Consider the following 115,343-nt stretch of genomic DNA (forward strand, 5'->3'; position numbering starts at 1 on the left):
ATGAAACTACTTCTTGCACTTGTTCGTTGCTGATTTTTTTAGTTTTAAACAGTTTGATTATTCTGTTCTTGGTGTTCTTATCTGCATGGTTTAGGGCATAAATTAAAGGAAGTGTCATCTTACGTTCTTTGATATCTATGCCTTTTGGTTTTCCTGAATCTTCATCACTAAAATCAAACAAATCATCTTTTATTTGGAAAGCCATACCGGCACTTTCTCCAAAATTTCTCATTGCATCCATGATTTCTTTTGAATCTGTTACACTAGCTGCACCTATGGCACAACAAGAGGCAAACAACGAGGCTGTTTTGTTTGAAATGATTTGGTAATAATCCTCTTCCTTGATGTCTAACCTTCGAGCTTTTTCTAATTGTAGGAGTTCTCCTTCAACCATTCTTTTCATAGAGTCTGAAACAATCTCAAGCATTTCAAAATCTTTATTCTCAACAGACATAATTAACCCTCTCGACAATAAGAAATCCCCAACAAGTACCGCTACTTTATTTTTCCAAAGTGCATTGATAGAAAAAAAACCTCTGCGTTTATAGCTTTCATCCACCACATCATCATGCACCAATGTTGCAGTGTGCAATAATTCAACTAAGGAAGCCCCTCTATATGTTTTTTCATTGATAGAGCCGCAACTTCCGGCAGTAAGCAAGACCATAATAGGTCTAATTTGTTTGCCCTTACGCTTTACAATATATCCTAAAATCGTATCAAGAAGCGAAATTTTGGTCTTTACCTCTTTGTAAAAGGTTGCTTCAAATTTGGCAAACTCGTCTTTTAGCTCAATTTTTATGTCTTTTAAGATGTCAGCCACACTGATTTTTTAAGGCTGCTAAAATACAACTGTTTAGCTTAAAGCATGGTATTTCTGTTTTTTAATTTTATCTTTGTGCCTCCTAAAAAAAATTCATGTTAAATCTTGTATTATTCGGTCCTCCGGGTGCGGGCAAAGGCACTCAATCTTCAAAACTTGTTGACACCTTCAATCTTGTTCACCTTAGTACCGGTGATATTTTCCGTTTTAATATTAAAAATGAAACTGAACTTGGTAAACTTGCTAAATCCTATATTGACAAAGGTGAGTTAGTTCCCGATGAGGTTACAATTAATATGCTTAAAAGCGAATTGAACAATCATCCCAATGCTAAAGGATTTATTTTTGATGGATTTCCAAGAACAGTTCCGCAAGCCCAAGCACTCGATTCTCTGTTAGCTGAAAAACAAACCCACATTGCGCTTATGTTATCGCTTGATGTACCTGAGGACGAACTCACAAGGAGATTGTTAGAAAGAGGTAAAAGCAGTGGACGCTCAGATGATAATGACGAAGCAATCATTAGAAATAGAATTAGAGTCTATAACGAGCAAACTGCTGTAGCAGCGAATTTTTATAAAAAGCAAAACAAATACAAGCGAATCAATGGCGTGGGTGCAATAGCAACTATTTTTGACTTGTTGTCTGCAGAAATTAAAAAATGTTTACCTACGACTGCTTAATTAAGAAGCAGATACACTTGTGAATATGGCAGAGAACTTTATTGATTACGTTAAAATTTATATGCGTTCCGGAAAAGGGGGTGGCGGAAGTGCGCATTTTCACAGAGCAAAAGGCAACCCTAAAGGAGGTCCTGATGGAGGCAATGGTGGCAGAGGTGGGCATATTATATTAAAAGGTAACGGACATTTGTGGACATTACTACACTTGAAATACCGTAAACATGTTTTTGCACAAAGCGGTATTGTTGGAAATGCCAACCAAAAGACCGGTGCGGATGGTAAAGATGAAATTTTAGAAGTGCCGTTAGGAACGATTGCGCGTGACGCTGAAACCGGTGAAATTCTTTGTGAAATTACACAAGATGAACAAACTCACATTTTAATTCAGGGAGGTAGAGGTGGATTGGGTAATGTTAATTTTAAATCCTCAACAAACAGAGCTCCTAATTATGCTCAACCGGGACAAGCAGGTATTGAAAAAGCTGTGATTTTAGAATTAAAAGTGTTGGCAGATGTTGGTTTAGTGGGCTTCCCAAATGCTGGGAAATCAACTTTGCTATCTGTTATTTCAGCCGCAAAGCCTGAAATTGCTGATTATCCATTCACGACTATTACGCCCAACTTGGGTGTGGTAGAATATTATGACTACCAATCTTATGTTGTTGCAGATATTCCAGGTATTATAGAAGGAGCAAGTGAAGGCAAGGGGTTAGGACATCGTTTTTTGCGACATATCGAAAGAAATGCAGTCTTATTAATACTTATTCCCGCAACTTCAGATAATATTCTGGCAGAACACAAAGTCATTTTGAATGAATTGAAAAAATTTAACCCCGAAATGCTTCTCAAAGATAGGATTGTGGCAATTAGTAAATGTGAATTGCTTGATGAGAAAACTCGCAAAAAGATTGAAACAAAGATTAAAAAATTGAACCCTATTTTTATTTCCTCTTTTACGGGAACAAATATTAAGGAGCTGAAAGATGTTTTGTGGAATGCGATTAATCAATCTTATGACGCATCAGTGACTGTTAAATAGCCAATCTGTCCCAAGGCATTCTGCTCAGAATCAGCACTAAACTGATACCAAAAAAGATTAAACCCTTTTTATTCTTTAGTTCTGCAGGAGCTCGTTTGATTTTACTGCTTCCAATATGGATAAATAATATTCCAAGCAACATCATCAAAGGGTGTTCAACAACATAAAAACGTATGGCTGAGTTTGACATTTGTGAAAAACCATAGAACCAATCTTTCATAAAATATACCGCGAAACCAACCATTAATTGCAAGCCTGATACCACCACTGCAAACAGTCTGAGATTGTTTTGCAACTTGCTGAAAGTTTTTTTGCCGGCATGGTTAATAAAGAAAAGAACTACAGAAACGATGAGTATAGCAATTAATAACCATGCTATGAGGTTATGAAGATGAATAAATCCTGTTTTCATGTTGAATAAATATTGAGCTGCAAATATGAACAAAAACAATAAGAAACAAAGAATGGCTTCTCATCAATGTAACAATTAACCCGCCCAATTTTCTCTGTCCAGGCTTCTATATTGAATTGCCTCTGCCAAATGTTCTACTTGGATATCCTTGCTATCTGCCAAGTCAGCAATGGTACGTGCTACTTTGAGTATTCTATCATAAGCTCTGGCAGAAAGATTTAATCTCTCCATTGCTGTCTTTAGTAATGCTTGTCCAGCCTTTGGAATTGCACACACTTCATGGATTCTGTTTGATTGTAGCTGAGCGTTACAATAAATTCCCTCCTGTCCTTCATATCTTTGCTTTTGTATTTCTCTAGCTTTTACCACCCTCATTTTTACATCTTTAGAAGTTTCTGCAGGTTTTTCTCTGTTAGCAAGTTGCTCAAAAGAAACGGGAGTAACTTCAATATGGATATCAATTCTGTCCAGCAAAGGACCTGAAATTTTACTCAAATATCGTTGCACTACACCGGGTCCGCAAACACAATCTTTTTCAGGATGGTTAAAATATCCACATGGGCAAGGGTTCATGCTTGCCACCAACATAAAACTAGAGGGATATTCAACTGTAAACTTTGCCCTACTGATTGTTATCCGTCTTTCTTCTAGTGGCTGTCTTAATACTTCCAATACAGTTCGTTTGAATTCGGGTAGTTCATCTAAAAATAGGACCCCATTATGTGCCAAAGAAATTTCACCCGGCTGAGGAATATTACCGCCTCCAACCAGCGCGACATCGCTAACCGTATGATGTGGCGAGCGAAATGGACGTGTAGCAACAAGAGATGCGTTGTTACCTAACTTTCCGGCAACCGAATGTATTTTAGTAGTTTCAAGCGCCTCTTGCAATGTCATTGGCGGAAGTATGGTAGGTAATCTTTTGGCTAACATTGTTTTTCCTGCACCGGGTGGTCCAATCAAAATAATATTATGCCCTCCGGCTGCCGATATCTCCATCGCTCTTTTAATATTCTCTTGTCCTTGCACATCAGCAAAATCAACGTCAAACGAATCGCTCATATTGGCAAAGTCCCCACGTGGATCCGCAGTTGCAGGTTCGAATTCTCGAACATTATTGAAGAAATCAACTATATCTAGAATGTTCTCCATTCCATACACCTCTAATCCTTTGACAATGGCTGCTTCTTTTGCATTTTGAATTGGAAGAATAAATCCCTTGAAACCTTCTTTTTTTGCTTGGATTGCAATTGGCAATACACCTTTTATTGGAACAAGACTACCATCTAATGAAAGTTCACCCATGATTATATAATCCGATATGCTGTCTGAGTTTATTTGTTCTGAAGCAGCAAGCAAAGCAGTTGCAATGGTGGTGTCATAAGCAGAGCCTTCTTTTTTTAAATCGGCCGGAGCCATGTTGATAACGACTTTTTTTCGCGGCATTGACAACACTGAATTCTTAAAGGCTGTTTCGATCCTTAATTGACTCTCTTTAACGGCATTGTCCGGCAATCCAACCAAAAAATAACCTACACCGGTACCCAAATTTACTTCAACAGTGATTAAACCTGCATTTACTCCATATACTGCAGCGCCAAATGTTTTTATCAGCATAGGGAACAAAAGTAAGAGTTAATTGCCAGAGTAAGATATTGAATTTTAATGATCGACTTTTGTCATAAGAATTACACTGTTTCGTTAGCAGCATTGAAGACACGCTTCAATAAATTTTGTTTCATAATGAAAAAAATATAATTGATTAGAATGGCAAGGTTTCAATAAAGCTTCTATAATCAGTTTGGTGAGATGTTGACATTTGTTTGCATGCTGAACGATAGCTTTCAATTTCAGTATTTGCCAGTGCTTGGTTATTTGCCAAAACAGCATCTTTGTAATTGTAGAGATGGACTGCGGCACTACCTGTATTAGAAGATTCTAAGGAAATTAAAAAATTTATCATGTTGACAATATTGTCGAGGTGTACTTGAGACAATGTATAAGTATCAGAACCTCCGCTGCATTTAGGATCTCCCCAAAAAGAGCATGTGCAATTACAAGGTGCTTCTGTCGCACTGCATGTTCCTGCTTTGCAAGTTACGGTACAACAATTTGGTGTTGTAGGTGAATTTTCTTCTGTGTTTTGCTCTGTTACTTCCTTACCAGAAACAGTCTTATCTTTGTTACAGGAAGAATACGTCATCATGCCACCTGCTATTAAGGCGGTTATAGTAAACGATAAAATTAAATTTTTCATTTTTGTATTTTTTAAGTTTTACTTGTGAGAAATGCCGTTTCTCTTTTCGGGGTACTCCTTTTCATTGGTTTGGTGCTTCGTAGCCTTTCACCTTTTATGCCCCTTTGTCTGTTGCAGAGTTGGAGTTAATTTTTGTTTTTGGCTTTTCTTGTTTTTAAGCCTTTGTTTTTACTCCTCTTTGCCTAGAATTGCTCCGATTTGGTAGTTTTCCCCCACCGCTTTTCTTTTGCCTCAAACTGCCTTGGTTTCACAAAACCTTTCGATAAATTGCCGCCAATTGTTATTTTTAATACCTTAAGTAAGGTTATTTAGTGAACGAAAATAGCCTATTTATTCAAGGAGATGAATAATGCAAATTTGCTTACAAACAAATTATCAATAGTTGTATTATCTCAATAAAGTCTATTCTCCTTACGCCCTTTGTGGCATTGCCAAGCCATTTGCTATAGCTCATTGCTCTTTTCTTTTTTTAATTGCTGTTTTCGCTGAAGTGATAGGGCGTTTATATTATTGTTTTGGGCTGAAAGCTGAAATTTCTTTTGTCTGCGCTGTTTTCTCTATAAAATATTCACCTCTTACGAAATGGGAAGCCTCTTTTACCCGAAATATGCTTTTCCCACTGCTTGTTATCTGTCAAAATAATTTAAGACAAGATTTGTTGTAACATCTAAGTATATTACGAGAGGGCTTTTATTGAATAGTTCCTTTGCCTTGTACTCATATTTTTTCTTAGGTGTTTCAAGTCTTATTATACTGTTATTTATATCTAAGTTATCCATGTGAATAAACTTGAATTTGATGTTCTTATGTCCGTACCCCAGTCTGATATTTTGTTTTAATATAATCAATTCGTTCTTTGTCCCGTAAAAGTAAAGATAAATCAAAGAGTCAAAATTATTGTGATAATTTTCATAATATGCTACTGCGGTATTCATGCAAGGCTTGCAAAATAAGCTGCCCGAAAATACATAAAAGGAGTTACTGTCAACTTGTATTTCAACAATTGAATTAGATTTTGTTTCTTCTGTGATTTGACTACTCTTGCCGCCAATTAAAATTATATCGATAAAAGAGTAAAGCAGGCTCATACTCAATGTTATCAGTCTTGCTCCAATTTTTTCGTTTTTCATAATATTCATCTGTCGTAATTTGTTCTTCAATATTGGGGTTTAATACATAATACACAAAAGAATCTAATTCTAATTGATAGCTGAATAATACTAAACCTTTATCTGACAAGGGGGTAAAAATGGCAGAGGTGTTAATAAAATGACTTTGGCTGTTAAACATGTAATTAGGCTTGTTAGGAAATGGTAAATTCTCATGCAATAAGGTTAAGTTGCCATTAATAAACTTACAAACAGTAACGTAGGTAGGGGGGTGATTAACATTGATAATGCTATTTTTCCAAACTATGGCAAAGCATGAATCTGAAGGTGCTCCAATCTCAAAAAACTCTCTTATCCTTGAGAAGTTTCTAGACCAACTGAACGTTAGTTTCTTGATTAAATCGGCATGAATATATCGTGATAAAGATTGCATATATTTTATGGAATCCAATGGTAAGGGTTTCCATTGTGGATGTTTGGAAAGCGAAGGTTCAATATCTGTTTCCGTTTCAATATTTTTATCAGTATCAACCACAAATATTTTTCCGCTATAACCATCAGTATATATCAATTTGCCATGAATAAAATTGGCAAAGTATTGGCGATTGATATAGCTCATTCCAATCATTTCTATATTTAGCGGGTGAATTTTGCTTCTGATACCGTTTTCCCAATCAAAAATAAACCATCCTCCTTTCTCTGGAAACTTTTGTTTTAGAGTATCTGAAATATATGACAAGTCTCTGTAGTGTAGGATTGTAAAACTGCCGTCTTCTTCAATTTTAAATTTAAAAGGTCGGTAATACGTGTTTTCTAACTTATCAAAATTAAAGAATCTTGCAACTTTAAAACTATCATTAGTACTGTTATACTTAATTCTCATTATTCCATGCTGATATAAAACAAACAATTCATTGTTCTTAAAGATGGCATCTTCAATTTTGTTGACCCTTGCGTCTGTTGGTAGGTCAATGTAATGCTTGCGTCTTAAAGTAATAGCATTTGAAGATTCTGTACTATAATCAAATATTGTGAGCAACAGTTTGTCATTAATGTCATCTAGATATAGACTGCTGTATGCATTCAAAATCATAAACTTTGTGGAATCATAAGTGGTAATATAGAAATCAGGGTAACCCAGATGAAAAAAAGATAGAACTCGGACTTCAGGTCTTTTGTATATGTCGGAAAGTACAAAAGCACAAACAGTATCTTCACTTTCTGTAACTTTGTTATCATCTAATGAAACAGAATTTCCCGTTTTGTTTGTATATCCACAACTGATACATAAAAGGATGGTCGCATTTAATACGACCTTCCTAATTTGAATAAATTTCATATTATATCATTTCTTGTACAGTGATATTAACTAAATCAGAGTTTACGCTGTCAACTTGCCAGGTGAATTTAAAAACAATACTTTCACTTGTTTCACTGTGTACGTAAGTTCTGAAGATAGTGCCAGTGTTTGTGCCACTATTAAACTGAAGCATAATATATGAGATAGTATTATCCAGTCCCATAGCTCCTTCATTTGGGATCCATGGAATTACAATAGCGTTTGGACAGAGGCTTCTTAGTTCGGCAGTTGTGGGACATTTAGTAGAACCACTTCCAGAACAAGATGCTGTAATGGTAGATTCCTCAGTGCTGGGTACATAATCTGATATGTAAACATTCCTATTAAGGTCTCCTTGGTTTGTTCCTTTTCCTAGGGTAATAACAACTAATCCGTAACTAGGCATTGAGAAAAGAAGTGTGAATAGACTGACTCCAATTGACATTAAAATGTTTTTCTTGATTCTCATTTTTGTATTTTTTAGGTTTTACTTGTGAGAACTGCCGTTTCTCTTTTCGGGGTACTCTTTTTTATCGGCTTGGTGCTTAGTAGCCTTTCACCTTTTGTGACCTTATGTCTGTTGCAGAGTTGGAGTGATTGTTTGTTTTGGCTTTTCTTGTTTTTAAGCCTTTGTTTTTACTCCTCTTTGCCTTGAATTGCTCCGATTTGGTAGTTTTCCCCCACCGCTTTTCTTTTGCCTCAAACTGCCTTGTTTCACAAAACCTTTCGACAAATTGCCGCCAATTGTTTACTTTAAGTATCCTAAAGTGAAACAAAAGTAGGCATTTATTGAAGATGAGAGTTTAGATTGTGATTATCTTTTAACTGATATTATCTCTTTGTCAATAGAACTTATTTTGTTCAAGTCTGTTGAAGAAGGTCCAAATCAAGTGTTTGAGATTGTTATTCAAATCATTCTCGAGATAACTTTTTTCAGAAAATGGAATATCGAGTTTGTAATATTGTTTTGGAAAAAATCTGAATTTTTTCTCGTTCAAAGAGCTTATGCTCAACATGTGCTCTTCCTCTATAATATGATAAGAGCCATACATTTCAAAAAATGCCATTCCCTTTGTTGAGTCATCAAAGATACTATTTCCTAAAGAAAAGAAACTGTCGGGATAGTTACATAAATTCAAAATTGATGGCATAATGTCTAATTGTTGGATTATCCTGTTGTTAATACCGGGTTTTATCTCTCCCGAAGGGTCGTATATCATACAAAAGAGCTCCATTTGTCCCTTAGACGAATAGAAGTAATCATTGTCTGCATTCGCAGTATGATCTCCAATTAATATATAAATAGTATTTTCATTGTCAGGAGATTTTGCTCTTTCAGAAAAAAAGAGTTTTAAAGAATAGTCAGTATAAGCAATGCTTTTGAGCATTGGATTAGAAATGCCTGGAAGGGACAGTTCAATCTCTTTAGGGATTTTATAGGGTGGATGAGAAGACAATGTAAATACTGTGCTAAAGTAGGGTTGATGCTTGTGTGCTAACTCTTGATTAAAATAGTGAAGGTAATAGTGGTCATATATTCCCCAGTTTCCATCATATTCCTTCTCTTTGTTACCTGTGAATTGATTGATGCCAAAATATTCAATTGCACCGGCTTTTTTCAAAAAACTTTCAAAACCCATCGTGCCGTTGGCTGCGCCATGATAGAAAGAGCAGTTGTATCCCTCTTTATTCAAATAATATTGGATACCTCGAATTATATTGGCTTGATACCAAGAATAAATAAAGGGTTGTTGTAATAACGAAGGCAGGGATGCAAAAAGTGCGGGCACTGCATCAATAGATTTCGTCCCGTTAGCATAGCAGTTGGGGAACACTAAACATGATTTGGAAAAACTATCAATAAAAGGTGTTACAGAAATACTTTGGTTTGGTGTTTCAGTCATAAAACCAATCCGATTGCGACCGAAACTTTCTAAGATAACTAGTACAATATTCTTTTTGCCATTAACTATTTTCTTGTGCTTGTAGTTTTTTATATATGAATTGTCAGAAAGGTTGCTCGTTATCTGTGTTTGAAATGGGTTAACAGGTTTGTCGGATTCGAGAGAGCTGATAATTTGAAAAGGTGTATTCAATGCCAGTGCTTCCAATCCCGATTCAACAAATTTTGACGCATCTACACTACGGAGTGGTTTCAGACCAACACTACCCCTCATCCCGAGAATGGAAATAAGTATCATGAAAAACAAATGAGGAATGTCCCGGTAAGTAAATTTTTCCAGCTTCTGATTCTGTATTTTGGGGTACCATTTTCCAGCTATAAATAATAATAATACAAGAATAGCAAGGAGATACCAATAATTCAGAAAATAACTTCCAATCGGATTGGCGCTGTCTGTAAGCATGTAAAAGAGCTCTTTTCCCGTTCGCTTATGCGAATAATTAAAATATGCGGAGTCAATTAAATTAAGCAGAATACCGACCCCAATAATGACAAGGAAGTAAATTTTGGCACACCATTGTGCACTTTGTTTAATTTTAAAATTAAATGGTAGCAGATGAAAAATAATGAAAGGTGAGAACGCATAAAAAATATAAACACAATCAAACAAAATTCCGGAAAATAGGGCTTTTGAGATTTGGACAAAACCAAAATGGCTAAAAGCGCTCCAATTAAATATGAAGAAGATGATTCTGCTGATTTCAAAAATAACGAGTGATAATAAAATACTGTACATCAGTATCTTACGTATGTAACTCCTATGTTTCATGTGTAGAATTGTCAGGGCAAAAGTGCGAGTAAAAACCGTATCAAAAAAGACAAAAAAAAAATTCTATAAACCGTTTGTTTAGAAAAATAAGATTCTTACCTTTGCCGTCCTTTTTTTAGACAACTGGAAAATACTGAAATATGCCAACTATACAACAATTAGTTAGAAAGGGTAGAGAGACAATCACTTCAAAGAGTAAGTCTCCTGCACTTGATTCTTGTCCACAACGTAGAGGAGTGTGTACACGTGTTTATACAACTACCCCAAAGAAACCAAACTCGGCAATGAGAAAAGTTGCAAGGGTTAGATTAACCAATGGAAAAGAGGTTAACGCTTATATTCCTGGTGAAGGTCATAATTTACAAGAGCACTCAATTGTATTAGTAAGAGGAGGAAGAGTGAAAGACTTGCCCGGTGTACGTTATCACATTGTTCGTGGCGCACTGGATACAGCAGGTGTAAACGGAAGAATGCAAAGAAGATCTAAATACGGAGCAAAAAGACCTAAGAAAGCGTAATTATATAAGAATTTTAAGAGCATGAGAAAAATAAAAGCAAAAAAGAGAGTATTGTTACCTGATCCAAAGTTCAACGACACTTTGGTAACTCGTTTTGTTAATAATATGATGTATTCCGGAAAGAAGAGCGTATCACAAGCTGCTTTCTATGATGCATTAGATATAGTTGAAAAGAAGATTTCTGAAGAACCTGTCTTAGAGACATGGAAAAAGGCTTTAAATAATGTTACTCCTACTGTTGAGGTTAAATCAAGAAGAGTAGGTGGGGCCACTTTTCAGATTCCGATTGAGATTCACCCTGACAGAAGAATCGCTATGGGAATGAAATGGCTGATTGGCTATGCAAGAAAGAGAAATGAAAAGTCAATGGCTGAGAAATTAGCTTCTGAAATTATAGCTGCTTCTAAAGGTGAAGGAGCTGCTGTGAAGAAAAAAGATGATACACACAGAATGGCAGAGGCAAACAAAGCTTTTGCTCACTTTAAAGTTTAAGATAGAAATAGAGAATTATATTAGATGGCAAACAAGGATTTAAGTTTTGTAAGAAATATTGGAATATCTGCTCACATTGATGCAGGCAAAACCACCACTACCGAGAGGATTTTATTCTATACCGGTAAAACCCATAAGATTGGTGAGACTCATGATGGTTCTGCGACAATGGACTGGATGGAACAAGAGCAAGAAAGAGGGATTACCATTACTTCTGCTGCTACTACTACTTTTTGGAATTTTCCTACCCATGATGGCAAGAAAACTCCTGACTCAAAGACATATCAAATTAATGTAATTGACACACCCGGACACGTTGACTTTACTGTTGAGGTAGAAAGATCATTGCGTGTATTGGATGGTGCGATTGCTTTGTTTTGTTCTGTAGGTGGTGTAGAGCCTCAGTCTGAGACTGTATGGAGACAAATGAATAAATACGGTGTTCCAAGAATTGGTTTTGTAAACAAAATGGACCGTTCCGGTGCTGACTTCTTAAAAGTAGTGAAACAAATTGAAGATAGATTAGGAGCAAAACCTGTTCCTCTTCAAATTCCAATTGGTGCTGAAGAAACTTTTAAAGGTGTAGTTGACTTAATTAAAAACGAAGCTATTATTTGGGATGAAGCAACGCTTGGAGCTACTTATACTGAAATTGAAATACCTGAAGATTTAAAAGAAGTTGCTCATGAGTATCGTGAAAAATTAATAGAAGCGATTGCAGAATTCGATGATTCTTTGATGGAGAAATTTTTCGATAATCCGGATTCTATTACAGAAGAAGAAATCAATAATGCATTAAGAGCTGCAACACTTTCATTGAAAATTGTTCCTTTGATGTGTGGTTCTTCTTTTAAGAACAAAGGAGTTCAAACATTATTAGATGCAGTTATTAAGTTTTTACCTGCTCCAACAGATGTTGAAGCTGTTAAAGGTACAAACCCTGATACCGAACAAGAAGTCATACGTAAAGCTGATGTCAATGAACCATTTGCTGCTTTAGCATTTAAGATTGCTACAGATCCTTATGTAGGAAGACTTGCATTCTTCCGTGTATATTCAGGACATTTGGATGCAGGTTCTTATGTCTTAAATACACGTTCCGGAAAGAAAGAAAGAATTTCTCGTATTTTCCAAATGCACTCAAATAAACAAAATCCTATTGATGGAATTGATGCCGGAGATATTGGAGCAGCAGTCGGATTTAAAGAGATTAAAACAGGGGATACATTATGTGATGAGAAAAACCCTATTATTTTAGAATCTATCACTTTCCCTGAACCGGTTATTGGTATTGCAATCGAGCCTAAAGCACAAGCTGATGTTGACAAATTAGCAAATGGATTGTCTAAACTTGCTGAAGAAGATCCAACATTTAGAGTTAAAACTGATGAAGAAACCGGACAAACTGTAATTAGTGGTATGGGAGAGTTACACCTTGAAATTATTGTTGATCGTCTAAAAAGAGAATTCAAAGTGGAGGTTAATCAAGGAGCCCCACAGGTTGCATATAAAGAAGCTATTACAAAGATCTTTACTCACAGAGAGGTGTTTAAGAAACAAACAGGAGGTAGAGGTAAATTTGCTGATATTCAATTTGAAATTGGTCCCGCAGACGAAGACTTCCAAGGAGAAGGCTTACAGTTTGTTAATCAAATTGTTGGAGGTGCTATTCCAAAGGAATTTATACCTGCAGTACAAAAAGGGTTTGCTGAGTCCATGAAAAACGGTTCATTAGCAGGATATCCTATTGACAGAATGAAAGTTCGTTTATTTGACGGTTCATTCCATGCTGTTGACTCAGATTCATTGTCATTTGAATTGTGCGCAAAAGCCGGGTTCAGAGAATCTGCAAAAAATGCAGGACCTGTGATACTTGAACCAATCATGAAACTTGAAGTATTGACACCTGCTGATTATATGGGTGATGTACAAGGTGATTTGAATAGAAGAAGAGGTATGATTGAGGGAATTGATGAAAGAGCCGGAGCACAAGTTGTAAAAGCTAAAGTTCCACTAAGTGAAATGTTTGGATATGTTACTTCATTAAGAACAATTACTTCAGGACGTGCAAGTTCAAGTATGGAGTTTTCTCACTATGATCAAGTACCTCGTAATCTTGCTGAAAATATTTTAAAAACTGTAAAAGGAAATACATCTAACGCTTAAGAAAATGGTTAGCCAGAAGATAAGAATAAAACTAAGGTCTCATGACCATAATTTGATTGACAAATCTGCAGAAAAGATTGTTAAATCAGTTAAAATCACCGGAGCAGTTGTGAGTGGACCAATTCCACTTCCTACTCAAAAGAAGATTTTTACTGTACTTCGTTCTCCACATGTAAATAAAAAGGCAAGAGAACAATTTCAGTTATCTTCTTACAAAAGATTGATTGATATTTATACTTCTTCATCTAAGACTGTTGAAGCTCTTATGAAGTTGGAGTTACCAAGCGGAGTAGATGTAGAAATTAAAGTTTAGTTTAAAGAAGAATCAGAGCTATGCAAAGATTAATAGGAAAAAAAATCGGAATGACAAGTGTCTTCAATAGTGAAGGGAACAATATTCCTTGTACTGTTATTGAGGCAGGTCCTTGTGTTGTAACTCAAGTTAAAACTAAGGAAAAGGAAGGGGTAAATGCCTTCCAAATTGCTTGGGGAGATAAAAAAGAAAAAACTTGGAAAAAAACTGAAGTTGGACATTTCAAAGTATCTGGTACTACCCCAAAAAGAGTTGTTGTAGATGTTAGAAATCCAAGAATCGAAAGAAAAGTTGGAGAAGTGATTGATGCAACGATTTTCAATGAAGGTGAATATGTTGATGTTGTGGCAAATTCAAAAGGAAAAGGTTTCCAAGGTGTTGTAAAAAGACATGGTTTTGCCGGTGTTGGAGAATCCACTCACGGACAACATAACAGATTAAGAGCTCCCGGATCTATTGGTGCTTGTTCTACTCCTTCAAGAGTATTTAAAGGAATGAGAATGGCAGGTAGAACCGGAAATAAAAGGGTTAAAATTACCAACCTAGAAATTATTAAAATTTATCCTGATAGAAACCTTATGCTTATAAAAGGTGCTGTACCCGGATATAATGGTTCAACTGTAATATTGGAAAAATAAAATGGAAGCGAAAGTATATAATAGTAAAGGCGAATTTGCCGGTAGAAAGGTAACATTACCAAACGAAGTTTTTGGTATTGAACCTAATGACCATGCTATTTATTTAGATGTGAAATTGTTTTTGGCTAACCAAAGACAAGGAACTCATAAATCTAAAGATAAATCAGAAGTAGCATATAGCACACGCAAACTTAAGCGTCAGAAAGGTACGGGCGGAGCAAGGGCCGGTAGTAGAAAATCCGGAACCATTGTAGGTGGAGGTAGAATACATGGACCAAGACCAAGAAACTATGGTTTTAAATTAAATAGCAAACTAAAAAATCTTGCTCGTATTTCTGCACTATCATATAAAGCAAAGGAAGATAAAGTAATGGTTATTGAAGATTTGTCTTTTGACAAACCAAGCACTCATGCATTTTCTCATTTGTTAAAGAATATGAATATTGAAGGCACAAAAACCTTGTTTTTAGTTCATAATTCAGATAATAACACAATTTTAAGTGGCAGAAATATTCCAAACAATAAGATTGCTCAAGCTAATAGTTTAAATACTTATGAAATCGTAAATTCTCATAACCTTATTCTTACAGAAGCTGCAATTAATATTATTAACGATACATATAAGAAATAACAGACATGACTTCAATATTAATTAAACCTCTTATTACTGAAAAACTGAACCTTCTGAAAGAAAGAAGAGATCAATACGGTTTTATTGTTGATAGAAGAGCATCTAAGGAAGAAATTATTTCAGCCATTGAGAAATTGTATGGTGTTGAAGTAGATTGGTTAAATACCATGGTTGCACCTACTAAGAAGAGAAAAAATAACAGAACCGGTCAGGTTACAGGAAGAACAAACAGCTATAAAAAAGCGATCTTCAAACTTAAAGATGGACATAAAATAGACTTTTTTGAGAACAACTAATTAAATGGGACTAAAGAGATTAAAACCGATAACACCTGGGGAAAGATTTAGAGTAGCTAATGACTTTTCTGAATTGACTACAAGTCAACCAGAAAAATCGTTACTTGTTACATTAAAGAAATCAGGAGGTAGAAACAACCAAGGAAAAATGACTATGCGCAATATTGGCGGAGGTCACAAGCGTAAGTATAGAATTATTGATTTCAAACGCGATAAATATAATATGCCTGCTGAAGTATTAACTATTGAGTATGATCCCAATAGGACATCATATATTTCTTTAGTGCAGTATAAAGATGGAGAAAAGCGTTATATTATTGCCCCAGAAGGAATTAAAGTAGGTCAGCAAATTATTTCAGGCTCAGGAGTTACTCCGGATGTTGGAAATACACTACCACTAAGAGAGATTCCTCAAGGAACTGAAATTCATAATATTGAAATGGCGCCCGGAGCCGGTGCAAAAATTTGTAGAGGTGCTGGGTCATCAGCTATTCTCAAAAATATTGAAGATAAATATTGCATAATTAAGTTACCTTCTGGTGAATCACGCATGATTTTAGGTAATTGTATGGCAACGGTAGGAAAGGTTTCAAACTCCGAGCATTTCAATATTAATTTGGGTAAAGCTGGTCGTAGCAGATGGTTAGGAAGAAGACCAAGAACAAGACCTGCAGCTATGAACCCGGTTGACCACCCACTTGGAGGAGGGGAAGGTAAATCTAAAGGAGGACAGCCTATGTCTCGTACCGGTATCTATTCTCAAGGACAGAAGACCAGAACTCCTAAGAAAGCTTCAAATAAGTATATTATAGAGAGACGTAAAACTAAAAGAGGAACTAAAAAATAGCTGAAAGAATATGGCAAGATCGTTAAAAAAAGGACCATTTATTGATTTCAAACTTGAAAAGAAAGTCGTTCAGATGAACGAAACTAAAAAGAAATCTGTGGTTAAAACTTGGGCAAGAAGAAGTATGATTAGTCCTGATTTTGTTGGACATACTTTTGCTGTGCATAATGGTAATAAGTTTATTCCGGTTTTTGTAACTGAAAACATGGTTGGACATAGATTAGGTGAATTTGCACCAACTAGAACATTTAAAGGACATAGTGGTAATAGATAATTAATAATATAATGGAAGCTGTAGCTAAATTAAGAAACTGTCCCCTACCACCTCGTAAGATGAGATTGGTTGTTGACCAGATAAGGGGACAAAAAGTTGATAAGGCATTGAACATACTTCAGTTCAGTCAAAGAAAGTATTATGCAATCTACGTTGAGAAATTGCTTAAAAGTGCAATTGCTAATTGGGAACAAAAGAATGATGGCGAACGTGCAGAAGATGCAGAACTCTTTGTGAAAAGTGTGATGGTTGATGGAGCCTATGCATTAAAAAGGCTAAGAACTGCACCTCAAGGTAGAGCACACAGAATGAAAAAGAGATTTAATCATATCACACTTGTAGTGGATAGCAGTAATGCAAGTGTTGAGACAGAAGTAGCCTCTGAAAATAAAGAAGATAAAAATACTAAATAACAAAAGCAATATCGTTTAAATGGGACAAAAAGTTAATCCAGTATCATTAAGGTTAGGCATAACAAGAGGATGGGAATCTAATTGGTATGGAGGCAAAAATTTTGCTGAAAAATTGATCGAAGATGAGAAAATCAGAACGTATATCTATGCTAGAATAGCTAAAGGTGGCATTTCTAAGATTGTGATAGAAAGAACAATCAAAAGACTCATCATTACAATCCATACAGCCCGTCCGGGAATTGTTATTGGTAAGCAAGGTGCAGAGGTAGATAGACTGAAAGAAGAAATTAAGAAATTAACAAACAAGGATGTTCAAATCAACATTTTTGAAATTAAAAGACCGGAACTTGATGCTAAATTAGTAGCTGAAAATATTGCACAACAACTTGAAGGCAGAATGGCATATAAAAGAGCTGTAAGAAGTGCAATTCAGAACACAATGAGAATGGGAGCAGAAGGGATCAAAGTATCGGTTTCAGGTCGATTAAATGGTGCTGATATTGCGCGTTCAGAACATTATAAAGAAGGTAGAACTCCGCTTCACACACTTCGTGCTGACATCGACTATAGTCTTGCAGAAGCATTAACAACTTATGGTTTAATTGGTATAAAAGTTTGGATTTGTAGAGGTGAAGTCATTGGGAAAAAGGATATTTCGTTAAATGCCGGTATCAATAATGATAGACGTAGCAGATTTAATGAAAGAGATAATGCACAAAATGCAAAAAGAAGAAATAGAACCCCTCGTAAATAAAAAATAGAGAATATGTTAAGTCCGAAAAGAACAAAATATAGAAAAACACAGAAGGGAAGAGTAAAGGGTATTGCTACAAGAGGTCATCTCTTGAGTTTTGGCTCTTTTGGTTTAAAAACATTAGAACCAAAGTGGATAACTGCACGCCAAATTGAAGCAGCTCGTATTGCTCTTACTCGTTATATGAAAAGAGAAGGTCAGGTTTGGATTAGAATATTTCCGGATAAACCTGTAACTAAAAAACCGAACGAGGTGAGGATGGGTAAAGGTAAAGGAGCGCCTGAATATTGGGTAGCAGTTGTGAAACCCGGAACTATTATGTTTGAAATTGGAGGTGTACCTATGGAAGTTGCAAAAGAAGGTATGAGATTGGCAGCCCAAAAGCTACCCGTAGCTACTAAATTTATTGTTAAACCAGATTACGCAGGAGAGTAATTATGAAATTTGAAGATATTAAAGCATTACCTACAAAAGAACTTTTTGCAAGGTATAGAGAGGAAAAACTAAAGTTGACTAAAATGAAGATAAATCATGCAGTTACTCCTTTAGACCAACCTCACAAGATTAAAGAAACTAGAAGAACTGTTGCACAGCTCCTGACAGAGTTAAACAATAGAAGAAAGGATTACGAATTAAAGGCAATTCAAAACAAGGCTAAATAAGTATGGCAATAGAAAGAAATTCAAGAAAAGAGTTTGTTGGTAAAGTAACAAGTGCCAAAATGGATAAATCCATTGTTGTTGCAGTGGAGAATAAAATTAAGCACCCAAAGTACAAGAAGTATTTTACTAAAACCAAAAAACTATATGCGCATGATGAAACCAATCAGTGCGGTATTGATGATATAGTGAGAATCCAAGAAACACGCCCATTGAGCAAACTAAAAAGATGGCGTTTAATAGAAGTAATTCAAAAAGCAAAATAATAAGATGATACAACAAGAATCAAGATTAAAAGTAGCTGATAACAGTGGAGCAAAAGATGTGCTTTGTATTAGAGTTTTAGGAGGTACTAAAACTAGATATGCAAGTCTTGGAGACAAAATTGTTGTTTCTGTGAAAGAAGCATTGCCTTCAGGCGGAATAAAAAAAGGAGCTGTCTCTAAAGCTGTTATTGTTAGAGTAAAAAAAGGCGTTAGAAGACCGGACGGTTCTTATATCAGATTTGATGAAAATTCATGCGTATTGCTAAATAATAATGATGAACCTAGAGGTACACGTATTTTTGGCCCGGTAGCACGTGAATTGAGAGATAAACAGTTTATGAAAATTGTATCATTAGCACCAGAAGTATTGTAAAATCATGAAAAAGACTTCAGAAATAAAGAAGATTCATATTAAGAAAGGAGATACTGTTAAAGCAATCTCCGGAAATGACAAGAATAAACCTGCATCAGAAGTGTTGGTTGTATATCCAAAGACATATAGAGCTTTGGTTAAAGGGTTTAACTTGGTAACTAAACATGTAAAACCTACTCAACAAAAACCTGATGGTGAGATTATCAAAAAGGAGGCACCAATCCATATTTCTAACTTAATGTTAGTTGTAGGAGGTACGCCTACTAAAGTTGGACGCAAAGCAAATGCTGAAGGAAAACTTAAAAGATATGCTAAGAAAACAGGTGAATTTATTGATTAATTTTAAAGAGGATTATTAAAGTTATGGCATACAAACCAACATTAAAAGAGAGATATACCACAGAAGTTACGAAAGCTCTAACAGCAAAATTTGCTTATAAGAATGTAATGGAGATTCCAAGGTTACAAAAAATTTGTTTAAATCAAGGAGTAGGCATTGCTGTTTCTGACAAGAAGCTTATTGACAATGCAGTTGAAGAAATGACTACTATTTCCGGACAAAAAGCATGTCCTACCTATTCCAAAAAAGCAATTTCTAATTTCAAACTTAGAGAAAAAATGCCGATTGGAGTGAAGGTTACATTGCGCGGAGATAAAATGTATGAATTTCTTGAAAGATTAATTTCAATTTCGCTACCTAGAGTTAGAGACTTCCAAGGTCTTAAAATAAAAGGCTTTGACGGTAGAGGAAATTATAATATGGGTATTACTGAACAAATCATATTCCCAGAGATGAACATTGACAAGATTAATAGAATTAATGGTATGGACATTACTTTTGTTACAACTGCTAAAACTGACGAAGAGTGTTTAGAGTTGCTAAAGTGTTTCGGTATGCCATTTCAAACTAAAGACGCTAAATAATAACAATGGCAAAAGAATCAATAAAAGCAAGAGACGTTAAAAGACGTAAATTAGTTCAAAAATATGCAGCAAAAAGAGCTGCATTGAAAGCAGCCGGTGAATGGGAAGAACTACAAAAATTACCTAGGAATTCATCAAAGGTAAGATTGAGAAACCGTTGTCAATTAACAGGAAGACCAAAGGGATATATACGTCACTTTGGAATATGCAGAAACCAATTGAGAAAATTGGCATCTGAAGGCAAAATTCCCGGTGTAACAAAAGCAAGTTGGTAATAAATTAAATAAAGAAAATAATAAGATGACTGATCCAATAGCAGATTTTTTAACCAGATTAAGAAATGCAGTAATCGCCAAACATAGAGTTGTTGAAATACCTGCATCTAATATCAAAAAGGCAATTACCAAAGTACTTTTTGAAAAAGGTTATATTTTGAATTATAAATTTGAGGACAATACCAATGGTGGACAGGGTAGCATTAAAATTGCACTGAAATATCATCCGGTTACTAAACAATCAGCAATCACTGAGTTGACAAGAATTAGCAAGCCGGGTCTCAGACAATATGTTCCTGCAGACAACCTGCCTAAAGTAATCAATGGACTTGGTATTGCAATTATTTCTTCATCTCATGGAGTTATTACTGACAAGGAAGCCAGAAAACTAAATGTAGGTGGAGAGGTTTTATGTTATGTTTCATAATTAATTAGGAAGATATTATGTCAAGAATTGGAAATAAAATAATTGAAATACCTGCAGGTGTGACAGTTTCACAAGATAAACATGTTGTTACTGTGAAAGGTCCGAAAGGTGAATTAAAACAAGAATTAAAAGAAGGGTTTGACCTCAAAATTGATGGTAATCAGATTCAACTTATAAGACCATCGGATGAAAAACAGGATAAAGCATTGCACGGTTTATATCGTTCTTTGATTCACAACCATGTTGTTGGTGTTTCTCATGGACATACAATCAGCCAAGAGTTTGTTGGAGTTGGTTATAGAGCCACTGTACAAGGACAAGTGTTGGATATGTCAATTGGATATTCGCACAAAATTATGTTTGAACTTCCAAAAGAAATAAAAATTAAAGCAGAAGCTCCTAAAGGTGCAGCTCCATTTATCACTATGGAATGTATTGATAAAGAATTATTGGGAAGAGTTGCAGCTAAAATAAGAAGTTTCAGACCACCAGAGCCTTATAAAGGAAAAGGGATTCGCTATGTAGGTGAACAAGTAAGAAGAAAAGCAGGTAAATCAGCAGCTAAAAAATAAGTAAAATGAGTACAAAAGCTAAAGTAGAAAGACGAGAAAAAATAAAAAGAAGCATAGCTCCCAAGGTGCGTGGAACTCAACAAAAACCTCGCTTGGTAGTGTTTAAAAGCAATAAAGAAATTTATGCTCAAATAGTAGATGATACTAAATCAGTTACACTATGTTCTGCTTCTTCAAAAGAGAAAGATTTATCAACATTAAAGAATACAAAAACAGCAATAGCAAGCCAAATTGGGAAAAGAATTGCTGAAAAAGCAAAAGCCGCAGGTATTTCAACTGTTGTATTTGATAGAAACGGATATTTATATCACGGACGTATTAAGTCACTTGCAGATGGTGCAAGAGAGGGAGGATTGGTATTTTAAACAATAAAAATAATGGCAACACAAAATATTAAAAGAATTAACAAATCCGACCTGGAACTTACAGAGAATGTAGTTGCTATCCAAAGGGTAGCGAAGGTTACAAAAGGTGGAAGAACTTTTAGCTTTACTGCTATTGTAGTCGTAGGCGATAAAAATGGCATTGTTGGTATTGGTTCCGGAAAAGCCAGCGAAATACAAGCTGCTATTCAAAAGGGAATTGAAGATGCAAAGAAAAATCTTATTAAAGTTCCAATCATCAATGGAACAATCCCTCATGAACAGATTGGAAGATATTGCGGAGGTCATGTGTTTATGAAACCTGCTGCACACGGTACCGGTGTTATTGCCGGTGGTGCAATGAGAGCTGTACTTGAAAGCGCAGGGATAGAAAATATTCTTTCAAAATCAAAAGGCTCTTCAAACCCTCATAATGTTGTTAAAGCTACTATTGATGCATTGTTAAAGTTGAGAGACCCTTATACAATTGCGCAACAAAGAGGTATTAAATTAGAAAATGTTTTTAACGGTTAATTATTAATATCATGAGCAAAATTAGAGTAACACAAATAAAAAGTGCTATTGACAGACCCGAGAATCAAAAGAGAACTTTGATTGCATTGGGGTTAAACAAAATTAACAAAAGTAAAGAGTTTGAAGCAAACCCTATGATTTTGGGTATGGTGAGAGTGGTTAATCATTTAGTTAAAGTAGAAAATATTTAAGAGAATGGATTTAAGTAATTTAAAACCTGCTGCAGGTTCAATAAAAAAAGATAAGAGAGTTGGTCGTGGACAAGGTTCAGGACGCGGAGGAACTTCAACTCGTGGTCATAAGGGTGCACAATCAAGATCCGGTTATTCAAGAAAAAGAGGTTTTGAAGGTGGACAAATGCCATTACAAAGAAGAGTTCCTAAAGGTGGATTTAAGAATATTAACCGAGTAGAATACGTGGGTATTAACTTGGATGTACTTCAATCTTTAGTGGATAATAAAGGTGTTACCGAAATCAATAAAGAAGTATTGTTGGCAAATCACTTAATTGCTAAGAAAGATTTATTCAAAATTCTTGGTAGAGGTGAGCTGAAAGTAAAACTTTCTGTTACTGCAAACGGTTTTTCTAAAACTGCTAAAGAAGCAATTGAAAAAGTAGGTGGTACAACTCAACTTGTATAAATAAATGAGTAAATTTAGACTAATAAGAAAGTTACAAGAGATTTGGAGTATTGAGGAACTTCGAACAAAGATCCTTAATACCCTATTTTTCCTATTAATATATAGACTAGGAACTTTTGTAATTCTCCCGGGTATTGATTCTGAGCAATTGACAGGCTTGCAAGGACAAACTGACGGTAGTTTGTTAGGATTAATTAATGTCTTTGCAGGTGGAGCATTTGCCAGAGGTGCATTTTTTGCATTAGGTATCATGCCATATATTTCCGCATCAATTGTAATTCAGTTGATGGGGATTGCTGTACCGGCATTTCAAAAAATGCAGAAAGAAGGTGAAGACGGAAGACGTAAGCTAAACCAAATTACCCGATATTTAACGGTTGCAATTACGCTAGTTCAATCAGTGGCATACTTAATTAACATTACATCTAACCCTGGAAACTCAGGTGCGCTTTTGTTTATCTCTAGACCTGATGTGATGTCACAAAGTATGTTTATGATTGTGAATACGCTCATATTAACAGCCGGAACTATCTTTGTGATGTGGATTGGAGAGAAAATTACAGATAAAGGATTAGGTAACGGTATCTCTTTAATTATTATGATTGGTATCGTTGACAGGTTGCCGGGAGCGTTGACTTTTGAATTAGTTCAGCGTTTTAATGACGGTCAATTACCGATATTTATTGTTCAACTTACATTATGGTTAGCAGTGATTGTTGCAAGTGTTTTATTGGTACAAGGAACAAGAAAGATTCCGGTAAATTATGCAAAGAGAGTAGTTGGTAATAGACAGTATGGAGGTTCTAGACAATATATCCCATTAAAAGTTAATGCAGCCGGAGTTATGCCAATTATTTTTGCTCAAGCATTAATGTTTATTCCTCCTTATATCAAACAGATGTTTCCAAATTCAACTTCATCAGTTTTAAACTCAATGGATGATTGGACTTCTATTCCATACAATGTCATTTTTGCTGTATTGATTATCGCATTTACATATTTTTATACTGTAATTACTATCAACCCACAGCAAATTTCTGAAGAATTAAAGAAAAATGGAGGTTTTATTCCGGGAGTGAAACCGGGTAAAAAAACATCTGAATATATTGACACCATTATGTCAAGAATAATTTTACCGGGTTCTATATTTCTTGCATTTGTTTCCATCATGCCCGCCATAGCGGTGTTTTTTAATGTCGGAAATGCATTTGCACAGTTTTATGGCGGAACCTCATTGTTGATTATGGTAGGAGTTGTCTTGGATACACTTCAACATATAGAAAGCTATTTGTTGATGCGACATTATGATGGATTAATGAAAACTGGCAGAATTAAAGGTAGAACAGGAGCTATCGGAGCCTCAATTTGATAATTTGTAATTACTAAATAAAATAGTAATTTCGCAGCCCCAAAATTATAATATGGCAAAACAATCCTCAATAAAGCAAGATGGTGAAATCACAGAGGCACTCTCTAACGCTATGTTTAGGGTTAAATTAGCTAATGGACATGAAATAATTGCTACAATAAGCGGAAAAATGAGGATGCATTACATAAGAATACTACCCGGAGATAAAGTTCAAGTGGAAATGTCGCCTTATGATCTTACAAGAGGAAGAATATGTTTTAGATATAAATAAACTGACAAAATGAAAGTAAAAACATCAGTAAAGAAGCGCAGTGAAGACTGTATCATTGTTAGACGTAAAGGAAAAATTTACATCATTAACAAAAAGAACCCGAAATTTAAACAAAGACAAGGATAATAAAGTATTATGGCTAGAATCGCTGGAATAGATTTACCACGTAATAAGAGAGGTGTAATTGGACTCACTTACATCTATGGTATTGGAAGAAATAAATCTTCTGAAATATTAAAGTCTTCAGGTATTTCTGAAGATAAAAAGGTGTCTGAATGGTCAGATGATGAGATAACAAGCATTAGAAACTATATCTCTGAGAATATTAAAACTGAAGGGGAGCTTCGCTCTGCAACACAGTTGAATATCAAAAGACTCATGGATATAGGATGTTATAGAGGTATTAGACACAGAAAAGGATTGCCTGTAAGAGGTCAAACTACCAAGAATAATGCTCGTACCAGAAAAGGTAAGAAGAAAACTGTTGCAAACAAGAAAAAAGTTACTAAATAATTAAGTTACAAATCACACAATGAATAGCCCAAAAAAAGTTAATAAGAGGAAAGTTAAAATAGACGCACAAGGTCAAGCACACATCAAAGCCTCTTTTAATAATGTTATTGTTTCCATTACAAATACAACTGGACAAGTTATTTCTTGGTCTTCATCCGGCAAAATGGGTTTTAGAGGCTCAAAAAAGAACACTCCTTATGCAGCACAAACTGCAACCCAAGACTGCGCTAAAGTGGCTTATGACATGGGATTGAGAAAAGTTGAAGTCTTTGTTAAAGGACCTGGATCAGGAAGAGACTCAGCTGTCAGAAGCCTTGCGGCTGCTGGACTTGAGGTAATATCTATTCAAGATGTAACTCCAATGCCACACAATGGATGCAGACCTCCTAAAAGACGTAGAGTGTAATTATTATTAATATTTAGAAAAGAACAATTATGGCAAGATATACTGGACCCCAAACCAAAATAGCACGTAAATTTAGAGAGCCTATTTTTGGACCTGATAAATCTTTTGAAAAAAAGAAATATCCCCCCGGAATGCATGGCAATTCAAGAAAAAAGAAGAAACAATCTGAGTATGCAATCCAGCTTACCGAAAAGCAGAAAGCAAAATACACTTATGGACTTCTTGAAAAACAGTTCTTGAACCTTTTTAAGAAAGCAGCTGCAAAAAGAGATATTACAGGTGAAACTTTCCTTAAATTTTTGGAAGCAAGACTTGATAATACCGTATATAGATTGAACATTGCTCCTTCCAGAAGGTCTGCAAGACAATTAGTCCTTCATAAGCATATTCTGGTTAACAATGAGATAGTAAACATTCCATCATATCAGTTAAAACCAGGAGATGTGATTACGGTTAGAGAAAGATCTAAGTCTTTAGAATTAATTAGTGATGCATTGTCCGTAGGAAGGCTTAAGCATTCATGGTTGCAATGGGATGGTAATTCTATGTCAGGTACTTTCTTAAATTTTCCTGAACGTTCAGAAATACCTGAGAATATTAATGAAACATTGATTGTTGAGTTGTATTCTAAGTAATAATTTTTAAAAGTAAAATAAATATAAAAATGGCAATATTGGATTTTCAAAAACCTGAAAGAGTAATCATGCAGAAGGATACAGACTTCTATGGTCTGTTTGAATTCAGCCCACTTGAAAAAGGCTTCGGAACTACCATCGGTAATTCACTTAGAAGAGTATTATTATCTTCTCTTCAAGGATATGCTATTACTTCTGTTAAAATTCACGGTGTTGAACATGAATTCTCTACTATTAAAGGTGTAATTGAAGATGTAACAGAAATAATTCTGAATTTAAAGCAAGTAAGATTTAAGAAAACTTCTCATTCTGCAGATGATTCAGAAAAGATTTTTATTTCAATCAAAGGTAAAGAACAATTCTTAGCTGGTGACATGAGCCGTTACAGTAGTAACTTTGAAGTGTTAAATCCTGATCTAGTGATTTGCACTATGGAACCATTTGTTCAATTAGAAATTGAATTGTCAATTGAAAAAGGTCGCGGATATGTACCTGCAGAAGAAAATAAGCCTAAAGATACTACCATCGGAGTGATTCCAATTGATTCTATTTTTACTCCCATTAAGAATGTTAAATATCATGTGGAGGATTTTAGAGTTGAGCAAAAAACTGACTATGAGAAATTAGTGATGGAAGTTTCTACAGATGGTTCAATTCATCCTGAAGATGCGTTGAAAGAAGCAGCTAAAATTCTTATTCAACATTTCTTATTGTTTTCTGATGATAATATGTTATTGGATACTCAGGTGAAAAAGCCTGTTCAAGAAGTGGATGAAAATATGCTCCAAATGAGAAAAGTACTTAAAACTCCACTTGCTGATTTAGATTTATCAGTTAGAGCATATAACTGCTTGAAAGCTGCTGAAATTAGAACTTTAGGTGAGTTAGTTAGCTACCATATAGACGATTTACTTAAGTTTAGAAATTTTGGTAAGAAATCTCTATCTGAGCTGGAAGAGTTTGTAAAGGAAAAGGGGTTACACTTTGGAATGGATATTTCTAAGTATAATCTAGTTGAAGAATAATAAATAGTATATTAGTATAGATGAGACACGGAGTTAAAATAAATCATTTAGGTAGAACCGCTTCACACAGGAAGGCAATGTTGTCAAACATGGCATCTTCGCTGATTAAACATAAGAAGATTACTACAACTGTTGCCAAAGCTAAGGCTTTAAGAGTGTATGTTGAACCTCTTATTACCAAAGCAAAATCTGATTCTGTACATAACAGAAGAACTGTATTTTCTTATTTAAGAGATAAAGAAGCGATTAAAGAATTGTATGGAGTAGTGGCGTCAAAAATTGGCGACAGACAAGGAGGTTATACAAGAATTTTAAAACTTGGTAACCGTATGGGTGATAATGCAGAAATGGCACTAATCGAATTAGTGGACTTTAATGAGTTTATTCAGCCTAAACCTGCGAAAGAAAAGAAAAAGACTACAAGAAGAGGTCGTTCTGCAACTAAGGCTAAACAAACAGAAGCAGTTGCTGCTGATGAACCTAAGGTTGAAGAAACTCCTACAAATGAAGTAGTTGAGGAGTCAATAGTAGAAGATGTTGCAGATGAAAATAATGTGGAAGATTCTGCAAACGATACTGAAGAAGCAAACAAACAAGATTAATCACAACCTTATAATATTTTTATAAAGCCGTAAGTTACTTACGGCTTTTTGTGTTTAAATGGTTTTGTATGTGATTGTATTTGTACAGCCAATCAAACTCCTAACTTTTTCTATCTTTGCGGCAATTAATTTATACGCTTATGGCAGATGTATTAATAGTAATGGGGTCGGACAGTGACTTGCCGGTTATGCAAGACGCAGCGGATGTTTTACAAAAACTGAAAATCTCTTTTAAACTTACCATTGTATCGGCACACAGAACCCCGAAAAGACTTGCCGATTTTGGAAAAAATGCAGCTGCAGAAGGCTTTAAGGTGATAATTGCCGGAGCCGGTGGTGCTGCTCATTTGCCGGGTATGTTGGCTTCTTTTTCATCTCTGCCTGTGATTGGAGTTCCTGTTAAATCTTCTAATCTGTCCGGTGTGGACAGTCTTTATAGTATTGTGCAAATGCCTCCCGGAGTGCCGGTGGGAACTATGGCTATCAATGGGGCAACCAATGCAGGGTTGTTTGCTGCGCAAATTATTGGAGCTTCTGATTCAAAAACACTGGCTAAAATTGATAAATACAAGAAAGACCTTGAGAAGTCTGTCATTGAAAAAGCCGAAAAAATTGAAAAAATAGGTTTTGAAAAATATCTGAAAGGAATGAAATAATGATTCTGATTGGAGATAAGCTGATTTCTGATGATTTATTTGATGTAAAATTTGTCTGTAATTTGGACAAATGTTTTGGAGCATGTTGTGTTGAGGGTGATGCTGGTGCACCTTTGGATAAAGAAGAACTTGAGCCAATCAGCAGGAACCTCAAAGCAGTTGAGCCTTATTTACCACCCAAACAAAAAGAACTCTTAATGAAATCCGGATTTTATGAAGAGGATTATACAGGAGAATTGGTAACAACCTGTTTGCCAACGGGTGAATGTGTTTTCTCATTCAGAGATGAAAGAGGAATACTGGGTTGCGCGCTGGAAAAAGCTCAAAGGGATGGAAAGTCAGATTTTAATAAGCCCTTGTCATGTCATTTGTATCCAATCAGGGTGTCCAAAGTGGGGGATTATACCGCGTTGAATTATCACGAATGGGATATATGTAAACCGGCACTCAAACTGGGGAAAAAATTGGGAATACCTGTTTTTAGATTTCTCAAAGAGCCGATTATCAGAGGTTTTGGAAAAGATTTTTATGATGAAATGGAGGCTGTCTATGAAGCCCGCAAACAGCAGGAGCTTTCAAAATGACCAGAGACCAAATTATAGCGGGTTTTAAAAGGTATGTGCCGCATGAGTTTGCAGCTTTTTGTACCGATTTGCTTGTGCAATACAAAGTAGATTTGAGAGTAAAACGCCCTCGCAATACAAAGTCAGGGGATTATCGTCCTCCTGTTCAAGGCAGAAAAAAACATGAAGTAACGGTAAACTCTGACCTTAACCCCTATTATTTTTTGTTGGTTTATATTCATGAAATGGCGCATGTCAAAACGTGGGAAGATTATGGCAGAAAAGCGGATCCGCATGGTGAGGAGTGGCGTAGAATTTTCAGAGAAATGGCAAAACCTGTTTTGAACTCCGGTTTGTTGCCGGATGATTTGCATTCAGCACTAATCAAATTCTTTACTAAAACCCCTGCAACTTTCCTTGCTGACCCGTATTTAACAAAGGTTCTTAGGAAATACGACAAAGGAGATAATGTATTGACTCTCGATGAAATTCCGACAGGTGCGCAATTTAAACTTAACAATGGGTTGCAACTTATAAAGGAAACACGCCTGCGCACGTGGTATATGTGCAAGGAACCCGGCACCGGAAGGCAGTTTAGGGTGAAAGGAAATGCTGAAGTGGTTGTAATCTGATCAATTTGCGTTTTACCCCAAACCCCTCTCGCCCAAAAATCCACTTGTGAACAATGGTGGATGAGATAACTGTATATTAATCGACCCTATCTGTTTCAAATCCAGATACAATATACCCATTGTAGTGCACATCATTTACCTGCAAGGCGACACCGTTCAGGGTACAGGCAGCAACATAAGCAACAGCCATGTGGCACAAGCCATAATCTCGCTCAACAGGAAGTTTGCAGGTTATGACATTACCGTCAGGGGCGCAGAAGAAACGGTACACCCCTTTACTTAGTCAAATCTCCCACAATACAGAGCGATTTATAAAAATTTATTACAATTTTATCCTTTTGGTACAATATTTCTTAGCAATGTTAAGTTGTAAAATTATGTTGCGCAGGACAAAACATAACATTCTAAGGCTGTCGGCACTGTTTCAGAGCGCAATATCGGTGTTTCAAACTCCATTATTCCATTTTCAAACTCTGTTATCTCATTTTAAAACTTCATTATCTCATTTTCAAAGTCCGTTACCTTATTTTAAAACTTCATTACCCCATCTTCAAACCTCATCAACTCATTTTCAAAGTTCGTTACCTCACTTTCAAACCTCATTACTTCATTTTCAAACTCCGTTATCTCTTATCTCTGTTTACGAGCTTGGAAACTCCGTTATTGAGGTTTACAAACCAATTATTGGAGTTTACAAATGAGATAATGAGGTTTACAACACAGTTATTGGAGTTTACAAATGAGTTATTGGACTTTGAAACTCCGTTGTTGGAGTTTCAAAATGAAGTAATGAGGTTTGAAGATGCGATTTTCTGTCAGTCCATCAGAAAAATGAGGCTTGTCAAAGAAACAACCGCCTTGCAAAGGGTGTTTGTGATGGATAAATTCAAAAATTTTTATTATGAAGTATGGGGGGCAGAGGCGCAACGTTAGCCCCCGCGCCTGCAAGGGCAGGGGGCGACCCCGCAAGCCGGGGCATTGCGCTCCGCAACATTTTTTTTATAATATCAATTTAAAATATTTTAATCATGAGAAATAATTTTAGAGTAGTTATCCCAAGGAAAGTGGATAGCTTCCTCACACTGGTGGGTAACATTCTCGCCAAACATACGGCTGATGGTGTAAACAGCCTTTTAACCCCTCTGAACATGGCGGATATGCAAGCAAAATACACCACCGCCACCACCCGCCACGCACAGGCAGGGCAGTTTGACCGCGACAAAGAAACCGCATTTGAACAGCGCAATGCTGCTCTGGGCATCATGCACACGCAACAGTCCTACACGCCCAATACGGTGCTGTACTATGTAACAAGCATACGCGACCACCTTTTGGGTGTGTTCAAGGGCACGGAACAGTTGCTTGGCGACTGGACTTTTACAGTCAATTTGGGCGGCAGGGGAACAAGTCGGGTTGTTGTTCCGCGCAATGCGGAACGCCTGATAGGTTTAGCCAAAGGCATTTTAGCCAAACATGAGGCAGATGAAGAAGAAACCCTGCTTGGTTCGTTTGACATGGCAGCCTTTGCCAACCTCACGGAAGAAGCCGAAACCCAACACGAGCTGGCGCAAAAGCTAAGCAGGGACAAGGAGTCTGCAAACCAAGTCCGCAATAAGGCGTTGGGCTATGGCACAGGGCAGAAGCGGGGTTCTGCGGGTACGCTGCTTACTTATGTGGTTGCAGTGAGGGAGGTGCTTGTGGGCAACCACAAGGGTACGGAGCAGTTGCTTGGCGACTGGGGCTTTGAGGTAAATACCTCTCTGCCAACCAACCCCACGCCCGACCCTATTACGGCTATGGTGCAGGGCATTGTTACCAACGCTTCCACGAGTGTACCCATTGGCGGGGTAAGGCTTGTATTCGCCACCTCCGCAGGCGATACCGAGCTAACCACTGACCCCGCAGGCAACTATGCGGGCGAGGTGGAGTTGGAAGCACCTGAAACTGTTATGGTGGAAATAGCCCATGTGGGCTTTCTGCCTCTTAGCGAGGCGCACAGCCTTACCCCTGATTTGGTTCATGTAATCAACTTTGGGATTACGCCTGTTCCCATACCCGACTAAGGGGAATTTATGATGAGCAAGGGGGCGCAAGCCCCTTTGCTGTTACTCGTCTGCTTTGATTAGCTTGTAGGTTGTTATTCTGTTGCTGTCCGCAAGCACATGGACAAAGTAAATTCCTGTACTCATGCGGCTGATGTCTATTGTGTTTGCTCCCGCTCGCAGGCTTCCGCCTGATAGCAGGTTGCCCGCAACACCTGTTATTTGGTAAGAGTAGCTGCCATGCTCCAAAACTTCTATGGTTAGCTCGGTGGTGGCGGGGTTGGGGTATAGTTTTATGCTTTTGAGCAGGATTGTGTTTACGTTGTCAATAGCGGTGTCTTTTTCTGCAATGACATGAAGCGTATCGGAAATGGCGGAGCAACCGCCATTGCTCATTATTCTAAGGCTGTAAATGCCTGTGTCGGTAGCAGACAAGGTTAGGAATGGCTTGTTTTCGCCTGTGGGGTTGCCGTCCCTTAGCCATTGGTAGCGGTCTGCTATGGCATCAGTTTTCAGCGTATCATTATCTTTGTAGAGAGTAGGAATATTGGGAACAGTATCGAGAGATACAATGATGGTATCGTACATAACACAGCCGTTATATGCTGCTACCTTTGCCCAATAAATATTTTCATCTTTGACTTCTATTAGTTGTAAAGTGTCGCCTGTACTCCAAAGATATTGTTGCATATCAGCAGGGGCTTCTAAGATTACGGAAGTATCTAAGTTCTCGCACCAGTTTTTGTCAAGGCCCAAAAAGTTGGGTGCAATATCGGGCAGGGTGTCTATGGAAACGGTAAGAGTGTCGGCTGTGACGCAGCCATTGTCGGCTGTGGCTGTTACCCAATATGCACCTGCCGTGTCGGCTGTGATTTCGCTAAGGGTGTCGCCTGTGTTCCAAAGGTAAGAAGCAAAGCCGTCAGGGGCTTTAAATGTTACGAAAGTATCTACGTTCTCGCACCAATGCCTGTCATCGCCCAGAAAATTTGCTTCTGTATGAGGCAGAGTGTAAAGTATGATGACTATGGTGTCGTACAGTACACAGAAATTAGGCGTGGTAATTTTAGCAACATAAGTTCCTGCTGTGCCTACTGTGATTTGCGGAGAGGTTTCGCCTGTGTTCCATTGGTAGCAGTGCATTCCGCTTGGGGCTTGCAGTGTGAGGCTTGCGCCTAACGCCTCGCACCAACCTGTATCATTGCCTAAGAAGTGGGGGACTATGGCAGGTTCGACAAATACATTGGTAACGATTGTGTCGTTGCTTGCCAACACGCAACGCACCACCCAAAGCCCTGTGTAGGCAAACGTAATGGTTGGGCGGTTTTCTGTACGCTCAAACTCGTTGTTTGGATGCGTAAATATCCATTTCGTTATATTGACTACAAAAGAGGATAGCCCGAAATCAAATGTTTGATTACTACATTTGTCCTCATATATAATTCTTGGCTGTCCGTGTGTTAAATAGCCTGTAAATATATTAGGGAAGCCATACTGCATTTTTCCCCTTGATAAGTTCACAACCTTTTTATTTACTTGGATATTATTAAAATCGTTGCCTTTCATTGCTCCCACAAAAGTTGAGTCAGCCAATCCAAAGTAAATATTTCCGTCAATGGATAATTGCAGAGGGGCAGCGTAAGGCAAAATTAAACTATCAATAGTTTTAGATTGCATAGTAGGAATATTAAGCACCAAAACAGGGCTATCTCTCCGACCAATAAACAAATTCTCGCTGTTGTCTGAAAATTCAGTTCCCCAAGTTAAAACGGTCATTGGAATTGTTGTAAACAATTCCAAATGACCGTTTGTTTTATCAAACCTGTAAAGTTCACTAAAAATATTTAGGGGGTCGGGCGGGGTAAAAACATGAGCCATATACTTAGAGTTTGATGAAAATTTAATAAATCCCTGATTTGTAAATTTTCCATCAGTAAATATACTTTGTTTACTATACTCAATCCCTATCGAGTTAATAACAGGACATTTATTAAGTCCGTTATTTGTAAGCAGATATAAGAAAAAGTTATTATTCCCCCATTCATGCCCGACTATCCATATATCCCTGCCGTTGGCGTGATAAACCGCACTTACTTTTTCAGATGAATTAGGGTGCAATAAAATATTTTTTTCAATAACCTTTCCGTTTCCGTTGTTGGCTTTTATATTGACAACGCAATATTTCAGCCCATTCAGATAATCGTAGGAATAGGGTGTGAGAAAAACATAATATAAAGAATCATTATCGGGGTGGTTAAGGATTAAGCCGTTTTGTGAAGCATCTTGACTTCCCTCTAAATCTGTTCCCTCCTCCATAATCTCGTGGTTCTTGTTCCATATAGTATTGCCGTCAGTATAGAATAGTAAGTTGCCGTTAGTATCTGAAATAGTGCCTGATGATTCTAAGGCATACATTCTACTGTCGGTTAATGAAATAGGCAAACCTGAACTAAAATCTATACCTGCGCTGTCGCCAAAATACCATTTAACCGCTTCATTTTGTGAAAACAAATAAGAGGGGCTGATTAAGCTAATCAATATTAGAAAAGAAATCTTTAAGCGAGATTTTGTGAATATTGAGCAGGGACAAAAAATAATCCATTGAGAGGTTTTGTCGCCCCCTCTCCACTTTCCAATAGTAAGCCCTGCTAAGGTCAAAGTCCATTGCAAAATTTTCGTAGCTTGTGTAACCCTTTTCAATTCGTAATCGCTTTAATTTCGCTGCAATTTTAGCGATAATTTCTGGGTTTTGCAAATCCATTTTGCAAAACGCAACAATTTTAATTTGTTTTATTACTCTCTACTGGATACATTTGCGCCCTTAAAAAGAAAAAACCTATGAAATCAAAAATCTTACTACTACTTTCAGTTGCTTTCTTTTCGTTCAAAGTCAGCAACGCCCAATCTGTTAACATGCCCGAATGTCTGTTTGACACCATTTTGCAAAAACATATTGCAGACAACTTGCAGTACCAAAGAGAGTTGAAAGCGATGCCTTATGGAGTTCTCAGATTCAGAGAACAAAACCCCAATTTGCGTTTTTACCCCAAACCCCTCTCGCCCTCGAATCCTCTTGTGAACAATGGTGGATGTGATAACTGTATATTAATCGAACCTATCTGTTTCAAATCCAGATACAATATACCCATAGTAGTGCACATCATTTACCTGCAAGGCGACACCGTTCAGGGTACAGGCAGCAACATAAGCAACAGTCATGTTTACCAAGCCATAACCTCGCTCAACAGGAAGTTTGCAGGTTATGATATTACCGATGCAAGGGCAGTAAATACGGGCATACAGTTCTTTCTCGCCCCGGTGGGTGCAGACAGCAACGGGATTGTACGCTATGAAAGTGCTATGAGTAATCATCATTACAACGATATGGATACGCTGTACAGGCTTATTGCACCCGAATACAGAACAGGTAAATACCTGAATGTCTTTATTGTCAACAAATTGATAACACCCGAAGTAGGGGGATATGCGGCATTTCCCAATATGCTGCCACGGACGGAAGGCTCACCATATAACATGGTAGTAATTTCACGCAGGCAGTTTGGCGATTATAACGAATGCAACGGCTGCGACCTCGCCATCACCTCCACGGGCAAAACCACCGCCCACGAGATAGGGCATTTTTTGGGATTATATCATACTCATCAGGATGGCTGTTCTGAAACGGTAAGCATAAGAAAAGACTGTAGTACAGAGGGAGACGAATGTTGCGACACTCCTCCTTGTGTTGTTGACACAACATGCAATTCCACAAATACCTGTAGCGAATTTCCAAACAATCCTGACCAGAAAGAAAACCTGATGAGTTATTCTCCCCAGTCCTGCACCCGCTTTTTCACACGAAACCAAGCGGAGCGGATGCACTATTTTCTTGAAAATCAGCGAAGGGATTTGACTGACATAGACTGGATTATTTCTCTCAAACCTGATGTGTGTATGTTCAGTGCAAGATTCAAACTTTCAGGCAACCTCGTGTGTGACACAGGCACTGTGTCAATGACTGCACTCCCATTTGACAATACCGGAGTTACCTATATCTGGACTGTCTTTGACCAAGATCAAAATCCCGTACTAAACACTACGAATACAGACCAAAACATTTTCAGCTTTTCAACTGTAGCACATTCTCTGCCGTTCGGTTATTATGATGTGCAACTTCAGGTGGTTTATGACACGGATACTGCTGTTGAATATATGAACAAGGCAATAGCCGTTATCGACTGTAAATCGCCCCTTAGACACGAGGGCGGCAACTGGTTCTTTGGGAAATATGCGGGACTTGTATTTACCGAAGCAGGGGTGAGGCCGAGTACAGAGGCTTCTTTTCGTGCGCCAAATTCTATCAACAGTTCGGAAGGCTGCATAAGCCTGAGCGACAGTTTGGGCAACTTGCTTTTTTATGCAGGTGGCTATACTCATAGAAATAACGAAGGTACTATTTTTAACGGCAATCACGAGAAAATTAATAACAACTATAATGTGGAGATTGGTGGCAACAGTGTACAAAATTCGGTTGCTTTTCCCTGCCCCTTTACACAAGACAGAATGATGCTAATGCAGGTTAATTCCCGTGATACAGGCAGGCTTAGTTACACTCTGCTCAAAAAAGGAACAAGCGGTTTCTATGAACTTGACACCCCTTCGGTAAACACCGAAATTTATATTCCTCAGCTTGGCAGTGGAAGCCTTTTGGTGGGTGAAGCACTCACTGTTGCACCAAAGTGTAATAACAAAGGCTACTGGGCAGTAGTTGTGGCACCTCAAAATCATGACAGTATTCGGGTTCTTGCCGTGCTGTCTGTGGACACAAATGGAATCAACCTTGCAGACACTGTTTTGTTGAGCCAAACAGTATATTCATCAGAAATGCCATTTAAGCTTCAGGACGGCTATGGTCATGCCAAATTCTCGCCCGATGCTCGTTTTTTTGCAGTCGGAAAACATATTTTCGACTTTGATCGTGCTTCTGGCAAGTTGAAGAAAAAGCTGAATATCCATTCCGTTAACAACGAAGGTTTTTACGCTTCTAATCATATCACACGTGATGTTTACGGCTTATCTTTTAGTCCTAATTCGCAATATTTTTATTGGCTTGATTCGATTAACGACTTAGCAGAAATAAGGCGTATTGATTTATCAATAGCAGACCCGTTGCAGGAAATACAGGTTATTGGTCAGCACGCAGGTAATGAATACTTCCATGCTCTACAGTTAGGTCCTGATAAGAAAATTTACATTGCAAATCATAGTTCTGGCGAATTGGGCGTAATCAATTATCCCGATAAAGAGTGGGATAAAATGCAGGCTAACCCTTTGGGTTATGAACCATACGGAGCACCTTTGCAAATTGGGGGTACAGGAGGTAGTTCACAATATGGACTGCCTAATATGATAGATGCTCTCCGTCCTGACCAAATTAAAGACACAATTTATTATACAATCAAAAACTGCAATACAGTAACATTCAGCACAACAGCCTGTTGCAGAACTTCTTATCTTTGGTTGTTTGGCGATGGGGACACATCGCAACAAAAGGAAACAGAACATAGTTTTGCCACTTCCGGAAATTATAATGTCAGACTTGTATTAGACAATACAGATACGCTGTCAGTTATAATCAGTATATCACCAGAAATCAAAATTAATGGCAAAACACAACTATGCAATAAAGAGCAATACGAGGTCTATGAAGTAGTCAATATGAACGGTTTTTCTTCTGGAATACACTTAACATGGGAGGTAAGAAACGGCAGCTTTTACAACCATCCTGCTATTCCCAAAAGTATTGTACCCAACTTTGATTCACTTCCTGCAATCATCAAAGTTTCTGTTTATGATGAAGTATATCAATGCTATGCTTCTGACAGTCTCATAGTTACCACTTTTAAAGAAATAACAGATAATATTATTAATTACAATGTGAACAATATATTTATTTGCAACCATACTGACAGCGTTTTAGTACATGGTTACGAGTCGACTATTTGCGATGGGGCTCAATATAAATGGTATTATTCATACGACAAGACAAACTGGTCTGAGTTGCCACATGGCAACAATAAAGATATTTATTTATACCCAATTCCAACAACTGTTATATATCTTAAACGTAATATTTATAATGATACTCTTAATAACTGGAGCAATATAGTGAAGGTTACACCTGGAATTGTGGGCAATGATATTTTTATGCTTATGCCACTTTATGACGAGAATATATGTTCGCCTAATATATATCTAGGAGGGCTTATTACAACAGTCAGGAGCGATACTGTTGTAGCTTTTGATGACAAGAATCAGGAGTACTATTTCAAATGGCAACAAAGTACAAATGGCAAAGACTGGACTAATATTTCCGATTATCTGAGAAACAACGAATACTTCTGGTCGGATTGGCGGTACACACCACGTTCATTGGAGCGTATGTTTATATACAATCAGGATTCTTTATATGTACGGAAAATAGCTGTATCTTACCCTTGTTATGACACAAGCAACGTAGTAGAAATAGTAAACTACAACATTGACAGCATAAGGGCAATAAAGGTGCATGACACATATTCCGACATCATTCACGGAGAAATCCCCATAGAGCCCGACAGCCTTTTCTCGGTTACGTGGCAAATGAGTTGCAGTGGCACGGAGTGGACAGACATCACTTCCGGTTTCAATCACGATACACTTTATTTTGCCAATACATACACATCATTAAACACCCAAATCAGGCGTAAGATTGTCAAACTTACCTACCAAGGCGAGAAGTACTGCGACACTCTATACAGTAACGTAGTTGTATTAAATGATTTCTCCAACATTAACTTAATCACATCTGTTGTCAGGGTGGGAGATTCTGCTGTTTTGCACCTCACATATTCGGGTACTAAGCTGCCGCCCGTACAATGGCAGAAGTATGATGATGAACTCTCAGATTGGTTGGACATAGAGGGCGCAGTGAGTACAGAGTTTGCTGTAACAGTTGATAAGTGCAGTGCAAATGACTTGTACAGAGTTAAATATTTTGATGATTGTAACAATTCAGAAGCCTTTACCGACAGCATCTCTCCCAGAGTCAATCTTCAAAAAACAGATTATTTCCTTTGGCTGAAAGACCTGCCTTCCGACACGGCAGAACAACCACACAGCCCGATAATAAACAATTCGGCTTCTGCATTTGCAAGTCCCGACATGACTGTTTCCAACAGTACTACAACTACCTATTCGTGGGGTGTTTCCACCACATTGTTAAATGGCACTGCTCACCTGTACACTACCGTGCGCAACAAAGGAACAGACACAAGCAGGAGCGGAAAATTGTTTCTTTATGCAAGTTTGACGGGATTAAATCCCGAATGGGATTTCAGTTTTACGGATGAGGTGAGATTTGTTGCACTTGGACCGCTTATAATGCTTGGCAATATTGCCCCCAGCCCTAATCCTCCCTATAACCTTGTTACATCCGGCATACCCATTAACAAGGGAGGAACAGACATACCGCCTATTCCGCCCAATGATTCTGTGATTGTTTACTTTCAATGGACAAACCCTCCTGACCACTTTGTGGATTACAGCTTGGTTCATGGTGGAGTTCCATTCAGCCCAAGTCCCCGTTCCGTACTCTATCTCGCTCGCATTGAGGAGTGCAGCAGTTCTCCTTATGATATGACTTTTGATGAGGTATTTTTCAGTCCTCCTACACAAACAAATACCGCACGGAAAAATATTGGAAACAATGCCCGCATTGCTGCACTCCATTCGCACAGACTGCCTACCCGTGAGCCTTCTTCACTACCTTTTGCCCCCAAACCCGACCTCATTAGTGACATTGTTAGTGTAAAATCTGTTGTTCCTACAAAGATTTCGGTGGATTTGGCTTCCGCTCCTTTCTTCTTTTCGGTAGGAGAGATGTATGTGTTCTTTGATGACACGCTCTGGGATGCTTATGCAGCAGGAGGCTACAACGGAAGCGGCTACAGCCTTGTTGAAACAGGAGTGTTCAGGATAGATGCCCCCGCTACGGTATTTTGGGACAATATTATGTTGGATGTCAACAGTACAGGGCATATTGGTTTTGCCTTTTACTACAAACCGGGTATTGACACTTCGGGTGCAGCAATAGAGAGTATGTTCAGAGTGTTTATGTCGCAGGATGGGACGGAAACAGGGGAACTTTTTCTACACACCACTTCTCATCTGCCGGGTCTGTCTATGAAAGTTCCCGAAGGGGATAAAAAAGATAGCCATACCCAAGACCATAAGCAGTTTAATGACAATTCGGTCAATCGTCAATTATCTGTGGCAACACCTCCCTCAACAGAGCTTTCGCTCGTGTTCAATGTATTTCCTAATCCTTTCAGCAGCGAACTGACTGTTTTTGCTGCCAATTATGAACCGGAAGCTGTAATTACCTTGCGGGATATCAATGGAAAGACATTATTTGAAGCAACCCTGCCCAAAGAACCTTCTCCGAGCGGTTACACACTCTCTGTCCCTGCTCACGAACTTGCAGAAGCGGTTTACTTTGTGTATTATCAATCCGCCTCCACGCATCAGGTCAGAAAGGCGGTATTGGTAAGGTAGGAAATGAATGCAAAAAGGGAGTGCAATTAGTACTCCCATGCGGTTTGATATCTGAGCTTGTGGTTTACAGCCCCAATGGGCAAGTAATTTTGAGCCAAAAGGTGAAGGCTCTCTCTGCAAGTATCAATACCGTTGATATGCCTGAAGGTATTTACCTTGTCCAAGTAAAAACAAAAGACGGAGTTGTGTTGAGGAAGTTTAGCATCGTGAGATAGAGGATAAGGAAAAGTATTTTGACCTAAAGAAAAAGCTGTCTGTGAAAAGGCAGCTTTTTTATAGTATCATATACCATAGATGGTATGCAATTCCCTGTTAATGGTATTGCATTTTCAAAGACTTATAACAATCTTTACATTATTGAGCGAGATATGTATATCAATGTATTTAACTTCTATCCGGATGACAGCACCCGTACCGTAAACTCAAAAAAACAGTTACAGGTTCAGGGATATTCATCTTCTATGTCTAAATATGAAGTACAAAATCTGACTTACACCAATCAGCTTGCTCTTGGAGTTCTTGATTCCTTTTACTTGGCTGTATTGAATGACCATGCAATAGCTGATTCAGTCATTATAATAAGCAAAAGGATTTCCTTAGAGGGGAGTTCTGCTTCATTAGGACTTACTAATTTCAATAAGAGCTATTTCTACACACCCCCTATCAATTTCACGGACAAGACGCATTTTTGAAAAATAACGAAGACAGATGATTCTTGCATATTTTATTCTGTCCTTTCATAAATCGTCATGTTCAATTCTCTTCACTTTCCTATTTTTAACTTAATTTTCGCCCCTCAAATTGCAGAAATAAAATGAGTAAGAAGAAACAGGAAATAAAACCACAGCAATCTGCCCCCTCTCATGTTCATGGCAAGAAACTGAGCTTGTCAGTACTGATGCCCCAAGGGTTTACAGTGGAATCTCTGTCCGAAATTCTCAAACCCTATGCGGATAAGGTGGATTTTGTGAATGATTTGCAAAATGCAAAGAATGACTTGGTTTGTTTTCCTTCCAAAACTGATTTTGAAACACAAGGAAAACTAAATGCTGTAATTGAATATGTTCTCAGGGTTTCTGTCACTCCTAATGCAGTATTTGTTCCCGTAGTACCCAAACCCGGTTCTAAAGATAATTTTAGCAAAAAAGCAGGCTTCTGGTTTCAGGGTGTTTTAGAAAGATTGTACAGCGGAATTGAGCCTCACCACGCATTGAATTCCTGCATCCTGTTTCCGACAGAAAAAATAAAAGAAATTTTAACCCTAACACCTGCATTTGCAAAGCTGTCACCACTTTCTCTTGCACGTGAATGTAGGAGAAAAAATATTGAGATTGAAGCACTTGAGACTCCCGCGCTTATTATTCCCAAAAAACTTGGAATATTTGAGTTCTTCAAAGGTTGGGGAACAACCGCAAATCTTGTAAAAGAAGAGTTTGTTTCTACACCCTTGAAAAGTGGTTTTTCTGTTAAAGATGCTTTAACCAACGGAAATTCGCTGATTTATCGCCTCAAGTTTTTTGTGCTTGCAGTTGTAGGCATGTTGTTTATGCTGTTTATTAGCAAGGATTACAACGTAACATGGGACGAAGAAACCAATCAAGAGTCAGCGGAACTTGTTTATAATTATCTGAGTACTTTTGGTTCGGACACTACCATGTTCAACTTTGCCGAAGGTCGAAACAGAGATGTCAACCAGCATTATGGGATGTCATTTGACGTGATGTCGGTGATGGTTCAAAAAATAGTTCATAGTTTTAGTCCTAATGCCAATATATATGCTATCAGGCACTTTTTAAATGCTTTTGTTGGCTTTCTGATAATCTTGTTTACGGGTTTACTTGCTTGGCGTTTATTGGATGTGCGTGCCGGTGTTTTGGCATTGATAATCATGTATTTCTCACCTTCTTTTTTTGGGCATAGCTTTAACAATCCTAAGGACATACCTTTTGCGCTGGGCTTTATTATGAGTGTATATTATTTGGCACGAACACTTCTTGAGTTTCCTAAACCCACTTTGCAAAGCAGACTGATGCTTGCCATATCATTGGGAATTGTATTGAGTGTGAGGGCAGGAGGATTGATGTCTTTTGCTTTTGTAATCATGTTTTTTGGGATTCTATGGTTGTTGAATTTTAAAAAATCAGCTTCTCTCAAACCCTATTTGAAATTCGGACTACCTATCCTGATTGTGGGTTATTTGCTGGGAATTTCAATATGGCCTTACGCATTGCGCGACCCTTTGCATGGAGTTTTGAATGCTTTGAGAAAGTTTGAAAACTTTTCTGCACTGACCTATTACGAGTTGTTTGAAGGAGTGAGAATGTACATTAAACCTTGGTATTACATACCTAAACTGATTCTCATAACTGCGCCTCTCATGATGTTGGTTGGTATGCCATTGGTGTTATTGTTCTATACCAAAGGAAAGCTTACTCAAAATCAGAAAATTGTATTGGGATTGGTAATTTTCTCTTCTGTTTTCCCTGTGGCATATACTGTTTACAAAGGTTCATACCTATATAATGGATGGAGGCACATGCTCTTTGTGTATCCGGGATTGGTGGTGTTAGCGGCTGTGGGATGGAGCAAATTGGTTGATTTTGTAAAAAATCCTCCTTTGAAATGGGTTGCATTGGTTGCTTTCGTTGGATTGAGTACACCGGCTATTATTTGGTCTTTCGCCAATCATCCCTATCAATACATGTATTTCAACGAACTAACAGGAGGGGTAAAGGGTGCAAACGGAAACTATGAATTAGACTACTGGAATCAGACTCCGCGTGCTGCTATGGAGTGGATAAGCAAGAACAAACCTGAATTATTTGATGGGAAGATAAAGGTAAATAGCAACAACCCTGTTGAAACTCTAACCACTTTTGTCAAAGGAAGTGACAGTATCAAATATCGCTGGACAAGGGAATACGAATGGACAAAAAATGATTGGGAATATGCAATATGGACCAGTAGAACTTTGAATAAAAATCAAATTTTAGGAGGTTATTGGACACCTGAAGGTACGGTGCATACAGTTAATGTGGCAGGAGTACCGGTTTGTGCAGTTGTCAAAAGAAAAGCGACAACGGGTTATGATGGTTATAGAACATTCTCTGAAAAGAAATATGACAGTGCAATTATCTATTTCAAAAAAGCCATTGAAGCAGAACCCTTGGAAGAGGAATATCACCGAGCCTTGGGCTCTTGTTATAGAGTTTTGGGGCAATTTAATGATGCTATTACTGAGTTTAAACGCGCGTTAGAGATTAGAGATGGAAACTATGAGGCATATTTTTCTTTAGGTGAGATTTATTTTACGCAAGCGACTTCAAATGAGCAGAATATTGACCAGGCTATGCTTGCAAGAGCAGAGGGCTTGTTCAAAGAAGCAATCAGTCTAAAGAAGAATTATACCGGAGCCTACATGTATCTCGGAGTAATTTCTATGAACAAAAATGATTTGAACCAAGCTATGTATGCATACAAAAAAATGATTGAGAACAATCCTAACATCGCTCAGGGATATCAAGGTGTAGCAAGGGTTTTCATGAATTTGCAACAAACCGACAGTGCTTTGTATTATCTAAACTATGCTATGCAGTTATCACCAAATCAAGCTGATGTTTATGCCGATATTTCACGTGCTTTTGAATTAAGAGGCGATAAGCAAAATGCTGAAAAATACAGACAAGAGTTTTATAGATTACAAGCAGGAGGTCAACAATGAGGAGCATGAAAGTATTTGCACTTATTTCAATTTCTGTCATTTTAATAGCTTGTAATCGAGATACAGGTTATGTTGAAATAACGGGTGAAACCATGGGCTCAACTTATGTAATCAAACTTGAAGGAGAAAAAGGACTCAAGCCCCGAATTGATTCACTTTTGTCAGAATTTAGTCAACTGTTTTCTACTTATGACGAAAATGCATTTCTATATAAATTCAATCATAACACATTGACAGATGCTGACTTACAACATCTAACAGAAAGACAGTGTAAATGGATGACAGATATCTTTAAAACATCATTAGTTATCTATCACAAAACAGAAAGAGCCTTTAATCCTGCGTTAGGTCCTTTATTCAGATTTTGGGGTTTTGGCGACAACTCTAAAAATCCTGATGACATTGATTCTTTAGTGATTGACAGCATGCTGCGCTACTGCAACTATGAGAATTTTAGTTTTAAAGGTTGTTTTCCTCAAAAGCCGAATGCAAATTCAGAGCTTAATTTTAACGCAATAGCGGCCGGATATGCGACTGACGTGATTGCTTTGTTTTTTGACTCTCTTGGTATTGAAAACTATCTTATCAATATTACCGGAGAGCTAAAAGCTAAAGGGTTCAATCCAAGTGGTGAATTGTGGCAAATCAGTATAGAAAAACCTGCTGATAATAAAGAAATGAATGCAGGCATGTTTACAATGGAACTGAATAATAAGGCAATGGCAACCAGTGGCAATTATAGAAACTTTTTCAAAATAGATGGAAAGAAATATGGACACACCATTGACCCCACAACCGGATACCCCACTCATAACAATCTTCTAAGTGCAACTGTAATTTCAAAATCCGGTGCAACCTGTGATGGGCTTGCGACAGCTTTTATGGTTATGGGGTTTGAGGATGCAAAAAGGATGATTTTGAGTGATAGTTCACTTGATGGAGTGCTCATTTATGAATCTAATGGAGAGATGAAAATTTGGATAAGTTGGGAGCAATAAGGCATCTTTAAGACGAACGTACCAATTGTATGTTCAATTGACCGGTCGATGATTGATTAGTTCACTATTTTTGCGCCCTCATCTCGTAATTGCAATGACAGAAGAACGGAAACTGTGGAACAAGGATTTTATTATTGCAGGAGCATCTTATTTTCTTTTTGCATTCTCGTTTAACTTGCTCATGCCAACCTTGCCTATCTATTTATCAGAGGTATTGCATGTTACACCTTCAAATATTGGAATAGTCCTGTCATCCTATGCCATTGCATTGTTGTTTGTGCGTCCGTTTTGTGGTTTTTTAGTTGATTCTTATGAAAGAAAACCCTTGCTTATTATAGGGACTCTGTTGTTTGTCTTAACTTATTTTGGATACTATTATGCTGTTTCTGTTGCATTTTTTGTTACTCTACGCTTTGTACATGGAGCATTTTGGGGACTTTCAACCGTCTCTGCAAATACTGTAGCCATTGATATTATTCCCTCGTCAAGAAGGTCTGAGGGTATAGGTTATTTTGGAGTGAACACAAATATTGCAATGGCAATGGCTCCCTATATTGCAGTGTATATTTATGATGCTTATGGATTTGACTTCTTGGTTACTTGTGCTTTGCTGATGGGCTTGCTATCGGTTTTGGTAGCACTTTTTATTCAAACCCCTAAACGGGATCATAAGAAAGATAATGTACCTCCTATCTCGTTGGATAGGTTTATACTTGTGAAAGGTATTCCGATTTTAATCAATCAACTTTTTCTCACTTTTGGTTGGGGAACATTGGTAGCCTTTGCAGTTCTATATGGCAAATCAATCGGAATTGAAAATGCGGGTGTTTTCTTTTTGTTTCTTGCAGGAGGTATCGTATTGTCAAGGGTTACTTCAGGAAAGTTTGTAGATAAAGGCTATCTTCATTCGGTCATGATTATTGCCTTGTCAGCTATTACAATCGGATTTGTTGGTTTTGCACTCTTGCATAGTATTTTTTATTATTGTGCATTTGCCTTTGTTATTGGCATAGGCTATGGAACTTTATTCCCAGCACTTCAAACCATTTATATAGATATGGCTCCGGCAGCAAAAAGAGGAACTGCTAATTCTACTTATCTAACGGGATTTGACTTAGGCATAGGCATTGGAATGTTGTTGGGAGCCTATTTGAACGGTAAATATGGCTTAGCAAATACGTACTTATTTACAGCAACTTTCTGTTTGCTCTCTATTTTGATTTATTGGTTCAATTCAAGAAGAGTATTTGAAAAAAATAGATTAGTCAAGGATTTTTAATTGTGTTCTTATGCAATTAATTGCAGAGATTGCCTCAATATTGGACTACCTGAAAATATTGTTATCTAAACACTATTTTTGCCGTGATGAAATTTCATGCGCCCTATCTATTGTGGTTTTTGTTATTAGGGCTGATTCCGATTATCATTCATTTATTTCGTTTTAGGCGTTACCGAAAAGTAATGTTTACCAGGGTTGATTTGCTGAAGCAAATTACAATCAAATCAGGCTTGGGAAATCGGTTGCGCAAAATCGTTCTCATGACCCTCAGGGTATTAGGGATTTTATCTCTTGTTTTTGCATTTGCCCTGCCTTTTGTTCCAAGCCGTACTGCAGTGGCAAATAATCCAAAAAATAAATTAATTGTTTTTCTTGATAATTCGTTGAGCATGGGTGGAGAAGGAGCAGAGGGTGTCCTTTTTGAGGCTGCAAAAAATCGCGCCAGAATGTTGGTCAATGATTTATCAAATGAGTTTAGCTTTTTTCTTGTAAGTCATGCACAGAATCAAGATTTCTCAAAAGCATTAGATAAGGACGAGATGCTGCAAGCTATTGACAAACTCTCGCTTACAAACTCAACACTTCCGGAAAAAGATGTTTTGTCAATTCTGCAATCTCTCACTGATAATCATAGCATTTGTGCCTATATATCTGATTTTAGAAAGGGATTTGTCAAGCAACTGCCTGAAAATCCCGAATTGAAAGGGCTGTTTTATTGGTTAAATGTGCCTGCCAATCAAGTTGAAAATTTGGCTATTGATTCTGCGTGGTTTTTTTCACCTCAATTACAACCGGAACAGATGTTAAAATTGATGGTTAAAGTTACAAACTATGGAAAGGACAATGCAAAAGATGTCAGTCTGAGATTAGTAGAAAATAATGCAGTCAAGGGAGTAGTCAATGTGAATGTTGAAGCAGGAAGAAGTGCGATTGCTGAGATCCCATTTAATGCAGGTGCAGAAGGTTGGAAAAATGCAACATTAGGATTGCCGGGTAATGACATACATTATGATGATCAATATTTTTTGTCCTATCTAATTCAAAAAGGTGCTAATGGATTAATCATAAGTGATAACGGACCTTCTCAGTATCTTAAAGCCTTATTTACAGAGGAGGCGGGATTTCATGTCAATTTTATAACACCCTTTCAAATTGTTTTTGATAAGTTAAAGGAGGTAGATTTTATCATTTGCCATGACTTGGTTAATGTGAGCTCAGGATTAGCAGATGAGTTGAATAAGTTTGTAAATGCAGGGGGGGCACTCATTGTGTTTCCCAATGCAGGTGTAACACAAACGACAATAAATCAAATACTGGAACGATGTCAAACAAATGTTTATGCCAACCCGGTTAAACAAGCTATATCTGCTGAATTATGGAATATGAACGATCCGTTGCTTCATGGTGTTTTTCAGAATGTTCCCAAAAATATTGATTTGCCTGTCATTTATGAATATAACCCTATTCTATCAAATGCCGGACAGTTAGCATTTTGGAAATTAAAAAATGGAAGCCCTCTTGCTGTAAGAACTAAGCGCGGTTCAGGTATGGTATTCTCCATTGCAGTCCCTTTAGATAAAGCGTATAGCAATTTGGTAACACATCCGCTATTTGTGCCTTTTATGTTGCGTATAGCATCTTTCAAAGAAACAGATGCTAATATAGCTTATGAAACGGGAAAGGATGAAATGCTTGCTCTGAAAGGATTACAGCTAACTAAGGATGCAATATGGAAGTTAAAAAACAATAAAATTGAGTTAGTGCCTGAAATTGTCATGCGTGATAATCATACTTATTTACTTACTCATGGTATCATTCAAGAACCAGGTATTTATTCTTTGACTGTTAACCAAAACAAAGAGCAATATCGTTTTGCTTTTAATTTGCCCAGGTCTGAATCTGTTTCAGCGGTAGAAGACAAAGAGACATTAAAAAAGAAAGCCGATGAATGGGGTGTGAAATTATTGTATGAGCCGGCAGCATATATAGCCAATGAAATTAAGAAGGAAGGCGAAGGGACTCCTTTGTGGCGATATTTTATTGTTTTTGCGCTATTGTTTTTGATTTCAGAAATGATTTTGTTACGAATTTGGAAAGTTTAATATTGCAATGGTAAAATGAGTAAAGTAAAATTACTACAAGGGTTGACCGTAACTCACTCAAAATCAAAGATTGATGGTGAAAAGGTTGATGTTTTAATTGCAGGTTCAGAAGCTAAAATTGTAAAACATAACAGCCAAAAGGGTGATTTTGAAAAAATTGATTATTCAGGGTGTTTACTTACTCCGGCCTTTACTGATTTGAGTTTTAGCCTTCCTGACCCAGGATTTGAATTTAGAGAAAACTTTGAAAGCGCAGAGAAACTTGCATTAGCTGCCGGATTCCATCGTTTGTGTTGTTTGCCTAATACAGAGCCTGTGATTGACGGAAAAGCGGAAGTCAATTATTATATCAAAAATAGCAAACAATCAAAAATAGAATTTCTTCCGTTAGGAGCCATCAGCAAAGAGTTAAAGTCAGAAGAGTTAGCAGAATTGTTTGACATGAAGCGGGCAGGAGCAGTAGCGTTTAGTAATGGAGATAAAGCAATTAAGCAATCAGGATTGTTAAAACGAGCATTGTTATATGTGCAACCGTTTCATGGTTTGATTTTTAGCTTCCCCTTTGATGAATCTATTTCTATCGGAGGTGTAATGCATGAAGGAACTGTTTCTGTGAGTCTTGGGTTGAAAGGACAACCCGAAATTTCAGAATTCTTAATGGTTAAAAGAGATATTGAAATACTCAGATATACCGGAGGAAGACTGCATTTTTCAGGAATTAGCAGTGCTGAGTCTGTTTCTATTATTAAAGAAGCAAAAAAAGAAGGGCTGAATGTTACATGTGATGTACGCGCTTTGAATCTCCTTTGTACGGATGAGAGTCTTAGAAGTTTTGATTCATCTTTCAAAGTGATACCGCCACTCAGATCCGAAACCCATAGAAAAGCCTTGATTGCAGGACTAAAGGATGGTACTATTGACGCAATCAGCAGTGGACACAGACCTTTGGATGCAGAGGTGAAGGATGTTGAATTTATTTATGCAAAATATGGTGCAAATACCTTGCAATCAGTGTGGTCAAAGCTACTTACAGAGCTAAAAGGTAAAATTCAAGCATCAAAAATTGCTGAGGCATTATCATTGGGACCCGAACTAATTTTAGGAATTCAATCCCCTAAATTTGATTATGGTACTATTGATAACTTTATAGTTACCAGCCCGCAAAAATGGATTTTAGACAATGCAAACAATCATTCATTGTCTGATAACTCTCCATTTTTAAACCAGACACACCAGTATCGCGTTGAACTGGTTTTTGCTAAAAATAAATTAACCATTAATAAATAAAAAACATGGAGGAAAACCAAAATCCTGAAGTAACAGACTATGATGCATTATTGAAAAGTCATAAACCTTTCAAGATTGCATTGAAATATGGTGTATTGCTTGCGATGGTTACTATTATTATAGATTTAGTATTCTTTATTATTACAAATGATCCAACCGCAACGAGCAGTGGCGGATTATCTGTGTTACAAATGGTAGTCTTGGGAGCACTCACAATCTATCTTGCATCTAAAGAACATTCCATGAAGGATTTACAAGGCTATATACCGTATAAACGCATTATGGGTATGGGTGCCTTAGTTGGGTTGTTTAGCGGTGTAGTTACAGGTTTGTATGCTGTTCTCAAGTCAAAATATATGTATGATCCAAATTTAGACATAGAACTAAGGATTACCGAAGAACTTGAGAAAACTGCTTCTACAATGTCTGAAGAGGAGTATGAAAAGGCAAAAGATATGGCAATCAAGTTTGCCAAAATATTTATCTCTGCACCGGTGATGTTGGTAATGTCTATACTCTTTTCTACATTTTGGTCATTTATTCTAAGTCTATTAGTTGGATTAAGTTTCAAAAAAGAATTTCCACAAGATTAACGCTTGATTGAATGTTAGATATTTCACTTGTCATACCGCTTTTAAACGAAGAAGAATCTATACAGGAGTTGGTCTCATGGATAGAGCGAGTAATGCAAGAACATCAATATTCTTATGAAATTATCATGATTGATGATGGCAGTACTGACCATAGTTGGAAAATAATTTCTCAACTCAATGCACAAAATCCTCAACTAAAAGGAATCCGATTTAGAAGAAATTATGGTAAGTCAGCAGCGTTAAATATTGGATTTGCTAAAGCGGAAGGAGAGTATGTTATCACTATGGACGCTGACCTTCAAGATAGTCCTGATGAAATTCCAGAACTATATAAGATGATGAAGGAAGAGGGTTATGATTTGATAAGTGGATGGAAAAAAGTAAGATATGACAATACATTTACAAAGAATCTGCCTTCTAAACTATATAACGGTGTAAATAGAAAAATTTCAGGACTGAAATTACACGATATGAATTGCGGTCTCAAAATATACAAGAATGAGGTTGTGAAAAATATCGAAGTATATGGTGATATGCACAGATACATTCCTGTTTTAGCAAAGAATGTAGGTTTTAAAAAGATTGGCGAAAAAGTAGTACAACACCGAGCACGTAAATACGGTAAGACCAAATTTGGTATTGAGCGGTTCTTAAATGGATTTCTTGATTTACTTACTCTGACATTTGTGGGTAGATTTTCCAAAAAACCTATGCACTTTTTTGGAGTTTGGGGGGTATTATTTTTCTTCTTGGGTTTCTGTGCCTCTTTAGGAATCGGCATTCACAAACTATGGGTGCTTTATCATGGCGGTCAAGCGCCTTTGGTTACTTCAAGCCCATACTTTTATTTAGCTCTACTATGTATGATTTTGGGTGTGCAGCTGTTTTTAGCAGGTTTTTTAGGAGAGTTAATTTCTAGAGAAAGTAAAGACAGAAATACATACTCAGTTAAGGAGATGCTGGGGATTTCGCATAATGTGTAGGAGCAAAATCAATCCTTTGAAGGCTGCATTATTTGTGGTTTATTAAAGTATTCCATATACTTTAGACCATTCGTAACGTAATTAGGATCGTAAGTACGTGGTGCTCCTATTGGGTGCGGTCTGCCGGTGTTATGAATGTGAAAAGCATCTTTGAATCTTCCTTTTCTCAGCATTTTGCCATACGTTTCATTGATCCATTTAACTCCCCAATACACACCGTCATCACCCCTGATATCCGCTATTTTAATGTTTAGCAATAAACATTTATATCCCATAAGTTGAAAAGGACCCCATGAACTCGCTAAGTTTCTGAGAGCTTCATCAGTTGCGTCTGAGAGCATTGAAGGGGTAACGTGCTCATAATTGGATATCTTGCCCTCTTTTACTTCTATTAATCTTTTGTACACATGTTTCTCAAAACGAGGTTTTACTATTTTCCTGCCGGAACACTCCAGCATGCAGAGTGCTTTCAGAAAATGTGGTGGAAGGTCGAATGTGCCGGCTGCCAAGTCAATACTTTTTCCATAATTGATTTCAACTTGTTCTAATCCGGAAGGATTAAATTGTGTCTCAAAATATTTAAGTGATTGAGTGCGATGACTGTATATATAATATGCTCCACCTACAATTATGCACAAGAGAATCAAAACCCATAATTTTCTACTTTTCTTTCGGTGTCTTTTAGCACTCATTATAATGTGTTGCCTGCTTTGAAACAGTTGTGCAAATATCTGTTATTAAATTGGTTTTTATCTATACACAAAATGTGTCTCTCAATAGAATAACTGTTCATTTGTATATTGTCATAGGCCTATCTTTGCAACATGTCTATCGTACAAGAACTTAAATTACTGAAAGTAACTTCTGCGCTCCATTTAGCGCATTTGAATGTTCTTTTTACTTCGGGATATATACATGGGAAGATTGCACAAATTCTCAAGCCATTTCAACTTACCGTAGAACAATTTAATGTGTTGCGTATTCTCAAAGGTGCTAACGATACTCATCTATGTATCAGAGATATTACTTGCAGAATGATAGATAGAAATTCAAATGTCAGTCGTATTGTTGACAAACTCGAAGCCCATCATTATGTACGTAGAAGTCCATCGAATGAGGATAAACGTGCCAATGAGGTATTGCTTACAGAAAAAGGCTTAAATCTTATTACAGAAATAACTGAGATAGTACAACCCCAATTTAATAAGCTTCTTAATTTAACTGAAGAAGAGGCAAAAGACCTCAATCATTTATTAGATAAAGCGAGAAGTCGAGATGCTACAAAATGTTAACCGGCTAATGCAGCTGCACCACCAACAATCTCAGATATCTCATTGGTAATGGCAGCTTGACGTGCTTGGTTGTACTGTAAACGCAAAGATTTTAATAGCTCACCCGCATTTTCAGTTGCTTTATCCATCGCAATCATTCTTGCTCCATGTTCAGAAGCAAAAGAGTCAAGGAGGTAACGATAGAATTTAGTTTTAAGCGTTCTTGGAATAAGCTCTTGTAAAATTTCAAATTTACCGGGCTCAAAAATATAGTCATTATTGAGCGTAGTCTCTGAAGAGACTGTAATTTTTACAGGTAGAAATCTGTCATGAACCAAGACCTGAGTAGCAGCATTTTTAAATTGATTGTAAATAATCTCAACACTTGAATATTCATCGTTCAAATATGCATTCAATATTGTCTCTACAACTGCATTTGCATTGTTGCTGTTTAAATCTTGGAAAATGTTGATATACTTAGTGTTAATATTCAGATTGCCATCTTTTTTTAACGTATCATATCCTTTCTTTCCAATTGGTAGTATTTCTAGCTGTTGATTTTTAACAAGATCAGCATAATTACCTGTAATCAAAGATTTAGTTTTCTTAATTACATTGGCATTAAAAGCACCGCACAGCCCTCTGTCGGAGGTGATAACCACCAACAGTGTTTTACCTTTTTCTTTTTGTTTAAAAAATGCAGAAAGTCTTTCATCGTTAACGCTATCAGATAGATTTTGAAGAATATTGCTTAGAGCCTTTTCATAAGGTCTCATTTGCATAATACCTATCTGCGCTTTTCTCAACTTTGTAGCAGAAACCATTTTCATTGCTTTGGTAATCTGCTGTGTTGAGATTGTACTAGAAATTCTACCTCTTACTTCTTTTAAACTTCCCATTTGTATGCTAACTTAATCAAATAAACCCTTTTGACACTTCATCTGCTACAGATGTAAGAACTCCTGTAATTGCATCGTCAATCTTGCCGGATGCAAGTTGATTCAAGGTTTCTTTATGCTTGTTTTTAAGTGTATCAAGATAACTTTCTTCAAACGCTCTCACTTTATTTACCGGAATTTTATTTAATAATCCGTTGGTACCCAAATAGATGATCGCAATCTGTTGTTCAACCCTATAAGGATTATATTGTCCTTGTTTTAATATCTCTACGTTTCTTGCACCTTTTTCTAAAACAGATTTAGTTGCAGCATCAAGGTCAGAGCCAAACTTAGCAAACGCCTCAAGTTCGCGATATTGCGCTTGGTCAAGCTTTAATGTTCCTGCAACCTTTTTCATTGATTTAATCTGTGCACTAGCTCCCACACGAGATACAGAAATACCTACGTTAATTGCAGGTCTTACACCTGAGTTAAACAAGTTTGATTCAAGGAATATTTGTCCATCTGTAATAGAAATTACGTTTGTTGGAATATACGCTGAAACGTCTCCTGCTTGTGTCTCAATGATGGGAAGCGCAGTAATAGAACCTCCTCCTTTAACCATGCCTTTTAGCGATACTGGAAGGTCATTCATATTTGCAGTAATTTCATCGGATGAATTGAGTTTACAAGCTCTTTCAAGCAAACGAGAGTGTAAATAAAACACATCACCCGGATATGCCTCACGTCCCGGAGGTCTTCTTAACAATAATGACACCTCACGATATGCCACTGCTTGTTTAGATAAATCATCATACACAATAAGTGCAGGACGACCGGTATCACGGAAATACTCAGCAATAGCACATCCAGCCATTGGAGCATAGAATTGTAAAGGGGAAGGAGAAGATGCTGCTGCAGATACAACAACTGTATAAGGCATTGCACCTCTATCTTCTAAGGTCTTAACAATTTGTTTTACTGTTGATTCTTTTTGCCCACAGGCAACATAAACACAATAAACCGGTTGACCTTTTTCGTAAAATTCTTTTTGATTAATAATTGTATCAATAGCAACGGCAGTTTTTCCGGTTTGTCTGTCACCAATGATTAATTCCCTTTGTCCTCTACCAATCGGAATCATAGCGTCAATCGCTTTGATACCGGTCTGTAAGGGTTGTTTTACAGGTTCACGATATAATACTCCGGGTGCTTTTCTTTCAATTGGCATTTCAAAGAAAGGACCTTCTATTGCTCCTTTTCCATCAATTGGTTCTCCAAGTGTATTTACAACACGACCAAGCATCTTTTCTGATACATTGATAGATGCAATGGTTCCTGTACGCTTTACTGTATCACCTTCTTTTACTTGTGATGAACTACCAAGAAGTACAGCTCCTACGTTGTCTTCCTCTAAGTTAAGCACAATTGCTTTTACACCATTGGAGAATTCAATAATTTCACCTGATTGAACCTCAGATAAACCATGAATACGGGCAATTCCGTCTCCAACTTGAAGAACGGTACCAACTTCCTGCAATTCAATATCTGAACGGAAATTTGCGATTTGTTCTTTTAGAATTGCTGAAACCTCATCGGGTCTTATTGCTGTTGTCATACTATTAGTTATGCTATTTTAAATTCTTTTTTAATTTTATTTAATTGGCTGCTGATGCTTGAGTCAATCAGTGTATCCCCAAAGCGAACGACAAATCCGCCAAGTATTGATTTGTCTATTGTGTTATTTAATTCAATTTCATTTGCACCGGTTCTTTCTTTGACTAAAGATGCAATTGAATCTTGAGTTGTTTTTTCAATCGGAAGAGCAGAAACTACAGTTACCTTTACTCTTTTATTTTGAGTGTCATAGATTTCATAAAACTCTCTTATTACGTCTTCTAATATATTTTCTCTTCTTTTTTCACAAAGAAGATTCAGTGTATTTTGTATGATTTGAGAACTACCACCAAAAATCTTTTTTAATGAATTCATTTTGGTTAAAGAATCAATCGATTTGTCTTTAAGCAAGGCACTTAGAGCACTATTATCAGCAATAACATTTTCTAATGTTTTTACTTCATTAAGCAACTCTTCTTGTTTTCCGTCTTTTGCGTTCAGGAATAAAGCAGTGGCGTATCTTCTTGCTATTTTAATATCAGACATAATTAGTTTAGACTGGCAGTTTGTTTAACTTCAATATCTTTTAAATGATTGTCTATCAATCTCTTTTGCTCGTCATTTGAAGCTAATTCTTTATTGAGTAACTTTTCAGTAAGTTCAATTGAGAATCCGGCAATTTGAGATTTTAGTTCATCAATAGCAGCATTTTTGCTTTTTGCTATTTCTTGGTTTGCTCTTTCAATGAGCTTTGCACCTTCTACTTCAGCAGATTTTTTTGCTTCAGCAATAATCTGCTCTTTCATCTGCTTAGCTTCTTTGAGAATGGTTTCTCGTTCAGCCCTAGCTTGTTGTAGAAGTGCTTCATTGTCAGATTTCATCTGAGCAATTTGAGTTTTGGCTTCTTCGGCAGATTTGAGTGCAGACTCAATAGTGTCTTCTCTTTCTTTTAATGATTTCATGATTGGTTTCCAAGCAAATTTGCCTAGAATAAACACAAGTGTCCCAAAAGTAATGGTCATCCAAATAACCAAACTAAATTCCGGAGTTACTAAATCCATAGTCTCTTTTTTTAATAATTTGAAAAAATGCCGGTATTTAGGCTACCGGCAAAGCCTGTTGGTTTCTTATTAAAGTACGATTAGAAGGCAAATAACTAGGGCAAAGAATACCGCACCTTCAATAAGAGCAGCGGAAATAATCATGTTTGCTCTAATGTCACCTGATGCTTCAGGTTGACGTGCGATTGATTCAAGTGCAGTACCACCAATCTTTCCGATACCAATACCAATACCGATTGCAGCTAAGCCTGCACCAACTGCAGCACCGAATTTTGGAAGACCGCTTTCTGCGGCAGCTTGTAGGATAATTTCTAAAATTGACATGTTAATTAATTTTATTTGTTGTTATTAGTTTGATTTATTTTTAATGATGTTCTTCTGTTGCCATTCCGAAATACAGTGCTGATAGTAATGTAAACACATAAGCCTGAATAAATGTTACCAATATTGATAACAGACCCATGAATATGGTAAACAATACAGAAAATACTCCAACGCTCATTCCTATAGCTTGGCTTGTTTCTCCAAAGATGAAAATTAAACTGAAGAAGCCCAATGCTATAATATGTTCTGCAAGAATATTCGCAAATAGTCGGAGCATCAACACAAAAGGTTTAAGAAAAATTCCCATAATCTCAATAGGGATTAAGATTGGATACATCCATACAGGAACATCCGGTAATAATATATGTTTCCAATAAAATTTGTTACCGGAGAATATGGTAATTACTAAAGTAAATGCTGCTAAAACTAAGGTGATAGAAATATTACCTGTAACATTGGCTCCTCCTGGGAAGAATGGTATAATGCCAAACAAATTGTTTATCCAAATGAAGAAAAAGACTGTCAAAAGGAAAGGAAGGAATCTCTCATAATGTTTACCAACAGAGGGTTTTGCAATTTCGTCTCTTACAAAAAGAATAATTGGCTCTATCAGTGACTGAAATCCTTTAGGAGCCATGCCTTCACGCTTCTTATATGCTTTTGCAACAGATAAAAACACCAACAAGATTACGATGGAAACTATTATAAGTGAGGTGTTATTTTTTGTAAGTGAAAAATTATAAAAACTGCTACCGTCCTCAGTTTCTAACACATACCGATATTGCTCGTCTTTGTATGCAAGTTTGTAACCGTGATATGGTTCGTGTCCATGATGAAATTTTGATGAAAGAAAAAAATCAAAGCCTTTCTCCGGATGATAAACAATGATTGGTAGAGGAATGGAAACAGGAGTGCCATTTATATCCATGATGTGCCAATCGTATGCATCCTTTACGTGACCCATTATCATTTTGCCGGGAGCAAATTTTTCATGGTGTGCCGGTTCAGAATTTGCTCGAATGGATGGAGTTGATAAGAAAAACAGCGAGAGTAGCACAAATGAAAGCAAATATTTGCAATTCAAATTTAGTGTGAGTCCTTTATTTATGGGAGTTTTCGTCATCTTTGGCGCGTTTCTGAATCGAGCCGCAAATTAAATGCTAAAAATTTAATTTCAAAAGCCATGTAGATAAAATATAAGAGAATATTTCCTATGACAAATTGCATCTTGCCTATGTCGCTGATAATTAGCGCAATAGCAATAAAAGAAAGCGTAAATAATAATCGCAAAATCATGCTTGTGCCAAGTGTTTTGACAAATATTTTGTTATTATGAGCTTTGATACCAAATGAAGTGATGAAAAATAATATGAGTGTCAGAATAAAGTAAAATATATTGCTAATACGAAGCCATTTTATAGTCTCAGGATTTTGGATAATAAGATAATTTACCGTCTCAATAATAATGGTGAGCGCAATAAAAATCAAGGTTATAATGAAACTAAATTTCTTCATTTGATAGTCCTGATTAATTGATAAATGCTAAGGGCAACTCCTGATAATGATAGTATGAGTGTAAAGATTGGGATTTTAGTAGTAAAATGTTTGTCTAACCGGAAACCTATAAAAGTAAATAATAGGATGATAATTACCATTTGGAAAGCAATTCCCGAATATTTGATATAATTAAACCCTGAATTGTTTTTTTTGTTTTCCATAGTAATTGCTTGGAAAGTGAAACTTAAGCACTTTCCAAGTTATTGTTCTGTGAAGGTGTGCTTGTTGAAGGAGTTGTTGGTGTATTGTGGCTTTTTGGTTCTTTCATTGTACAAGTGCCATTAAACTCAGCACCATTTTCAATATTAATTTTGTTTGTTTTGATGTCGCCATTAATAAGGGCGTTTTCTCTAAGAATCAATGTTTCTTTTACTTCAATATTTCCCTGAATTTCTCCGGAAATATCAGCGTTGATTGAGTAAATAGTCCCTGTTACTTTACCGGTTTTGCCTATCACAAGCTTTGCTTGGACTTTTAAATTTCCTTCAATAAAACCATCGAGACGAAAGTCATTGTCGCATGTCATGTCCCCTTTTATTTTGACACCGTTTCCTATTACGTTTAGCTCTATGCTTCCTTCTGGAGTTTTGTCATTTTTCTTGTTTAGCATACTGCAAATGTAATTATGAATTATAAATTAAAAAGTTGAAAATTGATTTGAAGATTTGACAATTCTGGCATTGTTGGAATCATACCACAAGGAAATATGGGATAGAGGAAGAGTAAGAAGCAATTTTTTTATTCCACAAACGGCTTTACTAGGTTGTAAATAGCCTCAAAAGAATCTTCGTCTTTGTTTATTCCAACTTTTACAGCTCTTACTATCCCGTCTTTGTCTATTACGAGAAGGAGAGGATAGTTCTTTATATACCGCACATAGGTTATTTTGTCAGCACCTTCTCTCAATAAGTGATAGTCCACCCGCCCTTTGATATTGTATTTTTCCATAAGCTTGTCCGCCAAAGGCGATTTTGTAATGGGGTCAATGGGGGCTATAATTATGATCTGTATTTTATCTCCTAAAGAATCCAAAAGCCTTGAATAACTTTGCATAGCAATCAGGCAGGGGAAACAAGACAAAAAATCATATTCCAGCAGAATTATTTTATCGGGTTTGGTAAAAACCAAAGTGTCCATGTAGTCGGCAAAAGGGGCGGTATCATATTTGTTGTTTAGGAAAAAGGAATCGTTGGATACTGTGGGAACTTCTGATTTAGGTATCGTGTTGTTGTAATTAATCCTTTCGCATGTGTCAAGCTCAAAATAGGGATAAATATCTATAACAGTGTCCTTGTAGCGGATATTGGAAAAAATCTCAGTTTGCGTAACAGCCAAGCCTGCAAATTCTTGTACTACAATAGATCCTTTGCCCTTGTTTGTCGATGAAATATTTGTGGTAAACAGAGCTGTCTTTCTTAGTGAGCAGGAGAGAATCTCCCATTTCTGTAGAAATAACGTCAAAATTGTAAATACTAGAATCTTTCCATACTTTATCCGCTTTCAGATGGAGATAGGGCAAGACTTCTCTCTTGAGTACATAATTAAACCGTTTTTCAGTAGAGTTTTTTTTACAAATTTGTAGCTGCTCACTATCAAGTAAACTGATATACCAATAGTTGTCTTTTAACTGGAAAGTTATGAATTCATCCAAATCATCTCTTTCTGAATAATCATATTCATATAAATAGTGAAGGGAATTTTTCTTGTCGGAGTAAAAGGCGGTAGTGTGCAGGGTGGTATCTGTATAAGCATCATTATGTCTCATATAGTCCCATTCCACATAGAAGCTGCTGTTTTAGTGAAAAGAATCTAGCTTGCTAATCAGGGCAAGGGCTTTGTCATAGTGGGATTGAGCATGAATACTAACAAAACTATACCAGCACAGCCACAGGCAAATAACTTTGGCTGTGGGGGTATATAGTAAAGATTGATATAAGTTGGTTTTCCTCATTTATTCTATGGCAAAAGTAACAGAAGTCGCACGGATCATCAAATAGGGGTAATTATCCACCTGTTGAGTGTCTTCAATTACCAAATCACTGCATTTCATACAATGACCTGCGGCTACACAATCCAAACAACCGTCCATTTGCATGGCAACCTCATAGTCATCATTTGTTATTTTCTTACAAGGACATGATACAGTCAGATTTCCACCATTGACAGCATAGACATCCCCTGTGCCGTTGTTATCAATAAAATGCCAGTACATATCTGTGGTTTGGGGCAAATACAGTTCATTTGTTAATGGATTTAAGCTCGCTCCTTCTCCTATTATTTGCACTCCCTCTTTATCTCATGAGGTTGCTACATCTGTAGCCCTGATAACATTTACGCTGTTATTTCTGTAGAGGGTAACAGTATATACAAAGGTTTGCAGGGAATCCTCAGGATTTATCTTTCTGAACAGCAGGGTTGTGGAAGTGATAGCGGGGACGGTATCAAAGGTAACATCAGAGGCATTGATTACCAGAGGAACAAAAGAGCTAGTGCCGCCCTGTGCTGTGGATCGTCCACACATAATGCAATTAACGGCATAACATTTTATACAGGTTCCGTCTCCCGTACTTACCGCTTTTGCTTCGCATGCGCCTCCTGAGTTGTTCTCTCATGGGCAACTAATGGTTATTCCTGACCCGCCACCTATAACAACTTGCGTGCCTCCGCCAAAATCTTCATCTACTCCGAACCAGTCTTTTCCCGAGATATTAGGCAGTAGTCAGTTATCCCCAAGAGAGGGTTAATTGCATAACCACGATTTAAATCGTGGTTATGCAATTAAGATTATTTTTGGCTTATCCAAAAGGGTAGCCGAATGCCACTAAAATCTTGGCTATCAGGTGCAGTACAAAACGGCTGTCATCTCTTCTAACCCTGAAATACACCAAAAAGAAAATGTTCAGCAGCCCGTAAATAATCGCAACAATTTTCATAGCCTCATTTCCCTTGCCGCCAACCAGAAAGAACAGATACGAAAGAATAAGCGTATTGCAAAGTACTAGGAAAGATAAAGTAGTGTCAATCCTCATACTTTCCTTTGTTAAAAAGAGTTTTCCCGGAAAGAAATACAATCCCGCAAGAACAACATAGCCAATGTACAGCAGCGAACTCATGTTAAATGCCGACATGGAAACATACAATACAATGGCAAACGCCAAGACTCCTGCATCTGTTTTTAGTGATTTTGTCATGGTGTTTTTTCTATTCAATTGGGTGCTAATGTATGTTAAATGTTCCACTTGTGCTAATTGTTGAGTCTATTAAAAGAGTTTCGATAAATATTTGATACCCTAAATGATTTACAGTAACAGTAATAGTTTCTGCACCATTCACATTAATACCTTTAGAATAATGCCCTAAAGTACACCTCGTAAAAGTCTAATAGATTTTGAAAACAAGAAGTTTTAATTTCTTGTTTTCGTTTGTTTTATAAGCGTAAAAACTGTGAGGAGTTTGGTTTTCCTGCTCATTATTTTCCAAAAAATCAAGGATGTCTTCGCAATAAATTAACAGATATTCCCCACAAAGAAATCCCTCACTCTTTATATTTACTCTGCTTAAATCTATATAAGAGCTTATTTCTAGTGAAGGTTCTTTTGAGTTGCGTTTGTTATTATTATCTATGTGTTCATATAGTCTAACAGCTATAATGCCTCTGGTTTCTTCATCCAAATGGTACTTATAAACCTCGCTGACAAATGTTATGGGAATACCGTTGTGGAGTATACCAGTATCATAATGGTGATAGGTAAGAATAAAAAACGAATCACTTAGCAATATTCCCACAGAACGTCTGTTCTGTATAACAATATCGTCTGTTTCTTCAAGTGTTTCATATTGAGGGTTCTTTTTGTAGGACTTCTGGATTGCAAGCACCTTACTTTTAATCGCGGTGGTGTATTCCGATTCAAAAAAGGTGGTTTTATATGTCTTGCCGTTGTTTATCAAAACCATATTGCCCTCAAAATCTATTATGCCGAGCGTTCCGTTTTCGCTTCTGTCCATTAGCCATAAAGGTTTGTAGATAGATAGAAAGTTCAGGGAATCAATTTTGTTGTACAATGTTAAATAATGACTGATTGTTGTGTCCTTTTTCGTACTTTGAATATCAATCTCTATAACTTTGAGAAAACCGTCTTTAAAAGAAACAGGGCTCTGAGCACTTGCCACATAAACCCTTTGAGAATTTTGAGCTAAAAACAATTCATTATATACAAAGGCTTTGTCTTTAACCTCTATTTTACAAGTGTATTTGTAGGTGTCTTGAAATCTTCTGAAAACTTGAATTATGTTACCCCAATCCAAAAAGCAAGCAAAAGAATCCGTTATAATTACAGAAACAATATTTAGGGGTTTATTCTCTATTGCGTATCTGCCATGAATTTTACCGTCCTGCTTAGAAACCATAATTATGGTATCCCCTATCGTATTTCTGTCATAAACAAGGGCAGCAATGCGCTTGCTGTCCGATACTCCGTCAATGTGAGTAATTGTTCTAGTATCACTTCCCGTTAAATCAATAGAATGACTATAAGTCAGCTTGTTTTGAGCGAATGTTGTGTAATTGTTAAACAATAGAAACAAACCCAACATTAAAAAAAAATTTGAATGTGTTGTGTTCATAGTATCAGGTAGTTAGACAAAAAATCCGTATAATATACGGCTTTTTAAAGGGTGTTTTAAGTTTTAATTTAGTCTTTCTACTGTAATTTCTCCTGTGTCTGTTTCTTCATCATTTTCTGTATGGTCCCATTCCACCCTGTAAATTCTAGATTCGGTTTCCCCTTGAACGGATACTACAATCTGATGTAATCCTGCCAAATTCCCAAGCTCAAATTGTTGAATTGCATAGTTGAGTAAGAAATTGCCTTGCGCAACATCAACATGGTCTAAATCAGCCGTTGGATTGTACACAATGGAATTGGGACATTTTGTTGTTCCCGCACCCGCACAATCAATACACCACTCAACTAAAGGTCCATCAGAGGTTTGGTAGGTACACAACTCCTTAGAAACACTATAACATCTGAAGTTTTTGCTGCAAGCATCAATTTTTCTGCTTAAAACAGATAGAGCAGCGAAACTTGGCGTTGTGAAAGCGGTTAATATGACAACCGCAACCATTTTTTTACTACGGCAAATCAAAAACATCTTGCCCGTTCCCGCAAGCTATAAATTACAGCGCAGCGCAATAAATTATAGCAATATGCTTTATTTGACCCATGAAAACAGGCGAAACAATCAGGAAAATCCGCACAGACAAAGGTATTTCGCAAGAGTATCTTAGTCAGTTGTTGGGTATATCGCAAAATGCGGTACACTAGATAGAGGCAGGTAAAAAATCCCAAACGTATTGGAATTATCTCGCATTGCAGAAATACTGAAAGAACCTCTAAACAAATTCTTGGACTTGCCAACTAATCAGGAGTTTACCAATTGTAAAGACTCCGGTAATGTGGTTAATATTCAATTTCCACCCGAACTAATTAAGATTTTGGAAAAGCTGGCAGACAAACTCTGAGCGTATAGTCTCCTCAACACCAATCAATGTAGTCAGTTGCGTGAGGTCTGTTTGCTTGGGTTCTTTTATTTTCTATATGTCCGACATAAAAAAAGCCTAGACATTTGTCTTGTTCTGACAAGTTTAAATACGAATGGACTTCCATTGAATGGGCAAGTGTGCCTGTACTCCAATATCCACCGACATGCTCAAAGTTCAGCAACCCTAAATAAATATTCTGCACTGCACAAGCAACCGCACAAATTTCTTCTATTTCAGGCACCCTCAATGCTTCGTCCCTTTTCATGCAAATAGCAATAATATGTGAGGCTTCATGGGGTATTTTGGCAATCTTTTCGACTTGAGCTTTAGTCAAAGGGTCGGAGGGAGAATTTTTGATGGTTATTTCCAAAAATTTGTTGACTAAGGATTGCAGAGATTCTTTATGAAAAACCTTGAATCTCCAGGGGTAAGTCAGTTTATGGGTGGGTGCTTGGTGTGCACATTCCAACAAGTAATCAATAACAGAGTTATCAACCGTTTGTCCGGAAAACTCTTTTCTGAAGTGCGATCTTCGTGTTTTTAAAATTTCAAGAATATCGAAAGACATACTGTTGAGTTAAGAGTTAAATTCTATAAATCGCTCTATGTCATTTTGTTTTCCTAGAACAATTAATTCATCACGTTCATACACAACTAAATCTTTTTGTGGTACACCTAATAAATGATATTCAGTTTCTAGATATCCACCTTTTTCAATTTCAAAAGGTCTCTTAATCGTAATTAAATTCATATTGTAAGATTCAGAGAATTTAATCTCGCCAATAGTCTTATTGCAAATACCTTTAGGCGGAGATAATTCAACAATCTCGTAATTATCAGGTAGTTGTAAAAATGTTTTAACATTAGGGTGAATTAATCTTTCTGCAACAATTTGCCCAACCTCTTCTTCAGGATTAAAGATTTCTGTGATGCCTATTTTTTGTAAGATTAATGTCTGGTGTTCAGAGGCTGTTCTGGAAATGATTCTATTTACTTTCAGTTCTAAAAGGTTCACAACAGAAAGTAGTAGTGCTTCAAAATTTTCACCAATAGCCACAATGACCGCATCCATTTCTTTAATGCGCAAAGACTCTAAAGAACGCAAATGAGTTGCATCAGCTTGAACAGCATGAGCCACTTCATCTTTTAGTGCATCAACACGAAAGGCATCTTCATCAATTGCTATAACTTCAGCACCTCTTAAGGATAGGTATCGAGCAATTTTTGACCCAAATCGTCCCAAACCGATAACAGCAAAACGTGTGTTCATTTAGCCCTCAAACTTAGTTTTTTTCTCATTGGTAGTATGGTTATTCAGTGAAAATATTTTATTAATAAGCGTACCTTTGTAGAAGGAGTTTTGGCTAAAATTAAGTTTTCTATTATTGTCTCAATGCTGTTTAATTGCATAGTGCTTGTGTGTTTTCTATTACAACATTTATTTGGCTTGTTTGAAGTAAGAACATTGGCAATCCAACCCGGTGATTGGTATCATTTTTATGGAATATTCACAACTGTTTTTGTGCATGCGTCCACGCAGCACCTGCTGTTTAATATTATTCCACTTTTTGTTTTGATTACACTTTTGTTAAATTTCTATATGAAAGTGTTTTTAAGAGTGCTCCTGTTTATCTGGCTTGTAGGCGGGTTAGGGGTGTTTTTCTTTGGTGCTGACGGGTATCATGTTGGTGCAAGTGGACTTGTTTTTGGATTAATTGCATTTCTGATTATCAGTGGATTTGTCAGACAGAATCGCACGTTATTGACAGTGTCTTTATTGGTAGTAGTTTTCTATGGAGGGTCATTGTATGGTGTTTTACCGCTGTCACCTACTGTAAGTTGGGAGGGACATTTGTTTGGTGCAATATCCGGTCTGATTGCTGCAATTTTATGGCGAGACAAAGGACCCGGAAAGGATTTGCACCTATTTTATATAAACAAAAAAAGTCAAGAGGATGATGAGTATTTACATTTCTCCAATTGACTTTTTATGCTAAAATCGAATATGCTATTTTATTGCATACATCTCAATTTTATAAATAAGAGCTTTGTTAGGTGGCATTCCTCTGAGCTGTGGTGTTTTGCCAAATCCTAATTCATAAGGTACATAAAACTCATATATTGCACCTTTTCTCATCATTTGTAATCCTTCCACCATGCCGGGCCATGCAGCAGATACAGGTACTTCAATAGGATCTTCTATATCTCTTGTGTCTTCGAAAATTTTGCCATCAGGTAATTCCACTCTCAGATGGATTACAACTGTATCTGTGATATTTGGATTTGGTCCTTCTCCTTCTTTTACGACTTTCCACAATAGTCCGGTTTCTGATTTATGTACACCTTCTTCCTTAGATTTATTGCTGATAAAATCGCTGCTTTCTTTTATGTTTTTTTCAGATAGGTTTTCTTGTATAATGTCAATATGTCGTTTAACAATATCTTCATATAATTCCGGAGTAATCATCCAACCTGAATCCTTGCTGAATGCATCTTTCATACCTGCAACTAACGCATCAAAGTTTAAATCGGTCAACTGTCTTTCTTTAAGCTGTAAGCCATAGTTGAAACCTGCTGCGAAACTGAAAGAGTCTGTTAGGTTTTTCAAAACCGCCTTTCCATTAGTTTGATTCTTGTTACCACATGAAATCATGGATGTCACAATTGCTATTGTGCATGCAATGCCTAAAATAAATTTGCTTCTCATAATTGTTTAAATGAGGCGCAAAAGTAGAATTTTATTATGATATACCGTAACCACCCTGAATGATTATTAAAAAAAAAACAGGATTTAAATCCTGCTTTTTTAATGTTTATAAAGATTGTTTTTAACGTCTTTTCTTTGAACCGGTTGAAGGCAATCTTTTGTTAGCCTTTGGATTGTTACCAACAGGGGATCCTACGCGAATCATTGCACATCTAAATCCTAAGGTAGGGAGTGCAAGTTCTTCATCAAGAAATCTGCGCGTTCCGGGTGCCATCCAATATGCTCTGTCATTCCAAGAACCACCTTTGAAAATTCTGGCTTTGTTATTAACCAATGAAGTTGTTCCATATTCATAGAGTTGATCGCCTCCCATATATGTCTCTTCATCTTTGTATCCAATATTATCTGCCTTTTTGTAGTTTCTTCTTTTTGTGTTTTCTTCAATAGAAACCAATCTATATTGCAAACGACCTAGAGAATCTTTCTCTTCCGGATCACCATATTCATCAAGAAGAACAGTTTTGAAAACATTTCCTCTAAATGGATTAAAGTCATCCACATCCTCCCAGTTTAAAGGTCTGTAAACATCCATTACCCATTCAGAAACGTTACCTGCCATGTTATACAGGCCATAGTCATTAGGCCAATATGAATAAACAGGTGTAGGGATAAAACCGGCATCATTGAGTTGGCTGGCAATACCACCTTGGTCTCCACGACCGCGTTTGAAGTTTGCAAGCATCATGCCTCTTTCTCTTTCTCTAGAACCTCTTGCCCATCTGACAGTTAAATCATTCCAAGGGTAAATTTTGTCTTGTTCAACATTTTCGTGTTCTGAGTTTCCAATCAAGGCTTTTGCAGCAAATTCCCATTCTGCTTCAGTTGGAAGTCTGTATTCAGGTAATAAGATACCATCTTCAACCATAACTCTACGGGTAGCCTTTTTCTTCATCTTATAATCTCTTGGTTGATATTTCTTTTTACCTAATTTAGGAATATCATATACCCCTGATAGGTAAGCAGCAGTGTTAAAGTTGTTTTCTTCTAACTCTTGAACCGGGTCATAAATCATAATACCTTCTCTGTCTAAAATCATTGTGTTCACCCTATCTGTTCTCCATGCTGCAAAATCAGTTGCTTGCAGCCAGTTTACACCTACAACAGGATAATCTTTGTATGCAGGGTGACGTAAATACAATTCAACATAAGGTTCGTTGAATGCTAATTTGCTTCTCCAAACTAATGTGTCAGGTAATGCCTTTTTGTAAACATCGTAGTCAGGGAAAACGCGTAATAACCAGTAGAGGTATTCTCTGTATTGTTTGTTACTAACCTCAGTTTCATCCATGTAGAATGATTGAACAGTAACTCTGCGCTCAAGATTGTCATATTTCCATTCTACGTCTTGTTCTTTAGTACCCATTAGAAAAGTTCCACCTTCAACTAGTACAAGACCGGGTCCGGTTTCTTGACCAGGATAGTCATGGTCTTCAAAACCTCCCCAACGAGGGTCGTTGTAACCCCAACCTGTTGTAGCAGAACGCTTTTTGCTACATGAGGCAAGTAATGCAATTGAGGAAAAAAGAATCAGTGCAGAAATAAATTTTGTTTTCATGCTATTTTTGATAGTCTGTTAATAACTGTTAAGGGGGCAAAAATATTGTTTTTTGTGTTAAAAAAAAGTGAAAAAGTTAAAATTCAGGACATCTCATTGGTTTGAATCTTGTGGGAATCTTAGGAATACACCACTCAATAGTCGCTGTAATTTCATGTGAACTTCTTACTGCACTACGAGCTGATGAAACCGTAATGTCTGCACTGTATGCAAATTTAAATCGATCTTTTCTAAACCCAAATAGAATCATCAATGCATCAGAAGTTTTGTAATGTCCAAAAGCTTGGCGGAACCACAATCCGGTAACAAGGGGTCCTCTGTTTATATAAAAACCAAGATTTAATTGTGTGAATGTTTCTTGGTTCATAAATAGAATATTGGGAGAAAAAGTGCTTTGTGCATTTTTGCGTTTATCAAGCGGCAGTACAGCTCCTGAATGGAAAGTGAGTCGTCTTGGCACTTTTGTGTTTGCCGCGTCATTATCATAGAAAGATTCCTTAGGTTCTGTGATATTATGAACAGCCAGTCCTGCATAAAACTTACTTGAATAACCAATTAAGCCTGCTGCAAAATTTGGATAGTTTACGCGATCTACAGAGTGTTTCTCTTGTGTTTGGTATATAAATCCTCTAATAGGGTCAATTTGATCTGCCCATTTTAAGTTGTCCCAGTCAATACTTTTTTGAGTAAATGTTCCTTGAATTCCGGCTCGTAGATAGTATCCTCTACGTTCATTCAGCGGTAATACATAAGCATAAATTGCGCTTAAGGATACAGTAGTTAATCTGCCTGCACCGGCTCTGTCATAGAGTGCCATAAATCCCAATCCTCCATTAATTTCGTCAACGTGTTGGTCAAATGAAGCTACCATGGTTCTATATGTACCGGGTAGTCCGGGCCATTGGTTACGATAGTTAATTGAGAATCGTCCGGCAGCGTTGTTTGCACAAAAAGCATTTCCTGCCATTGCAGGGTTCGTATAAACAGGCGCAGCGTAAAACTGTGTTAATTCAGGGTCTTGACCAAAAATATATCCGTTGAGGAATAGTATGAGTCCAAATGTAAGTAAATGTCTCTTCATAATTAATTATGGGTGGCAAAGATAAGAGAATTAAATAACAATAGATAGGGGCTTTGTCAAATATTCTGCGATAATTGATGTAACGGTATTTGTTTGTCGATATTGTGTACTAATTACTCAGATTATACGTTTATTTGAAAACTAAAATCGGTTGAATGAGTTTCCTAAGTAAGAGAGGGTGTTTTCTTCTATTGATAATTGTATTTTGTTTTAGCATACTGCATGCGCAAGAACAGAAAAGGGTCTTAAGTTGGAAATCCTATGTTAATGTAAATAACGAATCCATTCCGTTTTGCGAACAATGTGATTTGAGTTTTGATGGTCAAGATCGTTATATATCTTATTATGGCGAAAGATTTAAAGGTTATTCGCATGAGAATTTTGAAGCCATAATCTCAGATAAAATCTATACTGCTGTAAATCTTAATGGTGGAATATATAATGAAATGTCGAAAAACGTGGTTGATGAGGCTGATACTATACAAGCTGTTACACAATATGAATCAGGAAATCCGTATTTGTTTATTCGATTTAGAACATTGAGAAAAACTGGTTCAACAATTGAAAAGTTGGAAAGTTTTACAATCAATATAACGCTGCGAAAAGTATCGCTGCCGACTACGCCAATCGTTCGCCCTGGTCGAAGATCCGGGTGGACCAATACAAGTGTGTTGGCAACCGGAACATGGTTTAGAGTGACTGTTGCACAAGAAGGGATTTACAAAATGGATGTTGATTTTCTGAAAGGACTTGGAGTTGAGCTGTCAGGGTTAGACCCTAGAACTATTAAAATCTATAGTGGACATGGAAATATCTTGCCGGAAAAGAATTCAGTTGATAGACCCAAAGACTTGGTTGAGAATGCTATCTATGTCAAAGGTGAACAAGATGGTAAATTTGATGCTGATGATTATGTGCTTTTCTATGGTAATGCCCCTAGTAAATTTGTCTTTGACTCGGTTGCGAATGATTATAAGTATAGCAAAAATTTCTATGCAAAAGAGACCGTGTATTTTATTACATATGGAGGAGTTGCAGGTAAAAGGGTGGCAAGCAAGTTATCTAATAATGCAGATAATTCAGATTTGGATGTGTCTGAGTTTGATGATGTTTTTCGAAGCGAAACCGACCAGACGAACTTAATTAAATCCGGCAAAATATGGTATGGCGAGCATTTTGACAGGGTGCTTTCTTATACGTTTTCACATGATTTTCCCAATAGAGTTGCAGGAAGCGCAGTTAAAATTAAAACAATTATGGTTGCACGCTCATTAACACCATCTTTATTTAAACTAAACTTAAATGGAGTAAATGAACAAATTTCTATTGGAGCATTAGGTACATTGGATTATGAAAGCCCTGTAATTGTAACACCTACTCAGAGTGTGCTAAATTTTGCATCAGTTTCCGGTAATACATTAAACCTCACTGTAACATACAATAAGCCACTGTCAAGCAGCGAAGGTTGGTGTGATTATGTGGAGTTTCATGTCAAAAGAAAATTAGTACAATCGGGTGGTCAAACCGTGTTTGCGAATTTAGCTTCTACCCAAGTGAATAAAACCAGATTTGAGTTGCAAGGTACAGAAAATATTGTCATTTGGGATGTTTCAGACCCATTTGATATGCAAATACAGCAAACAGACTTTTCCAATAATAAACATCAATTTGTTGCAAATACAAAAACTACTTTGCGCAAGTATATTAGCACCACTTCATACTTGATTCCTAAAGGTAGTTCAAAGGTTTTCAATCAAAATATTCATGGTGTTCGAGATGTTGATTATATCATTGTTACACATCCGGATTTTAAAAGTGCTGCTGAGCGTTTGGCACAATTTCATAGAGATAACACGAGCTTGAATGTTCAAGTTGTTACAACAAGAGAAGTTTATAATGAGTTTTCACACGGAATTCAAGATGTAACGGCTATCAGAGATTTTATGAAAATGTTGTGGGACGAGGCTTCCACACCTGCTAAGAGACCTAAATATTTATTGCTGTTTGGGGATGCAAGTTATGATTTCCTTGATATTACAGAGAATAATACCAATAGAGTACCCACTTTTGAATCAGTTGATTCTCACAATCCGGGAGTGTCTTATTGTTCTGATGATTATTTTGCATTAATGGATGACAGTGAAGGGAATATGGATGGGATTTCAAATATTGGAATGTTGGATTTGGCTGTAGGACGACTTGTAGTGAATTCAATTAGTGAAGCTGATGCTGTAGTGAATAAGCTTGTAAATTATAACAATAAGACCTCGTTTGGTAATTGGAGAACAAGCTTTACTTTTTTAGCTGATGATATGGATAGTGATTGGGAGAAGGGATTTGTGTTGGATAATGAACGATATACTGAAGTAGTGGAAGAGAAGTTTCCATTCGGATTGTTTAATAAAATCTATTTGGATGCATATCCTCAAAAGTCAATGGGCGGAGGGGAACGTTATCCTGATGCTGTTGAGAGTATAAACAACAATATTGAAAAAGGAACATTGCTTTGGTCGTATAACGGACATGGAGGAACATTCGGCTTAGCATCGGAAAGAGTACTTGTTATTCCTCAAATTAACGCTTGGCGGAATATCAACAAATTGCCTCTTTTTGTAACCGCAACTTGTGAGTTTTCTCGCTATGATGACCCTGCCATGGTTTCAGGAGGTGAAAACACCTTGTTAAATCCTTATGGAGGTGCAATAGGCTTGCTCACTACTACCCGATTGGTATTAGTTTCTACCAATATTGCAATCCAAAACTACTTGTATGACAATTCTTTTTATGCAGTTGATGACCAAGGTTTCACACCCATGGGTTTCATTTATAAGGCAACCAAGAATCGCCCAAGCCCGGGAAGTGGCGACCGATTTTTTACATTTCTTGGAGATCCGGCATTGAGATTAGCAATCCCTAGATACCGTATCATGCTTGATTCGTTGAATGGTGTTTCTCTTACTAATGGCAATGTAGATACATTGAAGGCGTTGTCAAAAATTACCTTAAAAGGACGTGTCATAAATGACGATAGTACTACAAAAACAGATTTTAACGGTATTGTATATCCGACTGTTTTGGACAAGCCTGCGACTGCGCAAACACGTGCAAACGATGCCAACGCAAAACAACTTGATTACCAGATTCAGAATAACATTATATATAGAGGAAGAGTGCAGGCAACGAATGGAGAATTTACTTTTTCATTTATTGTTCCAAAAGACATCAACTATAGATTTGATAGCTCAAGAATATCAATCTATGCCGAAAATCAGCAGATAGATGCTGCCGGATATGAAAATAGAATCATAGTAGGAGGATCTGCGGATTCTGCTGGAACTGATAACAAAGGACCGTCAATTTCGCTCTTTATGAATGATTTTAGTTTTGTAAATGGAGGGATGACTACTGCAAATCCTGTGTTTTTGGCAACTCTATATGATGAAAATGGCATCAATACAGCCGGTTCCGGTATTGGCAGGGAGATTATTGCAACTTTAGACAAAGGAACCCAGCAAGAAAGAAGTATTGTGCTCAACGAATTTTTTCAGACTAAAGTTGATAGCTATCAAGAAGGAGAATTGAAGTATCATTTGGCAAATCTACCTGCCGGTAAGCACACAATCACTCTGAAAGCTTGGGATGTTTATAATAACTCTGCAGAAGCCACACTTGAATTTATTGTTGACAAAGATGAGGACATAGTGTTGAGCAATATTTTGAATTATCCTAATCCTTTTAGCACACACACAAATTTCCATTTTGACCATAACAAGCCGGGACAAGATTTAACTGTTCAAATTCAAATAATGACCATTAGTGGTAGGGTAGTTAAGAATTTCTATTCTGAAATAATCGGTGCTGAGTCGCATATCCAAATATTTGATTGGGATGCCAGAGATGAGTATGGAGATAAACTCGCTAAGGGTGTTTATATTTATAGGCTTCGAGTAAAATCAGGAGATGGAAAATGGGTTGAGAAATTTGAAAAGTTAATGCTGCTAAATTAAATCTGACTTTGAAATTATTTTAAATAAATTTGCCCCCTCAATATTTAATATTTATCAGAAACGAATGTTAATCAATAAAAAGAATAGTATAGGTTTCATAGTTCTATTTACGTTTACTCTTTGTAATTCAATTGTTCATGGACAAGTAACCAAAAATCAATTAGCCGGTCAACAAAACGTAATCACAACCGCAGTACCTTTCTTAACTATTACACCCGATAGCCGTTCAGGTGCAATGGGAGATGCAGGCGTTGCAATCAGTCCTGACGCGAATTCAATCCATTGGAACGCATCGAAATTGGCTTTTGTTGAAAAACCTATTGGTTTTGGTATATCCTATGCTCCTTGGCTTAGACATATAGTTCCTGACGTGCAACTTTCATACTTATCAGGTTTTTCGAGGATTAATCAAAATAGTACTGTTGGAGGCTCTTTCAGATACTTTTCCTTAGGTAATATTAATTTTACAGATATTACGGGTAATCCAATGGGTAGTTTTGAACCCAATGAGTTTGCTATTGATGGTTTCTATGCCACAAAATTGTCAGATAAAATGTCATTGGCGGTAACGCTGAGGTTTATATATTCAAATTTAGTAGGTACAAGAACCGGAAGTGGAACATCTGCAAGCCCTGGAATTGCCGGCTCCGGTGATGTTTCTTGGTATTATAAAGATAAACTTAAAAAATCCAAAACACCGACAGAATACGCTTTTGGGGTAGCAATTACTAACTTGGGTTCCAAAATTACTTATACCAATGCACAAGAAGCTGACTTTATCCCAATGAATTTAAGACTTGGTACAGCATGGACATTTAATATTGACGAGTTTAACTCATTTATGGCAACTTGTGATTTTAATAAATTGTTAGTGCCGACCCCAAATTACAGAAGCCCCACTAATCCGGATTCAATCATAGGAAGAGATCCGAGAGTGCCAGTTTTGCAAGGCGCTTTTCAATCATTTTTTGATGCACCCGGTGGATTTAAAGAGGAATTAAATGAGATTACTATCAGCTTAGGTGCAGAGTATTGGTATGCAAAGACTTTTGCATTACGAATGGGATATTTTCATGAAGCAAATACAAAAGGACAGAGAAAATACATTTCATTTGGAATGGGTTTGCGATATAATGTGATTGGAATCGATGCTGCTTATTTGGCTCCATTTCAACGTTCTCATCCGTTGCAGAACCAGTTACGATTTTCTTTGCTTCTTGATATGGAAGCGTTCTCTAAAGGAGCAAATGCGAAGACCTCCAAATAAGAAATATACAATTAAATAATATACATTAATAAAAGAATTATATTTGCCACGCAAAAAATAAACACAATGAAAAAGAGTATTTTTTACCTAATCCTTTCTGTAATTGTCATGTCAGTTACCTTTTCAGGTTGTAAGTATGAGGATGGACCCTTCATGTCGCTAAGACATAAAGCTGATAGATTTACCAATGTATGGAAATTCACAAAGGTTACACTTGATGGAACTGAGATTACCGATCAGTACAATAGAACAAACTTTATGATAACTTTTGAAGTATTACGTGATGGTGGATTTGGTTTTAATTATAGGGATAAAGATGGTAAAATCTTAGATAGAACCGGAATGAATTCAATCTATGAAGATGCATCAAAAGAAATAGGTGCTGAAAAAACACCATTTGTTTATCAAGGTTCAGGTCATTGGACGTTTGTGAATAATCTTAAGTCTGTGCAAATGAAGTATGAATTGTCATTCAAAGACGAGAGTGACATTCCGGTATATGACATTAAAGAATTAAGAAACTCTAAAATGAAACTTACAGGTAAAGACCCCGACTCAGGCAAAGAAATCGAGTTGGAGTTTGAGTCCCTTTAAAAAGAAACAAAACGAAAGCCTCAAAATTCCCTTGAGGCTTTTTTATTTAACATTGAATGGAAAGAGATAAATCTTTAGTATATAATACGGAACTTAAAAATATGACTATCTCTGAGTATGGTCGTATTGTGCATGATTATGTTGATTTAATATGCAATGAACCGGATAGGTCTAAACGAACTAGAATGGCAAACGGGCTAATACTGGTAATGGAAAATCTAAATCCACAAGTAAAAGACCAAGAAGATTACAAGCATAAATTATGGGATCATTTGCATATTATTTCTAATTATAAACTTGATGTAGATAGTCCTTTCCCTGCTCCAAGCCAGGAGAGTTATTCAATGCACCCGGACCCCATTTCTTACCCCACTATGCCTATTAGATTTAGGTTCTATGGGCGAAATTTGCAATACATGGTTGCAAAAGCAGCAGAAGTACAAGACGCAGCAATACAAAGAGATTTCTTAGGTATTTTAGCATCCTTTATGAAAAATTCCTCGCGAAATTGGAATAATGAAGATTTGACAAATGAAATGATTACAAACCATTTGAAAACAATGTCAGGAGGGAAGATCGATACAGACTTTGATACACTTGAAATAAGAACCGATAATTCATTTGTAAAGAGAAATAATGGATTTAAACCGAATCAGAACAGAGGATTTTCGAAAAAGAATAAAAACAAACGCAACAGAAGTCGATATAGATAATGGGAATATTTAAAATAACAGGAGGAAAGAAGTTAAAGGGAGAAATTCAACCTCAAGGGGCTAAGAATGAAGCTTTGCAAATTCTTTGTGCTGTTTTACTGACCAAAGAAGAAGTTATAATTGATAATATTCCACAGATTCGAGATGTGATTAAGTTGATTGAATTGTTGGAATTGTTGGGTGTCAAAGTGAAACAAATTTCAACACACAAATACTCATTCAAAGCAGATAAGGTTGACATTGATTTTCTGTCAAGTCAGGAATTCAAAAAACTGGGTGCTGCTTTGAGAGGTTCCATCATGATAGTAGGTCCTTTGTTAGGAAGGTATGGCAAAGGTTATATTCCTTCTCCCGGAGGTGATAAAATCGGCAGACGTAGATTAGATACACATTTTGTCGGGCTTCAAGGGTTAGGAGGTAAATTTGAATATGACAAAGAGAATAATTTCTATAAAATAACATCTAAAGGCAGGCTCAAGGGCACTTATCTGCATTTGGATGAAGCCTCTGTTACCGGTACTGCCAACATTGTGATGGCAGCAGCTCTTGCAAAAGGAGAAACAACTATTTATAATGCGGCATGCGAACCCTATATTCAACAACTTTGTTTGCTTATTAACAATATGGGAGGTAAGATTTCCGGCATCGGTTCCAACAAATTAATCATACAAGGAGTAGAAAAGCTCAGTGGCGCAAAACATAAGATTTTACCTGATATGATTGAAATTGGTAGTTTCATTGGTTTGGCTGCAATGACTGAATCTGAAATTACCATCAAAAATTGTAGAATTGACCAGTTGGGAATTATACCTGATACATTTAAGAGGCTGGGCGTAAAAATGGAGTTTAGAGGTGATGATATTTTTATTCCAAGACAGAAGCATTATGAGATTGACACTTTTATTGATGGCTCAATCTTGACCATTGCTGATGCAATATGGCCCGGATTTACACCTGACTTAATTTCAATTGCGCTTGTTACGGCAATTCAGGCTAAAGGTAATGTGTTGATTCACCAAAAAATGTTTGAAAGCAGGTTGTTTTTTGTAGATAATCTAATTGATATGGGGGCTCAAATCATTCTTTGTGATCCACATAGAGCCACCGTAATGGGCTTAGATAGAAGAGTAAAGTTAAGAGGCATTACAATGACTTCGCCCGATATTAGAGCCGGTGTTGCTTTATTAATTGCTGCAATGGCTGCTGATGGTGTAAGTTATATTAAAAATATAGAACAGATTGACAGAGGGTATCAGTTTATAGATACAAGATTGAATGCAATCGGTGCCAAAATCGAAAGGATAGACTAAGTGAAACACTTGCTTGCGTGTCATATTGTCAGCAATACATGCATGGCAATAACTTTGATAGGGTGTAAGCTATATTTCATTTAATAAAATCATGACAAAATCAGACAAGCATCATAAAGAGCACAAGGAAGAAGTAGTAGAACAAACTGAAGAGGTTGCTGCAGAAAGTTCTGAAAAGCAACTTCAGGATGAATTAGCTAAAATCAAAGAACAGCTTAAAGAACAAGAAGATAAGTATCTGCGACTCTATGCCGAGTTTGATAATTTTAGAAGACGCAATGCGAAGGAAAGATTAGAATTAATTCAAAATGCATCTGAAGACACTTTGTTGGCTTTGCTACCTGTCTTAGATGATTTTGATAGATCGTTAAAAGCCTCCAATGAAAATATGGAAGGACTAAAGGAAGGTATAGAGCTAGTTTATCGCAAGTTTAATACTACGTTAGAGTCTATTGGTTTAAAAAAGATGGACTCTTTAGGTAAGGAGTTTAACCATGATTTTCAAGAAGCAATCACACAACTACCTGTAGAAAATAAAAAAATGAAAGGGAAAGTAATTGATGTAATTCAAGAGGGTTATAGTCTAAATGACAAAATCATTCGTTTTGCAAAGGTTGTAATTGGTGCATAAGAAAAATGGCAACAAAAAGAGATTATTATGATGTATTAGGGGTTTCTAAATCTGCCGGTGCGGATGAAATTAAAAAAGCATACCGCAAACTAGCTATTAAGTATCACCCTGACAAGAATCCTGATGACAAAGAAGCTGAGGCTAAATTTAAAGAAGCCGCTGAAGCGTATGAGGTGCTTAGTAATGCAGAGAAAAGACAACGCTATGACCAATTTGGACATCAAGGCGTGGGAGGTGCCGGTGGATTTTCCGGGCATGGCATGAGTATGGATGACATTTTCTCTCAATTTGGCGATGTATTCGGAGACTCTTTTGGCAGTTTCTTTGGTGGAGGAGGTGGTAGAGGCGGCAGAACCAGACATGTTACCGGCTCTAATATTAGAATTAAACTCAAAGTTACGCTTGAAGAAATTAAGAAAGGGGTTGACAAAAAAATTAAATATAAGAAATGGGTTGTTGCAGCTGGTCTCAATTTTAAACAGTGTTCAACTTGCCATGGTCGAGGTTCGGTAACCAGAGTAACCAATACGTTTCTTGGTCAAATGCAAACAAGTTCTACTTGTCCTACTTGTGGAGGAACCGGTCAAGTTGTTGGCGAAATTCCCAAAGGTGCTAACTCGCAAGGGCTTATTCATGAAAGTACAGAAACTACGCTTAGGATTCCCGCAGGTGTGATGGATGGTATGCAGTTGTCTGTTAATGGCAAGGGCAATGAAGTTGCGGGAGGGTATCCGGGTGATCTAATTATTGCAATTGAAGAAGTGCCCCATGAGTTTTTAGTTAGAGAAGAAAACAATGTGTTGTATGACTTACATATTAGTATTCCTGAAGCAGTCTTAGGTTGTACAGCAGAAGTTCCTACGATTGAAGGGAAAGCCCGTATTAATATTGAGCAGGGTACTCAAAGCGGTAAGATTCTTAAACTGAGAGGAAAGGGGTTGCCTGATATAAATGGATACAATACAGGTGATGAATTGATTAGAGTCAATGTGTTTATTCCGTCTAAGATTAGTAAGGAAGAGGAAGCACTGATGAAAAAACTGGCTGAGTCGCAGAGTTTTACACCTGACTCTGCTGATAAAAAAGGAAAGTCATCCTTTTTTAACAGAATATTTAATTAACTGTTGACTTGCTTAAAATGAAACCAAATGTGTATTTTAGTAGCGCAATTTAACGGCAAAGTAAGTTTGTTAGGTGTGCTTACTTACGTGCAGTGTTAGGATGAGGACTAATCCCATAACCTATCTACCCCCCCTTCAAAATCCGGTCAAACTAAGTTTTTCGTTAAAAGTAACTTAAATAAGCGCAATTTTTTTGTTTGTCCAATAGAAGTATTGGGATTTGCAGCAGAGAACCTTCAATTCTCAATAGCTCCTATCTTGCATTAGAGAGGTAAAAAATAAATCCCACTCTAATTAAAAAAGGATTCAGAAATGTAGCATTTGCAGGTCTGTTTGTAATATAGAGTAGTTCTAACGTTGAGCCATATTGATAATAACCGGCTCCAACCATTGTTAATGTTGAGTTTTTTCTGGTTGAAATTCCTTGAATACCATAAGAAATATTATCTATTTCTGCTTGCAGATATAAATTGTTTAATGGAAAGAAACGAGCCATTGCTCTTGCCCCATAAATGTTACTTGTAAAGTCGGTTTGATAGTCGTGGAGATATGAATACATTGGGCCGCCAAGCACTGAAAATCTGTTTGAAAGACGATATCCTGCCAATGGCAACAATTCAATATAAATACTGTTCCCTAAGGTCAGCCAGGTAGAACCGCCTAACACTATTCTATCTCTTGTTTTGGGTAATTCAGGAAGAGGAACCTCGGGAGATTGGGCAGATACGTAGTTGGTGCTGCTAAAGGCACCTGTCATCATTAAGAATAGTAGCAGTATTTTCTTTGTGTTTGAGAGTTTCTTATTCATAAAAATTTACTTTACCTGTTGCTACATCATACATCGCACCACAAATTTTGATTTTACCCGCATTTTCTAACTCTGCCAAAACAGGACTTTGTTTTCTGATTTCTTCCATCACATGAAATACATTTAATGCTGAGACTTTGTTTACAAATTCAAGATTTTCAGAAGTGCGGTTTTGCAGCACTGTTTTCTCTTTTTCAATAGCAGGTTTAATTTTATTCACTAAACCGGTAAGATTGCCAAGATTGATATTGTCGCAAGCTCCTTTTATACCGCCACAATTAGTGTGTCCTAATACCACCACTACTTTTGCATTTGCTATTTTAGAACCAAATTCCATGCTCCCTAACACATCTTCACTCACTACGTTTCCAGCAATTCGAATACTGAAAATGTCACCCAGCCCTTGGTCAAATATTAATTCGGCTGAAGTTCTTGAGTCAATACAGCTTAAAATTGTTGCAAAAGGCCATTGTCCATCTTTTGAATCGTTGACTTGTTTGAGCAATTTTTTATCTGTCTGAAGATTGTGCAAGAATCGAATGTTCCCTTCTTGCAATATTTCAATTGCATCTTGGGGACTCATGGTGTTTTGGTCTTTGGTTGAATGTAATCTCATCAATGATACGAATAGGGGCAAAAATAGTAACTATTTTTGCTCTAAATTCATTTTCCCTCTTGCAAACTGATTAAGTCTGTTGAAGTATAATTGAATAAATAGAGCAGATTTACGCGCTTAAAGGTTCTTGACGCTGCGTTTAAATGACCAACCTCTATCTTGATAGTTTAGAAAAAGGTCAAATGACGCACAAGCAGGCGAAAGTAATACTGTGTCTCCTTTTTCCGCAAAACGATGTGCTGTGCTCACTGCTTCTTGCATAGAGGTAGTGTTTAGCATTAAGTTTACATGTTTGCTGAAAGCTTGATGTAATTTTGTGTTATCGACACCAAGGCAAATAATCAGTTTTACTTTTTCTTGAACAAGGGGCACAAGAGAACTGTAATCATTGCCCTTGTCCACTCCACCGACAATCCAAATCACAGGCTTTTGCATGCTTTCGAGTGCATACCACACAGAATTCACATTGGTTGCTTTGGAGTCATTGATATATTCTGCGCCTCCAATGGTTGCAACGTGTTCCAGTCGATGTTCAATGTTTGCGAAGTTGGCTAAACTTTCGCGAATAGTTTCTTTGCTAATGTTCATAATGCTGCCTACAAGAGCTGACGCCATTGAGTTGTAGGTGTTGTGAATGCCTCTTAGGGCTAAATTGTCTGTATTCATAGTAAGATATATTTTATTTTCTGTGTTGGTCAGGTACATTACTTTGTTCTCTACCCGGGCACCTGTTCGGGGTTTATTATAGTATCCAAATCCAAGTTGCTCTACGCCACGCGGAATAAGGTTTAGATTGTTGCATGTATCAGGGTCATCTACGCAGTAGATGAAATAGTCATTGTCAGTTTGGTTTTGTACTATTCTGAATTTAGAATTAATGTAATTCTGATATTCATAACCATATCTATCAAGGTGATCCGGTGTGATATTGCAGAGGATTGCAATGTGTGGATGGAATTCATAAGAGTCATCTAATTGGAAGCTGCTTACTTCTAATACAAAGTAATCCGGGTCTTTTTCTGCTACTTGTTTTGCATAACTCTGTCCGATATTGCCGCCTAATTTTACATTGCATCCGGCATTCTTTAATAGCTCAAACACCATGGTAGTTGTTGTAGTTTTGCCGTTAGTTCCGGTGATTGCAATTACCTTTGCTTTGCTAAATGACTGAGCAAAATCAAGTTCTGAGATTATGGGTATTTGTTTTTCTCTTATTTTCTTTACAATCTCTGCTTTCTCAGGAATGCCGGGACTCTTAATGATTTTTTTTGCATTCAGTATAATATCCTCAGAGTGTGCGCCTTGTTCAAATGGGATATTAGCTTGTCGAAGTTCTTTAGCATATATATCCTTCAAAAGATGTGAATCAGAAAGAAACACGGATAACCCTTTTTGTGCTGCCAAGATTGCGCAGCCGGTACCACTTTCTCCTCCACCCAATATGACAATATCGTAACTGCTCATCTTAGTTTTAGTGTTATAATTGTTAATACTGCCAGTAAGATTCCAATAATCCAGAATCGAGTTACTATTTTTGATTCATGAAATCCTTTCTTTTGGTAGTGATGATGAATGGGAGACATCAGGAAAATTCTTTTGCCTTCGCCATATTTCTTCTTGGTGTATTTGAAATAGGCAACTTGAATCATGACGCTCAGGTTTTCTACTAAGAAAATACCGCACAGAACAGGAATAAGTAACTCCTTACGAATCATAATTGCAAACACCGCGATAATTCCTCCTAATGTCAGGCTACCGGTGTCACCCATGAAAACTTGCGCAGGGAATGAATTATACCAAAGAAAACCAATACAAGCTCCGACAAAGGCTCCTGCAAATACCAGCAGTTCGCCTAAGTTGGGTATGTACATAATGTTTAAGTAGCTTGCAAAGAGAATACTGCCCGATATATATGCCAGTACTCCCAGTGTCAGCCCGATGATTGCGGATGTCCCTGCTGCTAAACCATCTATCCCGTCCGTTATGTTTGCTCCGTTGGATACTGCTGTAACAATAAATATTGTCATGAATATGAATACAATCCATCCATATTTTTGGTAGTCATCACCCAGGAACGAAAGGATTTTGGCATAATCAAATTCATGATTTTTCAAGAAGGGAATATTTGTTTTTACTGATTTTTCATTTTGATAATACATCAAAGCACCATTGTAGATTGTCTTGTCCATTGCACTTGTGTCCATGTTCAGATTTACTGCTTGTTCAGGGGTAAAGTGCTTGCGTGTAATTACATTTTTGTTAAAAAAGAGTGTTGCACCTACGATGATGCCTATTCCAATTTGTCCAATAATCTTCGATTTCCCTGCTAAACCTCCTTTGTCCTTTTTGAATACTTTTATATAGTCATCAAGAAAGCCAATAAAACCCAGCCATAGCGTTGTGATAATCATGATGATGATATATACATTGGAGAGTTTGGCAAATAATAGGGTTGGAATGAGTATCGCTCCAATGATGATGAGTCCACCCATGGTAGGAGTGCCTTTTTTGCTGTTTTCGCCTTCAAGACCTAAATCTCTGATTGTTTCTGCCACTTGTAGCTTTTGCAATGCTTTGATTAGGGTCTTGCCAAAAACCAGCGAAATCAATAGAGACAGTATCACAGCCATGGAGGTTCTAAAAGTTATATACTTCCATACACCTGCCCCTGTAACATCCAATTTATCTAAGTATTCAAATAGATAGTATATCATTGTTGATTAATTTGTAAGTGTTGTGAATGTGGTTTCTAGTACTTCTCTGTCGTCAAAATGTGTTTTGATCCCCTTTATTTCTTGGTAAGTCTCATGACCTTTACCTGCAACTAAAATGACATCACCGGGCGCTGCAATTGCAACAGCCGCTTTTATTGCCTCTGCACGGTCGGAAATCTTAATGAGTTTTTTAAAGTCTGAAGCTGAAATGCCTGCAGCAACTTCTTCCATTATTTGTGCAGGGTCTTCATCTCTGGGATTATCCGAAGTCAGAATTACCCTCGTAGATAATCTTGCAGCTAATTCGCCCATAATAGGACGTTTAGATTTGTCTCTATTGCCACCGCATCCAAACACTGTAATCAGTTTTTCGTTGCCGGTTCTTATTTTATTAATTGTTTCGAGGATGTTTTTTAATGCATCTGGTGTGTGTGCATAATCCACAATGCCTGTGATTTTATTTTTGCTGCGCAATCGTTCAAATCTTCCTTTTGCTCCTTGCAATGCGCTTAATCCGGTGAGTATTTCATGTTGTGCAATACCTAATAGAAATGCTGTTCCATAGACTGCCGTCAGGTTGCTGGCATTAAATTCTCCAACCAATTCTGTCCAAACTTCATCATCGCCAATTTTAAGCAACATACCTTCAAAGTCAGTTTCAAGAACTTTTACTTTAAAATCTGCAAGTTGATAGAGCGCGTAATAGAATTTGCCCGCTTTACAGTTTTGTAACATCACTTTGCCGTTTTTGTCATCCAAATTGACAAGCGCAAAAGCATCAGTTGGTAAATTGTCAAACCAAAGTTTTTTGCATCTCAGGTATTCTGCAAAAGTGCCGTGATAGTCTAAGTGGTCATGTGTAATGTTCGTAAATATCGCGCCATCAAAGTGTAACCCGTTTATTCTACCTTGGTGGATTGCAATAGAACTCACTTCCATAAATGCATATTCGCATTGCTGTTCAACCATTTGGGCGAAGAGCCAATTGAGTTTAATAGGATCAGGAGTTGTATGTGTACTCTCAAATGTTTGATCGCCAATTCTATAAGAAATGGTTGAGATTAGCCCACATTTGCTTCCGCGGTTTGAAAAGAATTGGTGAAGCATTGTTGCTATTGACGATTTGCCATTTGTGCCTGTAACGCCAATTAGAGTAAGTTTTTCACTTGGGTTGTCGTAGAATGCAGAAGCTATAAATCCGATTGCTTGTCGTGAATCTTCAACAACTATATAGCTCACCTTTTCTTCTATTGAATCAGGTAATGTTTCACACACAATGCAAACAGCTCCTTTTTTTATAACATCAGCAATGAAGCTGTGTCCGTCTATTTTTGTTCCTTTCACTGCAAAAAACAGACAACCATCTGCCACATCGTTTGTGTTCTGTGTGAGAAACGATATCTCAACATCTTCATTTCCATAAAGCTTGAAACCTTTAAGTGTGCTTAATAATGTTTTGAGTTGCTTCATGGTTTTAAATCAATAAATACTTTGTTGCCCGGTGTAATTGGTGTATTGGGAGGCAGGCTTTGATATTTAATCCAGCCATACCCTTCAACAGATACAGTTAATCCTAATGACTCAAGGAGATACAAACCGTCCCTTAGCCCCATTCCTCTTACATCCGGCATCATGTTTTTGTTAATTTGTCTTGGACTCAGACTGATGTATTTGTCTTGTTTGCTTGCTCGAACCCACTCGCTTCCCGTTACTCCTTCTCGTGTATTTGAACTTATTTGAAGCGTATTTAAAACAAACTTGATGTCATCTCTAATTCCATCTTTGACAATCGGTAGGATTACATCTGCGTCAGGCTGTATTTCGGGATGAATATCTAAAAGAGTTGCATACACTTTATCTGCAATCTCTCTGAATACCGGTCCTGCTATAACATTTCCGTAATAACCACCTCTTCGTGGTTCATTGATGACTACAATGCAAGAATATTTTGGTTTGTCTGCCGGAAAATATCCCACAAATGAGGCTTTGTGAGAATACTTGTCATATCCTTTTCCTGTAAATATTTGAGCTGTCCCGGTTTTGCCGGCAACCTTGTAATCCAAATTTCTTAAATTTCTAGCTGTTCCTTCTTCCACTACGCCAATCAGCAGTTCTTTTAATTTGTCAATAGTAGATTGAGAGCAAACGCGTTCGTTAAGTACTTCAGTCTCATGTTTCCAAAGGGTTTTTCCTGTCTTTCTGATTTCCGATACAAAAAATGGCTTAATCATTTTACCATTGTTGGCAATGGTATTATAGATGTTCAGTATTTGCAGAGCCGTAATACGGGACTCATAGCCAATCGCAGTCCATGGTAGGGTAGTGAGGTTCCAATCTTTATCAATTGGAGATTTGATTCTAATATTTCCTTCACCATATATTTCAACTCCAATGGGTTTGCTAAGGTTGAGCTTTGTTAAATAGTCAATAAACCTTTGAGGATTGCTTTTAAAGTATTCTTCAACTAAACCGGCAATTCCGACATTGGAAGAGAATTCAAAAGCTTGTTTAACCGTAATTTTTTTATTAGGAGAACTGTGAGCATCCTCCATAAACCTATCATAGAATTGTTTTCTTCCGTAGTTGATATCCACACTATCGTCAATGTCAATAACGCCTTCCTCTAAAAGTGCGAGCATACTAGCCAGCTTAAAAGTAGAGCCCGGGTCTGAAGCATCACTAATAGCGAGGTTCATACTTTCAAAATAGCTTCCATCCTTGAGTCTGTTAAAGTTAGCAATAGCTCTGATTGCACCAGTCTCTACTTCAATTAAAATGGCGCATCCACTTTGTGCATTAGAACTATCTAAGGCGCGTCTGAGGGCATCTTCTGCTACATCTTGAATGTTTATGTCTATGGTTGTAACAATATCATAACCATTTTCGGGTTCAAATTCATTGTTGTCAATAGGACGCCAGACATGTGCAGATACTCTTTGTTCATAGCGTTTGCCACTTTTCCCGCGCAAGACAGAATCAAATGCGGATTCTAACCCGAACAGTCGTCCGTCTCTGGTCGTAAAACCTATAGTTCTACGTGCCAAGTGCCCAAATGGCATTTCGCGTACATTGTGCTCTTCTTTGATAAACCCTCCTGCGTTCTTACCCATCTTGAAAATGGGCCAATTGCCCATCTCTTTTGCTATTTCGTAGGAGACATTACGTTGGATAAGTAAATAGCGTTCTTTGTTGTTCCTTGCTGAGGTTAAATAGGATTTCCAAAGTTTAAAGTTTTTATCAGGGAAATATATGGCACAAAGAATAGCTAGCGAGTCCACTTCCTTTCTAAATAGTTCATCGGTGATTTTTGACGCCCTTGTATCAAAACGGATATCATATTTGGGTAATGAAGTAGCCAACAACCTGCCGTCATTACTCAAAATATTTCCCCTTATTGCTTTTACTTCTCTCAGCCTGATACTCTGTTTTTGGCTCATTTCTACATAATCTTCGCGGTTAAGTACGGCATAATCAAACGCTTGAATTAATATAATGATCGCAAAGACAACCATAATAATCATCACAAGGCGTGTTCGAAGCAATATGGATTTGCGTAAACTCATTTGTTTTTCTCGTCTTTTAATTGAAATGGAGGTTTGCGCATTTCTTTTAATCCCCGCTCTCTTACCCTGTTTGCAACTTCACTTTGTTTGCTTTTTGTCATTAAATCTGTTTGGATTGCAATGAGTTCAGACCTTAACTCTTGGTTTTCTTGTTTCAATTTCTCAATTTCATTGAGCTTCTTCACATGACTGTTGGCAATGTAAATGTAGAATATTGCTAAAGTTGATAGCACTAAAATTGCCGGAAGCGATTTGTTTACCCATTCTTTATTCAGTATAAAACTAAATGAGTCTTTTGTTTGTTCAGATTGAACTGATTTGCCAGTGACTGTGTTTTCTTTATTTTCTTCTGTTTTAGTCATGGTTTAAGATACTTTAATTCCAACACGCATTTTGGCACTACGGGCTCTGTTGTTAGCTTTTGTTTCTTCAACTCCCGGTATAATTGATTTGCCGGATAACGGCTTTAGCGGTGTGTTTGCAACGCCATAAAAATCTTTTTCTATGTTACCTTCAAAGTTCCCTGCTTTAAAAAAGTTCTTTACCAATCTGTCTTCAAGCGAATGATAGCTGATAATAACAAATCGCCCATTCTTCTTCAATTTGTTGCATCCATTGATGAGTAAGTTCTTTAACCCTTCCAATTCTTGATTTACTTCTATTCTTAATGCTTGAAACACTTGGCTGCGGAATTGGCCTTGTTTGCCGGGCTTCTCAAATTCTTTTAAAATTTCTGTTAGGTCAGTGGTCGTCTCAATGGGTTTTATTTCTCGTGCCAAACAGATGCTGTGTGCAATTCGCTTTGCATTTGGCAGTTCTCCATATTCTCTCAAAATGTGTGTAAGCGATTCTTCTGAGTATTCGTTCAGGAGTGTTTTTGCAGAGATGTTATTGTCTATATTCATCCTCATGTCAACCACTCCTTCAAAGCGGTGTGCAAAACCACGTTCCGGTGTGTCGATTTGATATGAAGATATACCCAAGTCAGCTAAAATTCCATCAACTGAATCAATGTTTAAATAGTCTAAGAATTGTTTGATATATCCATAATTGTGATTCACAAAAAGAAGTCTTTCGTCATCCGGGATATTCTTTGCTGCATCACTATCCATATCAAAAGCAATGAGTTGTCCTTTATCTAATTTTTCTAAAATTAGTTTTGAGTGTCCACCACCTCCGAAAGTTGCATCAACATAAGTCCCGTTTGGTTTTATGTCTAATGCCTCAATTGATTCCGAAGCAAGCACCGGGATATGGTAGTTACTCATTCGAAGGGTTGGTATCTATGTTTTTATTGCCTAATAATTTTTCTGCGGTTGCACCAAAGTCGTCCGCGTCAAATGACATCTCTTCTTTGTAGTTCTTCTCAGACCAGATTTCAATTTTGTTACCATACGCTGACAGTACAATGTTTCCTTTGATTTCAGCATAATCGAGCAATTTCTTGGGAATCAAAATACGAGCATTGTTGTCCACAGACAGAATGGTAGCTCCATTGTTATATTGTCTAATAAATCTTCTTGCTTCACGATTGAATTCGTTCAGGACATTCAACTTCTCGGATTCTTTGTTCCAGTCCTCCATGACGTACAAAACCAAACAACATTCAAATCCGCGATTAATAACCATGGTTTGTTCCATGCCTGCCGGAATCTGCATACGAAGCTTAGAGGGCAGTGCTATCCTGCCTTTGTTGTCAATTTTACAGTCAAACTCTCCTATAAACTTTGCCATTTCTTGCGCTTGAGATTCAGGGTGTAAAATTATAACAGATTTTCCCACAATCCGCCACTTTATTCCATTTTATACCACAAATTTTCAACAATTCACATAAGGCATACATTATCAATAAATTGCATGTGGTGTATTTTTATTAGTTTTGCAGAATGTCAATCTTTATAGATCAATTAGGTCGAAAAGTACACATAGAGAGCACCCCAAAACGCATAGTGTCAATTGTTCCTTCTCAAACGGAATTGCTTTATGCACTTGGATGTGCTGAAACAGTGGTTGGACAAACTGTGTTTTGTGTACATCCTTATGACAAGTTTAAAAACGCTGTAAAGATTGGTGGACCCAAAAAACTGAATATTGATAAAATCATAGCACTTAAGCCGGATTTGGTAATAGCCAACAAGGAAGAGAATTTAAAAGAAGAAGTGGCGGTGTTAGAGCCATATTGTCCGGTGTGGGTCAGTGATATTGTAAATCTTGAAGATGCATTGGCTATGATATGTTCGATAGGGCAAATCTGTGATAAGGAACATCAAGCAAGTCAGTTGATTGCTAAAATTGAAAATGGATTTAGTATAAAAAATTATGAGTACAAGCACACTTGTATCTATATGATTTGGCGTAATCCTTATATGGTTGTAGGTGGTGGTACTTTTATTAATGATATGTTAAGTCGTGGAGGTTTTGCCAATCTATGTGAAAACATGAGTAGATATCCTCAGTTGTTACTTGAACAAATGCAAATGTTCAATCCAGATGTAGTGTTCTTGTCATCTGAACCGTATCCCTTCAAAGAGAAACATATAGCGGAGTTTGAGAAAATTTTTCCTAAGTCTAATATCATGTTAGTAGATGGAGAAATGTTTACATGGTATGGAAGTAGGTTGCAATATTCATCCCAATATTTTAACACTATAAAAGCGAGATTACTTTAGGTAAATAGCAGCTATAAACTTCAGTATGGATTGCAAAATCATAGTAACTTTGAACGCTTAAATTATAAGCGAAGAATGAAAAAAGTATATAAAAATGCACAAGAAGCAATAGCAGACATTGAGTCAGGCACAACGCTGATGTTAGGCGGTTTTGGGCTATGCGGATTGCCCGAAAATTGTATTGCAGCGCTTGTACAAAAAGGAGTAAATAACCTTACTTGTATTTCTAACAATGCCGGTGTGGATGATTTTGGTATCGGACTGATGTTACAAAAAAGACAAGTAAAAAAGATGATTGCATCGTATGTTGGAGAGAATGCTGAATTTGAAAGACAATTACTGTCAGGAGAGTTGGAGGTTGAACTTGTGCCACAAGGAACCTTAGCTACCAGATGTATGGCTGCAGGATATGGCATTCCGGCATTTTTTACTCCGGCAGGTGTAGGTACAGAGGTTGCAGAAGGGAAAGAAGTAAGAGAGTTTGATGGAAAGAAGTATTTAATGGAACATGCATTTAAGGCTGATTTTGCTATTGTCAAGGCGTGGAAAGGAGATACTCATGGCAATTTAATTTATAAAGAAACAGCAAGAAATTTTAATCCGGTAATGGCAATGGCAGGTACTATTACTATTGCAGAAGTGGAAGAGTTGGTGCCGGCAGGTGAGCTTAACCCTGATATTATTCACACTCCTGGCATTTATGTACATAGAATTTTTCAAGGTACAAATTACGAAAAGCGAATAGAGCAAAGAACAACAAGAAAAAGAGATTAATACAATGGCACTTACAAAAGAACAAATAGCACAAAGAATAGCCCAAGAACTTCAAGATGGATATTATGTAAATTTAGGAATTGGTATTCCAACCTTAGTTGCGAATTATATTCCGGAGGGAATTGAAGTGGTTTTACAATCTGAGAATGGATTGCTGGGAATAGGACCTTTTCCTTATGAAGGGGAAGAGGATGCGGATTTAATCAATGCAGGCAAACAAACTGTAACAACTATAAAAGGTTCTGCATTCTTTGATTCTGCCATGAGTTTTGGAATGATACGAGCCGGCAAAGTTCATCTCACTGTACTTGGTGCAATGGAGGTGAGCGATAACGGTGATATCGCCAGTTGGAAAATACCGGGTAAAATGGTCAAAGGCATGGGGGGAGCAATGGATTTGGTTGCTTCAGCTAAGAATATTATTGTTGCTATGCAGCATACAAACAAAGCGGGAGAATCCAAACTCCTTAAAAAATGTACATTGCCTATTACAGGGTTGGCATGTGTTCGTAAAATTGTTACCGAATTAGGATTTTTCAATATCACAGAACAAGGTTTTGAGTTAGTAGAATTAGCTCCCGGTGTTACTGTAGAAGAAGTGAAATCAAAAACAGAAGGCAGGCTGGTCATTGCTCCAAATTTAAAAGTGATGCAACTGTAGTTGTTTTACTTATTCTGTAACTACATTCCTTAGTGTAAACTGCTAATTTATGGTGTTTTTGTTCTTTTTATGAGCTAAAACATATCATTAGTAAATAGATGAATATATTTGTTTTTTGGATAAATAAATTCCTTATTTTTGAAATCAAATATTGTTCACTTAATCTATAAGACTATGGAAATTAAAAAAATACTCGTGCCTTATGAAGGTTCTCCTTCATCAGAAATTGCTTTAAAAAAAGCAGTTCTAACAGCTAAGATTTTCAATGCAGAATTAACGGTGGTATTTGTGGTTACAGACTCCACGTCTGCTGCGATGGTGGATAAAGTAAAAGAGTTAACCGTTGGTAAATATAAAGATAGCGGAGTTAATATTCATTTTGTTCAAAGAAAGGGTAGGATATACAAAGAAATCAATGCTCAAGAGAAAGAATTGGAAGCTGATTTAATTATGATGGGAACTCATGGTGCTAAAGGATTTCAAGAAAACTGGATAGGTACAAATGCATTCAGGGTCGTAAGTGCATCCAAATGTCCTGTTATTACCATGCAGGAATTCCCCTTTCCTGAAAACTTCCAAAAAATCCTTCTCCCATTAAACGATACAGACCAGACCAGACAAAAAATTCCATTTGTTACACAACTTGCGAGAGGATTTGATGCGGAAGTTGTTATTTTCTGTGTGAGTGCAAGAAAAGATGAAACCACCATCAACAAATTAAGAATGTATGCAAAACAAGCAAAGACATATTTAGATGAACATAAAGTTGCAAGCTCTTTTGCAGAAGAATATGGTAGAAATATTGCCGATATAATTGTTGACTACTCAAAAGCAAATGGGGTGGATTTAATCTCAATTATGACAGAGACAGAAACGACCAATAGCTTCTTTATGGGTACTTATGCTCAACAATTAGTGCATCATTCACCGGTTCCTGTTCTTTCTGTTCATACACGCTCATTGACTCTTGAAGGAGCAATCTTTGCATCCTGATTTTTTTGATTTTTATAGAAGAATATCTGTTTTCATCTTTTTGAAAGTGTGATTGGTATGAAAGGGTAAGGCATTTGCTGCACTCTGTTTTACTTTTGTAAACTCTTTTATATAAATGAAGTCAAACCAATTATTTATTAAAGCATTTCTGCTCTACTTAATTCCTTTTTCTTTCCAAAATGTATTTTCTCAAAATGTTAAAATACATGGATATCTTATTGATGAGCAAACAAATATTGAATTGCCTTATGCAACTGTCAGCGCAATCGAACAACAATCGCAGAATTTTATAGGGGCAGTTTCTGACTTAAATGGTCAATTTCAATTAATACTTTTGCCAGGAACTTATAATATTTCCTTCACCTTTACAGGATATAAGACAGTACTCAAGAGTAATGTTTTAGTCAAGCAAACGGATACTGTCATTAATTTGGGTAGAATTTTAATGAAGTCAGATGCGAAGATGCTTGATGGCGCAAGAGTGGAAGGAGAGAAAGAAACCATGAAGATTGAAGTCGATAAAAAGGTTTTTAATGTGGAGAATAACCCAATGACCATAGGAGGAACCGCGGTTGATGTGCTCAATCAAATTCCGACTATTGATGTGGACATGGATGGGAATGTATCTTTGAGAGGTTCTTCTGATGTGCAAATTTATATCAATGGTAAACCCACAAGTTTTGGAGGTGCAGATAAACAATCGTTTTTACAACAAATCCCTGCTGCCAATATAGAGAGAGTAGAACTCATTAATAACCCTTCAGCAAAATATGATGCCGAAGGGACCTCAGGCATTATTAATATTATTCTGAAATCAACTACCAAACCCGGATGGAATTCTACAATAACAGCAGGCTATGGCACTTTTGACAGGTACAATGCTTCTGCATCATTTGCTTATGGCACAAGGAAATTTAAACTGAACACTACTTATGGTTTTAGAAATAACAAGAGTTTATCTACAGGGAATTTGAAAACCCTAAACATTTTGAGTGATACCTCATACTATATGCTACAAAACAGCAGTACAACAAGAGGTGATTTAAGTAATACTTGGAATGGCAGTATTGATTATAGTATTTCCGATAAGACTACGATTTCATTTAATTGGTTAGGGAGTATCAGCACAAGAAAGAACCCTGAAACTATAAACTATTCATTTGAAGATGTTGCTTTCTCACCACTGTATGAATATGAACGTTTGGGATCAGATAAGGATGGTAGAAAGAATGGAGAGATAGGGTTCACTTTTAGTCATTATTTTGATAATGCGAAGAAACAAAGTTTGATTTTTTTGGCAAATATTTCAGGGTCAGATGGAGAGTCAAATTCACAATACCATCAAGATGATGAAGGTGTAAGAAGGCAATGGCAAAACACTGCTAACAAGACCAATAATATCTTACCTCTCGCACAACTTGATTATGTTCTCCCTATTGGTGATAAGGTTGTGTTTGAAACAGGAGGCAAATTCTCAATGAGGAAAATTAATAATGATTTCTATGCTGACACAATGAATTACACAACTAACATGTATGACGTTGATGGCAGCTTGACAAATAATTTCCTTTACAGCGAAATAGTAAACGCTGCTTATGTGAATTATGCTCAAGAGTTTAATTGGTTTAAAATCAAAGCAGGAGTGCGAGCAGAGCAATCAATAATTAATGGAGACCAGAAAGTTGGTAACCTTACTTTTTCGCGTCAATACATCAATTTTTTTCCCTCTATTTTCTTGACAAAGGAGATTAAAAAAGGACAAGACTTTCAACTTAGTTATAGCAGACGTATCAATAGACCTTGGATACATTCACTGAATCCTTTTGCTCAACAAACTGACCCGTACAACTTGCGTATGGGTAATCCGGCTCTCAATCCCGAGTTGATTGATGCGTATGAAGCAACCTATTTTATTTCTAAGAAAAGTGATTTTATCTCAGGTACTTTGTATTACCGACAAGTAAATGGAGTGTTCCAACGTTACAGGTATGTGGATGATAATGGTGTCGCTATTATGACAATGACCAATTTAGATGTGTCTAAAAATGTGGGGTTAGAAGGAATTTTTAGAAAAAAGATTCAAAATCTGAGCACTACATTAAATTTAAATCTTTTCAGAAATAAAGTAGCAGGAAGTCTAATGAATAATGCTGCTTCTGCAACTAACATTTCTTGGTTTGGAAAATTGTTGGCATCATATAAAATCAATAAGAGTATGGATATCCAAGCGTCATATTTTTATAGAGGCAAGGTTACACATGTACAAGGCACGATGCAACCAATGCACAATTTGGATTTAGGGTTCAAAATGGATGTGTTAAAAAAACACGGTACTTTGTCTTTAAATTTCACGGATGTATTTAATACCCGTCAGTTTTCTATTAAGAGTAGTGGTGAAAATTTCAACAGTGAATCAACTTGGAAATGGCAATCAAGGGTATTTACAGTAAACTTTACATACAAGTTTGGAGACTTAAATTCTGATTTAGGAAAGAAAAATAAACGCAGGATGGAGGAAAGTACCGGTGGTGATGATTTTGATTTCTAAACAATCATACTTTCGATTTCGTTAACTATCCGCGCAGTTGCATCAGGAATGCTAATTTTTTTAGATTCAGTAGCCAGTTTTTCTAATAAAATATTATCGGAAATTGTCGAAATGATTGTATTCCCAAGGCTTTGAATTGCTTCAGTGTCTTTGATTATTAATGCAGCATTTTGATTAACTAATTGCATGGCATTGTGTGTTTGATGATCCTCTGTAACAAAAGGAGAGGGAATCAATATTGAAGGTTTTCCCAAAACGCAGATTTCTGCTATTGTTAAAGCTCCGGCTCTGCAAACTACAAGGTCTGCCGCTTGATATGCAGTATTCATATCTTTGATAAACTCAAGCAATAAAATGCCGGGTTGTGCAAACTGTTTGTATTCTTTGAAATAGAAAGACCCTGTTTGCCAAATGATTTGAATATCTGAAAGGAGTATATTCTGAAAACTGTTCTTGAGTGCTTCGTTTAAAGTGCGTGCGCCAAGGCTGCCTCCTGTAACCAGTATAGTCTTTTTTTGAGGGTTTAACCCTAAGCTTAAGATTGCTTCCTCTCTTGTTTTATCAATTTGTAGTAAGGAGCTTCTGACCGGATTTCCGGTTTTGATAATTTTATTTTTTGGAAAGAACCTTTCCATGCCATCATAAGCCACACATATTTTTTGAACTTTTTTACTAAGCCATTTGTTGGTAATACCGGCAAAAGAATTTTGCTCTTGAATCAAGCAAGGAATGTGTTGTCTTTGAGCAGCATAGAGTACAGCAGCGCTTGCATATCCTCCTACCCCAATAACAGCATCCGGTTTGAACTTATGTACAATTTTGCCGGCTTTGTATAAACTATAAAGTAGTTTGAATGGAACTGCGAGGTTTTTAAGAGTCAATTTTCTTTGAATTCCGCTTATCCAAAGCCCTTCAATGTGATAGCCTGCTTCAGGTACTTTGGTCATTTCCATTCTGTCTTTTGCCCCTACAAATAGGAATTGAGCATTAGGATATCTTGATTTAAGCTCATTAGCAATCGCTATGGCAGGAAAGATGTGTCCACCTGTTCCTCCTCCGGATATGATGAATTTATATGACATAAAGGATGTGTGTCTATTGCCTGACAAATGTAGATTTACTCAATATTACTCTGAATAATAATTGCCAACATTTGTTTTTGTCTGTGAGATTAATCTGTTTGGCATAGTGCATGCCTGTTGCAATTTGAATTTTCTATTTTTGCTGACTTGAATGAAATCTATTAAACCCTTTCTTCTCTTATTTGCCATATTGGGCGTGTTTGATGCAACAGCTCAAAAGAGTACTGTTGTTTCTCAAGGTGAATTTTATAGAAAAACTGCTTTTGGCATTGAAAAAACTGTTGATTATTATAGTGGAGATTCTACCTTTATGTTAGAGTTAACATTGAACAACATGGACTCCTTCAATTTGTTAACAGTGTCATGGTATCTTCAAGGATATGAAGGTAGCATGAATCAGTTGATTGATACTGCTGCATTTGGAATTAAGAATGTACAACGAAAGTTTGCAGTGTCATTTACACGAAAAAGTTTTGCATTTCCGGTCGGTTTTTATTTTGTGAATATTTATTTAGACGGGAAATTTCAAGAACGATATGCATTTAGGGTTTTGTCCGAACCGGTTCTTTCCGGTCAGTTTTTATTGCCCCAAGATAATAAATTAATACCAGTCAACGCTTGGCAAGGTATTCATTCTAATTTAGTATTAAGGGTGATTTATGACAGGATGGAAGTGCCTGACAGCAGTATGCTTGAAACGGTGTGGTTTTTTGTAATGGATGGTGATGAGCCTTTGTATCTTGATGAAGTAAAGTATATGATTGTCGGGGACTATAATTATGTGGATTTCCCATTGAATTTAAGTTCAGAGATTCCAAAAGGTCTTCTTGTTGCAGAAATTTGGATAAATGGAAATTTCCAAAAATATTATCGAATTGAGGTAAAATAATGGGTTTTGTGCAAAAACCTAAAAAGCAGTATTTTGGTACTATTACTTTCCCTTTTCAAATTGCTTTTGCCAAAGAGAATAGAATTTACTTAATGGATTGTTCAATAATGTTGCAGGTGTTCCGGATTCTATAATCTTGCCTTCCTCTAAAACAATAATTCTATCTGCATTCTTAATCGTGCTTAATCTGTGTGCTATAATGATTGAAGTACGACCTTGCATCAGTTTCTCTAATGCTTCTTGGACAATGGATTCAGACTCGGAGTCTAGCGAGCTTGTTGCTTCGTCCAAGATTAAGAAGACAGGCTTCTTTAGAAATGCTCTTGCAATGGCAATACGTTGTCTTTGACCACCGGATAGTTGCACCCCTCGGTCGCCTACTATGGTTTGATATTTTTCAGGGAAACGGTCTATAAATTCAATAGCATTAGCTTGCGTTGCTGCTTCTATAACCTCTTCAGTTGTTGCATCAGTATTGCCATATAGTATGTTGTCATAAATACTTCCGCCAAATAAACCTACATCTTGAGGAACTAAGCCTATTTGTTTGCGTAAGTCAAACGAATCTATGGCATCAATGGGTTTGTTGTCAAACAGTATTTGTCCTTTTTGAGGAGTATAAAACCCTAATAACAGTTGTACAATAGTTGATTTACCCGCTCCGCTTGCTCCAACGATTGCAACTTTCTCGCCTTTTTTTGCAGAGAATGTAATGTCTTGTAATACATTCATTTCGGGTCTGGAAGGGTAGGCAAATGATAATTCTTTAATTTCTAAATCGCCATGTAATATATCATTGATTGGCTTGGCTGTTTCTTCACTTTTGAGATTGGTTTCAGACTCTTGTTCTAATATGTCCAAGATTCTATCGGCAGCACCCACTGATTTTTGAATCTGAGCGTATTGATCTGAGATTCCGCCAATTGAAGCGCCTACAAACATTGTGTAAATCATGAATTTAATAATGTCGCCCAGTGTTAAAATGCCCTCAGCCTGAAGTTGAAATGCTCTCCATGCAATAAATATTAAGCCTCCAAACAAACACATGATAATAAAAGAGCTGAACAAACCTCTGTATATTCCTCTGCGAATAGAAATGTCACGTATGAGAATACTTTTTTGTCCGAATCTTAATGTTTCATACATTTCGTTTGCAAAAGATTTTACTATTTGAATACCTGAAAAACTTTCTTCTAAAATTGTTCCTGCATTAGCGGTTTCGTCCTGAATCTTACGGGATATTTTGCGAATATATTTACCAAAAAAAAGGGAAATTATCACGACCGGAGGAATGACCGATAACATTACTAAAGCTAAGTCGGGTGAAGTAAAAAATAGTAGGAATATTCCCCCGATTCCTACCAAAATTTGACGAATAAAAGTTGCTAAAAAGGTTACAAACGTTTCCTGAACTTGTGTAATGTCACTTCCAAACCGACTGAGTAAATCACCTGTGCGATTTTGATGAAAGAAATGCATGGGAAGTGAGATTATTTTACTGTATAGCTGGTTACGCAATCGCCATACCATACCTTCTGTTGCTTTCACAAAAGTCCAGACTCGCAAATATGAAGAAATGGCTTGAACAACAAACAATATTGCAAATAGATACCCTATTTTATTAATCTGTAACTTTGAGATGCTGCTTGCGTCCACAAAGTCTCCTGTAAGTTTTGGAAAAATTAACGATGTCCCTGCGCTAACTAACAAGAATAATGTTCCAAAGAAGAAAAGCCATTTTTGTTTACCCATAAAACCGAACAGTTTAAGTAAACGTTTGAGAGAATCTTTATTTATCTTAGCTTTAGGAATGTCTTGACCCCTAAAAGGTTTGTTGTCTGCCATATATCTATGTCAAAAATTAAGAGGACAAAATTATTTGATATTCTTGGCTTATATGCTATTATATATGGGAAAAAGTGATGTTATAAACAACATCTTTTGTATAGTCATGGAATCTTGGACAAATCAGCGTTTTGTTTGAGTCTTTACAAAGAATGATTTGATTGCGCACGTTATCAATATTAAGCTTTCAGCAAAGTGATCCATTTGTCCAAGCTGCTATTGGATTCTATGAGTATGGCATTGATTCCTACCTTTTGAGCTGCTTCAATATCGCGATTACGATCTCCTATCATAAAGCATTTTCTTTTATCTGCACGGTATCTGTGAATTGCCCGTTCTATCATTAACGGAGCCGGTTTACGACACAAGCATTTCCCTATTTCATCGTGATGAGGACAATAGAAAATATCATCAAAATGCACTCCATGTATGGCATACTCTGATTGCATTTTTGTATGTATGCGCGATAGTGTTTCTGTTGTATATAAGCCCTTGGCAATTCCTCCTTGGTTAGTAATGACAATAAGTTTGTAGCCTGTAGCAATAGCATGCTTTAGAAAAGGAATAGACGCAAAATTTATATCGAAGTCATTTTCATTACAGATGTAATTTCCTTTCTCGATATTTAATACGCCATCTCTGTCTAAAAATACGATTTTGTTCAACTTTGATTTTTTGGGTTTCCAAAATAAGTTCATATTTGCCTCAATAAAAAATTATTCATTGACAAAACGAATCGTAGTAATACCTACCTACAATGAAATTGAGAATATAGGCTCAATGCTTGATACAGTTATGAGCCTGCCTGTGGGTGCAGATGTTTTGGTAGTGGATGACAACTCACCTGATGGCACTGCGTCCGTTGTTAAACAAAAAGCAGATGAATATTCAGGAAGAATACATCTCTTGCAAAGAAAAAAGAAGGATGGCTTAGGAAGAGCTTATGTAGCAGGATTCACTTGGTGCTTAGATGAAGGTTATGAACAAATTGCAGAAATGGATGCGGATTTCAGCCATAACCCGGTGGACTTGCAAGAGTTATTTAAAACTCTTGATAATGGGGCAGATGTTGCAGTTGGAAGCAGATATAAAACAGGGGTGAATGTTGTGAATTGGGGTATTAAAAGGGTGATTATGTCTTACTATGCCTCACGATATGTCAAATTGATAACAGGGTTGCCTATTAATGATGCAACAGCAGGATTTGTTGCCTATAAAAGAAAAGTGCTGGAAGCAATTAATCTCAAAAAAATTAAATTTAAAGGTTATGCATTTCAAATTGAAATGAAATATAAGGCATGGCGCAAAGGGTTTAGAATAGAAGAGGTTTCAATCATTTTTACTGATAGAAAACGCGGACAATCTAAGATGAGTATGGGTATTTTTAAAGAAGCTTTTTTTGGAGTCATTGAATTGCGTTGGAAAGCAATGATGGGGAATAAAGAGTTTAAATAAATTTTATATTTGCAATATGAAAAAAATATTCATTACTGCTATTTTGTTCTCAGGGTTGACTCTGGGTTCTTTTTATTTGACATCATGCAAAAAAGAAAAAAAGGAAGAAACAAAAGAAAAGCCTACTCCTCCAACTAATGAGGAATTAGTGATGGCAAATCAATGGAAAGTAACCAGAATCATGTCTCAACAGATTGATGTTTGGAATAATCCGGTCTTTCCGCTTTTTGAAGATTGTCAAAAAGATAATATCTATGAATTTCAAGCAAATGATATTATGCTTATAGACGAAGGTTTAACTAAGTGTGATTCTGCTGATGCGCAAACGCAAGAAGGAGCTTGGATGATGGTTGGTAAAGACAAAATGTTTATTGATTTTTCTCTTTTGAAAGATACAGCAGATATTATTTCTGTTTCAAAGACTAAACTGGTGCTTAAAGCTACAATTGAAAGTTTTGGCGTTGATGGCGAAATTACTTTTGATAAAGTTGTAAAATAAGACTTGAATTATCGTAGTCGGTGATTGAGAATAGATTGACACCAATCGAGTTGATTTAATTCTTTTAACTCAATAAAATATACCTTTGCACCTATGAATGAGGAGCAGGATAGCCTGTTTGAGGATAAGGAGTATTTTGAACATTTTAGTTTTAAAGTTGATCCTGGACAAACACCTGTCAGAATTGATGTTTTTCTTACCCAACGTATCCAAAATGCTACACGTACCAAAGTACAAAAAGGTATAGAGGCAGGTAATGTATTGGTCAATCAAGCAGTTGCTAAATCCAATTATAAAGTAAAGCCAAATGATTTTATTTCTGTTGTGTTGCCTGAACCACCAAGGGACACAGAAATATATCCTGAGAAGATGGATTTAGCCATCCAATATGAAGATGATGAATTACTTATAATTAATAAACCTGCCGGAATGGTTGTGCATCCCGGTTATAATAGTTATACAGGTACGTTGGTTCACGGTTTGGTGTATCATTTTAATAATTTGCCTCATAGGGATGATATAAGCAGACCCGGTCTGGTACATCGTATCGACAAAGACACAAGCGGTTTGTTGGTAATTGCTAAAACAGAATTCGCACTTAATTTTCTGGCAAAACAATTCTATGACCATACGATTGATCGGAATTACCATGCACTTGTGTGGGGAGATGTGGAGCAAGACAAAGGAACAATTGTAGGCAATTTAATGAGAGATCCAAAGGACAGGAGACGCTCAGTAGTCTCAGAAAATGAATTAGTTGGGAAACATGCCGTTACTCATTATGAGGTTGTAGAAAGATTTCATTTTGTAACACTACTCAAATGTACACTTGAAACCGGACGTACACACCAGATAAGGGCGCACATGAAACATATCGGACATCCGCTCTTTAATGATGAGATGTATGGAGGTAATATCATTCTAAAGGGAATGAGTTTTGGCAAGTTCAATCAGTTTATTGCAAATTGTTTTACAATAATGCCACGACAGGCTTTACATGCTTATTCATTAGGATTTAATCATCCAACAACAGGTAAAAGATTGTATTTTGAAATAGACTATCCTAATGATTTTAGCCTTGTGTTGGAAAAACTCAGACGCTATATGAACAGTAATAAAATTGAGGAATAATGGCATTCACACACGAAATCGAAATACTTGGTGCCAGAGAGCACAATCTTAAAAATATAGATCTGACAATACCAGCGGGGAAATTGGTTGTGTTTACTGGATTAAGCGGAAGTGGGAAATCATCCTTAGCTTTTGATACAATTTTTGCTGAAGGACAAAGACGCTATATGGAAACCTTCTCTTCGTATGCTCGTCAATTTATTGGAGGGATGGAGCGTCCAGATGTTGACAAAATTGAAGGATTAAGCCCCGTAGTGGCAATTGAGCAGAAAACGGTTAGCAAGAACCCTCGTTCAACCGTTGGTACTATTACTGAGATATACGACTTTCTGAGATTGCTTTTTGCGCGTGCCGGTGAAGCATATTCTTATCAGACAGGGAAAAAGATGGTTCGCTTTAGCGAAGAGCAAGTGCTGGAGCTATTACACAATAAATTTAAAGAAAAGCAAGTTCAACTCTTGGCTCCCTTAATAAAAGCACGAAAAGGGCATTACAGAGAATTGTTTGAAAGTTTGTTCAAACAAGGTTATAGCAAAGTCAGGATTGATGGTGAAATCTTTGAGATATCAAAGGGTATGAAACTCGACAGGTATAAAGTGCATGATATTGAATTAATCATTGATAGACTTGAACCATCAGATAAAAATACTACTCGGCTAAAAGAGAGTCTCAAACTTGCTTTTAAATTAGGAAAAGGCTCTCTGGTTGTAATTGAAATAAATACAGGTAAGGTCTATTATTACAGCAAGAATTTGATAGATCCTGAAACAGGACTTTCATATGATGAACCGCAACCAAATACATTTTCCTTTAATTCTCCTTATGGTGCCTGCCATCATTGTAATGGAATTGGAATTAAGTATGATGTAAGTGTTGAAGCAATTATCCCCAACCCCTCTAAATCTATTATGCGAGGTGCGATTGTACCACTTGGTGAGATTAAAAACAATTATGTTTCTGCTCAATTAAAAGGATTAAGCAAAAAATTTGGATTTAGCCTCTCTGATCCGATTTCCACTTTGAATGACGAAGTCATGGATGTAATCCTGCATGGTACTGACGAAGAGTTTAAGATTTCTTATGAAAACTATGAAGGTCGTAAAGTGGAAATTTTCACGAATTTTAAAGGAGTCATTCCAACCATCGAAGAGATGTATTTTGAAAATAAGAGCGAATCGTTGATGGAATGGGCGGAGGAATATATGCATCCCACTGATTGCCCTGCCTGCAAAGGCTCCAGACTCAAAGAAGAAGCGCTGTGGTATAAAGTTGCAGACAAGAATATAGCAGAACTTGCACAAATGACAATTGCAGAATTGTATAGTTGGTTGCAAGATGTAGATGACAAACTCTCGGCACGCCAAAAAGAAATTGGTACGGAAATATTGAAGGAGATACGAGAAAGGATGAGTTTTTTAGTTGGAGTTGGATTGGACTATCTCACATTGAATAGCCCTGCGTCAACCTTGAGTGGAGGAGAAACTCAAAGAATAAGACTTGCCACTCAAATTGGGTCAAAGTTAGTCAATGTCCTTTATATATTGGATGAGCCAAGTATAGGATTACATCAAAGAGATAATAAAAAGTTGATAGAGTCATTAAAAGATTTGCGTGATATCGGAAATTCTGTGATTGTTGTTGAACATGATGCAGAAATGATTCGTGAAGCAGATTATGTAGTAGATATTGGACCCAAAGCCGGTGTTCAAGGCGGACATATTGTTGCAGCCGGTAAACCGGAAGAATTTATTAAACTAAATTCAATTACAGCTGATTATCTAAGTGGAAGGAAGCAAATTGAGATTCCTGCAAAAAGACGAAAGCCAAATGGGAATCATATCAAATTAAAAGGGTGTACAGGGCATAATCTCAAAGATATTAATGCTGATTTTCCTTTGGGAGTGTTTATTTGTGTTACAGGGGTATCCGGAAGTGGTAAATCATCTCTTGTAAATGAAACTCTTTATCCGATTTTGGCTCATGCAAAATACGGAAGCCGAAGAAAAGCATTGCCTTATCGTGCTGTATCAGGAGAAAATCATATTGACAAAGTTATTCGAATTGATCAAAACCCAATTGGTCGCACTCCGCGTTCAAATCCTGCAACTTACACCGGACTTTTTACAGAAATACGTAATCTTTTTGCCGAATTACCCGAAGCGAAAGTAAGAGGATATAAACCCGGTAGATTTTCATTTAATGTTAAAGGAGGGAGATGTGAAGAATGTAAAGGCGGAGGGTATAAATCTATTGAAATGAATTTTTTACCGAATGTAGATGTACTTTGCACAACATGTCATGGAAAGCGGTATAACAGAGAAACATTAGAGGTAAGATATAAAGGTAAATCCATTTCTGATGTTTTGAATATGAGTATATCAGAAGCGGTTGACTTTTTTGAAAATATTCCAATCATTCAAAGAAAGCTCGAAATGATTAAAGATGTGGGTTTGGGTTATATCAAATTAGGACAATCCTCCACAACATTGTCAGGAGGAGAAGCACAGCGGGTTAAGCTTTCAGAAGAACTGTCGAAAAAAGACACAGGGACAACCTTCTATATATTGGATGAGCCTACCACAGGGTTGCATTTCGAAGATGTTAAAATGCTGCTAAGTGTGTTAAATAAATTGGTAGATAAAGGTAATACTGTACTTGTCATAGAACATAATTTAGATGTAATTAAGGTGGCTGATTATATTATTGATATGGGACCCGAAGGAGGAAATAAGGGAGGGGAAATTTTGTGTTGCGGTACGCCAGAACAGATAGTAGCAAGTAAGACTGGATACACAGCCAAGTTCTTGGCAGAAGAATTTAAACTCATTCGAACATTTAAAAAGAAATAATCACAAATACTTTAGATAATCATTCAACGATCTTCTAAGGTAGAATACTGTACAACTTTGTGAAAATAACGGCAAGTTAGTTTACAACTTGACTTTCTTCCTTGCGTAACTTGCAGTTTCTTTGTAATGTGAGATTTGACAGAGCGTTACCATTATATTATAAGTATCTAAAAGAGGAGAAGAAGTATTCAGTTCATACCCTCATCTCGTATAAGAACGACTTGCAACAATTCACCGAATTTTTATTAAAGGAATTTGAGATTAAGAATATAGAACAAGTTTCAAAACCTGTATTAAGAACATATCTGTCATCATTGACACAAGCCGGATTAGCGCCCTCTTCAATTAATAGAAAGCTCACAGTTTGCAGAAATTTTTATAAGTATTTGGTCAAGAATGAAACTATTGAGACAAATCCCACTGTGAACCTAAAGTCTTTGAAAAAACCTAAAAAACTACCCGTCATAGTAGAACAACAGAAAATATTTAATCTCTTAGATGAACATCTTAGAGCAGATTTGGAATCAAGTGAATACAGAGTCGTATTAAGTGCAACAGCTTTATTCTTTCTTTATCACACAGGAGTTCGTGCATCAGAATTATTAAACCTCAAGATTGCAAATGTTGATTTTGGACAAAATCTAATCAAAGTATTAGGTAAAGGGAATAAAGAAAGAGTTATTCCAATGACACATGAGCTAAAGTATGTCTTACAAAATTTTTATTTGCCAATGCGTAATAAGATTCAGAATAAGGAAATATTTTTTGTTTTCGAGAATAGTAAAAAGATATATCATCGATGGTTGTACAATATAGTAACAGATAAAATCAGAGAAGTATCAACACAAGAGCATAGGAGCCCACACGTTTTACGACATACTTTTGCAACACATTTATTAGATGCGGGAGCAGATTTGAATACCATTAAAGAGTTGTTAGGACACGCGAACCTGACAGCAACGCAAATCTATACACACAACAGTATGGAACGAATAAAAAATATTTATCGATTGGCGCACCCACTCCATAAGAATGAGTAAATAATGTGCTGATTTGTTTTGGCAATCTAAACAATAGGCATTATTTTCGTAGCAGAGAAAGTGGTTCGACACTTTTTACATTATATCATTTCACTAAAATAATTAACGCCATGACAATCGATTTTCAGTATGTAAACTTTAAAGCAGACAGAAAGCTATTAGCACACATTACCAAAAAACTTAGCAAAATGGGTACTTTCTATGACGGAATTATCAATATGATAGTTTATCTAAAGGTCATAAATACAGATAGTAAGGATAACAAGTCCATTGAGGTAAAAGCCAATGTGGCTAACCAAACATTATTTGTATCTGAAGTAAGTCAGAGTTTTGAATCCGCTGTAGACAGAGTCGAGGAAAAACTAAGAACTCAGATACAGAAATACAAGGCAAAACAAGCCTAAAAAATAATTCACAGTTTTTTTTTGCACATTTAAAAAAAGAGTCTACTTTTGCAGTCCTTTCTAAAAAGGCGTAACACCCTTGGAAGAAAGGACTGTTTTTTGATATAGAATATTAGCCACTTTAGCTCAGCTGGTAGAGCAACTGATTTGTAATCAGTAGGTCGTTGGTTCGATCCCGACAAGTGGCTCAATATAAAAGGGTTTAGGGAAGATACTCAAGTGGCCAACGAGGACAGACTGTAAATCTGTTGACTTATGTCTTCGCAGGTTCGAATCCTGCTCTTCCCACCAAAAAACAGCAACGTTCTTTCTAAATCTAATACGCAAAACAAGCGGGAGTAGCTCAGTTGGTAGAGCGACAGCCTTCCAAGCTGTAGGTCGCGGGTTCGAGCCTCGTCTCCCGCTCAGTTTATAACCTTTGTCCACTTTAGCCGTTGTAGCTCAGTGGTAGAGCACTTCCTTGGTAAGGAAGAGGTCGTGAGTTCAATTCTCACCAACGGCTCACATCCACTGAGAATACTTTGGTGCAAGTATTAAAAGTGAGTTAGCAAAAAATAAACAGTGTAAGGATTTAGCATATAAATAAAGATTGATTTTAAATTATTATAAACTAAAAATAATATCATGGCAAAAGAAAAATTTGACCGCTCCAAAGCACACGTAAACATCGGTACTATTGGACACGTTGACCACGGTAAAACTACTTTAACCGCGGCTATTACTACAGTTCTGGCAAAAGCAGGATTCTCAGAAGCACGCGACTACGCTTCTATTGATAATGCTCCGGAAGAAAAAGAAAGAGGTATTACAATCAACACATCTCACGTTGAGTACCAAACAGAAACCCGTCACTATGCACACGTTGACTGTCCTGGTCACGCTGACTATGTGAAGAACATGGTAACTGGTGCTGCTCAAATGGATGGTGCAATTCTTGTGGTTGCAGCAACTGATGGTCCTATGCCTCAAACTCGTGAACACATCCTACTTGCTCGTCAGGTTGGTGTTCCTAAACTTGTTGTTTTTATGAACAAATGCGACATGGTTGACGACCCTGAATTGTTAGACCTTGTTGAAATGGAAATCCGTGATTTACTAAATTTCTATAGTTTTGATGGAGACAATACACCAATTGTTAGAGGTTCTGCTCTAGGTGGATTAAATGGTGACCCTAAATGGTCTCAAACTATCCTTGACCTGATGAAAGCTGTTGACGAATGGATTCCGGTTCCTGCTCGTCTTGTTGATCAACCATTCCTTATGCCTATTGAAGATATTTTCTCTATCACAGGTCGTGGAACTGTTGCAACAGGTAGAATTGAAAGAGGGGTTATCAATGTTGGAGACGCTGTAGATATTATTGGTATGGGTGTTGAAAAACTTACTTCTACTTGTACTGGAGTTGAGATGTTTAGAAAACTTCTTGATAGAGGGGAAGCAGGTGATAACGCTGGTATCCTTCTTAGAGGTATTGAAAAAACTGATATTAAAAGAGGTATGGTTATTTGTAAACCAGGTTCTGTTACTCCTCACCATAAATTTAAAGCTGAGATTTATGTATTAACAAAAGAAGAAGGCGGACGTCACACTCCATTCTTTAACAAATACAGACCTCAGTTTTATTTTAGAACTACTGACGTAACAGGTGAAGTTAAATTACCAGAAGGTACAGAAATGATTATGCCGGGTGATAATGTTACAATCACTGTAGATTTAATTGCTCCGATTGCAATGGAAAAAGGTTTGAGATTTGCAATTCGTGAAGGTGGTAGAACTATCGGTGCTGGACAGGTTACTGACATTATCGAATAATTGTTAGGCTTTTAATTTATAAGGCACGAAAACGGGTGTAGTTCAATGGTAGAATCGCGGTCTCCAAAACCGTTGATCTTGGTTCGAATCCAGGCACCCGTGCAATATTGAAACAGACATGTTAGATAGAATTAAGAATTATTGGAATCTGATGGTAGATGAGTTGCTAAATAAGGTAACTTGGCCTACATGGGAAGAACTTAGACAGGCTTCCGTGATAGTACTTGTTGCTTCTATTATTATTGCTTTGCTCGTTTACTTAGCTGATATTGTTCTTGGTTTTGTTCTTCAGTTTTTTTATGGAATTTTTGGTTAATATTTGATTTGAAACAAAAATTATGACAGAAGAATTTAACTGGTATGTAGTAAGAGCGATTAGCGGTCAGGAAAAAAAGATTGCGAAGTATATTGAATCTGAATTAGAACATGCTAAATTAAGTAAGTATGTTCCGCAAATTTTGATTCCAATGGAAAAGGTATATCAAATTAAGAATGGAAAAAAAGTTGCTAAAGATAGAAGTTTTTTTCCTGGATATATTTTAATCCATGCAAATTTGGTTGGTGAGGTAGCACCTACTATAAAAGCAGTTAACGGTGTTGTTGGATTTTTAGGAGCAAATGATTTACCTGTTCCGCTTCGCCAAGGTGAAGTAAATAGAATCTTAGGTAATGTTGATGAAGTTTCAGAAAGTAGTGAAGAAAGAGTGGAGCCATTTATTGTGGGCGAGCATGTGAAAGTGATTGATGGTCCATTTAGTGGCTTTAGCGGTGTGATTGAAGAAGCAAATGAAGAAAAGAAAAAATTAAAGGTCATGGTAAAGATTTTCGGAAGGAAAACTCCTCTGGAATTGAATTATGGTCAAGTTGAAAAGGAATAATTTATATTTTGTAAATAACCAAATATGGCAAAAGAAATAACCGGATATCTAAAATTGCAAGTAAAAGGGGGACAAGCAAACCCTGCACCACCTATTGGTCCGGCATTAGGTTCTAAAGGTGTCAATATTATGGAGTTTTGTAAGCAATTTAATGCAAGAACTCAAGATAAAATGGGAAAGGTTCTTCCTGTTTTGTTGACATTATATTCTGATAAATCTTTTGATTTTATCATTAAAACACCTCCTGTTGTATCTCAACTACTTGAGGTAACAAAAATTAAAAGTGGGTCTTCAGAACCAAATAGAAAAAAAGTTGCTGAGGTTTCTTGGGAACAGGTTCGTCAAATTGCCGAATCAAAGATGCCTGACCTCAATTGTTTTGAGATTGAATCAGCAATGAAAATGGTTGCGGGTACTGCCAGAAGTATGGGAATAGAGGTTCAAGGTAAAGCTCCATGGGCTTAAATTATTTATATTGTAAGAGATGAAATTAACTAAAAATAGAAAAGCAGCTTTAGCTAAATTTGAACAAGAGAAGGCTTATTCTCTTGCAGAAGCAGCTCAGATTGTAAAGAATATTACAACTACAAAGTTTGATGCTTCTGTTGATATAGATGTGCGTTTAGGGGTTGACCCTCGTCAGAGTAACCAAATGGTTAGAGGTGTTGCAACATTGCCTCATGGAACGGGTAAGACTGTTAGAGTGTTAGTACTTTGTACTCCGGATAAAGAACAAGAGGCTAAGGAAGCAGGAGCCGACCATGTGGGTTTAGATGATTATATAGATAAGATTCAAAACGGTTGGTTAGATATTGATATTATTATCACTATGCCAGCTGTAATGGCCAAGTTAGGAAGACTTGGTAAAATATTAGGTCCAAGAAACTTAATGCCTAATCCTAAATCAGGAACTGTTACGACTGATATTGGAAAGGCAGTAGGAGAGGTAAAAGCAGGTAAGATTGACTTTAAAGTTGACAAAACCGGTATCATTCATGCTTCCATTGGTAAAGTGTCCTTTGACTCTACTAAACTGTCAGAGAATGCTGCTGAGTTAGTTCAAACTTTACAAAAGCTTAAACCTTCTTCTGCAAAGGGGATCTATTTTAAAAGCATTTACCTTTCCAGCACTATGAGTGCAAGTGTAAATGTTGATGTTAAATCAATTCCAGGAATATAAAATTAAGATGAAAAAATCAGACAAGAATGTGATTGTTGCGGAATTGCAAGAGCTCTTTGAAAACAATTCGTTTGTTTATATCACAGATGCTTCCGGTATGACTGCAGCTGACACTAACAAATTAAGAAGGGAATTGTTTAAAAATGGAGTAAAGATGAGAGTTGCTAAAAATACTCTGATTAAACTCGCAATGCAAAATTCGTCAAAGAATTTTGGGGATTTAAAAACTACCCTTAGTGGTTCATCAGCCATTATGGTTAGTGAAAACCTTAAAGCTCCGGCTCTTTCAATTAAAAATTTCAGAGCTAATGGAGATAGCCCAAAATTGAAAGGTGCTTTTATTGATTCTGCAATTTTTATTGGAGATAATCAATTAGGTACTTTAGCGTCATTGCAATCAAAAGAGGATTTGTTGGCAGCAGTTATTGCACTCCTTCAATCACCCGTTAAAAACGTTCTTTCTGCTCTTCAATCAAGTGGACAGAACATTACAGGAATTTTACAAACACTATCAAACAAAGAAAATTAATTAATTAAAAATCAAGAATCATGGCAGATTTAAAACAAATTGCAGAACAGTTGGTCAACCTTACAGTTAAAGATGTAAAAGAGTTGTCCGATATTTTGAAAAACGATTATGGCATTGAGCCGGCAGCAGCAGCCGTTGCTGTAGCTGCAGGTCCTGCTGTTGCAGGTGGTGCAGCAGACACTGGTGCTGCTCAAACTGAATTTGATGTCATCCTTAAATCAGCAGGTGCTGCTAAGTTAGGTGTTGTTAAAGTTGTTAAAGACTTAACCGGACTTGGCTTGAAAGAAGCTAAAGACTTAGTAGATGCAGCTCCAAAACCTGTTAAGGAAAAAGTTTCTAAAGAGGAAGCTGATGCACTAAAGGCAAAATTAGAAGAAGCCGGTGCGGAAGTTGAAATTAAGTAGTTTATACTACTTCTCTCAATCATAACTTTTCTAAGTAGCCCTCTTTTATAGGGGGCTGCTTTGTGCGTTTTACAAATTAATAATTAAAATTAATACAACTTGGCAACTATAGCAGAAAACAACAAGAGAATTGACTTCTCTAAAACAGAAAGGGTTATTGATTACCCTGATTTTCTCGAAATACAATTAAAGTCTTTTAAGGAATTTTTTCAGCTTGATACTCAATCTGATAAAAAGGTTGAAGAAGGATTATACAAAGTTTTTGTTGAAAACTTCCCGATTAGTGATACTAGAAATATATTCACTCTTGAGTTTCTCGACTATTTTGTTGATCCACCAAGATATTCAATATTTGAATGTATTGATAGAGGATTAACATATGCTGTTCCTTTAAAAGCTAAGTTGAAACTGTATTGTAATGATGCAGATCATGAAGATTTTGAGACTATTGTTCAAGATGTGTACTTAGGTACTATCCCATACATGACTCCGCAAGGTACCTTCATCATTAATGGTGCTGAGAGAGTGATTGTTTCGCAACTTCACCGCTCTCCCGGTGTATTCTTTGGACAATCTTATCATACTAATGGAACTAAGTTATATTCAGCCAGAATTATTCCTTTTAAAGGTTCTTGGATTGAATTTGCAACTGACGTGAACAACGTTATGTTTGCGTATATTGATAGAAAAAAGAAATTTCCTGTTACTACCTTGCTTAGGGCAATAGGCTATGAATCAGATAAGGATATTCTTAACATTTTTGGTTTAGCTGAGGAAGTAAAAGTTAGTAAGACCGGTTTGAAGAAGTATATAGGACGTAAACTTTCTGCACGTGTACTTAGAACCTGGATTGAAGATTTTGTTGATGAAGATACAGGAGAGGTTGTGTCTATTGAAAGAAACGAAGTAGTTTTAGAAAGAGATACAATTCTTGAGAATGCACACATTGACTTGATTCTGGATTCTGGAGTTAAAACAATTATTTTAAATAAAAATACTGACTCTAAGAATGATTATGCAATCATCTATAATACACTACAAAAGGATACTTCAAACTCCGGCAAAGAAGCTGTAGAACATATTTATCGTCAATTAAGAAATACAGAGCCACCTGATGAGGAAACAGCTCGTGGTATTATTGAACGTCTATTCTTTTCTGATAAGCGATATGACCTTGGAGATGTGGGTAGATATAGAATTAATAGAAAGTTGAACTTAGATATTCCTATGGAAACCAAGGTTCTAACTAAGGAGGATATTATAAGTATTATCAATTATCTGATTGAATTAAGTAATTCACGAGCTGATGTTGATGATATTGACCATTTGAGTAACAGAAGAGTAAGAACAGTTGGAGAACAGTTGTATCAACAATTTGGCGTGGGTTTGGCAAGAATGTCAAGAACAATCAGAGAAAAAATGAACATTCGTGATAACGAAGTGTTCACTCCTACTGATTTGATAAATGCAAGAACTCTTTCTTCTGTAATCAATTCTTTCTTTGGTACTAATCAATTATCACAGTTTATGGATCAAACCAATCCATTGGCTGAATTGACTAATAAACGCAGATTATCTGCTCTCGGACCTGGTGGTTTGTCAAGAGAAAGAGCCGGTTTCGAAGTAAGGGACGTACACTACACTCATTATGGACGTCTATGTACAATAGAAACACCAGAAGGTCCAAATATTGGTTTGATTTCTTCTCTTTGTGTATATGCTAAAATTAACAGCATGGGCTTTATCGAAACTCCATATAGAAATGTTGTCGATGGTAAGGTTAATATGAATGGAAATGTTGTTTATTTGAGTGCTGAGGATGAAGACACAAAGACAATTGCACAGGCAAATGCAGAATTAAACTCTGATGGAACATTTGCCTCAGACTTAGTTAAAGCAAGATTTGAAGGAGATTTCCCTATTGTTGAGCCGGATAAAATCGACTGTATGGATGTTGCGCCTAATCAAATTGTCTCAATTGCAGCATCTTTAATCCCTTTCCTTGAACACAATGACGCAAACCGTGCTCTGATGGGTTCAAACATGCAACGTCAAGCAGTACCTTTGTTAAGACCACAAGCTCCTATTGTAGGAACCGGTTTAGAAGGTAAAGTTGCCAAAGATTCTCGTGCTTTAATTGTGGCAGAAAATGATGGAATCATTGAATATGTTGATGGTAATGAAATTAGAATTAAATATGAATTTTCTGAAGAAGATGAATTGTCAAGTTTTACAGGTAATGTCGTATCTTATCCAATTACCAAGTTCAGAAGAACAAATCAGAATACATGTGTAAATCTCAGACCGATTGTTAAGAAAGGACAACAAGTAAAAGCAGGACAAGTACTTTGTGAAGGTTATGCTACAGATGGAGGAGAGTTGGCTTTAGGAAGAAATTTGAAAGTAGCATTTATGCCTTGGCAAGGATATAATTTTGAGGATGCTATTGTAATTTCAGAAAAAGTTGTAAAAGAAGACTGGTTTACTTCATTACATGTTTTTGAATTTGAGGTTGAAGTGAGAGACACAAAGAGAGGGGAAGAAGAACTTACAAATGATATTCCTAACGTTAGTGAAGAGGCAACGAAAAACCTTGATGAGAATGGTTTAATAAGAGTTGGCGCAGAAGTTAAGGAAGGAGATATTTTGATTGGAAAAATTACTCCTAAAGGTGAATCAGAGCCTAGTCCTGAAGAGAAACTTTTAAGAGCTATTTTTGGAGACAAAGCTGGAGATGTTAAAGATGCTTCATTGAAAGCACCACCTTCAACATCAGGATATGTTATCAACAAGCAACTTTTCGTTCGTTCTAAGAAAGTAAAAGGAATCAAGACTGAAGAGAAATCTAAAATTACTAAACTTGAAACAGATTACGAAAGAAATGTTTCTAAGATTAGAGAAAAGTTAATTCAAAAACTTTTCAAACTTGTGAATGGTAAAACATCACAAGGAATTAAGAATTCTTTAAATGAGTATGTGATTCCTAAGGGTACTAAATTTTCTCAAAAGGCTTTAGCTTCTATTGATTATGACAATATCAATTATGATGGTTGGACTACAGATTCAGAGAAAAACGAATTGATTAGAAAGGTATTAGTCAACTACAAGAATGCAAAGAATGAGTTCTATGCTGAATTCAGAAGAGAGTATTTTGCTATAACCGTAGGAGATGAATTACCAACCGGTATTTTAAAGATGGCTAAAGTATATGTTGCTACCAAGAGAAAACTGAAGGTGGGTGATAAGATGGCAGGTCGTCACGGAAATAAAGGTATTGTTGCAAGAATTGTTGCAGAAGAAGATATGCCTTTCTTGGAAGATGGAACTCCGGTTGATATTGTTTTAAATCCTCTAGGTGTGCCTTCAAGGATGAATCTGGGACAAATATATGAAACAATCTTAGGTTGGGCAGGTATGGAACTTGGACTCAAGTTTGCAACACCAATTTTTGATGGAGCTTCTGAAGAAGAAGTAGCGGAATATATAAAGAAAGCAGGGTTACCTGAGTTTGGTTCTGTTAACCTTTACAATGGTCTCACTGGTGAATTATTTGATCAAAAAACCACAGTTGGAGTTATTTATATGCTCAAATTAGGTCACATGATTGATGATAAGATGCACGCACGTTCTATTGGTCCTTACTCTCTTATTACACAACAACCATTAGGAGGTAAAGCTCAATTTGGAGGTCAAAGATTCGGAGAGATGGAGGTGTGGGCACTTGAAGCATTTGGCGCATCAAACATCTTACGTGAGATACTTACAATTAAATCAGACGATATTGTTGGTAGAGCAAAAGCCTATGAATCAATTGTGAAGGGTGACCCCATTGTAATGAATGGAATACCCGAATCGTTTAATGTGTTATTACATGAATTAAGAGGTTTAGGACTTGAGATGTCATTTGAATAATTATCACCTTAATAATTAGAAAAGAATCAATGCAAACAAATAAAAAAACACCTAAAATAAACGCTAATTTTAGCAAAATGAGAATCAGTTTGGCTTCACCTGAAATGATTCTACAAAGATCTTTCGGAGAAGTTACAAAGCCTGAAACAATCAATTACCGGTCCTTTAAGCCTGAAATGGGAGGTTTGTTCTGTGAAAAGATTTTCGGTCCTGTAAAGGATTATGAATGTCATTGTGGTAAGTACAAACGCATTCGTTACAAAGGGATTGTATGTGATCGCTGTGGTGTTGAAGTAACTGAAAAGAAAGTCAGACGTGAGAGAATGGGACATATTGAATTAATCGTTCCTGTTGCTCATATCTGGTATTTCAAGTCATTACCAAATAAGATAGGATACTTGTTAGGCTTATCTTCCAAGAAGCTGGATATGTTGGTTTATTATGAAAGATATGTGGTTATTCAGCCGGGTATTAAAGCAGATTTGAATAAGTTAGATTTCTTAACAGAAGAGGAGTATAATGAAATTGTCGAATCTCTTCCAAAGGAAAACCAATATCTTGATGATTCGGACCCTAATAAGTTTATTGCTAAAATGGGTGCCGAAGCATTAGAAGATTTATTAAAAGGGCTAAAGCTTGATGAACTATCTTATGAGTTAAGACATCAAGCTGCCAATGAAACCAGTCAGCAGAGAAAAGCAGAAGCATTAAAAAGACTTAAGGTTATTGAATCATTCAGAGCTTCACAAAAAACAGGCGCTAATCAACCTGAATGGATGATTCTCCGTAACCTGCCTGTGATACCACCGGAATTAAGACCTTTGGTGCCATTGGAAGGAGGAAGATTTGCTACTTCTGACTTAAATGATCTTTATAGAAGAGTTATCATCAGGAATAACAGATTGAAACGATTAGTTGATATCAAAGCCCCTGATGTAATTTTAAGAAATGAAAAGAGAATGTTGCAAGAGGCTGTTGATTCATTGTTGGACAACACCAGACGTGCAAATGCTGTTAAAACCGCAGGTAATAGACCTCTAAAATCTTTGAGTGATATGCTCAAAGGGAAACAAGGTCGTTTTAGACAAAACTTGTTAGGTAAAAGGGTTGATTATTCAGGACGTTCCGTTATTGTGGTGGGTCCTAAATTAAAGATTAATGAGTGTGGTATTCCTAAAGGAATGGCTGCTGAACTGTTTAAACCTTTTATTATTCGTAAACTGATTGAAAGAGGTATTGTTAAAACAGTAAAGTCTGCAAAAAAGATTGTAGATAGAAAAGAGTCTGTTATTTGGGAAATACTTGAAAATATTTTAAAAGGACATCCTGTGTTGCTAAACCGTGCTCCTACATTGCATAGATTGGGTATTCAGGCATTCCAACCTAAATTAGTAGAAGGAAAAGCAATTCAACTACATCCGTTGACCTGTACCGGATATAATGCTGACTTTGACGGAGACCAAATGGCTGTACACGTTCCTTTAGGAAATGCAGCAATCTTAGAAGCTCAGATGTTAATGTTAGCTCCAAATAATATTCTGAACCCTGCGAATGGAGCACCAATTGCAGTACCATCTCAGGATATGATTTTGGGACTCTATTATATTTCAAAAGGGAAAAAATCAACTGCTGATCTGAAAATTAAAGGCGAAAACCTTACTTTTTATTCCCCTGAAGAAGTCATCATTGCTTTTAATGAAGGCAGAGCTGATTTAAATGCATGGATAAAAATAAAAGCAAATGTTAAAGAACA

125 protein-coding genes and 5 tRNA genes (2 of these 130 cut by a window edge) are annotated in these 115,343 nt (G+C 36.8%); 86 read left to right on the plus strand and 44 right to left on the minus strand.

From position 1 onward, the window contains the following. Positions 1–823: the 5' portion of a polyprenyl synthetase family protein gene (locus M0R38_01300; protein ID MCK9480381.1), read on the minus strand. The gene continues 152 nt to the left of window position 1, outside the view; the window shows 823 of its 975 coding nt (coding positions 1–823); the start codon lies at positions 821–823; its stop codon lies off the left edge, out of view. 95 nt (positions 824–918) lie between these two features. On the opposite strand from M0R38_01300, the gene M0R38_01305 reads away from it, so the two are divergent. Continuing rightward, on the plus strand, positions 919–1,506 hold the full coding sequence (locus tag M0R38_01305) for an adenylate kinase (protein ID MCK9480382.1): 588 nt from the start codon (positions 919–921) through the stop codon (positions 1,504–1,506). A gap of 25 nt (positions 1,507–1,531) precedes the next feature. Then, entirely contained in the window at positions 1,532–2,545 is a 1,014-nt protein-coding gene (gene obgE, locus M0R38_01310) for a GTPase ObgE (protein MCK9480383.1), read from the plus strand. Here obgE and M0R38_01315 read toward each other — a convergent pair. The 7 genes from M0R38_01315 to M0R38_01345 all read right to left on the minus strand — a co-directional run bounded on the left by M0R38_01315 (position 2,538) and on the right by M0R38_01345 (position 10,028). Then, positions 2,538–2,957 carry a hypothetical protein gene (locus M0R38_01315; GenBank protein MCK9480384.1) on the minus strand — a complete coding sequence of 140 codons (420 nt, stop codon included), beginning with the start codon at positions 2,955–2,957 and terminating at the stop codon, positions 2,538–2,540. The genes obgE and M0R38_01315 overlap by 8 nt on opposite strands. A 75-nt stretch (positions 2,958–3,032) precedes the next feature. Continuing rightward, positions 3,033–4,574 (minus strand): YifB family Mg chelatase-like AAA ATPase, encoded by a 1,542-nt coding sequence (locus M0R38_01320; protein ID MCK9480385.1) that lies wholly within the window; start codon positions 4,572–4,574, stop codon positions 3,033–3,035. A gap of 145 nt (positions 4,575–4,719) precedes the next feature. Then, positions 4,720–5,214, minus strand: coding sequence for a hypothetical protein (locus M0R38_01325; protein MCK9480386.1), 495 nt, complete (start codon positions 5,212–5,214; stop codon positions 4,720–4,722). A 626-nt stretch (positions 5,215–5,840) separates the two neighbouring features. Next, positions 5,841–6,149, minus strand: a complete 309-nt coding sequence (locus M0R38_01330; protein ID MCK9480387.1) for a hypothetical protein — start codon at positions 6,147–6,149, stop codon at positions 5,841–5,843. A gap of 100 nt (positions 6,150–6,249) precedes the next feature. Next, a complete protein-coding gene (locus tag M0R38_01335; protein MCK9480388.1) occupies positions 6,250–7,662 on the minus strand; it encodes a hypothetical protein in 1,413 nt (470 codons plus the stop codon). 1 nt (position 7,663) lies between these two features. Then, a complete protein-coding gene (locus tag M0R38_01340) occupies positions 7,664–8,107 on the minus strand; it encodes a hypothetical protein (GenBank protein MCK9480389.1) in 444 nt (147 codons plus the stop codon). Positions 8,108–8,504: 397 nt separating this feature from the next. Next, positions 8,505–10,028, minus strand: a complete 1,524-nt coding sequence (locus M0R38_01345; protein ID MCK9480390.1) for an LTA synthase family protein — start codon at positions 10,026–10,028, stop codon at positions 8,505–8,507. 506 nt (positions 10,029–10,534) lie between these two features. Between M0R38_01345 and rpsL the strand changes: the two genes are divergently transcribed. The 38 genes from rpsL (at position 10,535) to M0R38_01535 (ending at position 31,505) form a co-directional block, all read left to right on the plus strand. Beyond that, on the plus strand, positions 10,535–10,912 hold the full coding sequence (gene rpsL, locus M0R38_01350; protein ID MCK9480391.1) for a 30S ribosomal protein S12: 378 nt from the start codon (positions 10,535–10,537) through the stop codon (positions 10,910–10,912). Between the two features lie 21 nt (positions 10,913–10,933). Further along, positions 10,934–11,404 carry a 30S ribosomal protein S7 gene (rpsG, locus tag M0R38_01355; GenBank protein ID MCK9480392.1) on the plus strand — a complete coding sequence of 157 codons (471 nt, stop codon included), beginning with the start codon at positions 10,934–10,936 and terminating at the stop codon, positions 11,402–11,404. 24 nt (positions 11,405–11,428) lie between these two features. Further along, complete coding sequence (gene fusA / locus M0R38_01360) at positions 11,429–13,570, plus strand: elongation factor G (protein MCK9480393.1); 2,142 nt, start codon at positions 11,429–11,431, stop codon at positions 13,568–13,570. 4 nt (positions 13,571–13,574) lie between these two features. Continuing rightward, the gene (rpsJ, locus tag M0R38_01365) at positions 13,575–13,883 is read left to right on the plus strand and encodes a 30S ribosomal protein S10 (protein MCK9480394.1); all 309 of its coding nucleotides are present in this window, start codon (positions 13,575–13,577) and stop codon (positions 13,881–13,883) included. Between the two features lie 20 nt (positions 13,884–13,903). Continuing rightward, positions 13,904–14,521, plus strand: a complete 618-nt coding sequence (gene rplC / locus M0R38_01370; protein ID MCK9480395.1) for a 50S ribosomal protein L3 — start codon at positions 13,904–13,906, stop codon at positions 14,519–14,521. A 1-nt stretch (position 14,522) separates the two neighbouring features. Continuing rightward, on the plus strand, positions 14,523–15,152 hold the full coding sequence (gene rplD, locus M0R38_01375; GenBank protein ID MCK9480396.1) for a 50S ribosomal protein L4: 630 nt from the start codon (positions 14,523–14,525) through the stop codon (positions 15,150–15,152). A gap of 5 nt (positions 15,153–15,157) precedes the next feature. Continuing rightward, on the plus strand, positions 15,158–15,448 hold the full coding sequence (gene rplW, locus M0R38_01380) for a 50S ribosomal protein L23 (protein MCK9480397.1): 291 nt from the start codon (positions 15,158–15,160) through the stop codon (positions 15,446–15,448). A gap of 4 nt (positions 15,449–15,452) precedes the next feature. Then, positions 15,453–16,295: a 50S ribosomal protein L2 gene (gene rplB / locus M0R38_01385; GenBank protein MCK9480398.1), complete on the plus strand. Its 843-nt coding sequence runs from the start codon at positions 15,453–15,455 to the stop codon at positions 16,293–16,295. Positions 16,296–16,305: 10 nt separating this feature from the next. Further along, complete coding sequence (gene rpsS, locus M0R38_01390) at positions 16,306–16,569, plus strand: 30S ribosomal protein S19 (protein MCK9480399.1); 264 nt, start codon at positions 16,306–16,308, stop codon at positions 16,567–16,569. An 11-nt stretch (positions 16,570–16,580) separates the two neighbouring features. Beyond that, entirely contained in the window at positions 16,581–16,982 is a 402-nt protein-coding gene (gene rplV / locus M0R38_01395) for a 50S ribosomal protein L22 (protein MCK9480400.1), read from the plus strand. Positions 16,983–17,001: 19 nt separating this feature from the next. Then, on the plus strand, positions 17,002–17,736 hold the full coding sequence (gene rpsC, locus M0R38_01400) for a 30S ribosomal protein S3 (protein MCK9480401.1): 735 nt from the start codon (positions 17,002–17,004) through the stop codon (positions 17,734–17,736). 12 nt (positions 17,737–17,748) lie between these two features. Continuing rightward, positions 17,749–18,171 carry a 50S ribosomal protein L16 gene (gene rplP / locus M0R38_01405; GenBank protein MCK9480402.1) on the plus strand — a complete coding sequence of 141 codons (423 nt, stop codon included), beginning with the start codon at positions 17,749–17,751 and terminating at the stop codon, positions 18,169–18,171. Positions 18,172–18,173: 2 nt separating this feature from the next. Then, positions 18,174–18,398: a 50S ribosomal protein L29 gene (gene rpmC / locus M0R38_01410; GenBank protein MCK9480403.1), complete on the plus strand. Its 225-nt coding sequence runs from the start codon at positions 18,174–18,176 to the stop codon at positions 18,396–18,398. Positions 18,399–18,400: 2 nt separating this feature from the next. Further along, positions 18,401–18,661 carry a 30S ribosomal protein S17 gene (gene rpsQ / locus M0R38_01415; protein ID MCK9480404.1) on the plus strand — a complete coding sequence of 87 codons (261 nt, stop codon included), beginning with the start codon at positions 18,401–18,403 and terminating at the stop codon, positions 18,659–18,661. A gap of 4 nt (positions 18,662–18,665) precedes the next feature. Next, the gene (gene rplN / locus M0R38_01420; protein MCK9480405.1) at positions 18,666–19,034 is read left to right on the plus strand and encodes a 50S ribosomal protein L14; all 369 of its coding nucleotides are present in this window, start codon (positions 18,666–18,668) and stop codon (positions 19,032–19,034) included. A 4-nt stretch (positions 19,035–19,038) separates the two neighbouring features. Next, entirely contained in the window at positions 19,039–19,374 is a 336-nt protein-coding gene (rplX, locus tag M0R38_01425; GenBank protein ID MCK9480406.1) for a 50S ribosomal protein L24, read from the plus strand. A 23-nt stretch (positions 19,375–19,397) separates the two neighbouring features. Beyond that, positions 19,398–19,958: a 50S ribosomal protein L5 gene (gene rplE, locus M0R38_01430; protein MCK9480407.1), complete on the plus strand. Its 561-nt coding sequence runs from the start codon at positions 19,398–19,400 to the stop codon at positions 19,956–19,958. A 5-nt stretch (positions 19,959–19,963) separates the two neighbouring features. After that, complete coding sequence (gene rpsN / locus M0R38_01435) at positions 19,964–20,233, plus strand: 30S ribosomal protein S14 (GenBank protein ID MCK9480408.1); 270 nt, start codon at positions 19,964–19,966, stop codon at positions 20,231–20,233. 25 nt (positions 20,234–20,258) lie between these two features. Then, complete coding sequence (rpsH, locus tag M0R38_01440; GenBank protein ID MCK9480409.1) at positions 20,259–20,660, plus strand: 30S ribosomal protein S8; 402 nt, start codon at positions 20,259–20,261, stop codon at positions 20,658–20,660. Positions 20,661–20,677: 17 nt separating this feature from the next. Beyond that, the gene (rplF, locus tag M0R38_01445) at positions 20,678–21,232 is read left to right on the plus strand and encodes a 50S ribosomal protein L6 (protein ID MCK9480410.1); all 555 of its coding nucleotides are present in this window, start codon (positions 20,678–20,680) and stop codon (positions 21,230–21,232) included. 5 nt (positions 21,233–21,237) lie between these two features. After that, positions 21,238–21,597 carry a 50S ribosomal protein L18 gene (rplR, locus tag M0R38_01450; protein ID MCK9480411.1) on the plus strand — a complete coding sequence of 120 codons (360 nt, stop codon included), beginning with the start codon at positions 21,238–21,240 and terminating at the stop codon, positions 21,595–21,597. 12 nt (positions 21,598–21,609) lie between these two features. Beyond that, positions 21,610–22,128 (plus strand): 30S ribosomal protein S5, encoded by a 519-nt coding sequence (gene rpsE / locus M0R38_01455; GenBank protein ID MCK9480412.1) that lies wholly within the window; start codon positions 21,610–21,612, stop codon positions 22,126–22,128. 11 nt (positions 22,129–22,139) lie between these two features. Beyond that, positions 22,140–22,319, plus strand: a complete 180-nt coding sequence (rpmD, locus tag M0R38_01460; GenBank protein ID MCK9480413.1) for a 50S ribosomal protein L30 — start codon at positions 22,140–22,142, stop codon at positions 22,317–22,319. Between the two features lie 4 nt (positions 22,320–22,323). Further along, entirely contained in the window at positions 22,324–22,770 is a 447-nt protein-coding gene (gene rplO, locus M0R38_01465; GenBank protein ID MCK9480414.1) for a 50S ribosomal protein L15, read from the plus strand. Positions 22,771–22,774: 4 nt separating this feature from the next. Further along, positions 22,775–24,139 (plus strand): preprotein translocase subunit SecY, encoded by a 1,365-nt coding sequence (gene secY, locus M0R38_01470; GenBank protein ID MCK9480415.1) that lies wholly within the window; start codon positions 22,775–22,777, stop codon positions 24,137–24,139. 52 nt (positions 24,140–24,191) lie between these two features. After that, complete coding sequence (gene infA, locus M0R38_01475; GenBank protein MCK9480416.1) at positions 24,192–24,410, plus strand: translation initiation factor IF-1; 219 nt, start codon at positions 24,192–24,194, stop codon at positions 24,408–24,410. A gap of 9 nt (positions 24,411–24,419) precedes the next feature. Continuing rightward, the gene (ykgO, locus tag M0R38_01480; protein ID MCK9480417.1) at positions 24,420–24,536 is read left to right on the plus strand and encodes a type B 50S ribosomal protein L36; all 117 of its coding nucleotides are present in this window, start codon (positions 24,420–24,422) and stop codon (positions 24,534–24,536) included. 9 nt (positions 24,537–24,545) lie between these two features. Next, the gene (rpsM, locus tag M0R38_01485) at positions 24,546–24,923 is read left to right on the plus strand and encodes a 30S ribosomal protein S13 (GenBank protein ID MCK9480418.1); all 378 of its coding nucleotides are present in this window, start codon (positions 24,546–24,548) and stop codon (positions 24,921–24,923) included. 19 nt (positions 24,924–24,942) lie between these two features. Continuing rightward, positions 24,943–25,329 (plus strand): 30S ribosomal protein S11, encoded by a 387-nt coding sequence (gene rpsK, locus M0R38_01490; GenBank protein MCK9480419.1) that lies wholly within the window; start codon positions 24,943–24,945, stop codon positions 25,327–25,329. A 29-nt stretch (positions 25,330–25,358) separates the two neighbouring features. Continuing rightward, positions 25,359–25,964 carry a 30S ribosomal protein S4 gene (rpsD, locus tag M0R38_01495; protein ID MCK9480420.1) on the plus strand — a complete coding sequence of 202 codons (606 nt, stop codon included), beginning with the start codon at positions 25,359–25,361 and terminating at the stop codon, positions 25,962–25,964. A 29-nt stretch (positions 25,965–25,993) separates the two neighbouring features. After that, the gene (locus M0R38_01500; GenBank protein ID MCK9480421.1) at positions 25,994–26,989 is read left to right on the plus strand and encodes a DNA-directed RNA polymerase subunit alpha; all 996 of its coding nucleotides are present in this window, start codon (positions 25,994–25,996) and stop codon (positions 26,987–26,989) included. A gap of 20 nt (positions 26,990–27,009) precedes the next feature. Then, complete coding sequence (rplQ, locus tag M0R38_01505) at positions 27,010–27,591, plus strand: 50S ribosomal protein L17 (GenBank protein MCK9480422.1); 582 nt, start codon at positions 27,010–27,012, stop codon at positions 27,589–27,591. 140 nt (positions 27,592–27,731) lie between these two features. Then, positions 27,732–28,247, plus strand: a complete 516-nt coding sequence (gene purE / locus M0R38_01510) for a 5-(carboxyamino)imidazole ribonucleotide mutase (GenBank protein ID MCK9480423.1) — start codon at positions 27,732–27,734, stop codon at positions 28,245–28,247. Further along, complete coding sequence (locus M0R38_01515; GenBank protein MCK9480424.1) at positions 28,247–28,831, plus strand: DUF3109 family protein; 585 nt, start codon at positions 28,247–28,249, stop codon at positions 28,829–28,831. The genes purE and M0R38_01515 overlap by 1 nt, the downstream gene beginning before the upstream one ends. After that, positions 28,828–29,442: a SprT-like domain-containing protein gene (locus tag M0R38_01520; GenBank protein MCK9480425.1), complete on the plus strand. Its 615-nt coding sequence runs from the start codon at positions 28,828–28,830 to the stop codon at positions 29,440–29,442. Before M0R38_01515 ends, M0R38_01520 begins: the two co-directional genes overlap by 4 nt. Positions 29,443–29,566: 124 nt before the next feature. Further along, positions 29,567–29,725 carry a hypothetical protein gene (locus M0R38_01525; protein ID MCK9480426.1) on the plus strand — a complete coding sequence of 53 codons (159 nt, stop codon included), beginning with the start codon at positions 29,567–29,569 and terminating at the stop codon, positions 29,723–29,725. Between the two features lie 422 nt (positions 29,726–30,147). After that, positions 30,148–30,375 carry a hypothetical protein gene (locus tag M0R38_01530; protein ID MCK9480427.1) on the plus strand — a complete coding sequence of 76 codons (228 nt, stop codon included), beginning with the start codon at positions 30,148–30,150 and terminating at the stop codon, positions 30,373–30,375. Positions 30,376–30,470: 95 nt separating this feature from the next. Then, a complete protein-coding gene (locus tag M0R38_01535) occupies positions 30,471–31,505 on the plus strand; it encodes a hypothetical protein (protein MCK9480428.1) in 1,035 nt (344 codons plus the stop codon). Between the two features lie 42 nt (positions 31,506–31,547). On the opposite strand, the gene M0R38_01540 is transcribed toward M0R38_01535, so the two are convergent. Both M0R38_01540 and M0R38_01545 read right to left on the minus strand, forming a co-directional pair. Then, positions 31,548–34,019, minus strand: a complete 2,472-nt coding sequence (locus M0R38_01540; GenBank protein MCK9480429.1) for a T9SS type A sorting domain-containing protein — start codon at positions 34,017–34,019, stop codon at positions 31,548–31,550. After that, complete coding sequence (locus tag M0R38_01545; GenBank protein MCK9480430.1) at positions 34,012–34,242, minus strand: helix-turn-helix domain-containing protein; 231 nt, start codon at positions 34,240–34,242, stop codon at positions 34,012–34,014. Before M0R38_01545 ends, M0R38_01540 begins: the two co-directional genes overlap by 8 nt. A gap of 77 nt (positions 34,243–34,319) precedes the next feature. Between M0R38_01545 and M0R38_01550 the strand changes: the two genes are divergently transcribed. The 10 genes from M0R38_01550 (at position 34,320) to M0R38_01595 (ending at position 51,039) form a co-directional block, all read left to right on the plus strand. Next, a complete protein-coding gene (locus tag M0R38_01550) occupies positions 34,320–40,076 on the plus strand; it encodes a M43 family zinc metalloprotease (protein ID MCK9480431.1) in 5,757 nt (1,918 codons plus the stop codon). A gap of 20 nt (positions 40,077–40,096) precedes the next feature. Further along, positions 40,097–40,291 carry a T9SS type A sorting domain-containing protein gene (locus M0R38_01555; GenBank protein ID MCK9480432.1) on the plus strand — a complete coding sequence of 65 codons (195 nt, stop codon included), beginning with the start codon at positions 40,097–40,099 and terminating at the stop codon, positions 40,289–40,291. 84 nt (positions 40,292–40,375) lie between these two features. Next, positions 40,376–40,768, plus strand: coding sequence for a hypothetical protein (locus M0R38_01560; GenBank protein ID MCK9480433.1), 393 nt, complete (start codon positions 40,376–40,378; stop codon positions 40,766–40,768). A 122-nt stretch (positions 40,769–40,890) separates the two neighbouring features. Beyond that, a complete protein-coding gene (locus M0R38_01565; protein MCK9480434.1) occupies positions 40,891–43,797 on the plus strand; it encodes a tetratricopeptide repeat protein in 2,907 nt (968 codons plus the stop codon). Between the two features lie 5 nt (positions 43,798–43,802). After that, the gene (locus tag M0R38_01570) at positions 43,803–44,795 is read left to right on the plus strand and encodes an FAD:protein FMN transferase (protein MCK9480435.1); all 993 of its coding nucleotides are present in this window, start codon (positions 43,803–43,805) and stop codon (positions 44,793–44,795) included. 94 nt (positions 44,796–44,889) lie between these two features. Then, positions 44,890–46,074, plus strand: coding sequence for an MFS transporter (locus M0R38_01575; protein ID MCK9480436.1), 1,185 nt, complete (start codon positions 44,890–44,892; stop codon positions 46,072–46,074). 86 nt (positions 46,075–46,160) lie between these two features. Next, on the plus strand, positions 46,161–48,176 hold the full coding sequence (locus M0R38_01580) for a BatA domain-containing protein (GenBank protein ID MCK9480437.1): 2,016 nt from the start codon (positions 46,161–46,163) through the stop codon (positions 48,174–48,176). A gap of 15 nt (positions 48,177–48,191) precedes the next feature. Then, positions 48,192–49,463 carry a dihydroorotase gene (locus M0R38_01585; GenBank protein MCK9480438.1) on the plus strand — a complete coding sequence of 424 codons (1,272 nt, stop codon included), beginning with the start codon at positions 48,192–48,194 and terminating at the stop codon, positions 49,461–49,463. Positions 49,464–49,468: 5 nt separating this feature from the next. Next, the gene (locus M0R38_01590) at positions 49,469–50,056 is read left to right on the plus strand and encodes a DUF4199 domain-containing protein (GenBank protein MCK9480439.1); all 588 of its coding nucleotides are present in this window, start codon (positions 49,469–49,471) and stop codon (positions 50,054–50,056) included. 11 nt (positions 50,057–50,067) lie between these two features. After that, positions 50,068–51,039, plus strand: a complete 972-nt coding sequence (locus M0R38_01595) for a glycosyltransferase family 2 protein (protein ID MCK9480440.1) — start codon at positions 50,068–50,070, stop codon at positions 51,037–51,039. Between the two features lie 8 nt (positions 51,040–51,047). Here M0R38_01595 and M0R38_01600 read toward each other — a convergent pair whose 3' ends face one another. Then, entirely contained in the window at positions 51,048–51,731 is a 684-nt protein-coding gene (locus tag M0R38_01600; GenBank protein ID MCK9480441.1) for an N-acetylmuramidase family protein, read from the minus strand. Positions 51,732–51,863: 132 nt separating this feature from the next. Here M0R38_01600 and M0R38_01605 point away from each other — a divergent pair, with 132 nt between their 5' ends. Then, positions 51,864–52,331, plus strand: coding sequence for a MarR family transcriptional regulator (locus tag M0R38_01605; protein MCK9480442.1), 468 nt, complete (start codon positions 51,864–51,866; stop codon positions 52,329–52,331). On the opposite strand, the gene atpG is transcribed toward M0R38_01605, so the two are convergent. From atpG to M0R38_01685, 16 genes are all read right to left on the minus strand, one after another. Further along, positions 52,328–53,209, minus strand: a complete 882-nt coding sequence (atpG, locus tag M0R38_01610) for an ATP synthase F1 subunit gamma (protein MCK9480443.1) — start codon at positions 53,207–53,209, stop codon at positions 52,328–52,330. The two genes, M0R38_01605 and atpG, sit on opposite strands and share 4 nt — an antisense overlap. 16 nt (positions 53,210–53,225) lie before the next feature. After that, entirely contained in the window at positions 53,226–54,806 is a 1,581-nt protein-coding gene (gene atpA / locus M0R38_01615) for a F0F1 ATP synthase subunit alpha (GenBank protein ID MCK9480444.1), read from the minus strand. Between the two features lie 8 nt (positions 54,807–54,814). Then, a complete protein-coding gene (atpH, locus tag M0R38_01620) occupies positions 54,815–55,351 on the minus strand; it encodes an ATP synthase F1 subunit delta (protein MCK9480445.1) in 537 nt (178 codons plus the stop codon). Between the two features lie 2 nt (positions 55,352–55,353). Next, a complete protein-coding gene (gene atpF, locus M0R38_01625) occupies positions 55,354–55,866 on the minus strand; it encodes a F0F1 ATP synthase subunit B (protein ID MCK9480446.1) in 513 nt (170 codons plus the stop codon). A 69-nt stretch (positions 55,867–55,935) separates the two neighbouring features. After that, positions 55,936–56,190, minus strand: a complete 255-nt coding sequence (atpE, locus tag M0R38_01630) for an ATP synthase F0 subunit C (protein MCK9480447.1) — start codon at positions 56,188–56,190, stop codon at positions 55,936–55,938. Positions 56,191–56,230: 40 nt separating this feature from the next. Beyond that, the gene (gene atpB, locus M0R38_01635; protein MCK9480448.1) at positions 56,231–57,313 is read right to left on the minus strand and encodes a F0F1 ATP synthase subunit A; all 1,083 of its coding nucleotides are present in this window, start codon (positions 57,311–57,313) and stop codon (positions 56,231–56,233) included. After that, complete coding sequence (locus M0R38_01640) at positions 57,310–57,705, minus strand: hypothetical protein (protein ID MCK9480449.1); 396 nt, start codon at positions 57,703–57,705, stop codon at positions 57,310–57,312. The genes atpB and M0R38_01640 overlap by 4 nt, the downstream gene beginning before the upstream one ends. Further along, a complete protein-coding gene (locus tag M0R38_01645; protein ID MCK9480450.1) occupies positions 57,702–57,908 on the minus strand; it encodes an AtpZ/AtpI family protein in 207 nt (68 codons plus the stop codon). Before M0R38_01645 ends, M0R38_01640 begins: the two co-directional genes overlap by 4 nt. A gap of 23 nt (positions 57,909–57,931) precedes the next feature. Then, complete coding sequence (locus M0R38_01650) at positions 57,932–58,357, minus strand: polymer-forming cytoskeletal protein (protein MCK9480451.1); 426 nt, start codon at positions 58,355–58,357, stop codon at positions 57,932–57,934. 128 nt (positions 58,358–58,485) lie between these two features. Continuing rightward, the gene (locus M0R38_01655; GenBank protein ID MCK9480452.1) at positions 58,486–59,082 is read right to left on the minus strand and encodes a hypothetical protein; all 597 of its coding nucleotides are present in this window, start codon (positions 59,080–59,082) and stop codon (positions 58,486–58,488) included. Further along, positions 59,063–59,527, minus strand: coding sequence for a hypothetical protein (locus tag M0R38_01660; GenBank protein MCK9480453.1), 465 nt, complete (start codon positions 59,525–59,527; stop codon positions 59,063–59,065). The genes M0R38_01655 and M0R38_01660 overlap by 20 nt, the downstream gene beginning before the upstream one ends. A 171-nt stretch (positions 59,528–59,698) precedes the next feature. Next, the gene (locus M0R38_01665) at positions 59,699–60,031 is read right to left on the minus strand and encodes a hypothetical protein (GenBank protein ID MCK9480454.1); all 333 of its coding nucleotides are present in this window, start codon (positions 60,029–60,031) and stop codon (positions 59,699–59,701) included. 12 nt (positions 60,032–60,043) lie between these two features. Next, entirely contained in the window at positions 60,044–60,268 is a 225-nt protein-coding gene (locus tag M0R38_01670; GenBank protein ID MCK9480455.1) for a hypothetical protein, read from the minus strand. Positions 60,269–60,542: 274 nt separating this feature from the next. After that, positions 60,543–60,938 (minus strand): hypothetical protein, encoded by a 396-nt coding sequence (locus M0R38_01675; GenBank protein MCK9480456.1) that lies wholly within the window; start codon positions 60,936–60,938, stop codon positions 60,543–60,545. A 187-nt stretch (positions 60,939–61,125) separates the two neighbouring features. After that, positions 61,126–62,370: a hypothetical protein gene (locus M0R38_01680; GenBank protein MCK9480457.1), complete on the minus strand. Its 1,245-nt coding sequence runs from the start codon at positions 62,368–62,370 to the stop codon at positions 61,126–61,128. A gap of 63 nt (positions 62,371–62,433) precedes the next feature. Next, the gene (locus M0R38_01685) at positions 62,434–62,871 is read right to left on the minus strand and encodes a hypothetical protein (GenBank protein ID MCK9480458.1); all 438 of its coding nucleotides are present in this window, start codon (positions 62,869–62,871) and stop codon (positions 62,434–62,436) included. Between the two features lie 229 nt (positions 62,872–63,100). On the opposite strand from M0R38_01685, the gene M0R38_01690 reads away from it, so the two are divergent. Continuing rightward, a complete protein-coding gene (locus M0R38_01690) occupies positions 63,101–63,268 on the plus strand; it encodes a hypothetical protein (GenBank protein ID MCK9480459.1) in 168 nt (55 codons plus the stop codon). A gap of 13 nt (positions 63,269–63,281) precedes the next feature. Here M0R38_01690 and M0R38_01695 read toward each other — a convergent pair whose 3' ends face one another. Continuing rightward, positions 63,282–63,857 carry a nitroreductase gene (locus M0R38_01695; protein ID MCK9480460.1) on the minus strand — a complete coding sequence of 192 codons (576 nt, stop codon included), beginning with the start codon at positions 63,855–63,857 and terminating at the stop codon, positions 63,282–63,284. 9 nt (positions 63,858–63,866) lie between these two features. After that, positions 63,867–64,559 (minus strand): TrkA family potassium uptake protein, encoded by a 693-nt coding sequence (locus M0R38_01700; GenBank protein MCK9480461.1) that lies wholly within the window; start codon positions 64,557–64,559, stop codon positions 63,867–63,869. Between the two features lie 90 nt (positions 64,560–64,649). Here M0R38_01700 and M0R38_01705 point away from each other — a divergent pair, with 90 nt between their 5' ends. Beyond that, positions 64,650–65,273 (plus strand): rhomboid family intramembrane serine protease, encoded by a 624-nt coding sequence (locus M0R38_01705; GenBank protein MCK9480462.1) that lies wholly within the window; start codon positions 64,650–64,652, stop codon positions 65,271–65,273. A 24-nt stretch (positions 65,274–65,297) separates the two neighbouring features. Here M0R38_01705 and M0R38_01710 read toward each other — a convergent pair whose 3' ends face one another. From M0R38_01710 to M0R38_01720, 3 genes are all read right to left on the minus strand, one after another. Next, the gene (locus M0R38_01710; protein ID MCK9480463.1) at positions 65,298–65,996 is read right to left on the minus strand and encodes an FKBP-type peptidyl-prolyl cis-trans isomerase; all 699 of its coding nucleotides are present in this window, start codon (positions 65,994–65,996) and stop codon (positions 65,298–65,300) included. A gap of 121 nt (positions 65,997–66,117) precedes the next feature. After that, a complete protein-coding gene (locus tag M0R38_01715; GenBank protein MCK9480464.1) occupies positions 66,118–67,611 on the minus strand; it encodes an SUMF1/EgtB/PvdO family nonheme iron enzyme in 1,494 nt (497 codons plus the stop codon). A gap of 76 nt (positions 67,612–67,687) precedes the next feature. After that, on the minus strand, positions 67,688–68,692 hold the full coding sequence (locus M0R38_01720; protein ID MCK9480465.1) for a PorP/SprF family type IX secretion system membrane protein: 1,005 nt from the start codon (positions 68,690–68,692) through the stop codon (positions 67,688–67,690). 155 nt (positions 68,693–68,847) lie between these two features. On the opposite strand from M0R38_01720, the gene porU reads away from it, so the two are divergent. The 7 genes from porU (at position 68,848) to dnaJ (ending at position 78,335) form a co-directional block, all read left to right on the plus strand. Then, a complete protein-coding gene (gene porU, locus M0R38_01725) occupies positions 68,848–72,699 on the plus strand; it encodes a type IX secretion system sortase PorU (protein ID MCK9480466.1) in 3,852 nt (1,283 codons plus the stop codon). A 64-nt stretch (positions 72,700–72,763) separates the two neighbouring features. Then, positions 72,764–73,966 (plus strand): type IX secretion system outer membrane channel protein PorV, encoded by a 1,203-nt coding sequence (gene porV, locus M0R38_01730; protein MCK9480467.1) that lies wholly within the window; start codon positions 72,764–72,766, stop codon positions 73,964–73,966. 66 nt (positions 73,967–74,032) lie between these two features. Continuing rightward, a complete protein-coding gene (locus tag M0R38_01735; protein MCK9480468.1) occupies positions 74,033–74,560 on the plus strand; it encodes a hypothetical protein in 528 nt (175 codons plus the stop codon). 56 nt (positions 74,561–74,616) lie between these two features. Next, positions 74,617–75,273: a DUF4290 domain-containing protein gene (locus M0R38_01740; protein MCK9480469.1), complete on the plus strand. Its 657-nt coding sequence runs from the start codon at positions 74,617–74,619 to the stop codon at positions 75,271–75,273. Continuing rightward, positions 75,273–76,583, plus strand: a complete 1,311-nt coding sequence (gene murA, locus M0R38_01745) for a UDP-N-acetylglucosamine 1-carboxyvinyltransferase (protein ID MCK9480470.1) — start codon at positions 75,273–75,275, stop codon at positions 76,581–76,583. Before M0R38_01740 ends, murA begins: the two co-directional genes overlap by 1 nt. Before the next feature lie 91 nt (positions 76,584–76,674). After that, a complete protein-coding gene (locus M0R38_01750) occupies positions 76,675–77,214 on the plus strand; it encodes a nucleotide exchange factor GrpE (GenBank protein MCK9480471.1) in 540 nt (179 codons plus the stop codon). Positions 77,215–77,219: 5 nt separating this feature from the next. Next, positions 77,220–78,335: a molecular chaperone DnaJ gene (dnaJ, locus tag M0R38_01755; protein MCK9480472.1), complete on the plus strand. Its 1,116-nt coding sequence runs from the start codon at positions 77,220–77,222 to the stop codon at positions 78,333–78,335. Between the two features lie 253 nt (positions 78,336–78,588). Here the strand turns inward: dnaJ and M0R38_01760 are convergent, their stop codons facing one another. The 9 genes from M0R38_01760 to mraZ all read right to left on the minus strand — a co-directional run bounded on the left by M0R38_01760 (position 78,589) and on the right by mraZ (position 87,770). Further along, positions 78,589–79,143, minus strand: a complete 555-nt coding sequence (locus M0R38_01760) for a hypothetical protein (GenBank protein ID MCK9480473.1) — start codon at positions 79,141–79,143, stop codon at positions 78,589–78,591. Next, on the minus strand, positions 79,136–79,759 hold the full coding sequence (locus M0R38_01765; protein MCK9480474.1) for a carbonic anhydrase family protein: 624 nt from the start codon (positions 79,757–79,759) through the stop codon (positions 79,136–79,138). Before M0R38_01765 ends, M0R38_01760 begins: the two co-directional genes overlap by 8 nt. A 117-nt stretch (positions 79,760–79,876) precedes the next feature. Continuing rightward, positions 79,877–81,223: a UDP-N-acetylmuramoyl-L-alanine--D-glutamate ligase gene (gene murD, locus M0R38_01770; protein MCK9480475.1), complete on the minus strand. Its 1,347-nt coding sequence runs from the start codon at positions 81,221–81,223 to the stop codon at positions 79,877–79,879. Beyond that, on the minus strand, positions 81,220–82,473 hold the full coding sequence (gene mraY / locus M0R38_01775; protein ID MCK9480476.1) for a phospho-N-acetylmuramoyl-pentapeptide-transferase: 1,254 nt from the start codon (positions 82,471–82,473) through the stop codon (positions 81,220–81,222). The genes murD and mraY overlap by 4 nt, the downstream gene beginning before the upstream one ends. 6 nt (positions 82,474–82,479) lie before the next feature. Further along, a complete protein-coding gene (locus tag M0R38_01780; GenBank protein ID MCK9480477.1) occupies positions 82,480–83,943 on the minus strand; it encodes a UDP-N-acetylmuramoyl-L-alanyl-D-glutamate--2,6-diaminopimelate ligase in 1,464 nt (487 codons plus the stop codon). Continuing rightward, positions 83,940–86,036 (minus strand): transpeptidase family protein, encoded by a 2,097-nt coding sequence (locus M0R38_01785; protein ID MCK9480478.1) that lies wholly within the window; start codon positions 86,034–86,036, stop codon positions 83,940–83,942. Before M0R38_01785 ends, M0R38_01780 begins: the two co-directional genes overlap by 4 nt. Then, positions 86,033–86,398 (minus strand): FtsL-like putative cell division protein, encoded by a 366-nt coding sequence (locus M0R38_01790; GenBank protein MCK9480479.1) that lies wholly within the window; start codon positions 86,396–86,398, stop codon positions 86,033–86,035. The genes M0R38_01785 and M0R38_01790 overlap by 4 nt, the downstream gene beginning before the upstream one ends. A 3-nt stretch (positions 86,399–86,401) precedes the next feature. Continuing rightward, positions 86,402–87,304, minus strand: coding sequence for a 16S rRNA (cytosine(1402)-N(4))-methyltransferase RsmH (rsmH, locus tag M0R38_01795; protein ID MCK9480480.1), 903 nt, complete (start codon positions 87,302–87,304; stop codon positions 86,402–86,404). Then, a complete protein-coding gene (gene mraZ, locus M0R38_01800) occupies positions 87,297–87,770 on the minus strand; it encodes a division/cell wall cluster transcriptional repressor MraZ (protein ID MCK9480481.1) in 474 nt (157 codons plus the stop codon). The genes rsmH and mraZ overlap by 8 nt, the downstream gene beginning before the upstream one ends. Positions 87,771–87,922: 152 nt before the next feature. On the opposite strand from mraZ, the gene M0R38_01805 reads away from it, so the two are divergent. From M0R38_01805 to M0R38_01825, 5 genes are all read left to right on the plus strand, one after another. Further along, a complete protein-coding gene (locus tag M0R38_01805) occupies positions 87,923–88,705 on the plus strand; it encodes a helical backbone metal receptor (protein MCK9480482.1) in 783 nt (260 codons plus the stop codon). 75 nt (positions 88,706–88,780) lie between these two features. Beyond that, positions 88,781–89,479 carry a CoA transferase subunit A gene (locus M0R38_01810; GenBank protein ID MCK9480483.1) on the plus strand — a complete coding sequence of 233 codons (699 nt, stop codon included), beginning with the start codon at positions 88,781–88,783 and terminating at the stop codon, positions 89,477–89,479. Between the two features lie 4 nt (positions 89,480–89,483). Next, entirely contained in the window at positions 89,484–90,140 is a 657-nt protein-coding gene (locus M0R38_01815) for a CoA transferase subunit B (protein MCK9480484.1), read from the plus strand. 174 nt (positions 90,141–90,314) lie between these two features. After that, positions 90,315–91,133, plus strand: a complete 819-nt coding sequence (locus M0R38_01820; GenBank protein ID MCK9480485.1) for a universal stress protein — start codon at positions 90,315–90,317, stop codon at positions 91,131–91,133. A gap of 115 nt (positions 91,134–91,248) precedes the next feature. Then, positions 91,249–93,681 (plus strand): TonB-dependent receptor, encoded by a 2,433-nt coding sequence (locus tag M0R38_01825; GenBank protein MCK9480486.1) that lies wholly within the window; start codon positions 91,249–91,251, stop codon positions 93,679–93,681. Here M0R38_01825 and murG read toward each other — a convergent pair. After that, positions 93,678–94,763, minus strand: coding sequence for an undecaprenyldiphospho-muramoylpentapeptide beta-N-acetylglucosaminyltransferase (murG, locus tag M0R38_01830; protein MCK9480487.1), 1,086 nt, complete (start codon positions 94,761–94,763; stop codon positions 93,678–93,680). The two genes, M0R38_01825 and murG, sit on opposite strands and share 4 nt — an antisense overlap. A gap of 151 nt (positions 94,764–94,914) precedes the next feature. Here murG and M0R38_01835 point away from each other — a divergent pair, with 151 nt between their 5' ends. Continuing rightward, positions 94,915–95,652, plus strand: a complete 738-nt coding sequence (locus M0R38_01835; GenBank protein MCK9480488.1) for a hypothetical protein — start codon at positions 94,915–94,917, stop codon at positions 95,650–95,652. A 42-nt stretch (positions 95,653–95,694) separates the two neighbouring features. On the opposite strand, the gene M0R38_01840 is transcribed toward M0R38_01835, so the two are convergent. Next, on the minus strand, positions 95,695–97,497 hold the full coding sequence (locus M0R38_01840) for an ABC transporter ATP-binding protein/permease (GenBank protein MCK9480489.1): 1,803 nt from the start codon (positions 97,495–97,497) through the stop codon (positions 95,695–95,697). Positions 97,498–97,676: 179 nt separating this feature from the next. Then, positions 97,677–98,195 (minus strand): HAD family hydrolase, encoded by a 519-nt coding sequence (locus M0R38_01845; GenBank protein MCK9480490.1) that lies wholly within the window; start codon positions 98,193–98,195, stop codon positions 97,677–97,679. Positions 98,196–98,220: 25 nt separating this feature from the next. On the opposite strand from M0R38_01845, the gene M0R38_01850 reads away from it, so the two are divergent. From M0R38_01850 to rpoC, 20 genes are all read left to right on the plus strand, one after another. After that, positions 98,221–98,952, plus strand: a complete 732-nt coding sequence (locus M0R38_01850) for a polyprenol monophosphomannose synthase (GenBank protein MCK9480491.1) — start codon at positions 98,221–98,223, stop codon at positions 98,950–98,952. Between the two features lie 16 nt (positions 98,953–98,968). Next, entirely contained in the window at positions 98,969–99,451 is a 483-nt protein-coding gene (locus M0R38_01855; GenBank protein ID MCK9480492.1) for a hypothetical protein, read from the plus strand. A 93-nt stretch (positions 99,452–99,544) separates the two neighbouring features. Continuing rightward, positions 99,545–100,582 carry an RluA family pseudouridine synthase gene (locus tag M0R38_01860; protein ID MCK9480493.1) on the plus strand — a complete coding sequence of 346 codons (1,038 nt, stop codon included), beginning with the start codon at positions 99,545–99,547 and terminating at the stop codon, positions 100,580–100,582. Continuing rightward, complete coding sequence (gene uvrA / locus M0R38_01865) at positions 100,582–103,431, plus strand: excinuclease ABC subunit UvrA (GenBank protein MCK9480494.1); 2,850 nt, start codon at positions 100,582–100,584, stop codon at positions 103,429–103,431. Before M0R38_01860 ends, uvrA begins: the two co-directional genes overlap by 1 nt. A gap of 128 nt (positions 103,432–103,559) precedes the next feature. Further along, positions 103,560–104,471 carry a tyrosine-type recombinase/integrase gene (locus M0R38_01870; protein MCK9480495.1) on the plus strand — a complete coding sequence of 304 codons (912 nt, stop codon included), beginning with the start codon at positions 103,560–103,562 and terminating at the stop codon, positions 104,469–104,471. A 110-nt stretch (positions 104,472–104,581) separates the two neighbouring features. Further along, positions 104,582–104,875, plus strand: coding sequence for an HPF/RaiA family ribosome-associated protein (locus M0R38_01875; GenBank protein ID MCK9480496.1), 294 nt, complete (start codon positions 104,582–104,584; stop codon positions 104,873–104,875). Positions 104,876–104,990: 115 nt separating this feature from the next. Beyond that, positions 104,991–105,063, plus strand: a tRNA-Thr gene (locus M0R38_01880). Between the two features lie 17 nt (positions 105,064–105,080). Further along, positions 105,081–105,166: transfer RNA gene (locus M0R38_01885), tRNA-Tyr, on the plus strand. A gap of 41 nt (positions 105,167–105,207) precedes the next feature. Further along, positions 105,208–105,280, plus strand: a tRNA-Gly gene (locus M0R38_01890). A 25-nt stretch (positions 105,281–105,305) separates the two neighbouring features. Continuing rightward, positions 105,306–105,377 (plus strand) — tRNA-Thr (locus M0R38_01895). Positions 105,378–105,499: 122 nt separating this feature from the next. Continuing rightward, entirely contained in the window at positions 105,500–106,687 is a 1,188-nt protein-coding gene (gene tuf, locus M0R38_01900; GenBank protein ID MCK9480497.1) for an elongation factor Tu, read from the plus strand. 31 nt (positions 106,688–106,718) lie between these two features. Next, positions 106,719–106,789 (plus strand) — tRNA-Trp (locus tag M0R38_01905). Between the two features lie 16 nt (positions 106,790–106,805). After that, the gene (gene secE / locus M0R38_01910) at positions 106,806–107,003 is read left to right on the plus strand and encodes a preprotein translocase subunit SecE (GenBank protein MCK9480498.1); all 198 of its coding nucleotides are present in this window, start codon (positions 106,806–106,808) and stop codon (positions 107,001–107,003) included. A 22-nt stretch (positions 107,004–107,025) separates the two neighbouring features. Further along, positions 107,026–107,565 carry a transcription termination/antitermination protein NusG gene (nusG, locus tag M0R38_01915; protein MCK9480499.1) on the plus strand — a complete coding sequence of 180 codons (540 nt, stop codon included), beginning with the start codon at positions 107,026–107,028 and terminating at the stop codon, positions 107,563–107,565. Between the two features lie 24 nt (positions 107,566–107,589). Then, entirely contained in the window at positions 107,590–108,030 is a 441-nt protein-coding gene (gene rplK, locus M0R38_01920) for a 50S ribosomal protein L11 (protein ID MCK9480500.1), read from the plus strand. A gap of 19 nt (positions 108,031–108,049) precedes the next feature. After that, positions 108,050–108,745, plus strand: a complete 696-nt coding sequence (gene rplA / locus M0R38_01925; protein MCK9480501.1) for a 50S ribosomal protein L1 — start codon at positions 108,050–108,052, stop codon at positions 108,743–108,745. 7 nt (positions 108,746–108,752) lie between these two features. Then, on the plus strand, positions 108,753–109,274 hold the full coding sequence (gene rplJ / locus M0R38_01930; protein ID MCK9480502.1) for a 50S ribosomal protein L10: 522 nt from the start codon (positions 108,753–108,755) through the stop codon (positions 109,272–109,274). 20 nt (positions 109,275–109,294) lie between these two features. Continuing rightward, positions 109,295–109,678, plus strand: coding sequence for a 50S ribosomal protein L7/L12 (gene rplL / locus M0R38_01935; protein MCK9480503.1), 384 nt, complete (start codon positions 109,295–109,297; stop codon positions 109,676–109,678). Positions 109,679–109,786: 108 nt separating this feature from the next. Further along, on the plus strand, positions 109,787–113,590 hold the full coding sequence (gene rpoB, locus M0R38_01940) for a DNA-directed RNA polymerase subunit beta (protein MCK9480504.1): 3,804 nt from the start codon (positions 109,787–109,789) through the stop codon (positions 113,588–113,590). Positions 113,591–113,667: 77 nt separating this feature from the next. Beyond that, positions 113,668–115,343, plus strand: partial view of a DNA-directed RNA polymerase subunit beta' gene (gene rpoC, locus M0R38_01945; protein MCK9480505.1) — the beginning only. It continues 2,617 nt past the right edge of the window; 1,676 of the gene's 4,293 nt are visible here — the first part of the coding sequence; the start codon lies at positions 113,668–113,670; its stop codon lies beyond the right edge, outside the window.

This window comes from Bacteroidia bacterium (assembly GCA_023228875.1).
Lineage (GTDB): Bacteria > Bacteroidota > Bacteroidia > NS11-12g > UBA955 > JALOAG01.

Excerpts from the sequence above, each read along its gene's own strand:
- M0R38_01305 (MCK9480382.1), top strand. The coding sequence starts at position 919 with ATGTTAAATCTTGTATTATTCGGTCCTCCGGGTGCGGGCAAAGGCACT.
- obgE (MCK9480383.1), top strand. The coding sequence starts at position 1,532 with ATGGCAGAGAACTTTATTGATTACGTTAAAATTTATATGCGTTCCGGA.
- M0R38_01315 (MCK9480384.1), bottom strand. The coding sequence starts at position 2,957 with ATGAAAACAGGATTTATTCATCTTCATAACCTCATAGCATGGTTATTA.
- M0R38_01320 (MCK9480385.1), bottom strand. The coding sequence starts at position 4,574 with ATGCTGATAAAAACATTTGGCGCTGCAGTATATGGAGTAAATGCAGGT.
- M0R38_01325 (MCK9480386.1), bottom strand. The coding sequence starts at position 5,214 with ATGAAAAATTTAATTTTATCGTTTACTATAACCGCCTTAATAGCAGGT.
- M0R38_01330 (MCK9480387.1), bottom strand. The coding sequence starts at position 6,149 with ATGAATACCGCAGTAGCATATTATGAAAATTATCACAATAATTTTGAC.
- M0R38_01335 (MCK9480388.1), bottom strand. The coding sequence starts at position 7,662 with ATGAAATTTATTCAAATTAGGAAGGTCGTATTAAATGCGACCATCCTT.
- M0R38_01340 (MCK9480389.1), bottom strand. The coding sequence starts at position 8,107 with ATGTCAATTGGAGTCAGTCTATTCACACTTCTTTTCTCAATGCCTAGT.
- M0R38_01345 (MCK9480390.1), bottom strand. The coding sequence starts at position 10,028 with ATGCTTACAGACAGCGCCAATCCGATTGGAAGTTATTTTCTGAATTAT.
- rpsL (MCK9480391.1), top strand. The coding sequence starts at position 10,535 with ATGCCAACTATACAACAATTAGTTAGAAAGGGTAGAGAGACAATCACT.
- rpsG (MCK9480392.1), top strand. The coding sequence starts at position 10,934 with ATGAGAAAAATAAAAGCAAAAAAGAGAGTATTGTTACCTGATCCAAAG.
- fusA (MCK9480393.1), top strand. The coding sequence starts at position 11,429 with ATGGCAAACAAGGATTTAAGTTTTGTAAGAAATATTGGAATATCTGCT.
- rpsJ (MCK9480394.1), top strand. The coding sequence starts at position 13,575 with ATGGTTAGCCAGAAGATAAGAATAAAACTAAGGTCTCATGACCATAAT.
- rplC (MCK9480395.1), top strand. The coding sequence starts at position 13,904 with ATGCAAAGATTAATAGGAAAAAAAATCGGAATGACAAGTGTCTTCAAT.
- rplD (MCK9480396.1), top strand. The coding sequence starts at position 14,523 with ATGGAAGCGAAAGTATATAATAGTAAAGGCGAATTTGCCGGTAGAAAG.
- rplW (MCK9480397.1), top strand. The coding sequence starts at position 15,158 with ATGACTTCAATATTAATTAAACCTCTTATTACTGAAAAACTGAACCTT.
- rplB (MCK9480398.1), top strand. The coding sequence starts at position 15,453 with ATGGGACTAAAGAGATTAAAACCGATAACACCTGGGGAAAGATTTAGA.
- rpsS (MCK9480399.1), top strand. The coding sequence starts at position 16,306 with ATGGCAAGATCGTTAAAAAAAGGACCATTTATTGATTTCAAACTTGAA.
- rplV (MCK9480400.1), top strand. The coding sequence starts at position 16,581 with ATGGAAGCTGTAGCTAAATTAAGAAACTGTCCCCTACCACCTCGTAAG.
- rpsC (MCK9480401.1), top strand. The coding sequence starts at position 17,002 with ATGGGACAAAAAGTTAATCCAGTATCATTAAGGTTAGGCATAACAAGA.
- rplP (MCK9480402.1), top strand. The coding sequence starts at position 17,749 with ATGTTAAGTCCGAAAAGAACAAAATATAGAAAAACACAGAAGGGAAGA.
- rpmC (MCK9480403.1), top strand. The coding sequence starts at position 18,174 with ATGAAATTTGAAGATATTAAAGCATTACCTACAAAAGAACTTTTTGCA.
- rpsQ (MCK9480404.1), top strand. The coding sequence starts at position 18,401 with ATGGCAATAGAAAGAAATTCAAGAAAAGAGTTTGTTGGTAAAGTAACA.
- rplN (MCK9480405.1), top strand. The coding sequence starts at position 18,666 with ATGATACAACAAGAATCAAGATTAAAAGTAGCTGATAACAGTGGAGCA.
- rplX (MCK9480406.1), top strand. The coding sequence starts at position 19,039 with ATGAAAAAGACTTCAGAAATAAAGAAGATTCATATTAAGAAAGGAGAT.
- rplE (MCK9480407.1), top strand. The coding sequence starts at position 19,398 with ATGGCATACAAACCAACATTAAAAGAGAGATATACCACAGAAGTTACG.
- rpsN (MCK9480408.1), top strand. The coding sequence starts at position 19,964 with ATGGCAAAAGAATCAATAAAAGCAAGAGACGTTAAAAGACGTAAATTA.
- rpsH (MCK9480409.1), top strand. The coding sequence starts at position 20,259 with ATGACTGATCCAATAGCAGATTTTTTAACCAGATTAAGAAATGCAGTA.
- rplF (MCK9480410.1), top strand. The coding sequence starts at position 20,678 with ATGTCAAGAATTGGAAATAAAATAATTGAAATACCTGCAGGTGTGACA.
- rplR (MCK9480411.1), top strand. The coding sequence starts at position 21,238 with ATGAGTACAAAAGCTAAAGTAGAAAGACGAGAAAAAATAAAAAGAAGC.
- rpsE (MCK9480412.1), top strand. The coding sequence starts at position 21,610 with ATGGCAACACAAAATATTAAAAGAATTAACAAATCCGACCTGGAACTT.
- rpmD (MCK9480413.1), top strand. The coding sequence starts at position 22,140 with ATGAGCAAAATTAGAGTAACACAAATAAAAAGTGCTATTGACAGACCC.
- rplO (MCK9480414.1), top strand. The coding sequence starts at position 22,324 with ATGGATTTAAGTAATTTAAAACCTGCTGCAGGTTCAATAAAAAAAGAT.
- secY (MCK9480415.1), top strand. The coding sequence starts at position 22,775 with ATGAGTAAATTTAGACTAATAAGAAAGTTACAAGAGATTTGGAGTATT.
- infA (MCK9480416.1), top strand. The coding sequence starts at position 24,192 with ATGGCAAAACAATCCTCAATAAAGCAAGATGGTGAAATCACAGAGGCA.
- ykgO (MCK9480417.1), top strand. The coding sequence starts at position 24,420 with ATGAAAGTAAAAACATCAGTAAAGAAGCGCAGTGAAGACTGTATCATT.
- rpsM (MCK9480418.1), top strand. The coding sequence starts at position 24,546 with ATGGCTAGAATCGCTGGAATAGATTTACCACGTAATAAGAGAGGTGTA.
- rpsK (MCK9480419.1), top strand. The coding sequence starts at position 24,943 with ATGAATAGCCCAAAAAAAGTTAATAAGAGGAAAGTTAAAATAGACGCA.
- rpsD (MCK9480420.1), top strand. The coding sequence starts at position 25,359 with ATGGCAAGATATACTGGACCCCAAACCAAAATAGCACGTAAATTTAGA.
- M0R38_01500 (MCK9480421.1), top strand. The coding sequence starts at position 25,994 with ATGGCAATATTGGATTTTCAAAAACCTGAAAGAGTAATCATGCAGAAG.
- rplQ (MCK9480422.1), top strand. The coding sequence starts at position 27,010 with ATGAGACACGGAGTTAAAATAAATCATTTAGGTAGAACCGCTTCACAC.
- purE (MCK9480423.1), top strand. The coding sequence starts at position 27,732 with ATGGCAGATGTATTAATAGTAATGGGGTCGGACAGTGACTTGCCGGTT.
- M0R38_01515 (MCK9480424.1), top strand. The coding sequence starts at position 28,247 with ATGATTCTGATTGGAGATAAGCTGATTTCTGATGATTTATTTGATGTA.
- M0R38_01520 (MCK9480425.1), top strand. The coding sequence starts at position 28,828 with ATGACCAGAGACCAAATTATAGCGGGTTTTAAAAGGTATGTGCCGCAT.
- M0R38_01530 (MCK9480427.1), top strand. The coding sequence starts at position 30,148 with ATGAGGTTTACAACACAGTTATTGGAGTTTACAAATGAGTTATTGGAC.
- M0R38_01535 (MCK9480428.1), top strand. The coding sequence starts at position 30,471 with ATGAGAAATAATTTTAGAGTAGTTATCCCAAGGAAAGTGGATAGCTTC.
- M0R38_01545 (MCK9480430.1), bottom strand. The coding sequence starts at position 34,242 with ATGGATTTGCAAAACCCAGAAATTATCGCTAAAATTGCAGCGAAATTA.
- M0R38_01550 (MCK9480431.1), top strand. The coding sequence starts at position 34,320 with ATGAAATCAAAAATCTTACTACTACTTTCAGTTGCTTTCTTTTCGTTC.
- M0R38_01560 (MCK9480433.1), top strand. The coding sequence starts at position 40,376 with ATGCAATTCCCTGTTAATGGTATTGCATTTTCAAAGACTTATAACAAT.
- M0R38_01565 (MCK9480434.1), top strand. The coding sequence starts at position 40,891 with ATGAGTAAGAAGAAACAGGAAATAAAACCACAGCAATCTGCCCCCTCT.
- M0R38_01570 (MCK9480435.1), top strand. The coding sequence starts at position 43,803 with ATGAAAGTATTTGCACTTATTTCAATTTCTGTCATTTTAATAGCTTGT.
- M0R38_01575 (MCK9480436.1), top strand. The coding sequence starts at position 44,890 with ATGACAGAAGAACGGAAACTGTGGAACAAGGATTTTATTATTGCAGGA.
- M0R38_01580 (MCK9480437.1), top strand. The coding sequence starts at position 46,161 with ATGAAATTTCATGCGCCCTATCTATTGTGGTTTTTGTTATTAGGGCTG.
- M0R38_01585 (MCK9480438.1), top strand. The coding sequence starts at position 48,192 with ATGAGTAAAGTAAAATTACTACAAGGGTTGACCGTAACTCACTCAAAA.
- M0R38_01590 (MCK9480439.1), top strand. The coding sequence starts at position 49,469 with ATGGAGGAAAACCAAAATCCTGAAGTAACAGACTATGATGCATTATTG.
- M0R38_01595 (MCK9480440.1), top strand. The coding sequence starts at position 50,068 with ATGTTAGATATTTCACTTGTCATACCGCTTTTAAACGAAGAAGAATCT.
- M0R38_01600 (MCK9480441.1), bottom strand. The coding sequence starts at position 51,731 with ATGAGTGCTAAAAGACACCGAAAGAAAAGTAGAAAATTATGGGTTTTG.
- M0R38_01605 (MCK9480442.1), top strand. The coding sequence starts at position 51,864 with ATGTCTATCGTACAAGAACTTAAATTACTGAAAGTAACTTCTGCGCTC.
- atpG (MCK9480443.1), bottom strand. The coding sequence starts at position 53,209 with ATGGGAAGTTTAAAAGAAGTAAGAGGTAGAATTTCTAGTACAATCTCA.
- atpA (MCK9480444.1), bottom strand. The coding sequence starts at position 54,806 with ATGACAACAGCAATAAGACCCGATGAGGTTTCAGCAATTCTAAAAGAA.
- atpH (MCK9480445.1), bottom strand. The coding sequence starts at position 55,351 with ATGTCTGATATTAAAATAGCAAGAAGATACGCCACTGCTTTATTCCTG.
- atpF (MCK9480446.1), bottom strand. The coding sequence starts at position 55,866 with ATGGATTTAGTAACTCCGGAATTTAGTTTGGTTATTTGGATGACCATT.
- atpE (MCK9480447.1), bottom strand. The coding sequence starts at position 56,190 with ATGTCAATTTTAGAAATTATCCTACAAGCTGCCGCAGAAAGCGGTCTT.
- atpB (MCK9480448.1), bottom strand. The coding sequence starts at position 57,313 with ATGACGAAAACTCCCATAAATAAAGGACTCACACTAAATTTGAATTGC.
- M0R38_01640 (MCK9480449.1), bottom strand. The coding sequence starts at position 57,705 with ATGAAGAAATTTAGTTTCATTATAACCTTGATTTTTATTGCGCTCACC.
- M0R38_01645 (MCK9480450.1), bottom strand. The coding sequence starts at position 57,908 with ATGGAAAACAAAAAAAACAATTCAGGGTTTAATTATATCAAATATTCG.
- M0R38_01650 (MCK9480451.1), bottom strand. The coding sequence starts at position 58,357 with ATGCTAAACAAGAAAAATGACAAAACTCCAGAAGGAAGCATAGAGCTA.
- M0R38_01670 (MCK9480455.1), bottom strand. The coding sequence starts at position 60,268 with ATGTGTGGACGATCCACAGCACAGGGCGGCACTAGCTCTTTTGTTCCT.
- M0R38_01675 (MCK9480456.1), bottom strand. The coding sequence starts at position 60,938 with ATGACAAAATCACTAAAAACAGATGCAGGAGTCTTGGCGTTTGCCATT.
- M0R38_01680 (MCK9480457.1), bottom strand. The coding sequence starts at position 62,370 with ATGAACACAACACATTCAAATTTTTTTTTAATGTTGGGTTTGTTTCTA.
- M0R38_01685 (MCK9480458.1), bottom strand. The coding sequence starts at position 62,871 with ATGGTTGCGGTTGTCATATTAACCGCTTTCACAACGCCAAGTTTCGCT.
- M0R38_01695 (MCK9480460.1), bottom strand. The coding sequence starts at position 63,857 with ATGTCTTTCGATATTCTTGAAATTTTAAAAACACGAAGATCGCACTTC.
- M0R38_01700 (MCK9480461.1), bottom strand. The coding sequence starts at position 64,559 with ATGAACACACGTTTTGCTGTTATCGGTTTGGGACGATTTGGGTCAAAA.
- M0R38_01710 (MCK9480463.1), bottom strand. The coding sequence starts at position 65,996 with ATGAGAAGCAAATTTATTTTAGGCATTGCATGCACAATAGCAATTGTG.
- M0R38_01715 (MCK9480464.1), bottom strand. The coding sequence starts at position 67,611 with ATGAAAACAAAATTTATTTCTGCACTGATTCTTTTTTCCTCAATTGCA.
- M0R38_01720 (MCK9480465.1), bottom strand. The coding sequence starts at position 68,692 with ATGAAGAGACATTTACTTACATTTGGACTCATACTATTCCTCAACGGA.
- porU (MCK9480466.1), top strand. The coding sequence starts at position 68,848 with ATGAGTTTCCTAAGTAAGAGAGGGTGTTTTCTTCTATTGATAATTGTA.
- porV (MCK9480467.1), top strand. The coding sequence starts at position 72,764 with ATGTTAATCAATAAAAAGAATAGTATAGGTTTCATAGTTCTATTTACG.
- M0R38_01735 (MCK9480468.1), top strand. The coding sequence starts at position 74,033 with ATGAAAAAGAGTATTTTTTACCTAATCCTTTCTGTAATTGTCATGTCA.
- M0R38_01740 (MCK9480469.1), top strand. The coding sequence starts at position 74,617 with ATGGAAAGAGATAAATCTTTAGTATATAATACGGAACTTAAAAATATG.
- murA (MCK9480470.1), top strand. The coding sequence starts at position 75,273 with ATGGGAATATTTAAAATAACAGGAGGAAAGAAGTTAAAGGGAGAAATT.
- M0R38_01750 (MCK9480471.1), top strand. The coding sequence starts at position 76,675 with ATGACAAAATCAGACAAGCATCATAAAGAGCACAAGGAAGAAGTAGTA.
- dnaJ (MCK9480472.1), top strand. The coding sequence starts at position 77,220 with ATGGCAACAAAAAGAGATTATTATGATGTATTAGGGGTTTCTAAATCT.
- M0R38_01760 (MCK9480473.1), bottom strand. The coding sequence starts at position 79,143 with ATGAATAAGAAACTCTCAAACACAAAGAAAATACTGCTACTATTCTTA.
- M0R38_01765 (MCK9480474.1), bottom strand. The coding sequence starts at position 79,759 with ATGAGATTACATTCAACCAAAGACCAAAACACCATGAGTCCCCAAGAT.
- murD (MCK9480475.1), bottom strand. The coding sequence starts at position 81,223 with ATGAGCAGTTACGATATTGTCATATTGGGTGGAGGAGAAAGTGGTACC.
- mraY (MCK9480476.1), bottom strand. The coding sequence starts at position 82,473 with ATGATATACTATCTATTTGAATACTTAGATAAATTGGATGTTACAGGG.
- M0R38_01780 (MCK9480477.1), bottom strand. The coding sequence starts at position 83,943 with ATGAAGCAACTCAAAACATTATTAAGCACACTTAAAGGTTTCAAGCTT.
- M0R38_01785 (MCK9480478.1), bottom strand. The coding sequence starts at position 86,036 with ATGAGTTTACGCAAATCCATATTGCTTCGAACACGCCTTGTGATGATT.
- M0R38_01790 (MCK9480479.1), bottom strand. The coding sequence starts at position 86,398 with ATGACTAAAACAGAAGAAAATAAAGAAAACACAGTCACTGGCAAATCA.
- rsmH (MCK9480480.1), bottom strand. The coding sequence starts at position 87,304 with ATGAGTAACTACCATATCCCGGTGCTTGCTTCGGAATCAATTGAGGCA.
- mraZ (MCK9480481.1), bottom strand. The coding sequence starts at position 87,770 with ATGGCAAAGTTTATAGGAGAGTTTGACTGTAAAATTGACAACAAAGGC.
- M0R38_01805 (MCK9480482.1), top strand. The coding sequence starts at position 87,923 with ATGTCAATCTTTATAGATCAATTAGGTCGAAAAGTACACATAGAGAGC.
- M0R38_01810 (MCK9480483.1), top strand. The coding sequence starts at position 88,781 with ATGAAAAAAGTATATAAAAATGCACAAGAAGCAATAGCAGACATTGAG.
- M0R38_01815 (MCK9480484.1), top strand. The coding sequence starts at position 89,484 with ATGGCACTTACAAAAGAACAAATAGCACAAAGAATAGCCCAAGAACTT.
- M0R38_01820 (MCK9480485.1), top strand. The coding sequence starts at position 90,315 with ATGGAAATTAAAAAAATACTCGTGCCTTATGAAGGTTCTCCTTCATCA.
- M0R38_01825 (MCK9480486.1), top strand. The coding sequence starts at position 91,249 with ATGAAGTCAAACCAATTATTTATTAAAGCATTTCTGCTCTACTTAATT.
- murG (MCK9480487.1), bottom strand. The coding sequence starts at position 94,763 with ATGTCATATAAATTCATCATATCCGGAGGAGGAACAGGTGGACACATC.
- M0R38_01835 (MCK9480488.1), top strand. The coding sequence starts at position 94,915 with ATGAAATCTATTAAACCCTTTCTTCTCTTATTTGCCATATTGGGCGTG.
- M0R38_01840 (MCK9480489.1), bottom strand. The coding sequence starts at position 97,497 with ATGGCAGACAACAAACCTTTTAGGGGTCAAGACATTCCTAAAGCTAAG.
- M0R38_01845 (MCK9480490.1), bottom strand. The coding sequence starts at position 98,195 with ATGAACTTATTTTGGAAACCCAAAAAATCAAAGTTGAACAAAATCGTA.
- M0R38_01855 (MCK9480492.1), top strand. The coding sequence starts at position 98,969 with ATGAAAAAAATATTCATTACTGCTATTTTGTTCTCAGGGTTGACTCTG.
- M0R38_01860 (MCK9480493.1), top strand. The coding sequence starts at position 99,545 with ATGAATGAGGAGCAGGATAGCCTGTTTGAGGATAAGGAGTATTTTGAA.
- uvrA (MCK9480494.1), top strand. The coding sequence starts at position 100,582 with ATGGCATTCACACACGAAATCGAAATACTTGGTGCCAGAGAGCACAAT.
- M0R38_01875 (MCK9480496.1), top strand. The coding sequence starts at position 104,582 with ATGACAATCGATTTTCAGTATGTAAACTTTAAAGCAGACAGAAAGCTA.
- tuf (MCK9480497.1), top strand. The coding sequence starts at position 105,500 with ATGGCAAAAGAAAAATTTGACCGCTCCAAAGCACACGTAAACATCGGT.
- secE (MCK9480498.1), top strand. The coding sequence starts at position 106,806 with ATGTTAGATAGAATTAAGAATTATTGGAATCTGATGGTAGATGAGTTG.
- nusG (MCK9480499.1), top strand. The coding sequence starts at position 107,026 with ATGACAGAAGAATTTAACTGGTATGTAGTAAGAGCGATTAGCGGTCAG.
- rplK (MCK9480500.1), top strand. The coding sequence starts at position 107,590 with ATGGCAAAAGAAATAACCGGATATCTAAAATTGCAAGTAAAAGGGGGA.
- rplA (MCK9480501.1), top strand. The coding sequence starts at position 108,050 with ATGAAATTAACTAAAAATAGAAAAGCAGCTTTAGCTAAATTTGAACAA.
- rplJ (MCK9480502.1), top strand. The coding sequence starts at position 108,753 with ATGAAAAAATCAGACAAGAATGTGATTGTTGCGGAATTGCAAGAGCTC.
- rplL (MCK9480503.1), top strand. The coding sequence starts at position 109,295 with ATGGCAGATTTAAAACAAATTGCAGAACAGTTGGTCAACCTTACAGTT.